The organism is Brucella rhizosphaerae (genome assembly GCF_002252475.1).
Lineage (GTDB): Bacteria > Pseudomonadota > Alphaproteobacteria > Rhizobiales > Rhizobiaceae > Brucella > Brucella rhizosphaerae.
The window spans coordinates 1-115343 of record NZ_NNRK01000034.1; the positions used below are offsets into that span (position 1 = coordinate 1).

A 115343-nucleotide genomic window follows, 5' to 3' on the forward strand; every position below is an offset into this window, starting at 1 on the left:
CCAACCAAAACTGTCAACGCCTAATCTGACTTTCTTGAACTTTTTTTGACAAGTTTCCACAGCCGGCACGTTTTCCACGGTTTGTCCTTATATATGCAGCGCTGTCTGCGCTCCTTACAGATAAAGAGGAGCCACAAACCGGCCTCATTAATACAATAGCGTCCGCGCAAATTGAAAATCAGCCGGCAAAGCGCTGTGAATAACGAAAGCCTGCCCGCTTATCGTTGACTTAACGCATTGTGGCAGGCAAAACTCAAAAGCCCGCTTGAGGGACTTCCATAATAAAGGAAGACACCACGTCGGACGGCAGTCATGCTGTTTTCTGAAAAATGATGTTCACGCACCTTTATGTGCGACCAGATTTGAAGAAGGGCCTACAAGAGCAGCATGAAAGAACTGGGGCCGAACAATCTCGATCCAGGTGACGAGCCCCCGCTCACAGTCGGTGGACGGCGGCGTCCGCCTGACAGACGTGAAGTTTCGGCACGCTGGCTCGCTGGGACATTCCTCACAGGCGTTACATCTTGCATGCTGATCGGCGTTGCATTGTTTGCGGCTCTTGATGGTCGTGAACAATTGGCGACCCCGCCCGAAATTCTCGCGCGCAATGATATGCCGGGTGTCGTCAATGACACCAATGTCACCAAAGGCGCGCGACTTGTAAGCACCATCTCCAAACAGAAGGCCAACGACCGGCGTCGCTTCGACCTGTCGACCATGCAAAAGGTCGGTGAGCGTGAAGTTATCCGCACGCGTCCTTTTGAACTGGTCAGCATGGCGCTGGCCGTGGACCATCCGTCCAGCCGAAAATATCCGGCATTCGATGCAATGGCTATTTTCTCGGAAGGGCCGGCCGCGCCGCAACCCGCTGATGCCAGCCAGATTTATGGTGCCAAGGTTGAAAGCGAAGTCAGCCTGAAAGTTGCCGATTTTCCACTTAACAGTGCGACATTCGATCCTTCGAATGATCTGACCGTCGATGAAGTGGAAAAGGTCGTTCGCGACACCGGTGTTTTGCTGACCGACGGTGACGTTCAGGTTGCCTCTCTGCATTATGTCGATCCGGCGCGTTTTGGCGGTACAGATTCTTCTTTCGCACTCAGTCCTGCCCTTGGTGTGAAAATCACGCAGGAAAATGTCACTGTTTCCCAGCGCGCCGACGATGAAGAGGCCACGGATGGCTTCTCGGAAGAATTGATTCCTTTCCGTCAGACGATGGAAATCGATCAGGCGCTGCAAAATGCGGGCTATACCGGTGATGATGCTGCCAATATGGCCGATGCGCTCACCAAATTATTGAATTCGCCGCGCCTTAAAGAAGGCAGCGTGCTGCGTATCGGCACAGAAACGCAGGATGGCGAGGACCGCATCGTCAGAGCGAGCATTTATCATCGGACAACGCATCTGGTGACCGTCTCCCTCAATGATCGCAAGCAATATGTACCATCCGATCAGCCGGAAGAAACGCCACTTCTCGCATCTGCCTTTGATGGCGATGCACCACCAACTGCGATTCGCGGCAATCTCCCAAGTGTCTATGATGGCATCAGCCGCGCAGCACTCGCTTATGGCATGACGGAAACAATGCGCGAGCAGCTCGTCAAAATGCTGGCGACTGATGTCGACCTTCAGGCGCGACTTTCGCAGAGTGACAATATCGATGCCTTTTTCTCGCTTCCCGATGATCCGGAAAAGAGCGAAGTCGATTCGCAGCTGCTTTTTGTTTCAGCCACCTTCGGCGGCACAACACGAAAATTCTATCGTTATCAGGCACCGGACGGGGCCGTCGATTATTTCAATGAAGACGGCAAAAGCGCGAAGCAATTCCTGTTACGCAATCCTGTTCCAAATGGTGTGTTCCGTTCTCCCTTCGGCATGCGCCGGCACCCAATCCTTGGCTATAGCCGAATGCATACGGGCGTTGACTGGGCCGCACCGCGTGGCACGCCGATCATCTCATCGGGTAATGGTGTGGTGGAAAAGGCGGGATGGACCAACGGTTACGGCAATCAGACTTTGATTCGTCACGCCAATGGCTATGTCAGCAGCTACAGTCACCAGAATGCAATTGCGCGCGGCGTAACGGCTGGCTCGCGTGTACGTCAGGGCCAGGTGATTGGCTATGTCGGATCAACCGGACTGTCGACCGGTCCCCACCTTCACTACGAACTGATCGTCAACGGAACCAAAGTTGACCCGCTGCGTATCCGCCTGCCAGACAATAAAGCACTCAAAGGCAAAGAGCTGGAGGCTTTTAAACAGGAACGCGACCGAATCGATACGCTTCTGGATACAGAAGACACAGGAAATGGCACAAAGCTCGCGTCCAGCGGATCAGCAAAGAGCTAATAGTTTCTTCGCTCACAGCATTTGGTTGTCCAACTTAAGAACTCACCAAACACGAAAGCGCGGCGCATCTTTCAGAATGCGCCGCGCTTTGTTTGTATCAGGAGCTGTTGCCCCAGCTTAATCCGTGAATTCCACCGTCACGCCTGCTTTTACAAGCTTGGCCAGCTCTTCGGCATCCCAGTTTGTGAGACGCACGCAGCCATGACTGGATGTCTTGCCGATGCGTGAAGGTTCAGGCGTTCCGTGAATGCCATAAGTTGGTTTGGAGAGGGCGATCCAGACAGTGCCGACAGGGCCGTTTGGACCCGGGGGAATCGTCAGAACCTTGTCATTGCTGCCTTGTTTGAAGTTGATCTTCGGATTGTAGGTGTAGTTCGGATTGATGGCGATACGCTGTACCTGCACAATACCCGATGGTGATGGCGTATCCGACGAACCGATCGTCGAAGGATAGGCAACAACCAGCTTGCCGGTTTCATCATAGCCGCGCACCTGTTTGCGCCCTTTATCGGCGATGATTCGCGCAACTTTTGTGCGAACTGGCTTTCCCAGATTTGGGACTTTAATGATCGAGCCCGGCTGGTTGAAGTTGACGCCCGGATTGATCTCTTTGAGATAAGCCACGTCTATATGAAATTTCTCGCCGAGCATTTCCGTAACAGACGTATAGGCCATGGCCGGAAGCTGTGCTTTATGTGCGTAATCGTCCGGAATAGATGCAACATACTGGCGGCCGACATCTTCATTGGTGATCGCATATTCGGTGAAGGCTGCGCCGCCGGTCGCTTCCAGTTCGGCATTGATCGCAGCGTCATCCTTTGGATTGAGTATCTTGCCAGTCATCTCGCCAAAAGCTGCAGCAGCCTTATCCACATTGCTGCCCGAGCGACCATCGATGACGCCCGGCGATGCACCAGCCCGATCCATCAGAATCTGATAGGCGGCGATCTTTTCCTTGGCTCCCTGCCCTTTCGGCATTTCAATGGCTGGAGTCATATCATCAACGTTGGGTACAGCATGCGGTTGCATCGACGGCTGCTCATACCCCTGATCGCGATTGATGCTGGCAGTCGGAGATTCCGTGTCAGGATATTCAGTGCCAGAGGGTGGCAACTCGGACCGTTGAACCTGTCCATCACGATTATAATCGTAAGCAGGTGCGGAAGGTGCTTCCGGATAATAATTCGGATCTTCCGGCACATTGCCAAAGCCGTCATATGGCGCACCGCCACCAACCGGGCCATCGGACCAATTTCCACCTTGCTGACCACCACGCGCATAACGGTCGGATTCGCGCGGATCTTCAATGCTGATGACACGTCCGCGACGATCTAACGTGACCTGACGGCCATACTCATCTGTGTAGACCCGCACGCCCCGATCTCCGGCCCGATCTCCGGTTTGATCACGACTACGATCTCGACCCCAGTCGAAAAGCTGAGCCATCTGTACGGGCTGCGAAACATTGCTCGACGCATCGCGCTCCGCCGCATGGGCCACCGCCCCCGCTGCAAGAATGATTGCAGAACCGAACAATCCGAAGCGAAGCATGCGTAAGAGATGCGACATGTAGGAAACCCTGAATGATCTTAGGCCGTATGGATGCAGTTATATGGTTAACAATTGTTTATTCAATAACAGCAAATGCCAGATGAACTGGACATGAAGATGGCCATAAATGCCGTTCATCCTTACAGAAAAAAGAAAAAGCGCCACAATCGGATGACTGCGGCGCTTTTCAAAATTACGCGTCAGACTTTACGCGTCTGCGTTTTCCTTCTCGGGCTCACCTTCAACTGCCACGCGAATCGCGCGGAAGTTGAGACGATCTGAGCCGGGCAATATCTTGACGATGGAACCATCAAGAATATCGCCAAGCAGAATACGCTCGGCCAGCGGGTCCTGAACTTCCTTCTGGATAACGCGCTTCAAAGGACGCGCACCATAAGCCGGATCATAGCCCTTGTTGGCCAGCCATTCGCGGGCATCGTCTTCAAGCTCCAATGTGATCTTGCGATCATGAAGCAAAGCCTGCAAACGCTTCATCTGGATGTCGACAATCGAGCCCATATCGTCGCGACGCAACCTGTGGAACAGGATGATTTCGTCGACACGGTTCAGGAATTCCGGACGGAACGCAGCCCGAACGACACCCATCACCTCATCACGAACGATTTCGACGTCGTCCTTCTCACCAAGATTGACGAGATATTCGGCGCCAAGGTTCGAAGTCATGATGATGACCGTGTTGCGGAAATCGACCGTACGGCCCTGACCATCAGTAAGACGTCCGTCATCAAGTACCTGAAGCAGCACGTTGAACACATCCGGATGTGCCTTTTCGATCTCGTCGAACAGGATCACCTGATATGGCCTGCGGCGCACAGCTTCTGTCAGAACACCGCCTTCTTCATAGCCAACATAGCCAGGAGGTGCACCGATCAGGCGGCTCACGGAATGCTTTTCCATGAATTCCGACATATCGATACGCACCATTGCCGTGTCGTCCTGGAAAAGGAACGACGCCAGTGCTTTGGTCAGCTCGGTCTTGCCCACGCCGGTTGGTCCGAGGAAAATGAACGAGCCGATTGGCCGGTTTGGATCCTGAAGACCTGCACGCGCCCGACGCACGGCTCGCGAAACTGCCTGAACAGCTTCACCCTGGCCGATAACCCGCTTGCCGATCTCGTCTTCCATGCGCAAAAGCTTCTCGCGCTCGCCTTCCAGCATGCGTTCAACCGGAATGCCGGTCCAGCGGGCAACAATCTGCCCGACATGTTCAGGCGTTACAGTTTCCTCAAGCAAAGAGCCTTTGTTCTCGCTGCTTTCGGCGTCCAAAAGCTGCTTTTCAAGCTGCGGGATCGTGCCATAAGCAAGCTCACCCGCCTTCTGAAACTCGCCGCTGCGCTGCGCGATAGCCAAAGCATTGCGCGCTTCTTCAAGCTTACCCTTCAAATCTGCCGCAAGTCCAAGCTTCTGCTTTTCAGCCTGCCATTTCGCTGTCAGTTCAGCCGATTCCTCTTCGAGATCAGACAGCTCTTTTTCAAGGCGCTGCAAACGATCTATTGAGGCCGCATCGGTTTCAACCTTCAGCGCTTCGCGTTCGATTTTAAGCTGCATCGCGCGGCGGTCGATCTCGTCGAGTTCTTCCGGCTTGGAATCCACCTGCATACGCAAACGCGACGCGGCTTCATCGACAAGGTCGATGGCCTTATCGGGCAAGAACCGATCTGTAATGTAGCGGTTTGAAAGCGTTGCCGCAGCCACAAGTGCCGAGTCGGAGACGCGAACCTTATGGTGCTGCTCGTACTTTTCCTTCAAGCCACGCAGGATCGAGATGGTATCTTCAACCGTAGGCTCATCGACAAATACCGGCTGAAAGCGACGCGCAAGAGCTGCGTCCTTCTCAACATACTTGCGATATTCCTCAAGCGTTGTCGCACCAACACAGTGCAATTCGCCACGAGCAAGCGCTGGCTTAAGCAGGTTCGATGCATCCATCGCACCATCAGATTTGCCAGCACCAACGAGCGTATGCATTTCGTCGATGAACAAAATGATCTGTCCGGCAGCCGTCTGAACTTCCGAAAGCACTGCTTTCAGACGCTCTTCAAACTCACCACGATATTTCGCACCGGCGATCAGCGACCCCATGTCGAGCGCCATCAACTGCTTGTCTTTGAGTGATTCCGGCACGTCGCCATTGACAATACGAAGCGCCAGACCTTCCGCGATTGCAGTCTTACCGACGCCTGGTTCACCAATCAGAACCGGATTGTTCTTGGTACGGCGCGACAGAACCTGAATCGTGCGACGAATTTCTTCATCACGACCGATAACCGGATCGAGCTTACCCGCACGCGCATCTTCCGTCAGATCGCGCGCATATTTTTTAAGCGCATCATAGTTGCTTTCAGCTGAAGCCGAATCGGCCGTACGCCCCTTACGCATATCGTTGATGACCTTGTTGAGCGCTGTTGGTGTTACACCTGCAGCGGCCAGAATTTCGGATGTTTTAGCGGATTTCTCAATCGCAAGTGCAGTGAGAAGTCGTTCGACCGTGACAAAGCTGTCGCTCGCCTTGCTGGCAAGCTCTTCGGCCAGGGTAAAAACCTTTGCCAATGGCTGCGAAAGATAAAGCTGGTCATTGCCGCCACTTACTTTCGGCAACTTCTCAAGCGCATTCTGCAATCCGAGCCGCACATCAGCGATACGACCTCCAGCACGCTCGATCAGAGATGCTGCCAAGCCTTCTTCGTCATCGACGAGGACTTTCAGAAGATGCTCAGGTGTAAACTGCTGATTGCCCGATGAAAGAGCAAATGTCTGGGCTGACTGGATAAAACCACGAACCCGTTCAGTGTATTTTTCAATATTCATGATGTCTCCTTTTCCTTCCGACCCGTTCTGGCATCGAAAGATATTTGGTGACGGAGCCCCCGAATTCGGCAGACTCCCCAGAGCGCATCCCGAAAAAAGTGTGAAACGGTTTTCGGAAAAGATGCGCGTTAAAATGGTCCGGGCACCGATCTGACAAAATCAGATCGAAGCGCGCTCCATCCGTCAAATCATATGGGAAGATAGAGCGTTTTCGGCAAGACCGGAAACACTACAAACGCGCAAATAAAAAATGGCGCGGAGAACCGCGCCATCTTTGATAATCAATCATTTGCAGTTTTCAGATCAAGCGTCGGAATCCACAGTTTCGGCAACCGGTGTATCGCCAGCGCCTTCATCCTTGGCAACACGACGTGGACGACCTGGACGACGCGTGGTGCGGCGGACAGGTGCTTCTTCCTCAGTAGAAGAAGCTTCAACCGGTGCTTCAGCCACTGGAGCAGACTTCTCCACGACAGGAGCCGTTTCTTCCGCAACCTTGGCAGGCTTTTCCGCACGTGCCGGCTTTTCAACAACCGGTGCCGGAGCTGCTACTGCTACTGGAGCTGGCTGTTCGTCAGCTGCAGCAACCGGTGCGTCTACAGAAGGCTGTTCCGAAGCATCGTCCGCATTAAAACGTTCGCGCTGTGGGCGGCGACCGCGGCCAAGACGACGCTGATCGCGCCCATCACGTGGCTGCGAGCGGTTTTCCGAACGGTTCTCACTGCCTTGTTCGCCATAGACGACTTCAGCAGGCGTACCTTCGATAACAGGCTGCGGGCCCGAACCGTTTACTGGCTGAGGTGCGGAAGCGACTTGAACAAAGCCGTTTTCATTTTCATTTTCATCTTCATCACCACCGTCATTGTCGAAGTTTTCTTCGCGCTGATACGGAATGTTCTGCTGCGCCATAGCAGCCATGATGATGCGATTGTAATGTTCTGCGTGCTGAAGATAATTTTCAGCGATGACACGATCGCCGGACGCCTGTGCGTCGCGAGCCAATGTCGTATATTTTTCTGCAATATGTTGAGCATTGCCGCGGATTTTTACGTCCGGACCATTGCTTTCATAATTACGCGACAGAGGATTGGGGCCCTTGCGGTTATTGTTGTTATTATTATTATTGTTATTCCCCCGTCCGCGCATGCGCCTGTTCTGCTGTGCTGGCCTCATAGTCATCTCTTTTCAGATTAAAGGGCGTAAAATTCCCGTAGCGTAAAGCCACCGGCTTCGCATTATCGAGCCATGGAGGAAGCACACCCTAAAACTTCCCACACATCGAATGGTTCTGAGTTCCGCGCTGTCCATTAAAGACAACACGAACCTTTCGGGTTGGCATTTTGCAAGACCCGATCCGAAAAGACGAACTTCTCGGAACTATTTTTGAAAGTCGTGCACTTCCGTACTAACCATCCCATGAGAAAAACTCTCACGGGAGCATGACCCAAAGTCGTCATGGAGCATTTCCGCCACCGCCCTCAAGCGGGCAAAACCATTCTGGCTGTATACGGTGGCTGGAAACTAAACGGCTTCGCCGTAAATTCCAAGCGCTTTTTTAGTATCATCGAGCGTTTTTTACAGCGCATCCCGAAAAGTGTGAAACGGTTTTCGAACAAGATGCGTGTTGCGATAAACTGTTGGAACGTCAATCTGATTCAAACAGATCAAACGTCACTCCGACACTCGTTCGATTAAAAGCCCGTTGCGTCTTTGTGCGTGAAAACCATGGCCCTTCTGTGGCCACCGAAATCACTCGCACTATTGGTCAGATGAAAATCGGCGCTTTCAAAAAGCGCCCTAACATCGTCAAACTGGCCTGCACCAATCTCGACGGCAACTATTCCATCTTTATATAAGTACTCGGCAGCGTGCTTTGCAAGAGCACGATAGAAATCAAGTCCATCCGCTCCCCCATCCAGAGCTGCCACAGGATCATGTTCGCGCACTTCTCGCGAAAGATCTGCGATGTCATCATGTGGAATATAAGGGGGATTTGAAACAATAAGATGAAACCGACCATTCACATTGGAAAACCAGTCGCTTTTCAGCGCTGCAAATCGGTTGGTTACACCATTCAGGGCCGCATTGATCCGCGCGATGGTAAGCGCTCCATCCGAAACATCCAGTCCGATGCCGTGGAGTTTTTCAAACTGGTGCAACAGTGAAATCACAATGGCGCCGGTGCCTGTCCCCATATCGAGCATCATTGCCCGGCCATGTTGGGCGATCAGCTTTTCAAGATAGGGCGAAACCAGCTCAACCAGTGCTTCGGTATCCGGGCGAGGCTCAAGCGTTTCAGGGGAAAGCCGGAAGGGCAAACCGTAAAATTCGCGCATACCGATAATGCGGTGCACAGGTTCGCCTGCTAACCGGCGCTCCAGTGCGTCATTCAATTGTGCAACCTGCACGTCCTCAATGAGCTTTTCGGGTGAGGAAATCAGATCAAGCTGGGTTGCGCCAGTGATCCATTCGACAAGAAGCCGAGCGTCGAGATCCGGCGTGTCGAACGGATCGCCGGCGCAACGCAGCCGTTTGCGGCTTGATGCCATAAGATTATCAAGGCGTTCGCCGCTCACGCGTTTTCGCCCAGTTCCATCAGGAGTGCGGTCTGGTGATCGGAGATCAACGCATCAACCAGTTCGTCAAGCTCACCCATCATGACACGGTCAAGCTTGTAGAGTGTCAAATTGATACGGTGATCGGTAACGCGCCCTTGCGGAAAATTATAAGTGCGGATGCGCTCCGAACGATCGCCTGATCCCACCTGACTGCGGCGCGATTCCGAACGTTCGCTATCGGCCTTCTGCCGTTCCATATCGTAAAGACGCGCACGCAATATCTGCATGGCGCGCGCGCGGTTCTGGTGCTGCGATTTTTCCGCCTGCACCACCATGATGCCCGTTGGAATGTGGGTGATACGCACAGCCGAGTCAGTCGTATTGACGTGCTGGCCACCGGCACCAGAAGCGCGCATCGTATCGATACGGATATCCTCATTGCGGATTTCAATGTCGATATCTTCAGCTTCCGGCAGAACAGCAACGGTCGCAGCGGATGTATGAATGCGTCCACCTGCTTCGGTTTCCGGCACGCGCTGCACGCGGTGCACACCTGATTCGAATTTGAGCTTGGAGAAGACCCCTTTGCCCGAAACCGTAGCGATGATTTCCTTGTAACCGCCTGCGTCACCCTCGCTGGACGATACCAGCTCAACGCGCCAGCCTTTTTCAGCGGCGAAACGCTCATACATGCGGAAGAGATCACCTGCGAAAAGCGCTGCTTCCAGTCCGCCTGTACCGGCGCGGATTTCGAGGATGGCGTTCTTCTCGTCGGCCGCGTCTTTCGGCAGAAGAAGAACCTGCACTTCCTGCTCCAGATTTTCAATCCGCTCAAGAACGCCCGGCAATTCTTCTGTCGCAAGCGCCCGCATTTCGGCATCGGTCGATGCGTCATCGCGCATTGTCGTCAAATCACGCGCTTCATTCCGCGCATCGGTCAGTTCACGGATTTTGCCTACAACTTCCTGAAGCTCCGAATATTCCGACGCAAGCTTCACATAGGTTTCCGAATCCGGATTGTTCGCCATCTGGCTTTCAATCATCGAGAACCGCTTCAGAAGCTGGTCCATCCGGTCCTGTGGCAAGGCGATCATTGTTATGTCCTAATCAAAGCATTCCCAGCAAAAGTGCGAAGCGGTTTTGCGTCAGGATAATGCATAAATACAAAGAGCAAGCAGCGCGTGAATAAGCGGTATTGGGTGCCGCACACAATGCGCGGCACCCAAATAATCCATGCAATTTTCTACGCTATAGCGGAATATCGTTGTCTTCGGCAAACTGAAGCAGCAATTCGCGCATCGAATGTGCGCCATTGGGCTTGTCCAGCTTCTCGTTCAGCAATGCATTGAGCTTGCTCACATCAAGTGCACCAAGCATCGCCTTCACTGGACCGATATTGGCCGCCGACATGGAAATCGAACGGAAGCCAAGGCCCAGAAGCGCCATCGCCGTCAACGGACGCCCAGCCATTTCACCGCATAATGTAACCGGCTTTCCATGGCGATTGCCAGCAACGACAATATGACGAAGTGTGCGCAGGAAGGCTGGAGAAAGCTGATCGAAGCGACCGGAAATCAGTGAATTTCCGCGATCGACTGCCATCAAAAACTGGAACAGATCGTTGGAACCGACCGAGACGAAGTCTACAATCGCCATCAACTCATCAAGTTGCCACAGAAGTGCTGGCACTTCGACCATAGCACCGAGCTTGAGATTAAGCGGCAGCGTATGCGCAAAGCGGGAAAGATGACGAACTTCGCGATCAATGATCTCGCGTGCAGCCTTCACTTCGCTGACCTCTGTTACCATCGGCAGCATGATTTTAAGTTCACGTCCGCCAGCAGCCTTCAGCAGTGCGCGCAACTGCGTGCGCAGCAATCCCGGGCGATCCAGCGTCAGGCGTATTGCACGCCAGCCGAGCGCCGGGTTTTCTTCCTGTGCCGTGGCACGGAAATATGGAAGCACCTTGTCGCCACCAATATCCAGCGTTCGGAAGGTCACAGGCTTGTTGCCTGATGCTTCGATAACCGAACGATAAAGCCGTTCCTGCTGTTCTGCACGCGGGAAAGTCGATGCCACCATGAACTGAAGTTCAGTACGGAACAGACCAATACCGGCGGCACCCGATGCCGCAAGCTGCGGCAGATCCACCAGCAGACCGGCATTCATCAGCAATGAAATATCAACGCCGTCTTTCGTCAGAGCAGGTTTGTCACGCGATTCGCGATACAGCGCCTGACGACGGGCACGGAAGCGAACCTTTTCCGCATAGGCAGTTTCAACATCGGCCTGCGGACGCAGATGCACAATGCCTTCATCGCCATCGACAATGGCCGCATCATTGTTTTCAGCCATGGAAACAGCGCCCTTGGCCTGCCCCACAACCGGAATACCCATAGCGCGTGCGACGATAACCACATGGCTCGTCGCAGCGCCATCTTCCAGTACCACGCCGCGCAAGCGCTCACGCGGATAATCAAGGAGTTCGGCAGCACCCATCGAACGCGCAACAATAATCGCGTCCTTGGCGAGCGATTCGGCCATGGTCTTTACATCGCGTCCCATCAGCTGACGCAGCAAACGATTGGCCAAATCATCGAAGTCTGACAGGCGCTCACGCATGTAAGGATCGGTCAGATGCACCATGCGGGCACGTGTGTCGCTCTGAACCTTTTCAACAGCCGCTTCAGCAGTCAAACCGTTGTGAACCGCTTCTTCCAGACGCCGCACCCAACCGCGATCATGGGCAAACATGCGATAGGCTTCCAGCACTTCACGATGCTCGCCTTCGACAGCTACATCGCGGCGCGAAAGCATGTCATCAATGGAGATGCGCAAAGAACCGAGCGCGTCTTCCAGCCGGATCAGCTCAGCCTGACTGTCTTCATTGAAGAGGTTCGTTACAACGATACGCGGTTCATGCAGCACGACATGACCGAGGCCGATGCCATCATTGAGCGCATTGCCAGTCACACTCATCGGACGACCAAGATCCAGTTCAATGCCTGGACGCGCGAAACGCAGACCGTCTCCCGTCGCAATGATTTCGGCCAGAACCATGGCTGTCGTTTCAAGTGCTTCTACCTCGTCCTCACGATACGCGCGCTTGGTCTGATTCTGGACAACAAGAACGCCTAAAGTGCGGCCAGCGCGAAGCACAGGAACACCGAGGAATGAATTATAAGCTTCTTCGCCCGTTTCCGGCAGGTAGGCAAAAGCCGGGTGGCTCTGCGCATCCGTCAGGTTCAAAGGACGCGCGCTGGCAGCAATAGTGCCGACAAGGCCCTGCCCCAGACGCAATTGCGCCAGGTGGACGGATTGTGGATTAAGACCTTCGGTGGCGTAGAGCTCAAGCACGCCATCCGCGCGAAGAATGTAAAAGGAACAGACTTCCGCGACCATGTTTTGCGCGATTTCACGGACAATCCGGTCAAGACGCTCCTGCGGCTCCAGCGGCTCCGCCATCAATTCGCGCAGCCGCTTCAACAGCACGCGGGGACCGGTTGTCAGATCACGCATGATCGTCGGAGGCTCCTCATTCTGGTACAGGCTTAGCTTGTCGCAAAGCCAGTTCCCATTACCCGCCTGCGAAGCGTTACGCCAAATCCTTTGTGAGCATTTTTGACACGCGCGTCTAGTCTCTTCGTCAGAAAATCTGACAACTTGTATAATAAGACAATGCCGCTCCCAAAAGAGGTGAGCGGCATTGTTTCAAAACGGGTCTTTATCCTGCAGCCTTGCAGCCGGCTAACAATCCGTCGAAGGACAGATTATTTATCAAGGCCATAAACGCCATGCAGTGTGCGCACAGCGAGTTCAGCGTAAGGCCCGTCAATCAGGATCGAAATCTTGATTTCCGACGTGGTGATGGCACGAATATTGATGCCTTTTTCAGCAAGCGCCTTAAAGGCTGTTGCCGCAACACCTGCGTGGCTGCGCATGCCAATGCCGATGACCGAAATCTTTGCAAGACCCGTTTCCGACTGGATATGATCGGAGCCGATTTCAGCCTTCACTTTATCGAGAACGCGCAGTGCCTTATCGATATCGCCGGTTGGAATCGTGAAGGTCATATCGGTTTTCGAGCCGTCTTCCGACACATTCTGCACGATCATATCGACATTGATGTGCTCTTCGGCCAGAGGTCCGAAAATCGCGGCCGAGATGCCTGGCCGGTCGGCCACGCGTCTGAGCGAAATCTGAGCCTCATCCTTCGCATAAGCGATACCAGTGACGACCTGCTGTTCCACGATTTCATCCTCGTCGCAAATGAGCGTTCCGGGTGGGTTGATTGGATCATCCATGCCCGGTGCATTGGGGTCCGTAAAACTTGAGCGCACGAACGTGCGAACTTTATGTACCATGGCAAGCTCAACCGAGCGCACCTGAAGCACCTTGGCACCAAGCGAAGCCATTTCCAGCATTTCTTCAAATGTAATGCGGGAAAGGCGCTTGGCCTTGGGTTCAATGCGTGGGTCGGTCGTATAGACGCCATCGACATCAGTATAGATGTCGCAACGATCCGCCTTCACACCGGCCGCAATCGCAACTGCAGAGGTATCCGAGCCACCGCGGCCCAGTGTTGCAATACGATTATCAGGGCCGATGCCCTGGAAACCTGCAACAACAGCTACCTGTCCCATTTCCATCCGACGGATGATTTCCGAACCGTCGATTTCCTGAATACGGGCAGCACCGTGAGCATTATCGGTCTTGATTGGAATCTGCCAACCCTGCCACGAACGTGCATCAATACCGATGGCCTGAAGCGCGATGGCCAGAAGGCCGCTCGTCACCTGCTCGCCGGACGCAACAATCGCATCATACTCGCGTGCATCATAAAAAGGAGAGGTGCCGCCGGCGACCCTGGGCATGCTCTGCACCCAATTGACCAGCTCGTTTGTCTTGCCCGACATGGCCGAGACAACAACGGCAACCTGATTGCCGGCATCGACTTCACGTTTGACGTGGCGCGCCACATTAGAGATGCGTTCCAGATCGGCCACAGAAGTGCCGCCGAATTTCATCACGATGCGCGCCATTTAAGGATACGTCCCGTCTTTTGAAAAATTACACTAATGCCTGCCGAAACCTTATTTTCTTGCGACAGACAAACCCGGGGTCACATAGCTAATATGTCGCGCTTCCGCAAGGGTGTGATTCCCGTGAAACAATAATCAGCGCTCAGGATCGGGAATTTGATTTGATCCTTGACTTTAACACGCTACCTTGAGAGCAGGACTGATAAGCCGCATCCGCTGGAGAATGACATGACAGAGACTGCCCGCACCACGATCGATGCTTCCGAAATCGAGCATTTTTCGCGCATTGCTGCGCAATGGTGGGACCCGCAGGGCAAGTTCCGTCCGCTGCACAAGTTCAATCCGACACGGCTTACCTATATCAAGGAAAAGGTCTGCGAAAAGTTCAATCGCGATCCAAACAGCCCACGTCCGTTTGAAGGTCTGCGGTTTCTCGATATTGGCTGCGGCGGCGGTCTTCTGTGCGAACCAATGTCACGTCTTGGTGCGACGGTGATTGGTGCCGATGCATCCGAAACCAACATCGAAGTTGCAAAAATTCACGCCGCCCAAAGCGGCGTTGAGGTCGATTATCGCGCGACTACAGCCGAAGCTCTGGCTGAGGCTGGCGAGAAATTCGATGTCGTGCTCAACATGGAAGTCGTCGAACATGTCTCTGACGTCGATCTGTTCATGTCTGCGACCAGCGAAATGGTGAAGCCGGGCGGACTTATGTTCGTGGCCACCATCAACCGTACGCTTAAAGCCTATGGCCTTGCTATCCTTGGTGCGGAATATGTGCTGCGCTGGCTGCCACGCGGCACGCATCAATATGAAAAGCTGGTACGTCCGGAAGAGTTGGAAGCGGCATTTTCCAAGGCTGGACTCACCCTCATCGACAAGCTTGGCGTCACGTATAATCCGCTTGCTGACAGCTGGAGCCGCTCGCGTGATACCGATGTGAACTACATGGTTCTCGCTGAACGCCCTGAATAGTTAGTTGTAATCAGCGCTTCTGTGCTTTCGTCGTCAGCGCCACACCAAAGGCGATGACGACCGCACCGATCCATGTGAGCGGCGGATAGTTTTCGCCCAAAAACAACGTGCCGGAAATCAGACCGAGAGCTGCTGCAACATAACCGATCTGGCTGAGATAAACCGGCCCGCCGACAGCCTGTAAGCGGAAGAACAGAGCGAACATGCTCGCCGATGCGATCGCCTGCGCGACAGCTGTCACTGGTGCAAGTGCCAATGTTTCTATCGGGAAATTGCCGTTAAACAGGAAAATGCCCACAAAGAGCATCACGGCCGCGGCCAGATGACTTCCGGCAGCAAGCTCGGTCGGGTCTGCATGTTTGGGCCAGTCAAGCGTACGATAGACGTTCCCCATCGCCAGAAAGACTGGAATCAGCAGGGCGAGCCCAATCCACAAAGGATCAGCAGGCTTGCCCACTTCTCCGCGTGTCATTGCCACCATAATCGCGCCGATGAAACCGGCGACGATACCTGCAATGCCAAGCCCGTTAGGGCGACGCAGACCAAATCCCATTGAGATCACCAGCGTCATGACTGGCGAAAGCGTGTACATGATTCCCGTGAAACCAGCTCCAAGACGCGGGATGGCGGACAAGATCAGGAGATTGGGGAGTGCGTAAGAAATCGCAGCCGTGCAGATATAGTAACGCAGCTTGCCGCCTGAAAATCCAACCCGCTTTTTACTCAAAAGCATAACCAGCAGCAGAATGATCCCAGCACTTGCCGAAAACAGGAATGTCCACATTGCGGGCGGTACACCGGCTTCCGCAGCAATTTTCCCCAAAGGCAGAATGAGGCCCAGCAAAGTGCCTGTGGCAAGCAACAGGAAAGGCGCAGAATCCATAAGTTTCATGCGCCAATCCCTTCACGCAATTCGGTCAGAGCGGTTCCAGTCGATATCGAAATGTCGGAACCGCGCTATCTATCTGTTCTGGGTATAAACCTCGGGGCAAAAAACGCCCTGCGCTTTTGCCAGAAATGCCCATTTTTAAAGGCCAGCCCCAGATAGCATCGCGTTTAATTTTTGTCTTCGGGAAAAACCGGGAGCGGCATCACATCTACGCCGTCATCTATCAGTGAGTGCACATCTTCACGCGTTGCTTCGCCATAAATCCCACGTGCTTCGGTCTCACCGAAGTGGATTTTCCGTGCTTCTTCGGCAAACTGGTCGCCAACATAATCGGCATTGTCGCGCACCTTGCGGCTTAGCTCGCGCATTTCATCCAACACCTGCTTTTGCGCCTCACCAAGCGCCCCCACACGAGCCATGGCCATGGCGTCCTTGGCGCGCCCCGTCGAGACGGCGGGCGCCATAAGCGACTTCTGCACTTGCAGCGATCCACAGGACGGACAGGATACAAGTTTGCGCTCCGCCTGCCGATCGAAATCGGCATTATCGCGGAACCAGCCTTCAAACTCATGGCCGTGATCGCAATGAAGCGAAAAGCGGATCATGGATTATGCGTCCTCTTTCTCTTTTGCAGAAACTACCTTTACCGAAAACTCACGCGCATTTCTGAGGTTGGGCACTTTGGCGCGTGCGCTCGCACTTTCGGCAATATCGATATCTGCAACAATGACCGCAGGTTCATCATGAGCCGCTTCCGCCAGAACCTTGCCCCATGGAGAGACGATCAGCGAATGGCCATAAGTTTCACGGCCATCCTCATGCAGACCACCCTGCGCAGCTGAAATCAGGAATGCACCATTTTCAATAGCGCGCGCACGCTGCAAAACATGCCAGTGAGCTTCACCCGTCTGCCTGGTAAACGCGGCCGGGGCTGTGATGACATTGGCACCAGCCAGCGCCTGTGCACGGAAAAGCTGCGGGAAACGAATATCATAGCAGACAGCCATGCCGACATTGGCAAAGGGCAGTTCAGCAATAACGGTTTCCTTGCCCGGCTCATAGGTTGCCGATTCGCGCCAGCTTTCGCCATTGTCGAGATCGACATCGAACATATGCACCTTGTCATAGGTCGTAATCTTTTCGCCGGAAGGCGCGAAGATACAGCCACGATTGGCGATCTTGCCATCGCCTACATCAATGGCCGTCGAGCCTATATGCAGAAAAATGCCGTGCTTTTTTGCAAGTGCAGAGGCTGCCTTGAACACGAGATCATTGCTTTCATCGCGCAAGCTGGCGAAAAACGCGGTCCGGTCACGCATCAGCGCACCAGTCATCTCGGGGGTCTGCACATAATGAGCACCCTGGGCCACAGCATCAGAAACCAGTTTGTCCAAAGCCTCGACATTGCGAACAATATCTGTACCCGAACGCATCTGGACAGCGGCGGCGCGAAAAGTGCTCATTGGTATCTCCCCCATTCAAGAGCGCATCCCGAAAAGTGTGAGGCGGTTTTCGGAAAAGATGCACGTAAAAACAAATGATTAGCGCGCCGATCTTTTACAATCAGATCGAAACGCGCTCTGACTTAGTTCAATTCGCCGCTTGCAAGCAGGCCATCCAGTTTGCCCTGATTATCAAGCGCGAAAAGATCATCGCAGCCGCCGACGTGAACAGAACCAACAAAGATCTGCGGGAAGGTATTGCGGCCCGAACGCTCTTGCATTTCTGCACGCAGTTCAGGTGTAGCGCCTGCGTTGATTTCGTTGAACTTAACGCCCTTGTCATTGAGAAGCCCCACCGCACGTGTGCAATAAGGGCAGCCCGGGCGGGTATAGATGGTAACATCAACCATAAAAAACTCCATTCGTTGCCCACTATATAAGTTGCAACGTCCCGATCTGGAAGCCCCTCATATCCTCACAAAATCGTATTTATGAATCTGGCAACACGCGACTGAAGGTCAGTACGTCGACACTCTTCGCCCCGCCACGAAGCAAGGCGCGCGTTACAGCCTTTACGGTCGATCCGGTGGTATAGACGTCATCGATCAAAAGGACCCGCCGCCCTCGCACGTGAATATTGTGTTCTTTCGGGACACGAAACGCGCCATCGACATTACGTTTTCGTTCTTTCAAACCAAGACCGATCTGTTGATCAGTGCGGCGAATACGCGTGACCGCCTGCGGCGCAAAAGGCTTGACGCTCAGCTCTGACAAGGTTCGTGCCAGTTCTGCCGATTGATTGAAGCGGCGCGACCAGAAGCGCCACCTGTGCAAGGGCACTGGCAAAATGACATCGCAGTCATCCAGCAATTCTCGCCCTGCCCGCTGCATCCAGCGCGCCATCCACGGCGCAAGATCAGTACGGTCATGAAACTTGAGCGCCACTGCCATACGCTGTGCCGCTCCCCGATGCAGCACGGCCGATCGCAAACGGCGAAATGGCGGAGGATCAGCAATAGCCTCCGCGCTCATGAAATTCTCGCCAAAATCATGATTGAACGGAATACCCAGCACCGGACAATAAGGTTTTTCGATAAAGCGTAATTGCGACCAGCATTGCGGACATAGTGTTCCAGGTTCGGAAACCTGTGTGCGACAGCCGATACAATTTGCTGGAAACAAAATGTCAGAAGAATAGCGCAGCCCGCCACGAACAACGCTGAGTGTGTTCGATTTAATCCTGTACAACAAGCTTTGATGCGATCCGTCGTCATCTGCCATTGCATTCGCCCCCGTTCGAATGCATCTAACCACTTGCTCTCATGCATTCTCCTACGCAAAATCGCTTCGCACTTTTGCTGGAAATGTTTCTATTCTACCTACGCGTACTCGAAAGAGAAGACGGAATCGCAATGGCCGCTCCCTCATCTGCCCCCACACACGAAAGCGCGATATTTGATCGCGATCTTTTGCTGGCCTTTCGTCGGCGCGCATTCAGACGTGCTGAACCGGGCGCAGATTTTCTCTTGCGACGCGCTGCCGAAGATCTTGAAGACCGGCTGGATGCTGTCGAGCGCCGGTTTCCAGTTGCTGTCGACCTTGCAGGGCATAATGGATCTGCCGCAGCGGCCATTGCCCGATCGGGAAAAGCCGATCTGATCCTGCGGGTCGAACGGGATGAGGCTTTCCTGAAAGGACCTTTTGCTGCAATTGTTGCGGATGAAGAAATTCTGCCGCTTAAACCCGGCAGCGTCGATCTCATCGTTTCGCTCATGTCTTTACATGCGACCAATGACACGCCGGGCACCATGGTACAGATTGCGCGCGCGTTAAAACCCGACGGTCTTTTCCTCGCGGCACTGAGCGGTAACGGCACACTGGGCGAATTGCGCGAAAGTCTTTTGCAGGCAGAGATTGAACTGACTGGTGGCGCTTCTCCACGTGTCTTTCCATTTGCCGATGTGCGTGATGTAGGTGGTCTTTTACAACGCGCAGGCTTTGCACTTCCGGTGACGGACGTTGAAAACGTCACCGTACGCTATGATTCAATTTTCAATCTGATGACCGACCTGCGTGCTATGGGTATGCAGAATGTATTGCGCGACCGCTCGCGCAAGCCGGTATCGCGTCGACTTTTCCTGCGTGCTGCCGAAATTTATGCGGAACGCTTCAGTGATCCCGACGGACGCATCCGCGCCTCTTTCTCGACAATCTGGCTGTCCGGTTGGGCACCGCATGAATCACAGCAGAAGCCACTCAAGCCCGGCTCCGCCAAGGCATCACTGGCTGATGCGCTCAAAAATGTGGAATAGGGTATTTTCAGCAAATGTGTGAAGCGGGTTTGCGACCGGAGATATGCAAATCCGCTAGCTGATCAGCAATCGCCTGTATGGCTGCCGTCTGGATCAATGACACAGATGGGGCGCACAGGTGCTTTGCGGGAAACAACAGGATCACGCTTGATTGACCCGGTCATGGTACGATCAATGCCATCCGGCAGCACAGATTGTGCGGCAACCTTATTGGCCTGATCGTTTAAAACCGGCACGATGATCAGCGCGAGGGCCACTGCGGCAGACCCAAAAAGAAGAACAACGCGCAAAATGCCGCGACCAGCTTTCGAGAGTGGCCCCGGCGTATATTCATTATGATCTGCACTGAAATAATTATTATCGAAACTCATGGGACAAACTCCGGGGACTTATCCCAGAGAATGCCGCAGCGGAGTGAATCATCAATTAACGCAGGCTATAAATCGTAAGGAATTGTCAGCTATTTTCAGACTTTCCACAGCTCATAAAAGATCGATCAAAAACGGGATCAGCGGCTCATCGGCAGGCGGCATCGGATAGTCGCGCATGTCCTTTGGCCGAACCCATTTCAACGCCTGCCCTTCAAGCCCTTGTGCATCGCCCTCAAATCGACGGCAGACATAGAGCGGCATCAGCAAATGAAAGTCGTCATAGGTGTGGCTGGCAAAGGTGAGCGGCGCAAGACAGGCCACCTTTGTCGTAATACCAACCTCTTCCTGCAACTCACGGATCAGCGTTTCTTCGGGCGTTTCACCCTGTTCAACCTTGCCCCCGGGGAACTCCCAGAGACCGGCCAGCGATTTTCCTTCCGGCCGCTGTGCCAGCAGCACACGTCCATCAGCATCCACAAGCGCACAGGCCGCAACCAGCACGATACGGCGGGCTTTCGTCTCAGTCATTTTTCATTGCTCTCCCGGTAAGCGTAACGATAGGCTTCCTGAAAGCCGAAGCGCTGATAAAGCGCAAGTCCCGCAACATTGTCCGCCTCGATTTGTAGCCATGCCTTTTTGGCACCGAGGCTCGCAGCCCATTTCAGCGTTGAACCAATGATGGCTCGTCCATAGCCATTGCGACGTGCATCAGGCAATGTTCCCACATCGAAAAGTCCGGCCATCACGCCATCCTGCACGCACAGCACATTGGAAACAGCGCGTCCGCCCTCTTCCAGAACAAACATGCCCTTGTTCGGGCGAATGCCGTCGAGCAGTTCCGAGAATCCCGGACGAAGTTCTTTGGGGCGTCCGTGAATGGTTACGGATGCTTCGACAAAGCGGCCGATATCTTTGAGCGGTATCTGATCACGAGCGTCCGACAGATCAAGTTCTTCCAGATTGGAGGTCATGACGATGGTTTCGTCCTGACGCTTCCATCCCAAGCCTTCCAGATAATCTTCAAGTTCGACCGGAGCGAGCGGCGAGAGCCGGAAACAAGGCACACGTCCGTAAGCGCGAAAGCGCTGCGAAGCCAGTTCGATACGCGCCGGAATATCCCGCGTATCACCCGGATCGAGCGGATTGACCGAGTTGAGGCGCTTAGATGGGTGCGCTGCCGTCATGCGTATCGCCCATGTCCCGTCATAATGAACGGACGTGGCAGGCCATGCACGAAAGCCCACGGCCTCAAGCTGGCGGACGATAGCAAGACTTGGCATTTTCAAACTTTCTCTCCAAAGTCAGCGGAACGTGAAATTCGGTATCTCACTGTGCCGCATATCGTGATTAACTGCGATAATCACCGTTGATCGCAACATATTCCTTGGTCAGATCGCACGTCCAGACTGTTGCCTTGCCGTTGCCGATCCCCAGATCAACACGGATGAGGATATCTTCGCCTTGCATATAGGCGGAGGTTGCATCTTCGGAATAGGCCGGGTCACGTTCGCCCTGATGCGCAACACGAATATCGCCAAACCAGATGGCCAGCAGATCGCGATCAGCCGGTTCCCCGGCTTTGCCGACAGCCATCACAACTCGACCCCAATTGGCGTCTTCGCCGGCAACAGCTGTCTTGACCAGCGGTGAATTGGCAATGGAAAGCGCGATTTTCTTGGCGGATGCTGCGGACTTCGCGCCAGTCACCTCAACTTCGACCATCTTGCGTGCGCCTTCGCCGTCACGCACAACCTGAAGCGCCAGCGATTTCAGGACACGTGCAAGTGCCTTTTTGAAGTCACCAAGGCGTTTGTCAGCAGCATCTGTAATTTCCGGTGCGCCGCGTTCGGCAGCAGAACCCGTTGCAAACAGCATCAGCGTATCAGAGGTGGAGGTGTCGCTGTCGACTGTGACAGCGTTGAAGGTCGGGCCAACACCTTTGGACAACAGGATTTGCAATACATCGGACTTGATCGGTGCATCTGTAACGACGAAGGAAAGCATGGTCGCCATATCCGGCGCAATCATGCCCGCACCTTTAGAGATGCCGTTGATCGTTACCGGAACCTGACCGAGTAGCACCGTTTCAGTGGCCACTTTCGGATAGGTATCGGTGGTCATGATGGCTTTGGCGGCTTCCGTCCAGAAATCATCGCTGGCCGAGTTTGCCATATCGCTCAAAAGGCCTGAGAATTTCGACGCATCAAGTGGCTCGCCGATAACACCAGTGGAGGCGAGAAACACATCGGTCGTATTGCAGCCAACAGCTTTCGCGGCGGCTTCCGCCGTTGCTTCCGTCGCTGCACGGCCCTTAAGACCGGTAAAAGCATTGGCATTGCCAGAGTTGACGACCACTGCACGCGCTTTGCCGTGCACAAGATTGCGACGACAGAAATCGACCGGAGCTGACGGGCAGAGCGAGCGGGTGAAAACACCTGCTACTTCTGCGGGTTTGTCGAACACCATGAGCATGACATCCGTGCGGCCCTTATACTTGATACCGGCAGCAGCAGTTGCAATGCGCACGCCGTGAATGACCGGCATGGACGGATAATGTTTGGGGGCGAGCGGTGATACGGACGCAGACATGAGTGCCTCTGAAGAGATGCTATTGATTCTGCCGCATTGGAAATGTTTGCAGCGTAAAATCAAGCGATAACTAAAGCGCGCCCCAAAAAACGTGAAGCGGTTTTCGGACAAGATGCGCGCTAAAACAAATACTTAGAGAATTTTCTCTGATTCAGCAAAAATTGGAAATTCTCTAAACCACAATGAAAAACGCCCCGGATTTCCGGGGCGTTTTGTTTCATTCAAAAATTACTGCTGTGGCTGGGCGGCGGCTGGGGCATCGCCCTCATCGCCTTGTTCCTGCGCCGCTGCGGCTTCCTTCATGGCTTTATCGACAGCCGGGTCTTTGTATTCGATCTTCATACCATCGCGCAGCTTCTTGACCATTTCGACATAACGCTCACGCATGATGATCGAACGGATCTGCTCGGAAACCTGATCAAATGCTGGCGGCTGCTTGGTCCGGCGATCTTCAAGCTGGATCACGTGAAAGCCGAACTGTGACTGCACAGGTTCCTTGGTATATTCACCCGGCTTCAATGCAAAAGCGGCCTTTTCGAATTCCGGAACCATCTGGCCTTCTGCGAAGTAACCAAGATCGCCACCATTGGCAGCGGTGCCATCGGTCGAGCTTTCCTTGGCGAGATCTTCAAATTTCGCGCCGCCTTCAAGCTTCTTGATGACTGCTTCAGCTTCTTCCTTGGTCTTCACAAGAATGTGACGTGCACGCACTTCGACCTGTGGTGGGATCGCTGCGATTTCCTTGTCGTAACGCGCACGAACATCGGCGTCAGAAATCTTGTCGACAACCGCATCCTTGAAATATTCGTTATGGAGTGCGCGTTCACGCAGGAATTCCATGCGGTTCTTGAATTCATCGCTCTGGTCGAGCTTTTCCTTGGCAGCTTCATCAGCCATCGCCTTGATGTCGATGAGGGCTGCGAGAGCGGCCAGGCGGCGCTGGTCAGCCGGAAGGCGTGCAAACTGCGGATCAAGGTCGCCAGCAGCCTGATCGACTTCACCTACGGTGATATCCTTACCGTTTACAGTCGCAAGAACCTTTGCAGGATCTTCTGAAGCAGCTGTAGACTGTGTAGCGTCAGATTGGGCGGCGTCAGACTGGGTAGCTTCGGCTGGCTTTGGTGCAGCATCCTGCGCAAAGACGACGGTGCCCGAAAAACCTGCCAGTGCAACAGATGTAGCAAGAATGGCAAGAGCCTTGCGGTACGGGGCTTTGAGAATGGCTTTCATATGGGATTCTCTCCTTCGAGACCGCCTACCGGCCCCATGAATGCGGCGGAATTTGGCCCGGAAGGACTGTCGGCCGCGATAAAACACAGGTTTTCCGGCCTGTCGAGCAACGTTGACATCGCTTGAAGCCCCTCTTATCTGTCCTTCGACTTGTCGTCCAGTAAGCGACAGGTGGAATTACGCTAAAAATGCGCCGTATCTGGCAGCTTTTGCAGCGCAGTTTTCTTGCATTTGTTTCAATACGCGTGAATAAAGCATTCGACATTGCCGGAAGCGCTTCCGGCTGAACGGACAGGAAAGGACCAGGAATGGTCAGCTTTGGCGGCCTCGCCCGCAAGATATTCGGTTCATCCAACGACCGCCAAGTGAAATCACTGCGGACTCGTGCGGAACAGATTACTGCGCTTGAGAAGAATTACGAAGGTATCACCGACGAACAGCTTCAGGCGAAGACTGCGGAATTCCGCGCAGCCCTTGCTGAAGGCAAGAAGCTCGACGAATTGTTGCCGGACGCTTTTGCGACGGCGCGTGAAGCCGCCAAGCGCGTGCTCGGCATGCGTCCTTTCGACGTACAGCTGATCGGCGGCATGGTTCTGCATGAACGCGGTATTGCTGAAATGCGCACAGGTGAAGGCAAGACGCTTATGGCGACGCTGCCTGTCTACCTCAACGCGCTTGAAGGCAAGGGCGTGCATGTGGTGACGGTCAATGATTACCTCGCCAGCCGCGACGCTGAAACCATGGGCAAGCTTTATAACTTCCTCGGTCTGACCGTGGGCGTCATCAAGCACGGTCTCGATGACAACGAGCGTCAGGCGGCTTACGGCTGCGATATTACTTACGGCACCAACAACGAGCTCGGCTTCGATTATCTGCGCGATAATATGAAGTATGAGCGCGGCCAGATGGTTCAACGCGGTCACAACTATGCCATCGTCGATGAAGTGGATTCGATCCTCATCGATGAAGCACGCACGCCGCTGATCATTTCCGGTCCGCTGGAAGACCGTTCCGAATTCTACAATCTCATCGACACTTTCATTCCAGCCCTTGAGCCGGAAGATTTTGAAATCGATGAGAAACAGAAGACAGCGATCTTCACCGAAGTTGGCACCGAAAAGGTTGAACAGCTTCTTGATGCTGCCGGACACCTCAAGGGCGAGAGCCTTTACGACATCGAAAATGTCGCGATCGTCCATCACCTGAACAATGCCCTCCGGGCGCATAAACTGTTCCAGCGTGACAAGGACTACATCGTCCGCAACGACGAAATCGTCATCATCGACGAATTCACCGGCCGCATGATGCCAGGTCGCCGTTACTCGGAAGGCTTGCATCAGGCACTTGAAGCCAAGGAAAAGGTTACGATCCAGCCTGAAAACCAGACGCTGGCTTCGATCACTTTCCAGAACTATTTCCGCATGTACACCAAGCTTTCCGGCATGACCGGTACGGCTGCGACGGAAGCGGAAGAATTTGGCAATATTTACGGCCTCGAAGTTCTGGAAATTCCGACCAATCTTCCCGTCAAGCGTATTGACGAAGATGATGAAGTCTATCGTACGGTCGAAGAAAAATACAAAGCCATCGTCAGGGATATTCACGCATCGCACGCAAAGGGACAGCCGGTTCTCGTCGGCACGACCTCTATCGAAAAGTCGGAACTTCTGGCTGAGCGTCTGCGCAAAGAAGGTGTGAAGGACTTCCAGGTCCTCAATGCCCGTTACCACGAGCAGGAAGCCTTCATCATCGCACAGGCCGGTGTGCCCGGTACTGTGACCATCGCGACCAACATGGCTGGTCGTGGTACGGATATTCAGCTCGGCGGCAACCTTGAAATGCGCGTACGCGAAGAGCTTGCGGACGTGCCTGAAGGCCCGGAACGCGATACCAAAATCGCTGAGATCAAGGCTGATATCGCACGGCTGAAAGAAAAGGCACTGGCTGCCGGTGGCCTTTACGTTCTTGCCACCGAGCGCCACGAAAGCCGCCGTATCGACAACCAGTTGCGCGGTCGTTCCGGCCGTCAGGGCGATCCCGGCCGGTCGAAATTCTTCCTGTCGCTTCAGGATGATCTGATGCGCATCTTCGGCTCCGACCGTATGGACGGCATGCTGCAGAAGCTCGGCCTCAAGGAAGATGAAGCCATCGTCCACCCATGGATCAACAAGGCGCTTGAAAAGGCGCAGACCAAGGTTGAGGCACGCAACTTCGAAATCCGTAAAAACCTGCTCAAATACGACGACGTCATGAACGATCAGCGCAAGGTGATCTTCGAGCAGCGCCTTGAAATGATGGACGAAGAAGACCTGACCGACACGGTTGCTGAAATGCGCCATGAAGTCATCGAAGACATGGTCACTTTGCGTATCCCCAAAGACGCTTACGTTGAAAAGTGGGATGTTGCAGGCCTCAAGGACGACGTTCTTACCAAGCTTAACCTCGTTCTCCCGATTGAAGATTGGGCCAAGGAAGAAGGTATCGCTGAAGAAGAGTTCGAAGCCCGCATCAAGGACGCAGCCGACAAGGCTGCTGCTGAGAAGGCAGAACGCTTCGGCCCGCAGATCATGACTTACATCGAAAAGTCGGTGATCATGCAGTCGCTCGACAATCTGTGGCGCGAACATCTGGTCAATCTCGACCATCTGCGCTCGGTCGTCGGCTTCCGTGGCTATGCTCAGCGCGATCCCCTCAACGAGTACAAGACGGAAGGCTTTGAGCTGTTCCAGTCCATGCTCGCGAACTTGCGTGAAGTGGTCATTACCCAGCTGATGCGCGTCGAAATCGTCCGTGAAGCGCCGCCAGAGCCGGAACTTCCGCCAATGACCGGTCGCCATATCGACGGCACCACCGGCGAGAATGACTTTGACGAAAATGCATGGGCAGAGCATCAGCAGGATGAACGCGTCATCCCGGCTGCTGAACGTGACCCTGCCGATCCGGCAACCTGGGGCAAGGTTAGCCGCAATGAAGCCTGCCCTTGCGGCTCAGGCAAGAAGTACAAGCACTGCCACGGAGCGTTTGATTAAGCGCATCCCCACAGCTGCCATCTGAAACAAAACCCCGGCGTGATATCGCCGGGGTTTTTCTTTGTTCTCACCTTGCCGTAAACTCGATCATCTTGAAGAGTGCAATGAAACATCAAGGGCGACTGAAGAAGACAACTGGCCGCAGCACAATGCAATTTCAGTAATTGCTTAAAAACTAATATGTTCAGAAAGTAATTACCATCTCTTTCAATTTGGCTTCGCTTTGCCAGCAAAGGCTTTTTCTTTTTACCTTTTTAAAGAAGTGCCATCTAATGATCAGCCATCACAAAACCGGTACAGTGCCGGATGCGTATAAAAGATGGTCCGTAAGAAGATCAGCAGAACCAGCGGAACCTTGAACAAAGGGCCGTGATAAGCAGGGTTGGCAACAAGTGGGTTTTTCGGCAGCAAAAGCAGCGAGCCAGTTTCTGCCTGGCAGCATCGCAGCGAGGCTTCGTCCAGTGACGGAGCGGCTGGATGCTGTCCTGATGGGATCAGGGCCACAGGCAAGTGCCCAGCGTTCGTCGCTGCTGGCATTTTCTGTGCGCGCAGCGAGTGCTGCCATCGCTCTTCTTTCGCAGGTCATTCTTGCGCGCTGGATGGGTGAATTCCAGTACGGAATTTTCGTGCTGGTCTGGCTCACCATGCTCATCATTGGCGATCTCGCCTGTTTCGGGTTGCACACCACCATCATCCGCTATGTGCCGGAATATATTCAGCGCAACCTGTTTAATCCATTGCGCGGCATCCTTTATACAGGCCGGCTTTTTGCCCTCGGATCAGCCACAGCAATTGCTCTGATGGGATCCTTGCTGCTGGTGCTCCTGAAAGATCGTATCGAGAGCTATTATCTTATCCCGTTTATTCTAGGCTTCGTTTGCCTGCCAATGATTGCACTTGGCAATATGCTTGACGGTATTGCACGCTCGCGCACATGGATCATGATGGCGCTGACGCCAAGTTACATCATCCGTCCGCTGCTTATGCTGATTTTCATGGTGGCAGCTCACATCACAGGATTGCCTTCTACCGCTACGACAGCACTTGCTGCTTCCATTGCGGCCACCTGGGTAACGACAGTCGGACAATTGCTGACCCTTGATCGGTCGCTTGCAAAGGATATTCCTTCCGGACCCAAGGAAATTCATCTCGCCACATGGATGAAAGTGGCTCTGCCGATTTTCTTTGTCGAAGGCTTTTTCTTCCTTCTGATCAATGTCGATGTACTGATGGTTGGTCACATCATGGACCCGCAGCATGTGGCAATCTATTTTGCGACAACCAAGATCATGGCGCTGGCCCACTTTGTCTATTTCGCTGTCAAGGCAAGCGTAGCACAACGCTATTCCGATCTGTTGCACAGCGGAGATCGCGCCGAATTTGCGAGCTTCGCAGAAGCATCGACCCGCTGGACCTTCTGGCCGACACTGTTCTTAGGCCTTGTCATTCTTGCCATGGGCTATCCGCTGTTGATGCTCTTCGGCAGCACCTTCACGGAAGGCTATCCGCTCCTGTTCATTCTGATTATCGGCGTGATCGCGCGCGCAAGCGTGGGACCCGCCGAAAGCCTGCTGAACATGTCCGGCAAGCAGAATATCTGCGCTCTGCTTTATGCAGTCACGCTTTCGGTCAACGTCGCACTCAATCTCATTCTCATTCCGCGCTTTGGTTTGATGGGAGCCGCCGTGTCGACAGCTGTTTCCATGCTGCTTGAGGCTGTTCTGCTTTCAATTGCCGTACACCGCACTATGCAGATCACGATGTTTATTCTTATCCCGCAAAAGCGCGCTCGAGACGCCCGCAGCAATAGCTCTGAGGAGACCTTGTAATGGCCGCGAAACCTTTGCTTGAAGAATCCGCGGGCGGACACACAGCCCGCATTATTTCGCAACTATCCGAAAGCCTGCCAGCAATGGATGCGACAAAGCGGCTTGAGGAAAGCCTGCATAGCCGCGACATTCCACGCAAACTTGCTATCTACGGCGCATCAGCTGGTTTTGAACTGCGTGACGAACTCGACCACCTGAGCAGCCGCACGATTGAGCCGAACATCTTTTTCAACGCTCGTTTTCTCGCACCTGCCATGCCGCGTCTGGAGGACCGTGAAGTGCGTTTCATGGTCATGCGTGATGAAAACGAAGTCCGTAGCCGGCTGCGTTTCGTCATGCCCTATACGATCGAGCGTCCCGGGCTACCGCTTTCCGCCCCCGTTATCCGCGCCTGGGCAACACCTTTCGGCCCGCAGGGCACGCCGCTTATCGACCATGACGACCCCATCGGTGTTCTGGAAGACCTGTTCGATATTCTGGCCCGCGATCACATCAAAATGCCGGAAGTCCTCGTGCTGCCTGAAATGCGCGCCAATGGCGCGGTTGCGAAACTGATCCGATCAGTGGCGGTCGGTCGGCAATTACCAATCGTTTCTATCGAGCAAAAAGAACGCCCGTTCCTTGAGAGCAATCTGGACGGCGAAGCCTACGTCAAGCAAGCAATCGGTGCGCATCATCGGCGCGAATATAGTCGCCTGTGGCGCCGCCTCGCCGAAAAAGGTGAACTCGCCCATCAAATTGCAAGAACACCGGATGAAGTCCGCCATGCGTTCGAGCATTTCCTGTCATTGGAAGCCAGCGGCTGGAAAGGCCGACGCGGAACAGCCATGGCGGTAGACCGCTTTCGGGCAGCTTTTGCTCGTGAAGCCGTCAACAATCTCGCGGAACGCGACTGCGTTCGCATCCACACACTGGAACTCGCTGGCCGCGTCATTGCAATCCTGATTGTGTTCACAGTCTCAGGCGAAGCATGGACGTGGAAGACCGCCTATGACGAAACGCTTCAGGCCTATTCGCCCGGCATGTTGCTCATGATCGAGGTGGTTAAAAATCATCTTGAGGATACCAACATAACACGCACAGATTCTTGCGCGGTGCCCGATCATCCCGTCATGTCCCGTCTGTTCAAAGAACACGAAACGATGGAAACTCTGGTGGTTGGCCTGCATCCGGGTGCTGATAGAAATGTCCGTCAGGCGGCATCACAAATCCACCTTTATCAACGGACGCGCAATTTGACCCGCATTCTCCGAAATCGTATCCGCAACTTTACCGTGAGGAAATAAGAGGCCCTCAACACAAAATAAGAAACACACGATTACTTGAGAAAATTTTATGCTGTGCTATCATTGCTTCTGGGAGAGCGCCTGAAATTAAAAATGGAAGGCGAAAATGAGGGTCTGATTTGGTTAGCATTGAGTTGTTACTCAATTGCGATCAAGTAAACCAATGGACACGACCTTCTTTCGCAGCTCACAAACACCAAAGCGCCTCCCTTGGGAAGGAGATGCGCTATGTTTGAATATCTCACTTATCTGAAAACCCTCGACCTGATTGTGCTTGGATTTATTGCATTTCTGGTCTGCTGGAACATCGTCGAGTACAATCTGCGCCGCTGAGATTAGAGCATTCGGATTTGAGTGATCGCGATCGGTGCTCCGATATGTGGTTTAGTGCGCATTCTGTGTGAACTCAGATTCACGTCTTCAGGGATGCGTACTCAAGTCTCATATTGGAATCATAATCTTACCGATCCCGGTTTTCTCGACCCGGAGTATGCTCTGGACGGACTGGAATACATGTTTTGAACAGGCGATCTGAACGCTTTGTTTCAGCCTTATCGCCTGTCTTGCTGGCTTCGCGGCTTAACCTGAAAGTATAATCAGTCAAGCCGCTTGAGGACGATTGACCTTGTTTCGTTTAGCCGGTATATCCCTCCCCGCTGTCCATTTTTGGACCATATCAAACTGCTTTGGCAGTTATGTGCGGGTGTGGTGGAACTGGTAGACGCGCCGGACTCAAAATCCGGTTCCGAAAGGAGTGTCGGTTCGATTCCGACCACCCGCACCATCTATCCCACCACCCATTACTCACGCTGCTTCCAGCGCCTGTGCGAGATCGGCAATCAGGTCATCCGGATGTTCAATTCCTATCGACAGGCGAATAGTCGATTCGAGAACCCCAATCCGCTCGCGCACTTCAACCGGAACGCCTGAATGCGTCATCGCAGCCGGATGGCTTGCCAATGATTCTGTTCCGCCAAGGCTGACAGCCAGCTTTAATATCTGAAGCGCATTGAGAAAGCGGAATGCCGCCGCTTGCCCGCCTTTGATATCGAATGAGAAGGTCGAACCCGCCCCTGTGCATTGGCGTTTGAACAGTTGGCCAACAGCTGAAGCACTGTCCGCAAACGGCAGATAATGCAACTTGTCGACCTTGGGATGCTCGCGGAGGAACTCAGAAATCGCAAGAGCATTCTTGTCGGCACGATCCATACGAATGCCGAGCGTTTCAAGCGAGCGCCCCAGCATCCAGCAGGAATGCGGATCGAGCTGCGTTCCAATCGCGCCACGCAGCGCCTTCACCTGCTTTACCACAGCCTTTGCACCAAGAACGGCACCGGCAATCAGATCGGAATGACCGCCGACATATTTGGTCAGCGAATAGAGTGAGATATCCGCACCGTGATCAAGTGGCTTCTGGAAAACAGGGCCAAGCAAGGTGTTGTCGCAAACGATAATCGGGCGACGTCCTTCCTGCTTTGCTGCAATCTTCTCGGCAACGCGCCTGATGGCCGCAATATCGACCAAACTATTGGTCGGATTGGCGGGCGTTTCAATCAGAATGACCGAGACATGCCCCTTACTCGTGGCCTCGTCGGCAGCCTTTTCAATTGAGGCCTCATGCACCCCATCGGCAAAAGCCACCGCCTCGACATTGAAATTATGAAAAGTCTTCGCAAGCAGTGTTTCAGTGCCGCCATATAGCGGCTGTGAATGGAGGATCACATCGCCGGGCCGCACAAAAGCAAACAAAGTCGTGGCAATTGCCGACATGCCAGACGAAAACAGCGCACAACTCTCTGTCCCTTCATAAACGGCAAGACGATCTTCCACGATCTCACTGTTGGGATGATTGAAGCGCGAATAGACAAGACCCGCACCAACACCTGCTGGCGGCTCTTTACGCCCGGAAACAAAATCGAAAAAATCTCGACCGTCTTCAGCAGTCTTGAAAACGAAGGTCGAAGTCAGAAACACTGGCGGCTTGACCGCGCCCTCGGACAGCTCAGGGTCGTAACCGTAATTGAGCATCAGGGTTTCTGGATGAAGTACATGATTACCGATGCTGGTCTTGCTTGGACGTGGCGCGGTCATGTTTGTCTCCTGTAAAAGATCCTCCCGCTCAACGAAGTGAGCGGGAACAGCTTATCAGAGACGTTCGGGAATCTTCTTGCGTTGTTGACCGCTCAAGCGAGCGGCAACGAACAATATTCTGTGTGCACGGTCGCGCAGATTGCGTGGCTTACTTGACCACCAGAACCGGCACGGTGCTCAGCGACAGCACTTCCGCAGCCTGACTGCCCAGAAGCAGCTTGTTGACGCCGCGACGACCATGCGATGCAATCACGATCAGATCACAATGCTTGTGATTGGCAGCCTCAATAATGCCTTGTGCTGGTGACTGGTTCTCAATGTGAACAACTTCGGCAGAAACACCCACATTCTCGGCTTTGGCCTTCGCCTTCGCGAGAAGCTCAGCGGCCGCTTTGGTGATAGCCTCGCGATATTCCTGAAAAGCAGCCGGGCTCGACGCCCATTCCGCAGCAACGACAATACCGTAGGATGGCAGAAGCTCTGTCACCGAAACAAACAGCACCTTTGACCCAAGTTGCTTTGCAAGTGCCAACCCCTGATCCACGCCCTTATCGGCGAGTTCAGATCCATCTGTTGCGATCAAAATAGACTTATACACGGTTCATGCCTCCAGCTTGTGATCATCTTCCGATCTTGCCTGTCCTGACGGAAAGAGCATTGATGCGGATCAATGATGCATTTCCAGCAAAAGCTTATAGACATGAGAAGCTTATCGATAGATCACGCAGCAGTTTTCAGTGCGACGAATGACCTGTTTTCGCACAATTGATTGTGCACTCTGCCTCCACCCAATTAGTTGGAATTATCTTCTAATAGTCACACCTTTAAAGAATATAATTCCAATTTTATGTGATCCGACGCATGGTCCCAGCTATGCTTTTGCGCCTTTTCCTCATAAACTTCGCTTCAAACAGAAGGAGATTATTCCATGAGCAAGTCCCTTGGCGCAAAAGACGGCGAAACTCCGGGTCGCGGTCGCATCTATGATTCCATTCTCGATACAATCGGCAACACACCTCTGGTCCGCATCGACAAATTTGCCAGGGAAAACGGCGTTGAAGCCAACTTGCTGGTAAAGCTGGAATTCTTCAATCCACTGGCAAGCGTCAAGGATCGTATCGGCGTCGCACTGATTGAAGCGCTTGAAGCGCAGGGCAAAGCGGTTCCTGGCAAGACAGTGTTTGTGGAGCCAACCTCCGGCAATACCGGCATTGCGCTGGCATTTGCTGCCGCTGCCAAGGGCTACCGCCTTGTGCTGACCATGCCTGAAACCATGTCAGTTGAGCGCCGCAAGCTGCTTAAGCTGCTCGGCGCCGAACTTGTGCTGACCGAAGGCCCGAAAGGTATGAAGGGCGCAATCACCAAGGCTGAGGAAATCGCAGAAGGCAATCCGAATGCGATCATTCCGCAGCAGTTTGAAAACCCGGCCAATCCTGAAATTCATCGCCGCACAACAGCCGAAGAAATCTGGAACGATACCAAAGGCGAAGCCGACATTCTGATTTCCGGCATCGGCACCGGTGGGACCATTACTGGCGTCGGTCAGGTCATCAAGGCCCGCAAGCCATCGTTTAAAGTGATCGCCGTCGAGCCTAAAGATTCCCCAGTTCTTTCGGGTGGCACTCCCGGCCCACACAAAATCCAGGGCATCGGTGCAGGCTTTGCACCAAAGACGCTCGACACGGAAATTTACGATGAAGTGGTGACTGTCTCCAACGAAGATTCCTTTGCCAACGCGCGTCTGATTGCGCGTCTTGAAGGCATTCCTGTTGGCATTTCGTCGGGCGCGGCCCTCACTGCCGCCATCGAAGTTGGCAAGCGCCCCGAGAACAAGGGCAAGAATATCGTCATCATTATTCCGTCTTTTGCCGAGCGCTATCTTTCAACCGCGCTGTTTGAAGGTCTGGAATAAGATCGAAATCCAAACTCAATAGATAAAGCCAGAGCGGTCACCCGCTCTGGCTTTTTTGTTGCCTGCGCTCAGATCATCTCCAACAAAGCCTCACAGGCTTTGCGTCGGTAAATGAGCGCTGAAGCTCTGTTATCAGTTTGCCGTGCGTGCCGCGCAAGCCGGACCCGGGCCGCGCATATAATGGCGCTCGGGCCTGTAGCTCGGTGCGACGAACTCACGGATGACATTAACGCTGTCACGTAGCTGAACGATAATGTTCATCGCCTTCACCTCATCAAGAATTTGCTGCTCGAAAGTGATGTCCGTCAAGCAACCTCGAGGGTCGAGTTGAATGCTTTTAAGCTTCCGAACATCTTAATGAAAACTTTAACGATTAAAGATGAATAACTCCTGAATCCGCAGAGTTAACGGTAAGTTAATAGTAACGATATTCAGGTTTTCCACAGATGTGCGAAATTAGCTACAATAAAAAAGCCGGCGTAAACACACCGGCTTTTACAAGAACAACAGGTCGGATTAGCGGGTCGGAACCGGATGCTCGCCACGGTAATCGTAGAAACCGCGACCTGTTTTGCGACCAAGCCAGCCTGCCTCGACATATTTGACCAGAAGCGGGCATGGGCGATATTTGGAATCAGCCAGTCCGTCATGCAGCACCTGCATGATCGAAAGGCATGTATCGAGACCGATAAAATCAGCCAGCTGCAACGGCCCCATAGGATGGTTAGCGCCAAGCTTCATGGCCGTATCAATGGCTTCCACGCTGCCCACACCTTCGTAAAGCGTGTAGATCGCTTCATTGATCATTGGCAACAGAATACGGTTGACGATGAAGGCTGGGAAATCTTCGGCAACCGTCACGGTCTTACCGAGCGCCGTTACAAAATCTTTCGATTTGCGGAACGTGTCTTCTTCAGTCGCGATACCGCGCACCAGCTCGACCAGCTTCATGAGCGGCACCGGATTCATGAAGTGAATGCCGATGAAACGCTCCGGGCGATCTGTGGTCGATGCAAGACGCGTAATGGAAATCGACGACGTGTTGGTCGCAACAATCGCTTCAGGATTAAGGATCGGACAAAGCTGCGCGAAAATCTTGCGCTTGACGGTCTCGTCTTCGGTGGCCGCCTCGATAGCGATATCGACGCCCGCCAGATCTTCCATGGAGTTCGCAGCACGGATCAGCTTCATGGCATCGGCGCGCTCTTTCTCCTCCAGCTTACCGGATGACACCTGTCGCGCCATGTTGCCATTGACTGTAGCAATGCCTTTTTCCAGCCGGTCCGCAGCCGCATCATGCAAAAGCACGTCGTATCCTGCCAACGCGCACACATGGGCAATTCCGCTTCCCATTTGTCCTGCGCCAACAATGCCTACCGTCTTGATCGCCACAGTCTCAACTCCTTCATGCTCCCGCCCAATAGCGGAGATCTGCTTGAGTATATCCATTCTTCAGATACAGAGTAGCTGTATCTGGCCTCGTAATCGGCCCCGTAACGGGCTTGTATCTGAGATTGCTTGAAAGCCTGGTTAACAAGACAGCTTGCCTGTTAAAATGCAATCCTAAACTTCAAGCCGATTATTCAACACTGCTTATAAAGAACCCGCCCGAGCGTCGGCAAACAGTCGGCGCAAAGGACGGGCAGAAAATGAACAAAGGCGGCAGATTTTCCTGCCGCCTTTGTTATGATCAGAGCGCTTTTTCGAGCTCCGGCAACACGGTAAAGAGATCCCCGACGAGGCCGTAATCGGCGACCTGGAAGATCGGGGCTTCCTCGTCCTTGTTGATCGCAACAATCACGCGGCTGTCTTTCATGCCCGCAAGATGCTGGATCGCGCCGGAAATACCAACCGCGATGTAAAGATCAGGTGCAACCACCTTGCCGGTCTGGCCAACCTGCCAGTCATTGGGCGCATAGCCCGCATCAACCGCAGCACGGCTTGCACCGACTGCTGCGCCAAGCTTGTCAGCAACAGGCAGGATCACTTCCTGGAACTTCTCCGATGAACCAAGCGCACGACCGCCCGAGATGATGATCCTGGCAGAAGTCAGTTCCGGACGATCACCACCCGAAAGCGCGTTCTCGACAAATGTCGACAATGCCGGATCAGTAGCTGCATTGACGCTTTCAACTGCAGCCGAACCACCTTCGCCAGTAGCCTGGAACGAAGCCGTACGAACAGTGATGACCTTTTTGGCATCGGTTGATTGCACGGTCTGGATCGCATTGCCTGCATAGATCGGACGCTTGAACGTGTCTGCGGACACCACTTCCATGATTTCAGACAGCTGCATCACATCAAGAAGAGCTGCCACACGTGGAAGCACATTCTTGGCCGATGTCGTTGCAGGTGCAATGATCGTGTCGTATTGGCCTGCAAGCTCCACAATGAGCGCTGCCACTGGTTCAGCCAGACGGTTTTCCAGTGCATCGCTTTCAGCAAGCAGAACCTTGCGCACGCCAGAAAGCTTTGCAGCAGCATCAGCCGCAGCCTTTGCACCCTTGCCTGCAACCAGCACATCGACATCGCCACCGATCTTAGCTGCTGCCGTCAGTGCCTTTGCAGTCTGATCGGAAAGGGTTGCATTGTCATGTTCGGCAATAAGAAGAATAGCCATGTGTTTGTCCCTTAAATCTCTGGGTTGATGAAACCAGTCAGGCCCATTGATGTATCATTGGCGAAAATGGTGGGGTGCGAGAACCGGAAGCGCAGCGCCGCGCCATTTGCAGACGGGCCTCACGGGTTTCCCTTACAGAACGCCGTCAGCTTTAAGCTTCTCGACCAGTTCGGAGACCGAACCAACCTTCACCCCAGCCTTGCGGCCACCCGGTTCTTCGGTCTTCAGGACCTTGAGACGCGGTGCAATATCAGCGCCAAAATCAGCAGGCGACTTCTCATCAAGCGGCTTCTTCTTGGCCTTCATGATGTTTGGCAGCGAAGCATAACGCGGCTGGTTCAGACGAAGATCAACCGTGACAATGGCTGGAAGCTTCACTGCAATGGTCTGAAGACCACCATCGACTTCACGCGTCACCCTGGCAGAACCATCACCCAGTTCAACCTTGGATGCGAATGTCGCCTGGCTCCAGTTGAGCAATGCCGAAAGCATCTGGCCGGTCTGGTTGGCATCGTCGTCGATCGCCTGCTTGCCGAGGAATACGAGGTCTGGCTGTTCAGCCTCGACCACACCCTTAAGCACCTTGGCAACGCCAAGCGGCTCAACAGTTTCATCAACCTTGACCAGAATAGCGCGATCAGCACCCATGGCGAGAGCAGTACGCAGCGTTTCCTGCGCCTGAGCCGGACCAACCGAAACCACGATGATTTCCGTGACCTTGCCAGCTTCCTTCAGACGGATCGCTTCTTCAACCGCAATCTCGTCAAAAGGGTTCATCGACATCTTGACGTTCGATAGCTCAACGCCTGAACCATCACCCTTAACACGGATCTTTACGTTGTAATCTACAACCCGCTTTACTGCGACAAGGACTTTCATCCGCGATTACCTCTTCAATGACTTTTGCGGCACGACTATGCCGCCGTGAATCTTTGCCCGCATGTCAGAATCCGACATGACAACGCTGCTGACAGAAACGCCGTGAAACCGGCACTTCCCCGCAACATCAGGGACCGGCACGAAACCTAAAGACGGTTGACGTGCACGTCAATCAGGGATGATCCGCAATATCGATTTAAATGAATTTATTCTGACAGATAGTCATTCCCATTTTTCAGAATGTCATAATGCGCCTCGCCCGTCTGGGGCGCAAGAAGGTCGCTCTAACGATTAGGACCTCCCTGTTTCATGGCGTTTACAAGTTTGCTCTCATGCGTTAGGACGACGCCGTAAACATCCGGTCGCAGCCTACCCGGTCAAAACAAGGACTCAAACTATGAAGACGCTTGTCATCTGCTCCGGCGGATTGGACTCTGTTTCGCTCGCGCACAAAATCGCGGCGGAACATCAGCTCATTGGCCTTATCTCTTTCGATTATGGTCAGCGGCATAAGAAAGAACTGAGTTTCGCAGACGCTTGCGCAAAGCGCCTCAGTGTACCTCATCACATCATCGATATTCGCCCGATCGGCGCCAGCCTTACCGGCTCTGCCCTGACAGATGCTATTGACGTTCCCGATGGCCATTATGCCGAAGAAACGATGAAGATCACCGTCGTTCCAAACCGTAATGCCATCATGCTGGCCATAGCCTTTGGCGTGGCAGCAGCCCAAAAAGCCGAAGCTGTCGCACTTGCCGTTCATGGTGGCGATCACTTCATCTATCCCGACTGCCGCCCCGGCTTTATCGACGCTTTCCAGACCATGCAAAACCATGCGCTGGAAGGATATGCCGATATTCGTGTGGTCGCCCCTTATGTGCACAAGTCAAAAAGCGACATCGTTCTGGACGGTGCAAAATACAAGACTCCGTTTGAAGCGACCTGGTCCTGTTACAAGGGCGGCGAACATCATTGCGGACGTTGCGGCACCTGTGTGGAACGTCGCGAAGCCTTTCATCTGGCGGGTATCAGCGATCCGACACGCTATGAGGATACAGCCTTCTGGCGTGCCGCAATCGAGAAGAGGAGCGTCTGATGTTTCGCATCACCAAGGAGTTCCATTTCTCCGCTTCACATCAATTGACCGAACTTCCCGCCGATCATCAATGCGCGCGGCTGCATGGGCACAACTACATCGTTGAAGTCGAGCTTTCCGCCTCTGCTCTCGATGAGCATGGCTTTGTGCGCGATTATCACGAGCTGGCCCCACTCAAGCGCTATATCGACGATGAACTCGATCACCGCCATCTCAATGATGTGCTCGGTCATAATCACGTGACGGCGGAATGTCTCGCCAGGCATCTTTATGACTGGTGTCAAAGGCGGTGGCAGGAAGTGTCGGCGGTGCGGGTCAGCGAAACACCCAAAACATGGGCCGAGTACAGACCCGGGAATCGACCATGAAAGAGGCTTCCGAAATCCGCATCAGCGAGATTTTCGGTCCAACCATTCAGGGTGAAGGCGTGCTTAGCGGCGAACCGACTGTCTTCGTGCGCACGGGCGGCTGCGACTACCGCTGCGTATGGTGTGATAGTCTGCACGCCGTTGAGAGCCGCTTTCGCCAAGAATGGAAACCGATGGACGTTGAAGCCATATGGCATGAAGTGACGGCACTTTCTGGTAAAAGGCCCATTACGGTGTCACTTTCTGGCGGCAATCCGGCGATTCAACCGCTGGGCCCTCTGATCGATCATGGCCAGAGCGAGGGCTATCGCTTCGCGCTCGAAACCCAGGGCTCGGTAACGAAAGACTGGTTTGCAAAGCTCGATACGCTCGTGCTGAGCCCGAAACCGCCGTCGAGCGGCATGGAGACGGATTGGGGTGCACTTGCGGCATCAATTCAGGCGGCGGGATCAAAGCCAAAAACCGTGCTGAAATTCGTGGTCTTTGATGACGCGGACTATGCTTTTGCGAAAGACGTATCGGCGCGTCATCCGCATTTGGCCATCTATCTTCAGCCCGGCAATCACACGCCGCCACCGCCCGAAGACGATGATGCCCGCATCGACATGGACGGCATCATGCGCCGCATGGAATGGCTGATCGACAAGGTGATGCAGGATCGCTGGTTCGAGGCGCACGTCCTGCCCCAGCTACATGTATTGATCTGGGGCAACAAGCGCGGCGTTTAAAAATCAGCGGTTAGCGCCGGGCACCCACAACACATCGCTTGCGCCGTTATCATTAACGGCGCGGGCAGCCACAAACAGAAAGTCGGAAAGTCGGTTGATATACTGCAACGCTTCCTTCGAGACGACTTCGCCCTCAGTCTTTGCAAGCAGAACCATTAAACGCTCGGCACGACGCGAAACGGTGCGTGCCAGATGCAAGGCCGCAGAAGCAGCCGAACCACCCGGCAGAATGAACGAACGCAGCGGAGGAATATCCGCATTCAAATAATCAATGTCAGATTCAAGCCGCGTAACCTGTGAGGCCACGATACGCAGCGGCTCATAAGCGAGTGGCTGGCCATCATCAGGCGTTGAAAGATCGGCACCAAGATCGAACAGGTCATTCTGGATGCGCATAAGCATCACATCAATATGCCCATGATCGGCACCGGCCGTATGAAGCCGAACCAGACCGATGCAGGCATTGGTTTCATCCACCGTGCCGTAAGATTCAACGCGCAGATCTGATTTCAGCCTGCGCGGACCCGAGGTCAGACCAGTCGTGCCATCATCGCCGGTCCGGGTATAAATCTTGTTGAGCTTAACCATGTTTAAAGCCCGCCCTTACTGGCCGCTCGTCTGGCGCGCGAAGTATACGGCTGCGACGATCAGTACGATTGCGACAAACTGCAAAAAGACCCGCAGCTGCATCATCTTGTTGGAGAAATTACCATCACCGCCGCGCATCATGTTGCGCAGGCCGATAATCAGCACAATTGCCACGGCGAACATGGCCACCATGGCCGCAGCCTTGAACAGAAAGTCCATTTATTTCTCTCCCATAATCCGCCATCTCTGTTTTCAAGACCAGGCTTGTTTGTTTCAAGAATGGGCTTGTTTGTTTCAAGACTGGTCGGACAGCATTCGATAGAGCCAGCGCGACGGCAGCAGGCGTCGTGCCAGAATACCCAGTTTCGCCGGTCGCGTAACCGTGTAATGCGGACGCGGCTTAGGCGCTTCCAATGCATGCACAAGCACCGCGTAAACAGCTTCCGGCCCAAGCTTGCTTTTAGACTTCGTACCACCATCGTCGAGTTTTGCCATCTGACGCTGATAAAGCTCGCGATGCACGGAATGTTCAAGATCAATATTGGCGCGTGCGTGCATGGCCGCACTATAAGTGAAGCGTGAGGCTATCGGCCCCGGCTCAATCATCGAGACTTCAATGCCGGAACCTTCCAGTTCCATGCGTTGCGCCAGCATCAGCCCTTCGAGGGCAAATTTTGACGCCACATAAGCACCGCGCCATTTCATCGGTACGAGACCAAGAATGGAAGAACAATGCACAATGCGGCCATGGCCCTGTGCCCGCATCACCGGAATGATACGGCGTGTGAGATCATGCCAGCCAAAGAAATTAGCTTCGAATTGCGCCCGTAAGGCTTCAACCGGCAGGTCTTCAATCGCACCGGGTTGCGCATAGGCACCATTGTTGAAAAGCGCATCCAGTTTGCCGTCACTGGCGCGCAAAACCTCATCGACCAGCGCTTCAATAGACTGTGGTTCAGTATAATCGAGGTAGAAAGCCTCAAGCCCTTTGGCTTTGAGTGCCGCAATATCCTCGTCCTTGCGCGCGGTCGCAAACACGCGCCATCCGGCCTTATGCAAAGCCTCGGCACAATAAGCACCGATACCGGAAGAGCAGCCCGTGATGATAATGCTGCGCTTTTCGCCTTCTGGAGCCATTCACCTGTTCCTTGCGGTCGCGTTTTCGCAACAGTGCTTGATTCGTGCCCGGTTTAAAACGGCTACAGCATCAGCCCAAAAATCGGTATCGATTTTTGGACAGCACGGTGCGCAGATTCAATAGCATAAGGCGGCCTTTGTGCATCCAAGAGGGCGCACGGCGCTCTATGCCCTTGCAATGTTGAATCTAATACTAGATTTAAGGGCGCTTGGGTCGTTTGTCGGTTTACCAAAGGGAAAAATCTGCGGATGCGAAAAATCAGACGTTTTATCCGTCAGATCACTTTCGATGTTTATGGGCATTTCAGCACCGACGATGGCTGGGCTTTCGCATCGCATATTGCCCTGTCAGGCCTTATGGCTTTGTTCCCATTTCTGATCTTCGCAACATCACTCGCCAGCTTTCTCGGCACCAAGGAATTCGCCAATACGGCGGTGCACGTCGTTTTCGACATGTGGCCATCCAACATTGCGGGTCCAATCGCCAATGAAGTATCGAACGTACTGACGGTGCAGCGCGGTGGCTTGTTGACGGTCAGTGTGATCGCGGCCGCCTATTTTGCCTCCAATGGTGTGGAAGCGTTGCGCATGTCGCTCAATCGCGCTTATCGCGTGACCGACCAACGCTCAATCATTTTCTGCCGCCTGCAAAGCCTGGGCTTTGTGCTGCTTGGCACAATCAGTCTCATGGCAATCAGCTTTCTGCTGGTTCTCGCACCTCTTGCTGTCCGCCTTGCAGAGCAATGGTTCCCCGATATTGCGCCCTTTACCGGCACGATTGCCATCTGGCGCTATACGATTGCGGTGATCGTTCTGGTGCTTGCGCTCTTTATCGTACACATCTGGTTGCCTGCCGGTCGTCGCCGTCTGAGCGATATTCTGCCGGGTATTGGCATCACGCTCGTTGCCTGGCTTGCAGCCGCAACCGCCTTCGCAAAATATCTCGAGACGTTTGCAAGCTATGTCACCACCTATGCGGGCCTTGCCTCGATCATGGTGGCAATCGTCTTTCTCTACATGCTCTCGGCAATCTTTATCATCGGTGCGGAAATCAATGCAGCGATCATGAATTTCCGCAAGCGCGAGCAGCAGCCAGATCTTATCGACGCAAAGTAGTCAAAGCCACACCGAGCGTCGTCACCACCATGCCTGCAATCTGGATGGGTCCAAGCGTTTCGCCGAAAATCAGATAGGCCATGATCGCAGCCGTGCCCGGCACCAGATAAAACAGCGATGCCACCTTCGACATGGCACCTTCACGGATCATGACCAGAAGCGCCAGAATGGCTCCGATGGAAATGGCAAGCGTCAGCCAGACCAGCGCAAAGATAAGTTCCGGCGACCAGATCATCACCCGCGTTTCAAAGGCGAAGGCCCCAATCGCAGTCAATGACGCGGCTGCGATATATTGCACGGCGGTTCCCGCCTTGAGGTCACCCGCCGTTCCAAAGCGCTTTTGCCAGACTGTACCGGTGCTGATGGCGAGAACCGCCACGAAAGCAGCGCACAGGCTTTGCGGATCAACGCCATTGCCCGCGGAGAACTTCGGCCAGACCACCATGGTCACACCCAGAAAGCCAACCAAAAGACCCAGCCATTGGCGTCCACTGGCGCGTTCGCTCAACAGGAGTGCTGCAATCAGTGTGGTCAGCATAGGCTGAAGACCGGCGACAAGCCCGGACATGCCAGCTGGCAATCCGTGATGCACAGCCCAGAAAAGTGCTGAAAGATAGACACCGTGAATGAGGCAGCCGGTAATGGCTGCATGCATCAGAACCTTGCCTCTTGGCCAGACGCTGCGGCTTACCAATGCCCAGAGGATCATAATGGCCGCAGCGATGGAAAACCGCACCGCCATAAAACTGAACGGCTCCGCATAGGGCATGGAAAGCCCGGCACCAATAAAACCGGTGGCCCAGAGCAGAACAAACATGATCGGAAAAAAGCGGGTGGCCATAAGAAAGACTTTCTGTTTGTGGCCTGCTCTAATCCGGTTCTGGCAATTGCGCTATCGCATAAATCTGATTGCTGCGATCAATTTGCCAAATGCGTCTCATCCACCTATGAAACGGCATGGACGCTCAAAACGACACAATCCGCATTCTTGTTGATGCCGACGCCTGCCCGGTGAAGGCTGAAATCTATCGCGTTGCCGAACGTCATGGCTTACCCGTGGTTCTCGTCGCTAACAGCTATATTGCCATCCCGCGCGATGCAGAACGGGTCGAGCGTATTGTCGTTTCCGACAAGCTTGATGCGGCAGATGACTGGATTGCGGAAAATTCCCGGCCGGGCACAGTCGTCATCACTGCGGACATCCCGCTTGCGAGCCGATCAATTGAAGTGGGCGCGTCGGTCATTGCACCCAATGGAAAAGTGCATACTGCAAGCACCATCGGCAACACGCTCGCCACACGCAATCTGATGGATTCCTTACGTTCTGCGGGCGAAGTAACGCGCGGACCGGCACCATTCTCGCCAAAAGACCGCTCGGCATTCCTGTCAGCGCTTGAATTGGCCATCGTCCAGCTCAAGCGTTCGGGGTTCAAATCAGCTTGATCGTATTGAAGCTGTCGCAATGCCGGCACCGACGAGCATCGTTCCGCCAGTACGGTTGAAGATGCGCAAGGCACGCTCATTTGCAAAGAAGCGCCGCGCACGCGTGGCGACCAGCGCATAAGCGAAGGCATTGAGAAAGGCGAGCACGAGGAACGTGCTTTCAAAGACCAGCATCTGCGTCAGGAAATCGGCATGCGGGCTGAGGAATTGCGGCAGGAAAGCCACAAAAAACGTTATGCTTTTCGGATTGAGTGCTGTCACCAGCCACGCATGGAGCAACATTCTGACCGGCTTCACCTGATCCTGTCGGGCATGGGCATTCATCGTGCCTCCGGCTCGAAACAGCTTGATACCAAGCCAGATGAGATAAGCGGCACCGATCCATTTGACGGCGGTAAAAATTGAGGCCGATGCTGCAAGCAAGGCGCCCACTCCCAACATGGAAAGCGTCATTGCTGTGAAATCGCCAAGCGCTACACCAATGGCCATTGGAAGAGCGGCTTTCCAGCCTTGTCCAAGAGCATAGGAAACCACCAGCAGTACCGTCGGCCCCGGAATGATCAGCATAATGATAGACGCGGCAGAAAATGCCAGCCAGACTTCGACACTCATGAGCAGCTTCCTCTCCAAACACGAGGAAGCCACTGATTGAACTTCGTGTCTATCTAAAGTTTTTGCGCAGCCTCGATCAGTTTAATCGCGTCGGGGCTGTCCCATGGCGCAGGCCCGTTCATGGAGGCAATCTGGCAACCTTCCTTATCGACCAGCAAAGTCACTGGAAGACCAAAAGCGAGATTTTTACGCTTCAATTCATTGAAACTCGACATGGTAGCATCACGGTTGAGGCTCAGGCTCTTGATGCCGATCTCTTCGAGAAACTTTTTCGGCTTCTCGTCCGATCCCGTATCGATATTGATGGCAACAACCTCAAAATCACTGCCGCCCTTTGCAGCCTGAAGATTGTCGAGCTCAGGCATTTCCTCACGGCATGGTGCGCACCACGTCGCCCAGAGGTTCACGAGAAGCGTCTTGCCTTTGTAATCACCAAGCGTAGTCTGCTTGCCGTCAGGACCGGTGAAGGCGATATGAGCGACTGAAATCGGCTTTTCCGCCGCGCGCATGGCCGCAACACTACCAGTTGCCGCAGCATCAAGGCTCTTCAGGGAATCTGCCTTCAATGCACATTGTGCGGAAGCTTCATCACTTTGAACAGAAACGGTGCTCGCCATTGAAACATTGCTGCCAGATGCATTGCCAGAAGGCTGTTCCATCACGTATACCGCCCCGATACCGGCAATGACACCGGCAAGAGCTGCAAGAAGGACAATCTTCCGATTTCCTGACTTTGCCTTATCGTTGTCTTCTGCCATCTCGCGTCACTTTTTTCCTTAGCATTGCATCCGAGGCATACGAGCATGAGCGAACAAAAATCAAGCAATCAGATGTGGGGCGGCCGTTTTGCCTCAGGGCCCGATGCGATCATGGAAGAGATCAATGCATCGATTGGCTTTGACCGCAAGCTCTATGCGCAGGATATTCAGGGCTCACTCGCCCATGCTGCCATGCTTGCAAAGACTGGCATCATTGCGGCAGAAGACCATAAAAAGATTGAAGAAGGACTGAAAACCATCCTCAAGGAAATTGAGGACGGCAAATTCACCTTCTCGCGCAAGCTCGAAGACATTCATATGAATATCGAAGCGCGCCTTGCCGACCTTATTGGCGCATCCGCCGGACGCCTGCATACGGCCCGCTCGCGCAACGATCAGGTTGCTGTCGATTTCCGCCTCTGGGTCAAGCGGGAGATGCAGAAGACTGCAGTAGCACTCAAAGGCCTGATTGAAGCCTTCCTTGAGCGCGCTGAAGAACATGCTGCCACCGTCATGCCGGGCTTCACGCATCTTCAGACCGCGCAGCCCGTGACTTTCGGCCATCATTGCATGGCTTATGTCGAAATGTTTGGCCGCGACCTTTCCCGCGTTCGTGACGCTATCGAACGCATGGACGAATCACCATTGGGTGCAGCAGCACTCGCGGGCACCGGCTTCCCGATCGACCGTCACATGACTGCCGAAGCTCTTGGTTTCCGTGAACCAACCCGCAATTCACTCGACAGCGTTTCGGATCGCGACTATGCGCTCGAATTCCTATCGCTTGCCGCAATTTGCGCCGGTCATCTTTCGCGTTTGGCTGAAGAAATCGTCATCTGGTCGACACCGCAGTTCAATTTCGTGCGCCTGTCCGATGCCTTTTCGACCGGCTCGTCGATCATGCCGCAGAAGAAAAACCCGGATGCAGCAGAACTGGTACGCGCCAAGACAGGCCGTATCAACGGTTCGCTCGTTGCTCTTCTCACCATCATGAAGGGGCTGCCGCTCGCTTATTCCAAGGATATGCAGGAAGACAAGGAACAGGTTTTCGACACTGCCGAAAATCTGGAACTTGCAATCGCTGCAATGAGCGGCATGGTACGCGACCTGACGATCAATGTTGCTTCGATGAAGAAAGCCGCCGGTTCCGGTTACTCAACCGCAACCGATCTTGCTGACTGGCTGGTGCGTGAACTCGGTCTTCCTTTCCGCGATGCCCACCATGTCACTGGCCGCGCCGTGGCTCTGGCTGAAAGCAAAAAGGTCGATCTCTCGAAGCTTTCGCTCGAAGAGCTGCAATCGATCAATCCGGGCATTACCGATGCGATCTTCGGTTATCTGACAGTTGAGAAGTCGGTCAAGAGCCGCCAGTCCTTCGGCGGAACCGCACCACAGGAAGTACGCCGCCAGATCCGTTACTGGAAAAAGCGCATCACCAAGGCATAAGCATTTCCAGCAAAAGTGCGAAGCGGTGCTGCGTTTGATAATGCGTAAAGACAAACAGACAAAGCGGTTCCAGCGACTCCATCTTAACTGGAATCGCTCTCAGCCATGCGATCTTAGTGAGATCACTCGTGAAGGAGTGATTTCACTTTTAGATATTTTGGGTTAGACCTGACCCATAGGACAAATTCCGGGAAACAAAGCTGATGACAGGCCGCTCCGCCACTTCTTCCGTGCTTCTTATCGTAGCCCTTGCAGCCACCCTTGCTGCTTGCGGACGAAAAGGCCCACTTGAGCCACCGCCTGCCCAGATGATCACCAATGATCAGGGCCGCACGGTCGAGAAACCGAAGGAAGACAAGCCCTTCATACTCGACAAGATACTTTAAAGCGCGTTTCGATCTGATTTCACCAGATCGCCGCTCTAAAGTCTTTTACTTGAGCATAATCTTATCGATCCTCGTTTCACTCCGGTCAGATTGTGCTCTAATCTCTGATCAAGCAGGGACTGTTTCCCGTGAATCATTTTGAATATCGCAACGGCGTTCTCCACGCTGAAAATGTGAGCTTGCCTGAAATCGCTAAAGAGGTCGGCACGCCTTTCTACGTCTACTCCCGCGCCACCATCGAGCGCCATTTCCGCGTCTTCAGCGAAGCTTTTGCGGATATGGAAACGCTGGTGACCTATGCGCTGAAAGCCAATTCCAATCTGGCAGTTCTTAAAATCCTCGCCAAGCTTGGCGCCGGTGCTGACACGGTTTCGGAAGGCGAAATTCGCCGTGCGCTGGCCGCAGGTATTCCGGCAAACAAGATCGTGTTTTCCGGTGTCGGCAAAACTCCGCATGAAATGGATTTTGCACTGGAAGCAGGCATCTATTGCTTCAATGTCGAATCCGAACCCGAGCTGGAAATCCTGTCCTCCCGCGCGGTCAAGGCTGGCAAGGTTGCCTCTGTGTCCTTGCGCATCAATCCCGATGTCGATGCAAAGACACACGCCAAAATCTCAACTGGCAAATCCGAAAACAAGTTCGGCATTCCACGCGTAAAAGCCCGTCAGGCCTATGCACGAGCTGCCAGCCTGCCCGGAATTGACGTCGTCGGTATCGATATGCATATCGGCAGCCAGATCATCGATTTAGAGCCTTTCGACAACGCTTTTGCGCTGATGGCACAGATCGTGAAGGAATTGCAGGCCGACGGTCACAATATCCGCCATGTCGATGTCGGTGGCGGCTTGGGCATTCCTTATCGCACCGATAACAACCCGCCGCCGTTGCCTGTAGCCTATGCGGAAATCGTCGCTAAACACATCAAACCGCTTGGCCTGAAAACCGTATTCGAGCCGGGCCGACTGATTGTCGGCAATGCTGGTTTGCTCGTCACGGAAGTGATTTTTGTGAAGGAAGGCGACGCCAAGAACTTTGTCATCGTCGATGCGGCGATGAACGATCTCATTCGCCCCACGCTTTATGAAGCTTTCCACGACATCAAACCGGTTAAGGAAACGCAGGATAACAGCCCGCGCATTCGCGCCGATTTTGTCGGCCCTGTCTGCGAAACCGGCGATTATCTCGGCCTGGACCGGGAAGTGGCAAAGCCCGCTCCGGGCGATCTGATTGCAGTCTGCACGACAGGCGCTTATGGCGCCGTGCTATCGAGCACCTACAATAGCCGCCTTCTGATCCCGGAAGTGTTGGTGGATGGTGATCGTTATCACGTCATCCGTCCGCGCCGGACCTATGAAGAGCTGCTTGCCCTCGATTCCGTGCCCGACTGGCTCTAGTCTCATTTGAAGCATAGTCTGATCGATCCTTGTTCCACTTTGATCGGATTATGCTTTAAAAATCCGGTCAAAGCCTCGTCTTTGCCATGATGCGTGTTATCCTAAGCGTTACTCGTAACTGGAACACGCATCAGAAAGTCCAGATGATACAGCAGAGAAAAGACAGCAAAGACTTGCCAATCCGCAAGCGCGATGCGTTTTTCCGCCTGTTTTCCGGCGAAGGTGCCGCTTTGCGCCGCCTTCACCTGCAAAGCTTTCTGACCATCAGCTTTGAGAGGCTCTGGCCTCTTGTGCTTCCACTGATTCTGCTGATTGCCCTTTTTGCAAGCCTGAGCTGGCTTGGGCTTTTTACGCTTATGCCACGCTGGTTGCATCTTGGTGTGCTTGGGCTCTTTGCCCTTGCCGGCCTTGTTGCCCTTTATCTGCCATTCCGTTTCCGCCTTCCCAATGAAGACGACATCACGGCTCGTATTGAGGACGTGAACGGTCTGATCCACGAGCCACTGGCAGTCCAAACCGGGAAAATGGCGACTGGCAGCAACGATCCTTTCGCAGTCGCTCTCTGGCAAGAACACAAGCGCCGTATGGCCGAGCGCCTGAAAAACCTGCAATCGGGCTTGCCACGTCCGCATATTCCGGAACGTGATCCGTTTGCTTTACGTGCAATTGTTGCTCTGCTTTTTGTCACTGCATTCGCCTATAGCCTTAGTCCCAATAGTGGGCGTATTGCCGATGCCTTTCACCTGCGTGCAGGCAAGGCAACGGCTGTCACCCGCATCGATGCATGGGTAACCCCACCGCGCTATACCGGACGGGCGCCCGTGTTTCTAAGCACAACGATTGATGAAGCAAATGTCGGAAAGCCGATTACGGTTCCGCAAGGCAGTATTGTCAATATCCGGGTTATTGGCGGCAGTTCAGAACGACTGACGACAACAGATCCGACCGGTCATCGCAGCGAGATACAGCCTGTCGCTCCGCAGAGTACACCAAAAGATGGTGAAGAAACAGCGGCAGAGCAGCAGCCTGAGCAACAGGCTATCGTCGATGGCAGCCGTAACTTCCGTTATGATCTGCAGCAGGATCAGACAGTGACCCTGTCCGGCACCGATGCACGCTGGACCTTTGCCGTTACGCCGGATAATGCGCCGACCATTCGTTTCACCAAAGAACCAGGCCATGCGCTGAATGGCACTTTGCAGCTTGCCTATGAAATCACCGACGATTATGGACCGGCCAAAGCCTATGGCGAAATCGTTCCGCTCGATATGGACCACGAGGATGAGGAAGTCGCTCCGCTTTACGATGCGCCGGACCTGCCACTAGCGTTGCCGCGTCGGGGAACAAAAGAGGCGACCACAGCCAAAGACCTGACAGAACATCCATGGGCTGGTCAGGAAGTAGCGCTTACGCTCGTCGTGACCGATGCAAATGGCAAAACCGGACGCAGCGAAACCAAGGTCATGAAGCTGCCGGAACGGCCTTTCTCCAATCCGCTTGCAAAAGCGGTTGTGGAGCAACGCCGGATCCTCGCTTTCGACGGCACGCAGCGTGACCATGTCCGTGACATGCTTTCAGCGCTCATGCTGCGCCCGGAAGAAACGATCAAGAACAACGCTCATTTTCTCGGCCTTGTGACAATCCGCACGCGGCTTCGTCTGGCAACCGGTGATGATGCATTGCGCGATACGGCTGATTATATGTGGCAGGTCGCACTAGGCATTGAAGACGGCAATTTGTCGGCAGCCGAGAAGCGTCTGCGTCAGGCACAGGAAGCCCTGCGCAACGCTTTGCAGAATGGCGCTTCGCAGGAAGAAATTGCGAAACTTTCCGCAGAGCTGCGCAAGGCAATGCAGGATTTCCTGCGTGAATTTGCCCAGCGTCAGCAGCAAAATCCCAATGCGCGTAATACACCCGTCGATCCAAATGCACGTGTGCTGACCGAAAAGGACTTGCAGCGTATGATGGACCAGATCGAAAATCTGGCACGTCAGGGATCACGTGATCAAGCGGAACAGCTTCTTTCGCAATTGCAGGATATGATGAACAATCTGCAGATGGGCCAGCAGGCGCAACCGGGCCAGCAAGGCCAGGGTCAGGGCCAGGGTCAGGCCAATCAGATGCAGCAGCAGATGAACAAGCTTGGCGATCTGATGCGTCGTCAGCAGCAGATGATGAATGAGACCTTCAATCTCGATCAGAAGATGCAGCAGCAATATAATAACAGCGAAGGCGAGTTTGGCGAAGAAGACCAGATGCCCGGCGATGATGGCTCTATGGGTCCAGGTGAATCGCAGCAGGGCCAATCGCAGCAAAATGGCCAGCAGAATGGCACGCCGTCTGAAATGGCGGAGGCCATGCGCAAGCTTCAACAGCAGCAACAACAGCTCCAGCAGGAATTGCAGAAGTTTAATGAAGACCTCAAGGGCATGGGCATAGACCCCAATCAGGATTTCTCCGACGCAGGAAAATCAATGGGCAATGCCGCCGATGCGCTTGGCCGCAGCGAGGGTTCGGAAGCAAGTGACCAGCAGGGCAGCGCACTTGATGCGCTTCGCCGTGGTGGCCGCGATATGATGAAGCAAATGCAGCAGGCTATGGGAGAGCAAGGTCAGGGACAAAGCGGACAGAATGGCCAGACCGGACGTGACCCGCTTGGACGCCAGCAAGGCAGCAACGGCATGTCAAATGGCGATGACGTCAAAATTCCGGGCGAAATCGATATTCAGCGCGCCCGCGAAATTCTCGATGAAATCCGCCGCAAGCTTGGCAATGCATTGACGCCACAGATGGAAAAAGAATATCTCCAGCGCCTGTTGCAGTTCGACTAGTGGATTAAATTTGACGTTTGAATCCCGGCCGACACAAAGGCTGTTTCAAACGTCAAATTCGAAAATCCACCAGATTCATAAACGTGCCAGTGGTCCCTTTGATTCCGACATATGCTGATAGCCGCGGGAAATTTTGGTTAGAACGCGCCGAAAATGGTGATTTGCGAGAGCCTAAGCGCAGTGTACTTTTGGGTACATGAGCAACGCAAGCGCAGCAAAGCTGCCATTTGCACGCCGTCAGAAGCTCAATATCGCGGTTAGTCCTTCACATGGCCCACATAGGGCAACTGGCGGAACGAATGCGCTACGTCCATGCCGTAGCCGACGACAAAATAGTCAGGGCATTCAAAGGCAACGAAATCTGCATTAAGATCAACCTTGCGACGCACGCTCTTGTCGAGCAATACGGCAATGCTGACACTACGCGCACCGCGTTCGATCATCAGTTCGCGCACGAATTTGAGCGTCTTGCCCGATTCGAGAATATCGTCGATCAGAAGCACATCACGATCACGAACATCGCTGTCGATATCGCGCAACAAACGCACTTCTGTACTGGTCGTGCCTTTGCCATAGCTCGAAACGGTGATGAATTCGACATCGGGTTCAACACCGGCATCATGCATTGCACGAATGAGATCGGCTGCGAAAATGAACGAACCTTTGAGGATCGAAATTGTCAGCAGATTATGAAACTTGTGTCCGGCGATGTCTTTCGCAAGCTCCAGATTGCGCGCGGCAATTTCTTCCGAGCTGAACAGCACATCGATTGTTTTGCCGCCGACTTCAGGCATCTGCCGCTTCTCCTGCTAAATAAGCCTCACATGGCTTTGAAAGGCACGCTCTATATCATGCTTTCTCAGAATTGCACCATTTTGGATTGCCCTCTTCCAGAACAATCAAAGGCAGCATAATCATTTGCCATTACATTGATTTGTTATAGCGTGGCCATCATGCATCCAGATATTATCGAACTGCGCTCCTTTTACGACACAACACTTGGTCACCTGACCGAGCGCTCCATCCGTATGGCACTCGCTGCACTATGGGGACGTGTGCCGGGCGAGCGACTTGTCGGTCTTGGCTATAGCCTGCCCTATCTGGATCGTTTCAGTGCAGATACCGAACGCAGCTTTGCTTTCATGCCTGCCGGACAAGGTGCGATTGCATGGCCCTCGCCGGACAAATCGGCGACGGCTTTGGTTTTCGATGAAGAATTGCCTTTGCCTGATTCCTCCATCGACCGCATTCTGATGGTCCACGCTCTCGAATATGCGGAAAATGCTGCTGAAACGCTGAAAGAGATGTGGCGGGTGCTTGCGCCTAATGGCAGGCTGGTGATCGTCGTGCCAAACCGGCGTGGCGTCTGGGCACGTCTCGACCGGACACCGTTTGGAAGCGGTCGCCCCTATAGCCGTACACAGCTCACGGCTTTGCTGCGCGAAGCCAACTTCACCGTGAATATCGTCAGCAATGCGCTGCATTTCCCACCTGTGAAACGTCGCTGGATGATGCGGCCCTGCATGGCGGTTGAGGGCGTGGGGCGTAAGCTCTGGCCGCTTTTTTCAGGCGTATTGGTGGTCGAAGCGCAGAAGCGGCTCTATCAGGGGCTGCCTGTCGCCCAGCGCTCCTCGCGACGTGTATTTGTGCCTGTGCTTGCACCCCATGGTTCGCCGCTGAGCGGCTTGAGAAAAACCGCGTCAAAAGAACCCAAAAAATAATGCTGCAGCCCTTCACAGTAAGGTTTCTCTCGACTTGAACGCGACAGCGGTTTATGCCCGCTGCGTAACCCTAAACTCAGTCCTTTTGGCGGAGCCAAAATCATGACCAATATGCAGACACCCTCCCGTCCCCAGCCCAAGACAGGCCTGCTCGATATCGCAGCCTATGTGCCCGGCAAGGAACATGTTGAAGGCGTCGCTAAGGTCTATAAGCTCTCCTCAAACGAGACTCCGGTCGGTCCCAGCCCACATGCGGTCGAGGCCTATCGACACTGGGCCGATCAGCTCGCGACATATCCCGACGGTCAGGCCATAGCGCTGCGCGAAGCAATCGCTGAATCTCAGGGCCTCAACATCGGCAACATTCTCTGCGGCAATGGCTCTGACGAATTGCTCGGCCTTATCTGCCAGACCTATCTGGCACCGGGCGATGAAGCGATCATCACCGAGCATGGTTTTGCGGTTTACAAGATTCAAACACTGGGTGCAGGCGCAACACCAGTGACCGTCAAGGAAAAGGACGAACGCATCGATGTCGATGCTATCCTTGCTGGAATTACACCACGCACCAGGATTGTTTTCATCGCCAATCCTGCCAACCCGACCGGCACCTATCTGCCATTTGAGGAAGTGCGGCGCCTCCATGCCGGTCTGCCCAGGCATGTCCTGCTGGTGCTTGATGCAGCCTATGCCGAATATGTGCGACGCAATGATTACGAAGCCGGCCTTGAGCTGGTATCGTCAAACGAAAATGTCGTCATGACCCGCACCTTCTCGAAGATACACGGCTTGCCGGGTCTGCGTATCGGCTGGATGTATGCACCACTGCACGTCATCGACGCAGTCAATCGCATCCGAGGTCCTTTCAACATGAACTCAGCGGCAATTGCTGCGGGTGCTGCCGCAATTCGCGACCGCGCCCATGTCGTAAAATCAGTTGAGTATAACGAAAAGTGGCTGTCGTGGCTGACCGATGAATTCACCAGGCTTGGGCTTCGTGTGACGCCATCGGTGACAAACTTTTTGCTGATGCACTTCCCCGACAATGCCGCACATTCGGCAGACAAGGCGGATGAGTGGCTTTCACAGCGTGGCTATATTCTGCGTCGTGTTGGTGGCTACGGCTTCCCCAATGCGCTGCGCATGACAGTAGGCACAGAAGAAGCCAATCATGGGGTTGTGGCCGCTCTTACCGAGTTTTTGAAGTAAGACGATGTCCACGATCCACTTTGAAAAAGTTGCGCTCATCGGTATCGGCCTTATTGGCTCATCGCTGGCGCGTGTCATCCGCCGCGAAGGCCTGGCCGATCATATCGCCATCGCCACACGCAGTGCCGAAACGCTTAAGCGCGCCGAGGAATTAAACCTCGGCGACAGCTATTCGACCGATAGTGCCGAAGCAGTCAAAGACGCTGATCTTGTCATCGTGTCGGTGCCGGTCGGCTCGTCGGGCACCGTTGCAAAGCAGATCGCAGGCAGTCTGAAGCCCGGCGCTATCGTCACAGATGTAGGCTCCACAAAGGCGTCGGTCATTGCCCAGATGCAGCCGGAGCTGCCGGATAATGTACATTTCATTCCGGGGCATCCACTGGCAGGGACCGAATATTCCGGCCCTGATGCAGGTTTTGCCGAGCTCTTCACCAATCGCTGGTGCATTCTCACGCCCCTGCCCGACACCGATCAGGCGGCAATCGACAAGCTTTCTGCCTTCTGGACGGCTTGCGGTTCGCGTCTTGATCAGATGGACCCACAGCATCACGATCTGGTGCTGGCCATCGTCTCGCATCTGCCGCATATCATCGCCTATAATATCGTTGGCACAGCCAGTGATCTGGAACAGGTGACGAAATCAGAAGTCATCAAATATTCTGCTTCGGGTTTCCGCGATTTCACGCGCCTGGCTGCTTCCGATCCAACCATGTGGCGTGACGTCTGCCTGCATAACAAGGACGCCATCCTTGAGATGCTCGCACGGTTCTCGGAAGATCTGGCATCCTTGCAGCGCTCAATCCGCTGGGGTGACGGTGAGGCTCTGTTTGACCTCTTCACCCGTACACGCGCCGTTCGTCGAGGCATCATCGATGCGGGTCAGGAAGTTGATGCGCCAGACTTTGGGCGTCAGGCAGCCGCCCATCCGGGCGAACAGAAATAAAGCATCTGAACTTATAAGCTCGGCACTCGACCGAGCGGAATAAATCCAGCGCTGGCTCTACCCTTGCGAACGGTAATTTCGATAACGGGATTGCCGTTTTCGTCTTTCGGCATAGCGGAAAGAGCGAAAAGAACGGTGGCTATATTGCCTCCCTGTTCAGGGAAAACTGTCTGTCCGGCCTGCGCAAAGGATTGTGGATTAACCATCGTGACCTTGAGGTCCGCATCAACCTCGCCTTCCAGATCGACTGCAAACGGACCGGCAATCGAAAGAACCGCCCCATTTGGCATGGACAGAAATGCCTGATTGATAACACCACTATGACCGCGCATCCGTTCATTGAACGGGGACGGGCTTGGCGCAAGGAAGGTGGCAGCGTCGGCAATCGCTATATCGACCAACCCGTCAATTTCCGGGCTTTTAGCATGGCCAATCACATAGGGCTCGAGCCTGAGCGCCACGAAACGCCCATTGATCTTGAGCTGATCGTCTTCGCTGCTCATGCGAAAATTCATCTGCTCAAGCTTGCTGACCAGTTCTGTGGTCGTGGTTTCCGTACGTACACCGACGCTCAGATCCCGTGCATTCAACTCGATCTCAGTCGGAAATGGACGGGCAAGACGCGTATTGGAGGTAAACTTGCTCCAATTGATTTCAAGTGGCTGGATACCGGGAAACTCGACAAAGGCCGGACCGGATATTTCGTTGCTCAGCGAACGGGGTGCATAGACCGGAGAACCGGACGTAAAGCGACCGGCACGCAATGACATGCCTTCAGAAGGCTTGCGCCATGAAATACTGGCACAAATCACATTCACACGCAGTGGGTAGCCGCCGGTATGCAGGTTTTCGCATTGAACACCGACGCCCTGCGATGCAAGCTTGGCCATATCGGCCTTTGCGCGCGTTTCGATCTTATCTGCAACATAGAACCAGCCAGCCGTGTAGGCTGCAATAAGCACGAGAGCGATAACGGCGATCGTGATTGGGCGCTTTCTGGATTTCTTGGATTCAATTCCAGCATGCGCCATTGAAAAAGCCTCTTTCAATCAGATACTTGGTTGCGGTGATAAAGCGCAGGGCATCTCAGAGCCCAAACCATCATTGTCTGTTCTGCTCTCCCCAACAGGTGGCTATATTATGGCAAGATTGCGTCTTGTGAAGTTTCACCGATTAAAAAATACGGGATATCCTGAGATTACCAATAAAAACTCGCCATAATTGAACTTATATTGATTCCTATCATGACACGGCGCACTGACGATCAGCGAATGAACGACTTCTGGGTATTTGGTTACGGCTCACTAATGTGGCGGCCCGGCTTTGCCCATGTCGAAACCATGCGCGCACGCCTGCATGGATATCGTCGCAGTCTGTGCATCTATTCCCATGTCCACCGCGGAACGCCTGACCATCCCGGCCTTGTACTTGGTCTCGATACTGGCGGCTCCTGCCTCGGCATCGCTTTCCGTGTCCCGGGCGACATGACCGATGAGGTCATGGTCTATTTGCGCGAGCGCGAAATGTCCAACCGCGTCTATCACGAAAAATGGTTGCGACTGCGCCTCGCCGATGGCCGTGATGTGCAAGCCGTCACCTATGTTGCCGACCGGCGTCACACGCAATATGCGGGGTCGCTCAAAGCCGAGGATGCTGCTGTAATCGTCGCGTCTGCGCAGGGCGATTCCGGTGCCAATGTCGATTATGTCTCCAACACGCTTGAGCATCTGCGCAATATGCGTGTGCGTGATCACGCATTGGAACATGTCAATGATCTGATCAGCAACAAAGTGAGCCAGCAGAAACCCGACGCAGCCTGATCAACTCTGCCTGTATCGACGAAAGTGACCGACCAGCGCCTCTTTGCCATTCACGATCATAATGCCCGCTATGACAAATACCGTGCCCACAACGAAACTGGTTTCGATAGGCTCGCCCAGAATAACCGCACCTAAAATCACCCCGAAAATCGGTGTCATGAAAGAGAGCGACCCCAATTGGGACGCGCGATATATCCGCAGAAGCTGAAACCAGACCAGAAACACCGCGAAAGACACGATCACAGCCTGAAAGGCAAAGCTTCCCACCACCATACCGTTCCAGTTGATCTGTGCCTGGCCCATCAGGAATGCGGCAACAGACAAGGTCACAAAGGCTGTCAGAAGCTGATAGAGCAAGGTCTGTTTCGCTGGCAGCGCCGCAAGACGCGATCCTCGAACCACAACTGTCGTTGCTCCCCACGCAGCTCCCGCAAGCAAACAGAGGACATCGCCAACTAGCATAGTGTGGAGATCACCATGCATCGCCTCACCCCGAACGAGGAAGGCAATGGCGATTCCGGCAAAGGCAACACCGATACCGCCCCATTGGATCGTCGTCAGACGCTCTGATGGAACCAGAACATGCAAGCCGAGTGCTGCAAACAGCGGTGCCGTATAGAGCAAAACCACAGCATGGGCAGCAGAGGTTAATCGCAACCCCTCACCCAGAAACAGGTATTCAAGCGCAAACAACAAGCCGACCAGCAAGCCCGGTTTCCAGATTCCGTTGGCAATTGTCAGTGTTTCACGCCGGACGATCATGACGGCGGCGATCAATGCAGCCCCTACGCCCGAACGCAGCGCGATCTGGAACAATGGTGAAATATCCGCAGCCGTCATTTTCAGCAGCACTTGCTGCAAGCCGAGGCTGATGCAGACTAAGAGCATCAGTCCAAACGCCTGCGTGTCGACGGGCTTTCGCTCCATTGTCCGAATCCTCGTGATTAATCCGAACAACTGATGTACGCTTGTCGGGTATAGAGCATATAGCTCGAAACTGCCAAACCTTAGCGCTAGATTGCCATAATGGCTGTAATCACCCTCGAAGCCACGCATCAACCACCGTTTACCGAAGCATTGCCAGAGCCGCTGTTCTTCCGAACGGCCTGTATGCCACCGGCTGCACGCTATCCTATGCATAGCCATCATTGGGGTGAGTTCGTCTATTCTTTCACCGGCGTGATGGAAGTGCGCATTGGCGAAAGTCATCTGCTGGCCCCGCCGCAATATGGAATATGGTTGCCTCCGCATATCGAGCATCAGGGCCTCAATCGTCAGGAAGTTTGTTACTGCTCGCTGTATGTGAGCGAAGAGCTTTGCGCCGATCTTCCAGCCAAGGCCTGTGCGCTCAGCCTTGATCCACTGATCCGCACCATGCTCGAACATCTGCGGATGAAGAAGCCATCGCAACCACAGCGCCCTCAGGAAACACGGCTGCTGCATACATTGCTCGACCAGCTGGCGATTGCCCCATGTGCAGGGTCTTACCTCCCCTCCAGCAATGATCCTGCGCTTCAAAAAATCCTGTCGATCCTGGAAACCGATCCAGGCGATAATCGCACCCTTCACGATCTTGCAAAGATCGCCAATACATCCGAACGCACGCTTATGCGGCGCTGCAAGCAGGAACTCGGTATGAGCTTTCCAGAATGGAAACAGCGTCTCAGAACGCTTAAAGCGATGCCGCTGCTTGAAAGTGGAGCGAAGGTTGAACATGTGGCGCTTGACCTTGGCTATGCAAGCGCATCGGCGTTCATCGCTATGTTCCGCAAACTGATGGGTGTCACGCCCGACGAATATCGCCGACAAATTGGTGCCTGAGCAAATTTCAAAAAGAGTGAAACGGTTTCGGGACCAGCATGCGTTTTAAACGCAGCAGAATCTGACTGTTTTCTCGTGCAGGGATGCGGGAGATATTAAAGTTGCATTGCTTGCGTGGCTTGCCCTTGTTCTTGCCCAAAGCAACCGCTACATCTCGCCTAAAGCATCGCTCCGGAGCCTGACTGGATTTTGGACAATACGATGCAGAGATTCAAAGGGTTGGAGCGGTCTTTCCAGGTCATTTTTTGATCTGCGCCACTCCGATTGCCAAGGAGACCTTTATGATCGCATTGTTCCGCACCATTGATCTGGCGCTCGATATCTATACTTGGATCATTATCGCTAGTGCCGTTTTCTCATGGCTCTATGCGTTCAACGTGATCAATTCTTCCAATCGCTTTGTCGCTGCCATCGGCGAGTTTCTTTACAAAGTAACTGAACCGGTTCTGCGCCCGCTCCGCAATATCCTGCCCAATCTCGGTGGCATTGATATTTCGCCGATCGTCGTGCTGCTGATTATCTTCTTCATCCGCCAGTTTATGTGGACGACACTGCTTCCCGCACTGGTGTAAAACACACAGCGATTAGCAATTAAACAAAAACGCCCGGATTTTAATCCGGGCGTTTTTGTCAGAGCATAATCCCACCGTAGTGAAACGAGGAACGATAAGATCAGCTATAAATAAAAGGTTCAGAACACCAATCTGATCGGCGCTCTGAACCATCAAAGGCTGATTACTTGCCCTTGGCGCGTTCGATCGCTTCAACGATGAACTTGCGCGCGTAATCTTCATCACCCCAGTCACCGATCTTAACCCACTTGCCAGGTTCCAGATCCTTGTAGTGCTCAAAGAAGTGCGCAATCTGCTTGAGCGTGATTTCCGGCAGATCGGAATAATCATGCACCTTTTCATAGCGCTGCGTCAGTTTTGGCGAAGGAACTGCGATGATCTTCTCATCCTTGCCTGAATTGTCTTCCATGACCAGAACACCGATTGGACGGCAATTGATCACGCAGCCTGGGATCAGTGGACGAGTGTTGCAGACCAAAACATCGATCGGATCGCCATCTTCTGACAGCGTATGCGGAACGAAGCCATAATTGCCCGGATAGGTCATCGGCGTATAAAGAAAGCGGTCCACAATCAGGGCGCCAGCTTCTTTGTCCATCTCGTACTTGATCGGCTGTCCGCCAACTGGCACTTCGATGATTACGTTGATGTCTTCTGGCGGATTTTTACCAATCGAGATAGCATCAATATTCATGATGGGTCCTTTCGTGTCGCGCTCTGATAACGGGTTTCATGTTTCCGTGCAAGAAAAACGAAAGTTCAATAAAACGCGACGAATTGTCGTTCTCTTGAATGGAATAGAGCGCGATCAGGTTATATGTTCGTTTTAGTGATTATTCACCCAGTTCTTTCAGCCGTTGAACAGCTGTTGGTGGCATGGGTGGTGCGTTGGTGTCACGACTTGCTGCGACCAGAAGTTCATCACAGGCCGTTTCAGTTGTATCGATCAGTCGACGCAGGAATTCTTCCTTTTCGAGTCCCGCCGGAATAAGCGGCAGCACACGGCAACGGATGGTCCCCGGGAAACGCAGGATTTTACGACGTGGCCAGTAAAGCCCGGCATTGTGCGCGATCGGAAGAACCGGAAGATCCAGCGCTTCATAGAGATGCACGATGCCGTATTTATACTGTGGCGGCGCGCCGGGTGAACGGCGCGTTCCCTCAGGATAGATCAGTATCTGCCGACCTTCGGAAATGGCTTTTTCGGCACCCCTGGTGATGGAATGCAGCGCCTTGACGCGCGATCCACGATCAACCGGGATCATTTCCATCTTCGCGACATACCAGCCAAAGAGCGGTATCCGCATCAGCTCGCGTTTCAGGATCAAAACCGGATCGTCAAGCTGCGGCAGGAATGCATAGGTGTCCCACGCGGACTGATGCTTAGGTGCTACGATATAAGCGCCCTCAGGAATATTCTCGAGGCCTTCGATCACATAATCGGTGCCAGCTATATATTTTTGAAGCCACAGATTAACCCGGGCCCAGGTTTTGGGAACAATCCAGGCCTTCTTGCGGGGAAGCAGAAAATAGAACGGCGTATAGAGGATCATCTGCACAAGAGTGCCGACATAGAAGGCGATATTGAACAGGATAGAGCGCAGATAGAGAAGCATCGTATCGGCGAGAACCTTGGTTATGCCTGTTCAACGCATCAGTTTGACGCGAATAGATCAGGTAAAAGAAACTGGGAGCTTTTCCAAGAAAGCAGCGGCACCGATATATCAGGAAGTTGAGCATTTTCCATAAGGAAATCTCAGCGACCGATGATCAATTCAGCGTCACTTACTACGGTTCAAGTTAAGACTGAATCGTTGGAACCGCTCTGGTGGTCTGATTCCGACATTTGCATCTCTCAATGACAAGCGTTGAGCAAATACCGGAAACTGAATGACCACTCGCTATTTGTTCTTACGCATTGTCCTACGCAAAACCGCTTCGCACCTTTGGCTCAAATGCTTGAATTATGAGGGTTCGAATGCGCTTCCGAAAATTTTCGCTCCACCAACGCGAAGGGCAGCTCCCAGATATTTGACATATTCAATGAACAGAACTCTGAGTGTGTCGCCTTCAGCTACCCAGCTGTGCGCGCGCTTTTCGCCATTCACCACTGGATAAGGCACAAATTCCACATCCTGCATCCGGTAGGACATCTCAAGAATGCTGCGTGGGATATGGTAATTATTGGTGACGACGATCACACGATGATAGTTGTTGGCGCGGATCCAGCGTTCGCTTTCGGTCGCGTTTCCAACGGTATTGAGCGCGGAACGGTCAAGATCGACGCAACAATCGAACAGGCTTTGTTCGGTATGTGTGGCACGCTGCAGCGATTTTTCCGTGGTGGACGGATGAACGCCGCTGATCAACAAGCGCTTGCCCTGCTTGTCTTTTAGAAGATCAAGTGCTGCCTGTATGCGCGACTGCCCGCCCGTCAGCACGACAATAGCGTCAGCTGGCTCGTCAAGCACCGGCGATTGCATGCTGGTGACCTTCTCGCTGAAGGCAACAAAGCCGATCAGAAAGGCGACAAGGGCCAGAAACAGCACAATGGAAATAGGCTGAAGTCGTCGAAATACACGCATTAGGACAGACCATATGAATTTACCGACAGCTGACGCAAGCATTGATGGCGTATGCGCAGAAGAGGGCGCATCCGTTTCGCGGCTGCGGCGCCAAACCACAGCGCCCATATGCGCTTCCGTCTTTGCCTCTCTGCCTGCCACTGCATCAACGCTTTCCGAACGCCCCGCCAATACCGTTTGCTGAACCTTGTGTTCACTCACCTTGCCATCATAGCCATCATTGCGGCGATAACCCGGAAAGTTGCCGGAAATTCGTGACTTCCGATCGGTGTTGGCAAAAAAGACGGTCATTCGGCCCGTACTCCCGGACCATCCATAGTTGAGAGCTGGCGAACAACTGTCAGACGACTTGTCAGCATCGTCAGCACACTCACCAGAATGATGATTACAGCCGCGCCAATATAGCCATCGCGACCAATGGCAAAATTGCCAAACATTGCAGCAGCCTGATCGGCAGCCGGTGTCCCCATATGTCGCGACGCCCACCATGAGAAGACGAAAAACACAAACATGGCAGCCATACCGCCAAACAGCGCGCCTTTAAGTGCTGTACGGAAGAAATGCCATTCGAATTCGCGCGCGACGAATTTCGATTCCGCCCCGATGAAATGCAGGACTTCGATGATATGGCCATTGCCAGACATGGCGCCACGGGTAGCAAAGATAACCGTCAGAACGGTTGCTGCCACCACAAGCGACAAGACGCCTGTGCCAATCAGCACTGTCGTATTGGCCATCGAAACAAGTCTGTCGACCCATGTGCGATGGTCGTCAAAACTTGCGCTCGGAATTGCGCGGGTGATTTCAGCGCGCATGGTTTCAAAATCTGGCGGCGTATTCTCGTCAATGGTGACAACAACCAGACGAGGAACCGGCAATTCATCGATGTTAAGGCCGCTGCCAAGCCATGGTTCAAGCAAGCGAGCGGTCGCATCCTTGTCAATGATGCTGGTATCTTTCACGCCAGCAAAGCCGCGCGCAATGCCGCTTGCATCCTGAAGCGCCTTGTCCATATCAAGCCCATCAACCGGACGGATCTGAATGGTTGCCTCGCGCGCAATCTGGCTTTGCCACTGGGCTGCCGAAGCCCGCACCAGCGTCACACCACCAAGGGTGAGGCAGGCAAGAAATGTCATGATCGCAATCACGATCACCAGCGCCGTACCCGTCACACTTCCATCAGGCACGATGGGGCTTGGCCCTTGCCGCTTTCTGCGCTTACCAATGCGGACCATAAGCATATCCTTGAGGTCTTCAAAGCGTATGCGCAGGTCGTCCATGACCTTTCGTAAAACTTTCTGCCAGTCCCTGTCAGCATCAATCATAGATATCGAGCCGCCCATGTTCGAGGATCATGCGCCGCGCATTGACCTGTTCCATCAGGGACAGATCGTGCGTTGCAATGATGACAGCAGTGCCTGAGCGGTTAAGCTCTGTGAAAAGCCGCAGCAAGCGCTTGGCGAGTGGCGGATCGACATTGCCCGTCGGTTCATCCGCCAGCAGCAGCTCCGGTTGGTCGATCAATGCACGCGCAATCGCTGCACGCTGCTTTTCACCGCCAGAAAGCACCGGAGGCAACACATTCATACGGTCACCGAGCCCGACCCAGTGCAACAGCTCTTCGACCTCATGACGATAGGTGGCCTCTTCCTTGCCGCGCACCCGCAGCGGAAGCGCCACATTTTCATAGGTCGTCATATGATCGAGCAGTCGAAAATCCTGGAAAACAATCCCGATGCGCCGACGTAAAAGCGGCACTTCCTTGTGGTCGAGCCGCGCGACATCCTTGCCGAAAATGTTGATCAGCCCGCGCGTCGGCTTCAGCGCCATGAACAACAGGCGCAGCAACGACGTCTTACCGGCGCCCGAGGGGCCGGTCAGAAACTGGAATGAGCGCGGCGGAATATGAAAGCTGACATCCTTGAGGATCTCTGGCCCCATTCCATATCTCAGGCCGACATTCTCGAAACGTATCACCGGTGTGCTTCTCTAAATTGTCCGTATTCCGATTGGGTAACGGATGAAATCGATATCAGGACGACCTTTAACCTCCATGGTTAATGTGAGGTTAATGCGAAGTTAATTCGGGCAAAATCATCTATAAAAATTGCGCGAGCATTGTGTTTTTATAACGCAGAACATTCAGGCAATTATTGGAACGAACACAACAAAGCCTGCAACCATCTGACAAACGCCAGATCGGTCCCATCCCTTGAGCATTTCCAGCAAAAGGGGAAACTGGTTTTGTGTAGAGTAATGCTTAAAAATCAAGAGTTGGAATGATTCAAACTTAAATATCAAACTGAAAAAACTTAATCTGAAACAAGACTATTCCCAGCAACCGAGATTGCGGCCTTTGAGATTATGGGAATCGATATCAGTGACGAGACGCGCATCTTCACGCAGCAGAACCATCGTCGTGCGTTGCTTGAGGTCAATCCGCTGCCAGCCGGCACATTCCTTCGGCATAGACGGAGCACTGTCGATCCTGACCGTTTCAGACCATGCTGTGGCCGCGCAACCAGACAGAACTGCACCAACGGCTACGATCATCACGGATTGCAGTATCGATCTGCATGTTCGTGCCTCAAGTTGAATATTCAAGGCTGGCAACTCCCTATAATGCCCCACGAAACACCCGCTTTGCCGATATCGTTTTCATCGCAATTATTTGCATGAACAAGCTTCTTATAACGCGCGTGCCCCTGCGACCGCAATATACAAGACAAAACCAAGCATGATTTAAATTAAGGCCAAAAAACGGCCTATTTATGGGTTTTTGGGGCTGTTCTGAAAGTTTGGAACTATTTAAAAGAACACTCTAATACAAATTAAATTCAACACGAAATTTACTGTGATAACTGTAATATCTGACAAATATCACAAACTTATCGCCCAATTAAGCACGATTGATGTAAGAAAAAGCCGACTGTATATTTAGTCATCTGATTCGCATTGGCATTTATCACTACACCAACACTGGGGACTTCCATGTTGAACAAACTGTCTGCGGAATTTTTCGGAACATTCTGGCTCGTCTTCGGTGGTTGCGGCAGCGCAATCTTCGCAGCAGCCTATCCCGAATTGGGCATTGGCTTTGCTGGCGTTGCTCTCGCCTTCGGTCTGACCGTTCTCACGATGGCTTATGCTGTCGGCGGCATTTCGGGTGGCCACTTCAATCCCGCCGTATCGCTCGGTCTTCTCGTTGCCGGCCGTTTCCCGGCCAAAGACCTTATCCCTTACTGGATTGCACAGGTTCTGGGCGGTGTTGCTGCGGCAGCCGTTCTCTATCTGGTTGCAACTGGCAAAAGTGGCTTCACAGCGGGCGGCTTTGCATCCAACGGTTATGGCGAGCTATCACCTGGCGGCTATAGCCTCACATCGGCACTACTCATTGAAATCGTACTGACGGCGTTCTTCCTGATCGTCATTCTCGGTTCGACCTCGTCAGCCGTGCCATCGGGCTTCGCACCGATTGCCATCGGTCTTGCTCTTACACTGATCCACCTGATCGCGATCCCTGTAACCAACACATCGGTTAACCCAGCCCGTTCAGCGGCTGCAGCCCTGTTTGCGGAAACCGGCGCTTTGGGCCAGCTCTGGCTGTTCTGGGTGGCACCGCTTGTTGGTGCCGCGATTGGCGCCATCATCTGGAAAGGCCTGCTCGGCAAGGACTGAGCAGCAACAAGGATACAAAAGCATCGAAAAGGCCGGTTTATACCGGCCTTTTTGCTTTTCTCAGTCAGCAACCGATAGAAAAGCGCGTGGCATTTGTTGCATCAGCTGCGTTTTCTCCAAGAAAAAGTGATCGTTGCCCGCAAAAAATTGCTGTAAGAAGAAATTCCCTTTTACAGATGTCCTGAGCAATGTCCCCCAGCACCGATGCTTCCCATGCGGATCGTTACGCCGCTTTCCGCCATACATCATTCAAAAAATATTGGGCCGCACGCTTTCTGAGCGCCTTCGCCGTCCAGATCGTCAGTGTTTCTGTCGGCTGGCAGATTTATGACCAGACCCGCGATGCATTCAATCTTGGCATGGTCGGACTGGTACAGTTTCTGCCCGCATTATTGCTTGTCTTGTTCACTGGCGCGGCAGCTGATCGCTTCGGCCGACGTCTCGTCATGGGGCTTTCGCTCATTCTCGAAAGTGTCGTCACCGCGATACTACTGGTTCTGACGCTGGCCGGTCTGTTTGAGCCACTAACGGTCTTTGCTGCCCTGCTGCTCTTTGGCGTTGCCCGCGCATTTCTCGGGCCATCTTCCGCGTCTCTCGTGGTCAATCTGGTTCCAACCGAGGATTTCGCCAATGCCGTTTCGTGGAATGCGTCGGCGTGGCAAGTGGCAACCATTGTAGGTCCGGTCGCAGGTGGTCTGCTCTATGGCGTCTCGCATGTCGCGGCCTATAGCGTGGCCACCGTATTCCTGATCGCCGGTTCTATCCTGATCTTCTCCATTCCAAAGCCCAGGCAACATACGACAACAGAAGAGCGCTCGCTCTCCACCATGCTCGCAGGCTTCCGCTACATCTGGAAGGAAAAGATCGTTCTCGGTGCTATCTCGCTCGATCTCTTTGCGGTTCTGCTTGGTGGAACCGTTGCGCTTCTGCCGATTTATGCCCGCGATATTCTGGACCTTGGCCCGTGGGGTCTCGGGCTCTTACGCTCAGCTCCCGGTATTGGTGCAGTTCTGACGGCGATCTGGCTCGCAGGCCACCCCATCCGCGATCATGCCGGACGCGTTATGTTCGTCTTTGTTGCCCTGTTCGGCCTGTTCAACATCATCTTTGGCGTTTCGACACTGACATGGCTTTCGATCATAGCTCTCGCCTTGGCGGGTGCTGCTGATATGATCAGCGTCTATATCCGTGAAACCCTGATGCAGCTGTGGACACCAGATCATGTTCGCGGTCGCGTCAATGCAGTCAACATGGTGTTTGTGGGCGCTTCAAACGAGTTGGGTGAATTCCGTGCCGGGCTGATGGCTGCCGCTATTGGCGCGGTCCCGGCGGTGGTCATTGGTGGTATTGGGTCTGTTGCTGTTGCAGTCGCGTGGGCCGCCATGTTCCCGCAATTACGCAAAGCACGCAATTTGCAGGGCAGAACTTAACCCTGAGTGCGTGTCAGACCTCTGACACGCCACTATTGGCTGCGTGGACACGTGCCTCAATCATATTGCGATCTTGTTCCTTGATGCCAATGAGATGAGCAACGCGCCACATCACATCTGCTTCCACTTCACTGACAACCCCATCTGCGTAGACGAGTTCCCACATCAAGGTCACGAAATCAACGCAGGCCTGATAGTCGAGATGACGCTTCAGAACAGAAGTGAAATCAGAGAGGCTTATCGATTCCTGATCAGCTTCTTCTGCGGCCTTGATCAGCTTTTTAAGCGCATCACCTTTGAGGCCATATTTCTGCGAAAGCATTGCTGAGAGTTTTGCCCGCTCGCTTTCGCGCGTCTCGCCATCAGCATCCATGATATGAAACAGAAGGGCTGCGGCTGCAAGCCGTGGGTCGGCATCGGAAAATTTCTCGCCGCGCTCACGAAAACCGTTGCCCGGCAATTCTTTAAGAAACTCCAGCAGACGATCGAACATTCACCCTCACCACGTCTTAACACCACACAAAGGACAGCAAGGCGCTATCCTTTTTTGGAAGTGTTCAAAGTAGCGGGATGGGATCGCGTCGCACAAGGCGGCAAACTGCCTTGACGCGATTCCAACAGCTCAAGACCGTGCCGCCGTGGTCTTTAGGCAACATTTAGCCCCCTGAAAGGGTCGTAAAGCGCGGCGCGTCTTATCATCCTCACACGAAACGCTCTAATTCTCTGGTTATACGCATGTCACCATCTCATCGAAGCAAGGCCAGAAATCAGTCCTGTGAGCTGATAGGCCCCGCTTTTGAAAGACATGCTTTAGAACAACCGCAGACCGTTCTGAGCTTTCTGGGATGACTTGCTTTCATCCACACCAGGATCATCGACAATGATATGTGCTGTGCGGGTCTTTCCATTGTCGGCGTCGTCTTCAGCGTCTCCTGATGAAACGGCGTCGATTACCGCTGGCTTGTCGACTTCGGCTATTTTGTGCGGCGGTGGAGCAGTCTTCACCTTCACAGGCTCGGCTTCAGGCAAAACCACTTCGGCCTCGACCACGTCTTCAAATTTCGGGTTGGGTGTCGTCCTTTCGACCGGAACTATTGCCCTGCTTTCCGTAATGTGTTCCGGAACGGCTTCCGCGATTTCCGGCTTTTCCACTTCGATTACCGGTGAAAGCTGTTCAACGGGCACTTTCCATTCAAAACTGTTCAAGCGTCCGGTAACAGGCGACACGGGCGACCATTGTTCGGAAACATAACCGTCCGCCGTCCATGCAGGATCGCGCGGTGCCTTAACGGCCTGTGCAAGCCACTGCCGCACCTTGCCCTGATCGCCGGTTTCGGCTTCTTCAATATCCGCCAGCAGCAGATAAGCGCTTTCACGCGGCGAACCACGCAGCACCTGTTGGGCATTGTCGCGCGCTAAGCGATACTCGCCTGCCTCATAGGCTGCACGTGCGAGGGCGAGACTGCCCTCCGCATTGTTAGAGCGTAATGTCACCAGATGCCGGGCTCGTTTCAGGCGGTCCTGCACGGTATCGCCAGCCCGGCCATAAACATAGGTCGAAGCAATATCGGGATGCGGCGAACGCTTCCACGCAGCTTCAAGAATTTTCGAGCCCTTGCGCACTTCGCCATCAGCAAACAGTGCACGTGCTGCAACAACAGCCGCAGGTACAAGGTCAGGCGCAAGCTTATTGGCTTCAAGTGCTATGGCTTTGGCATGTGCATGATCCACATCAACCGTTGCCATAGCCTTGGCTGTGAGAAGAGCTGCACGCTCCTTCTTCACCACGTCCTTGTTGTGCGCGAGTGCCTGTTTGCGTGCATCCACCAACTTCAATGCACCATCCCAATCACCCTCAGAGCAAAGCTGGCCCATTACGGCGGATGATGCCCATTCAAGCTGCGGTGCTTCTTTTGCAGCTTCCGCAGCATAATGGCGAGCGGCCTCACGTGCACCGACGCGCTGTGCTTCGATATAAAGGCCGCGCAGACCAAGCAGCTTGGTTTCCGGGTCTTCGACCATGGCTTCAAAGCCCTTGCGGGCATCGGCGGTGCGGCCTTCCAGCATGGCAGTCTGGGCTTCAAGAAGCTTGATCAACGGCTCCTGATCAGAGTTCAAAAGCTTGGCTGCTTGCTTGTTCATGCGGCGCGCGGCTTCCGCGTCACCTGCACCAGCCGCAATCAATCCGGTCGACAGGGACTGATAGCCCCGGTCGCGTTTACGGGCGCGGAAATGACGGCGCAGTGTGTAAGGCGACTGGATTATGCTCTTGATAAGCCACCAAAGGATCAGAATCGCAGCAACAATCGCCACCACGCCAGCAGCCGCCGTAATCAGTGGAACATTATAATGATTGCCGGCAAAGGTGACATCAAGCTCACCCGGACGATCTGCAAGCCAGGAAAATCCAAATCCCAGCAAGACGACGATAGCGAAGTAAAATATCACACGCAGCATGGGCGACGCCTCCTTAGTTTGGCGCCGTGGCGTCTGTTGCGGTTTTAGGCTTCAGGCTGTCAGCAACAAGACGCTGGATCAATGCATCTGCATTGTGCCGCGCTTTCATCTGGCCTGCGAACTCTTCTGATGCAGCCTTTGCATCGGGGGCAAGCTGCTCCCATTCGGAGATTGCGCGTTCGAGATCACCGGCGTGAAGGGCTGCCTCCATACGCGCAGTGGCCGGACCGGCGCCTGTCCCGCTCACATTGCCCGCAACGGGGCGAACGCTGACAAGACCCTTGGCACTGGCGACAAGCTGGTCCCATACGCCCGCATCAGCGGGTAGCTTGTTTTCTGTGGCGATGATCCTGTTTGCAACAGGGCCGAACCATGCATTTAGATCGGCAATGGTCGGCACACCTTTGTCGGCAAAAGCACTCAGCCCTTCAACAGACTTATCCTGTGGTGCCACCGAAGCATAAGTATCGAGCTCGGCCTTGAATGAGCCGCCACGATCAATCGCTGTCTTCAATGCATTAGCGGCAATCAGCGCCGATGCATCGGGCTGACGGGCGCTCTCACTGACCTTATCCTGAAGCGAAACCAACTTCTGCTCCAGATCAGAAATCGTGCCGCTATTGCCCGAAACACCGGCCGCGGCCTGATCAGCCTGGTTCTTTGCATCGCCCAGTTGCGATTCAAGCGCTGTGAGACGTTCGGTCAGCGCTGAAACCTCAGCCGGAGTGGAGCCGCCCTCGCCTGCCTTGGGCAGTGCTGCAAACTGCTGCTGAATTTCGGTGAGGCTCCCGGCAACGGCTTCTGCCTTTATTTCAGCCGCCTCAACATTTTTTTGCAAATCGGCAAGTTGCGTCTTGCTGGCATCATCAAGAGGTGCAGGCGATGGATTGCTGCGCAGATCAGCAATCTGTTGTTCCATACGCGCCAATTGCTCGGCAGTTACGCGAGATCCGGGCGAAGGCACGACATTGCCCCATTGCAGTGCAAGCATACCGCCAAGTGCAATCACGCCACCTGCAACGCCAGCCAGAAGATAAGCACCGCCTGATCCGGATTTCTTTTCTGATACCGGCGGCTGCACCGATGCAGTAGCGCGCGGAGCTTCCCCTGAGGTTTCTGGCTTAACGCCGGCCGTAAAGGGTGGCTTTTCCGTTTTGGGTTCAAATTTTGGAGCACTTGCAGTTGCAGGTTTTGGATCGTTCATCTTCGAGAAATCTCCCACCGGCTCGGCTGCGGGCATCGCCTCTGGCGCTGCGGTTTCGTCAACGCGTTTAACATCCGACGGATCGAGATTGATCGTCACGGGCTTGCGGGCCGGTTTGGAATGTCGCGGAGTTCCGGATTTCGCCATGGGTCCTCTCGTAGTGCTAAGAATGTTTCTAAAGCTTATCAGATAAAATCACGAGATGAAGGAAGGTTGCGCGCAAAAGAGTCAAAGTTTGGAAAACAAACGAAAAATACCCTTCTCATCCGGATGATCCGCTATCAATGCGCGTGCGCGCCAATCATCTGGCAAACAGCCAGCAACCCGCTCTGAAATGCACAGAAACGGCGCTTTAGTGTCGAACTTTATATCGATTCTCTGCGTCATTTCGACAAACAGCTTCGCCGCGACAGCAGAATAAAGCAGCACCGCGACAAATGGACCTTTGTCGAGCGTGGCTTTGATTTCATTGGCTGAATAGTCGATTGCCTCGACATCATAAACATCACACACCGCCATGTTGAGGCCTGCCTCTAATACACGGTGCTCGAATATTGGCTGGCGAACGCGTCCCGCAAGATAAAGAACCTCTGCGCCTTTCGACAGATGCTCCGCCATCTTGGCAGCAAGACGCACAGCGTCACCGCCGCCTTCAATCACTGTGTGGAAGCCTGCTTCCTGTGCGGCGCGTGCTGTGCCTTCGCCAACAGCAAACAGTGGCAAGGTTTTCAACGGTTCAAGTTGTGCATCTGACACATGACGAAAAGTATTGGAGCTTGTCACTGCAAGCGCGTCGAACGACTGATTCTTGATTGAGAATTCGAGCGCGACCGTACGGCTGACCGGCAGAGAAACAGGCGAGAACCCAAGATTGGCAAGCTTTTCCGCCGTCAACGAGGCCGACGGTTCTGGTCGTGTGATCAGAACACGACAGCCGATCACTGTCTTCCGCTGTTCCGCCAATGTTACTCCCAGCCCTCAAAGAACTTTGCACCGGCCTGTGCCCGCACGCGCTTGGCCGCATCCGATCCAAGTTCAGCAGCGTCAGAAGCAGAACCTTCTGCCGTCACTTCATGTGCCTCACGACCATCCGGCGTCAGGATCATGCCACGGAATGAGACTTTGTCACCGTCAACAATCGCAAGGCCTGCAATCGGCGTGCGGCAGGAGCCATCAAGGGTAGCGAGGAATGCGCGTTCGCAGGCCAGCGCCACATGCGTATCGCGATGGGCCAGCGGCTTCAGCAACGCATCGATCTTTTCGTCGCCAATTCGGCTTTCAATGCCAATAGCGCCCTGCCCCGGTGCAGGCAGGAACGTTTCAGGGTCCAGAATATCGGTAATCACATCGGCAAGGTCCAGACGCTTCAATCCCGCACAGGCGAGGAATGTGCCATCCACTTCGCCCTCTTCCAGCTTGCGAAGACGTGTCTGGACATTACCACGGAACATCACCACTTGAATGTCGGGACGCAGACGCTTGATCATGGCCTGCCGCCGCAGCGACGACGAGCCAACCACTGCGCCCTGCGCCAGATCAAGGAAGCGTTTTGATGTACGGCCAACGAAAGCATCGCGCGGATCTTCGCGTTCAAGAAAAGCAGAAAGATGAAGGCCCTCCGGCAGAACAGTCGGCATATCCTTGGTCGAATGCACTGCAATATCGATGCGGCCATCTTTCAGCGCCGCTTCGATCTCTTCGGTAAACAACCCCTTGCCGCCGATCTGCGACAAGGAACGGTCCTGAATGCGATCGCCAGCGGTGGACATCGGTACAATTTCGATAGCGTCTTCACTGAAACCATGCGCTTCAATCAGACGGGAGCGTGTTTCATAGACCTGAGCGAGAGCAAGCTTGCTGCCCCGAGTGCCGATCTTCAAGCTGCCAATCTTCAAGGATGCTGTTTGCATATCGCGCCGTCCATGATACCGGGTTTCCGGAAAATACTATGTAAAGTTTTGAGCCAGGCAGGGTCTAACCGCAAATGCGCATTCTTGGAATAGAGACAAGTTGCGACGAAACAGCCGCCGCCGTCGTTGAACGCGACGATAACGGTAAAGGCCATATTTTGTCCAATGTGGTGCTCAGCCAGATCGCCGAACACGAACCCTATGGCGGCGTGGTGCCAGAGATTGCCGCTCGCGCCCATGTCGAAGCCCTCGACCACCTGGTGGAACGTGCGCTGAAAGACGCCAACCTGACCCTCGATGAAGTCGATGCGATTGCCGCAACAGCCGGTCCCGGTCTCATTGGCGGGCTGATTGTTGGCCTGATGACCGCCAAGGCAATGGCTATGGCTGCAAACAAGCCGTTTTATGCGGTCAATCATCTGGAAGGTCACGCGCTTACCGCACGACTGACCGACAATCTGGCATTTCCCTATCTGCTGCTGCTTGTTTCAGGCGGTCATACGCAGATGGTTCTCGTGCGTGGCCTTGGCGATTACGAGCGGCTCGGCACAACAATTGATGATGCTTTGGGTGAAGCTTTCGACAAAACGGCTAAGCTGCTCGGCCTGCCTTACCCCGGCGGTCCAGCCGTTGAGCGCATGGCATTGCAGGGCGACCCCAAGCGGTTCCCGCTGCCAAGACCACTCAAGGGCGAAGCGCGGCTCGATTTTTCCTTCTCTGGCCTTAAAACTGCTGTACGTCAGACCGCAACGGAGCTTGCTCCGCTTTCCGATCAGGACGTAGCCGATATCTGCGCATCGTTTCAGGATGCCGTTGCTGACACATTGTCGGATCGCGTCAAGCGCTCGCTCGAACGCTTCAGGCAAGAGTTTCCCGACTGCGTAACCCCTTCGCTGATCGTTGCAGGCGGCGTTGCAGCTAACAAGACGCTGCGCGCGTCTCTGGAAGCGCTTTGCGAAAAGCACGGTTTCAGCTTCATCGCGCCTCCGCTCAATCTTTGTACCGATAATGCGGCGATGATCGCATGGGCGGGAGCTGAACGTGCCGCAACCAAAGGCCCTGATTCGCTTAGTCTCGCGCCACGCTCGCGCTGGCCGCTTGATGAGAAATCCGCGCCCATGTTCGGTACCGGACGTCGTGGGGCAAAAGCATGAGTGAGCGGGCGAAAATCGCCGTCCTTGGCGGCGGTGCATGGGGTACGGCACTTGCAGCCATGGCAGCCATCAGCGGCCATGACACGTGGCTTTATGCCCGTGATGCCGAAACGGTTGAACATATAAACGCTGAGCGCCGCAATCCTGCCTATCTTGGTGAGATCGAATTGCCGGAAGGCATCCAAGCCAGCACCGATGCCCAGGCCGCTTTCCGAAATGCCGATATCGTTCTTGTCGTCGTTCCGGCACAGGTCATGCGCAAAGGACTTCTGGAATTAAGCGGCCTTATTCCGCAATCAGCACCCGTCATTTTGTGTGCCAAAGGCATTGAGCGCGAGACCGGGCGACTGATGTCGGAAGTGGTGGCGGAAGTTCTGCCCAATCACACAATCGGCGCGCTTTCCGGTCCGAGTTTCGCAACCGATGTGGCGCGCGGCCTGCCAACAGCCGTGACGATTGCTTGCGAAGATGCAGCGATAGCAGACCGACTTGCGGCAACGCTTTCAGGCCCTGCTTTTCGCTGTTATTCGACGACTGATCTTAAAGGCGTTGAAATTGGCGGCGCGCTTAAAAACGTTCTGGCTTTGGCCGCAGGTGCTGCCATCGGGCGCGGCTATGGTGCCAGCGCTCAGGCAGCACTCGTCACGCGTGGTTTTGCAGAATTGCGTCGTATCGGGCAGGCCATGGGTGCAAAACCTGAAACGATCATGGGGCTTTCAGGCCTCGGCGATCTGATGCTGACCTGTTCTTCATCGCAATCGCGCAATTATTCCTATGGGCTTGCGATCGGACGCGGTGAAGACCTTTCCAATCGACCATTGGCTGAAGGCGTGGCAACGGCCCCAATCGCTGCCGAACTTTGCGAGAAATACGCGATCCCTGCGCCAATTATTACGGCTGTTGCAGCGCTTCTTGCCGGAACAATCACGATTGATGAGGCCGTTACAGCCCTTCTCAACCGACCACTCAAAACCGAGGATTAAAGCATTTCCAACAAAAGTGCGAAGCGGTTTTGTGTAGGATAATGCTCAAACAAAAAGGTTAGCGAACAATGCTTTTTGCTCTTCTGTGCAACGACAAGCCCGACCATCTGCAGGTACGCCTTGATACGCGCCCGGCCCATCTCGACTATCTCAAGGGTCTTGGCGATGGATTGAAATTCGCGGGTCCCTTCCTTGGTGAAGATGGCAAGCCGAATGGCAGCCTCGTGGTTGTTGAAGCAGCCGACAAGGCAGAGGCCGAAAAGATCGCCGCCAATGATCCTTATGCACTGGCAGGTCTGTTTGCCGATGTGACCGTGCGCCCGTGGAACTGGGCCATCAACAATCCTGCGAACGCTTGAAGGTAGCATGATGGCTTACTGGCTGTTTAAGTCCGAACCATTCAAATGGTCATGGGAAATGCAGAAAGCCCGTGGCGAAAAAGGCGAACAGTGGGACGGCGTGCGCAACTATCTGGCACGCAACAACATGCGCGCCATGAAAATCGGCGACAAAGGCTTCTTCTACCATTCCAACGAAGGTCTGGAAGTGGTGGGCATTGTCGAGATCTGCGCCCTTTCGCATCCCGACAGCACCACCGATGATCCGCGCTGGGATTGTGTGGATATCAAGGCAGTGCGCGATGTGCCGAAGCCTGTCACGCTCAAGGATGTGAAAGCCAATCCAAAGCTCGAAAAGATGGCGCTCGTCACCTCTATGCGCCTTTCGGTACAACCAGTAACGGAAGATGAATGGATCGAAGTTTGCCGCATGGGCGGGTTGGACATTAAAGATATCTGATGCATGTCTTTATCCCAAAACCGGTTTCCTCTTTTGGGAGACATGCTTGATGCTCGATCCGGCACAGAAGAGCACGCGTGATTTCATATTGGCCAATACTGGCCTGCAAGCGCCGCCCCATGTGCCGGAAATCGAACTCCATCTGGCCGATGAAGCCCACGACCTCTGGCACAGAACTGAGGAGGAACTGGCAACCATCGGCCTGCCCCCGCCTTTCTGGGCTTTTGCCTGGGCGGGCGGACAGGGTGTTGCGCGCTATATTCTCGATCATCCAAATGCCGTTGCGGGCAGAACCGTGCTGGATTTCGCGTCGGGCTCAGGACTGGTTGCTATTGCATCGATGAAGGCAGGCGCTACAAGCGTTATCGCCTCAGATATAGATCCCTTCGCGCTTCCGGCGATTGCTATCAATGCAGCCGCAAACAGTGTTGCCATCACACCGACACTCACCGATCTGATCGATCAGGATCATGGCTGGGATGTGGTGCTTGCAGGTGATGTTTTTTATGAAAAGCCGCTCGCTGATCGCCTGATCCCATGGTTTTCAAAGCTCTCAGCGCGTGGTGCCCGCATCATTGTTGGTGATCCGGGCCGCGCCTATCTGCCGAAAGAGCGACTGGAACAACTCGCCGTCTATACAGTGCCTGTTACGCGTGCGCTTGAGGATGCTGAGGTCAAGCGCACAACGGTTTGGGCATTTATTTAATCAAGCAAATTTTTTCGCACCCGCTACACAAAGCACAACCACGCCAGCGGTCAGCACCATACCCATACTGACTGGTTCACCGGCAATGGATGCTGCCAGCATCAGGCCGAAGAACGGTTGCAGAAGCTGGAGCTGTCCAACGGTGGCTGCACCGCCCTGTGCAAGCCCGCGATACCAGAAAAAGAAGCCAATCAGCATTGAAAACAGCGTGACATAGGCAAGCCCGCCCCATGCCATCGCGCCAATGCCAGACCATACTGCAGGACGCGTCAGAATGCTGAATGGCAGCATCACCGGCAGCGAAAAGACCAGCGCCCAGCAGATCACCTGCCAGCCACCCAGCCTGCGCGAGAGGCTGGCACCTTCCGCATAGCCAAGTCCGCAGACAATGATTGCACCCAGCATCAACACATCGCCGAGCAGTGTGGACTGACTGCCCTGCCCATAAGCGTAGGATGCAACGATGAGACCGCCTGCGACCGAAAACAACCAGAACATCGGACGAGGATTTTCACCCCCGCGCAGCACGGCAAATAATGCCGTCGACAATGGCAGCAGGCCGATAAAGACGATCGCATGCGCTGAGGTCATATGTTGCAGCGCTATACCGGTCAGCAATGGAAAACCAACAACGACACCAAGTGCCACAATGATCAGCGAAAGAACGTCTTTGCGACGCGGAAAAGGTTCACGGAAAGCGAGCAGAAGTATCAAGCCCAGAAGCCCGGCAATCGTCGCTCGCGCCATGGTCAGAAAAGTCGGATCGATATCGATGACCGCCAGACGCGTTGCGGGCAAGGACCCGCTAAAAATCAGAACCCCCAGAAATCCATTAATCCAACCCGCGGTCTTGTTCATTCTGTCTTTTCGGCCTTCTAATAACTCATGCAAAGCATTCCCAGCGTAACGGCATGCGGTTTACGTTGGATAATGCGTGAAAACAAACAATTGAAGCAGTTCCTACAATTCCGTTTTGGTTGAAACCGCTCTAGATGATTCCGGTACAGTGCCGCGAATTCGGCTAAATAATCAGAGACAATTACCGGACAATTTTGGTAAACTGTACTGATACAAAGGATAGTACAGATGATTTCGACAGGCCTTTTACGCAGCCTTGAGGCTGTAGAGGCCGCCTATCTCGGCGGACAAAGCGAGCGCAGCGATGAAAAAGCCGCGCCCGAAAAAATGCCGCTCGTTGAAAAGGTCATGACCATCATTCGGGATCGTATAGCGGCGATGAGCCTTGCTCCGGGTGCGCGTCTGCCGTCGATACGCCGTTTGGCCGAAACCATGCATGTTTCGAAATCTACTGTCGTGGAAGCTTATGACCGTCTGGTCGCGGAAGGCATCATCCAGTCACGCCGTGGTGCCGGTTTCTATGTTTCCGATCGTGCGCGCCAGCCCTTTACGCTTGCGGATGTTGCTCCGCACAAGGACCGGCAGATCGATCCTTTCTGGGTCATGCGCCAATCGCTGGAAGCTGAAAGCAAGACCTATAAACCCGGTTGCGGTTGGTTGCCCGATGAATGGCTGCCATTGGAAGGCATTCGCCGTGCCATGCGCACCATCGCGCGCGATGAAGACAGCAATCTGGTTGCTTATGGCGAGCCTCTCGGCTTTCGCCCGCTGCGCAATCATCTGGCGCGCAGATTGTCTGAGCAGGGCATCGATATTTCCGGCGGCGACATATTGCTGACCGATTCCGGCACACATGCCATTGATCTCATCTGTCGCTTCCTGTTGCAGCCCGGCGATACCGTACTGGTGGACGATCCCTGCTATTTCAATTTTCAGGCGTCACTGCTTTCCCATCGCGTCAAGCTCATCGGCATCCCCTATACCCAAACTGGCCCCGATCTTGAAGCTTTCGCAAATGCAGCCGCTGAACACGCCCCCAAACTCTATATTTCCAATGCAGGTCTGCACAATCCGACAGGTGGAACCATGGCACCCGCCACGGCGCACCGTTTGCTGAAGCTCGCGGAACTGCATGATATCAAGCTGGTGGAAGACAATATCTTCGGCGATTTCCATCCTTCACCCACACCGCTTCTGGCTGAACTCGACGGCTTTGATCGCGTGCTGCATATCGGCAGTTTCTCCAAAACCCTCTCGGCTGCAGCACGTGTCGGCTACATTGCCGGCCGCCGTGACTGGATCGATGGCCTCACCGATCTGAAGCTCGCCACCTCTTTCAGCAGCAATGTTCTGTCGGCCCAGATCGTGCATGCGCTTCTGACCGACGGTACCTATCGCCGCCACATTGACAGTCTGCGTGCAAAGCTTGCCGATGCCATGACCATGACCGCAAAACGGCTCAGGGCAACCGGACTTGAACTCTGGACCGAGCCGCAAGGCGGTGTCTTTCTATGGGCAAGACTGCCCGAAGGCATGGATTCCGGTCAGATTGCCCGTTATGCGCTCGAAAAGGGTGTCGTTCTCGCACCCGGCGACGTCTTCAGCCCGTCCCGCAGTGCAACACGCTATCTGCGGTTCAATGTTGCGCAATCAACGGAACCCTATATCTTTGCCGTTCTGAGCGATGCGATGCGCGAAGCATCGACATGATTGCATTAACCCGTTCACGTCGAAAACAACTTCAACCAAAAACCATGCAGTCAGTCGCCCCCTGAGGGATATACTCGCCCCCTGTCTTTGAGGAGAGACATCGGGAGGGATCAACGTGAATACACACCCAACCGGGATGGTGGCCAGTCCACGTCCCGAAGATGAAAAACTATCTGTTGCGGCCAATCTCGCTTATGGCTTTCAGCATGTTCTGACCATGTATGGCGGTATTGTTGCGGTACCGCTCATCATCGGTCAGGCAGCAGGTCTGACGCCCAGCGAGATCGGCCTGCTGATTACTGCATCGCTTTTTGCGGGCGGCGTCGCAACCGTTCTGCAAACAATCGGCATTCCGTTCTTCGGTTGCCAGCTTCCACTGGTTCAGGGCGTATCGTTCGCAGGCGTTGCCACGATGGTCGCCATCGTCACGTCTGCTCAAACGGGCGAGGTCGGGATACAGCTCATACTCGGCGCGGTGATGGCCGCATCCCTGATCGGCTTTCTCATCACGCCGATATTTTCACGCGTCACGCGGTTCTTTCCACCACTTGTCACCGGTATTGTGATTACGACCATCGGCCTCACATTGATGCCGGTTGCCGCACGCTGGGCAATGGGCGGGAACAGCAAGGCGCCAGATTTCGGCAGTATGGGTAATATCGGCCTTGCCGGACTCACCCTTTTGATCGTGCTTTTGCTGAGCAAGGTCGGTAATGCCACGATTTCACGTCTTTCGATCCTGCTCGCCATGGTCATTGGTACAGGGATTGCATGGGCGATGGGTATGACCGACTTTTCCCGCGTATCTGAAGGGCCGGTGATGGCGTTGCCTGAAATCTTCCATTTCGGATGGCCGATTTTCAGCATTGCTGCCACACTGTCGATGTTCATCGTCATCATCGTAACGCTGGTGGAAACTTCTGCCGATATTCTGGCAGTTGGCGACATTCTGGAAACCAAGGTTGATTCCCGCCGCCTGGGCGACGGCCTGCGTGCCGATATGGCATCAAGCATTCTGGCACCCGTCGTTGGCTCTTTCACACAAAGCGCATTCGCACAGAATGTTGGCCTTGTGGCCGTAACCGGTGTGAAAAGCCGTTATGTGGTGGCAACAGGCGGTCTCATTCTGATCACGCTCGGTCTTCTGCCTGTGATGGGACGCGTGATTGCCTGTGTGCCGCCTGCGGTGCTGGGTGGTGCCGGTATCGTGCTGTTCGGTACGGTCGCCGCAAGCGGCATCCGTACGCTTTCAAAGGTCGATTATCAGAACAACATCAATCTGATCATTGTGGCGACTTCCATCGGCTTCGGCATGATCCCGATCGCAGCACCAGAATTCTACCATCAGTTCCCGGCCTGGTTTGAAACCATTTTCCATTCTGGCATCAGCTCTGCCGCTTTGATGGCAATCGCACTCAACCTGATGTTCAACGAATTCAAAGGTGGGAATTCAGACCAGATGTCAGTTTTTGCGGAAGGCACAGAGCGCATCATTCGTCACCATCAGATCGCAGAACTGCATGACGGCGACTATATCCAGAACGGTAAGCTCTACGATGCCGAGGGCAACGAGGTTAAAATCGTGCCAGCAGCTGCGGCAGCACACTAGAGCGCATCCCATAAAGTTTGAAACGGCTTTCGGACAAGATCCGCGTTGGCCCTGAACTCAATTACGATTTCAGGGCCGACGCACTAATCAACGCAGAACGCGAACCACCGTTCTATTGGTCAAATGCGGCAAGAGGCGCGCCATGTCGGCGCGCTTCAATGCTATACAGCCCTCGGTCGGGCTGAAACCGGAACGACTGAGATGAAAGAAGATCGCACTCCCGCAGCCACGTCTGCGTAGGCTGATGTTCCAGTCCATGACGATGCAGACATCGTAGACATCGTCATTGCGCCACATCTTCTCATGGCTGGCTTTGAAGGGCAGATTGACGGGACGGTTATAATTGGCGTCATTTGGCGCATCGCACCAGCCATCCAGTTTGCGCACGCGTCTCACCGGCAGGCGGGACAAAGGCAGGCTGCCGGCATCGCCGCGGCGATAGCCATAGAGCAATCGCATGGACGAAAGAGGCGTCGCGCCGTCGCCCTCGCGCTTGAAAGCACTGATTCCCCCCTTGCCAAGCGCGCATTCCAGCACCAAATTGCCAGCAGCAAGCAGGCCGCGCGTCTTATGGCCGGGCTTTGCCCGTACATCGATGATGCCAATTCCGCGGCTTTTTTGATTTCTGGTCAAGCCTGCCTCCTCAAATGCTGACTGCTTGAAAACTTTTGGTGGTATACCCGAAAAGCTCTCGCGTTTTTTCACGGCTTCAACTTATCGCCATTAAATGTCATAAAACACGAACAACTATTTGAATCAAAGAGTAACGAGGACAGGCATGACAGGTCGTACAATACTGATTGTGGACGATGACGAAGATCTCCGTTCCATCCTCGTCGAACAGCTGGAGCTGTGCGAAGAGTTCCAGATTCTCCAGGAAGACAATGCCACGAAAGGCATCCAGACCGCGCGCAACGGCGTCGTCGATTTGCTGATCATGGATGTCGGCCTGCCGGATATGGATGGTCGCGAGGCGGTAAAGCTTCTGCGCAAAGGCGGCTTCAAGGCCCCGATCATCATGCTGACGGGTCACGATACGGAATCAGACACAATCCTCGGTCTTGAATCGGGTGCGAATGATTATGTCACCAAGCCGTTCAAGTTTGCTGTTCTCCTTGCTCGTATCCGCGCGCAGCTGCGCCAGCATGAGCAGAGCGAAGACGCGACTTTCATCGTCGGACCTTACACATTCAAGCCCGGTCAGAAACTGCTTCTCGATGAAAAGGGCAGCAAGATTCGCCTGACTGAAAAGGAAGCAGCGATCATCAAGTATCTCTATCGTGCGGGTGACAAAGTCATTGGCCGCGACGTGCTGCTTGAGGAAGTCTGGGGCTACAATTCCGGTGTCACGACTCACACGCTGGAAACCCACGTCTACCGCCTGCGCCAGAAAATCGAGAAGGATCCGTCAAATGCGTCGCTTCTGGTTACAGAAAGCGGGGGATACAAACTTGTCCCATGATGGACAGCGCCTGATGCGGGTGTAATGACAAGCTATGGCGCTCGATGACGATATTCGCATTCTCGGCTCAGTAGGCCTGTTCGAGTCATTCACACCCGAACAGTTGCGTCTGCTCGCCTTTGGCGCAGAGCGACTGGTGCTGCGTGCCGGTCGTGAGCTTTTCCGCGAAGGCCAAAGTGCTGACTGCGGCTATATTGTCGTGTCCGGCAACATTACCCTGTTTCACGATGCAGACGAAGGGCGGGTCGCGATCCGCCCTGTCGGCCCCGGTGCGATGCTGGGTGAAATGGCGCTCATTGCGCAAACCACGCGCCTTACAGGGGCGATGGCTGAAGAGGAGACGGAAGTCATCCGCATCAGCCGCGCCATCTTCCGGCGTATTCTGGAAGAATATCCGGAAGCCGCCGCCTCGCTGCATTCCCACATCAGCCAAAACCTGCTGCAATTGATCAGAGACATTGAAAAAGTCGCCCCGCGCCTTGGCAGCGACGACTAATTATAATTGTAGCTGCCGTTCAATGCCGATTGCGTCGAGAAACGCCTGATCGTGGCTTACCAGCAATAACCCTCCCTCATATTCATTGAGTGCAGTTTCCAGCGCCTCAATGGAATCGAGATCAAGGTGATTGGTCGGCTCATCGAGAATCAGCAGTTCCGGCTTAAGCGTACCTCCCAGAACGCAGGCAAGAGCTGCACGTAACAACTCGCCACCACTTAAGCCTCCGGCAAGACGCGAGGCGCTCTCACCACGAAATGAAAAGCGTGCAAGTGCTGCATGTGCATCATTATTGCTTGCGCCCTTGTTCAGTCGACGGAAGTTCTCATAAAGCGTCGCGTCGCGATCAATCAGGCTCATCTGCTGGTCGAACATTGCAATTGGGACGAAGCGCCTGATTTCTCCCGCAATTGGTTGCAGATCACCGGTTATCAAGCGCAGAAGCGAGGTTTTACCCGAACCGTTCGCACCGCGAATGACGATGCGCTCGGGCCCGACAATCTTCAGCGAGAAATCACGAATGATCGGATGCTCAGACACCGGTCCGCCCGAAACATTCTGCATTTCCAGAACCACGCGTCCTGAAGGCGACAGCGATGCATCCACATTGAAACGCATGGGCTTCACGCGTTCGACCTTCGCTTCGGCTTCGCGCAACTGGCTTTGGGCACGATCTGCATTGCGTTCAGCAAGTGCATCACCGCGGCCACCGGTTTTCTGTGCCCTATCCTCTCGGGCATCGAGCATCAGCTTGCTCATGCCTGCATCAGCACGAGACTTGCGCCCTCGTGCATCGCTCTTTGCTTGCCGTTCTGCGGCTTCCTGCGCCTTCAGCCTGACCTGTTTCACATCACGTTGGGCAATCTCCAGATCGCGGATAGCCCCCTCCCGCTCCTGCTCCTTGCGCGCGTGGTAGAAATCCCAATTGCCGCCATAGAGCGTCAACGTGCCTTGTGAAAGCTCAGCGATCATATCCATGGTCCGCAACAATTCGCGATCATGGCTGACAACAACGGCAGCGCCCTGCCACTTCGCAAGCATGTCAGCGACAGTCTGACGACCATCGCGATCCAGATTATTGGTCGGTTCATCCAGCAAAATGAGATCAGGCTCTTGAAACAGAAGTGCCGCAAGCGCTGCTCGCGTCTGCTGCCCACCGCTTAATGCGGAAAGCAATGTTTGCGGCTCAAGCGCAAGCCCAAACATCTGCAAGGCTTCATCAAAGCGATGCTGCAAAAGCCAGTCTGCCTGCTCGAAATCGGTATCAGCACCCTGCCCCACTTCAATACGCGCAAGCATATCGAAAGCATCGCGCGCACCAAACAGACCGGCCAGTGTCTGCTGACTATCACTGCCGATATTTTGCTGAAGCACGCCAATCCGGCCACTGCGCGTGACTGTTCCGCTCAAAGGCAACAGATCACCGCTCATGATTTTCAGCAGCGTGGATTTGCCAATGCCATTGCGCCCGACAAGCCCGATACGGCCTTCGGTTACGCTGAAATTGATACCTGAAAAAAGACTACGTCCATCAGCTGTGACGCAGGAAACATCCTGAAGTGTAAGAAGAGAAGACATGAAGAGTCCTGGAAACGTTGAAAACACTGGTCATCTGAAACAGTGCTGTACGATCCATTGCTCATCTCTCCTCTTTCGAACTTGGTTCTATATATGCTGACGAAGCTGATTAATCCAGATCAAACGTCGCGATGACCGGCACATGGTCGGAGGGACGCTCCCAGCCGCGCGCATCACGCAGAATTTGCAGCTCCTTCATATGAGCTTCGAGATCAGCAGAGCCCCAGATGTGGTCAAGTCTGCGACCACGGTCAGCGGCGTCCCAATCCTTGGCGCGATAGCTCCACCACGTATAAATTTTCTGGTCAGCGGGAATGACCTGACGCATCAGATCGCTCCAGCCGCCTTTCACACGCAGGTCTTCCAAGGTTGTCGTCTCAATCGGCGTGTGGCTGACAATCTTGAGAAGCTGTTTATGCGACCAGACGTCGTTTTCGAGCGGTGCGATATTGAGATCGCCAACCAGAACCGACGAATGCCCATCCTGCCGATCGGCTACGATGGCCCGCATTTCCTCAAGAAAACCAAGCTTATGCGCAAATTTCGGGTTGATTGCCGGATCGGGTTCGTCACCACCGGCTGGCACATAGAAATTATGAATACGAAGCTTCTTGTTGCCGGCTTCCACAACGGCGCTGAGATGGCGACAATCGCCCATCTCGCAAAAGCCGATTTTCTCGACACCACTCAGCGGACGCCTGGAAATGGTTGCGACGCCGTGATAGCCCTTCTGACCACTGATCGCGATATGCTCATAGCCGAGCGCACGGAACCCCTTGGAGGGAAACTGATCGTCTGGGCATTTGGTTTCCTGCAGACACAGAACATCCGGCTGATAATCGCTCAGAAACTGCTCGACCAGCGGCATGCGCAGACGAACGGAATTGATGTTCCAGGTAGCAACAGAAAAGGTCATGGGAAAAGACTCGCGGACGCTCTAACTATTTGTTGTTACGCATTGTCCGGCGCAAAACCGCTTCGCACTTTTGCTGGAAATGCTTTGAGATGGCCGCGAACCTAACGATTTATCCGACAAATGCAAATATCCCGCCGCAATTAACCGGAGGATTACTGACCTTTTCGCTTCATCGCGATGCGCTGATAATCGATCTTGAACATATCATCGGTGAAGCGAACGCCGCTGCGCACATTAAACACCATGATTGTGGTGTCGAGGCCCTGTGCATCGGTGATGGTCCACTGCTTGAGATCCATGGTCTTCGGCTCAAACATCATGGTAATTCTGGAGCTTCCAAAGGCTGTCTTGTCGCCTACAACAAGCGTCGTCATGTCCGGGTCCTGCTTGACGCTCTGAAGACGACCGCCGCCAAGATCGATACGATCAGCAAGCAGCATTTTCAAAGGCGTGGTGCCCAGCGCATACATATCCCAGGTGTCGAGCTTGCGGTTGTTGATGACAACCTGATTGCCGTCTGAAATCACCCGTATCGGAGATTTATCATAGTTGAAGCGGATTTTGCCCGGTCGTTCCAGATAGAAAGTGCCACCAGTCTGCTCACCCTTGGGGCCGAACTGCACAAATTCACCGGTCAACGTACGCAAGGATGAAAAGTGATCGGCAATTTTTTGAGCCGCAGCGGCACTTCCCGCACCCTGCGCCTGAGCAATGGACGGTACAAATGCCGGAGCTGCCACGCCAAGAAACAATGCTCCCAATCCGAGTACGGCTGCAAAGCGGCTGGCTTTCGCAAATGCGGAAATACGGGAGAACATCATCGGCAAACTCTCTGTTTTCATCATCTTCTTAAAATAATCCGGCAGTTAGGCACCAGTGTGGCAACTGAAAACCGATGAGATTTGAATCCTAAAATTCGTCATCACCGGTTGGCACCAGTATTTCGCGCTTGCCCGCATGATTGGCGGGACCCACAATGCCTTCTTCTTCCATACGTTCGATAATTGAAGCGGCGCGATTATAACCAATGCCAAGACGGCGCTGGATGTAAGACGTGGAAGCTTTCTTATCGCGCAACACGACTGCAACCGCTTGATCGTAGGGATCGTCGGAATTTTCGAGGTTCGAGGTTCCGGCCGGACCACCGCCTTCATCCTCGTCATCATCTTCAGTGATGGCATCGAGATATTCCGGCACGCCCTGAAGTTTCAGATGCTGGACAACCCGTTCAACTTCGTCGTCTCCGACGAATGGACCATGCACACGCTGGATGCGTCCGCCGCCTGCCATGAACAACATGTCGCCCTGACCAAGCAACTGCTCGGCCCCCTGTTCGCCAAGAATGGTGCGGCTGTCGATCTTGGATGTGACCTGGAACGAGATACGGGTCGGGAAGTTGGCCTTGATCGTGCCGGTGATAACATCCACCGAAGGACGCTGCGTTGCCATTATGACGTGGATACCAGCCGCACGTGCCATCTGCGCAAGACGCTGTACCGTGCCTTCGATGTCCTTGCCTGCAACCATCATCAGATCGGCCATTTCGTCGATAATCACGACAATATATGGCATTGGCTCAAGATCGAGCTGTTCGGTTTCGTAGATCGCTTCGCCCGTGTTGCGGTCAAAGCCGGTCTGCACAGTGCGGGCGATCTGCTCACCCTTTTTCTGCGCCTGACCAACACGCTGGTTGAAGCCGTCAATATTGCGGACGCCCACTTTGGACATCTTGCGATAACGATCTTCCATTTCGCGCACAGTCCACTTGAGCGCAACAACGGCCTTCTTCGGATCGGTAACAACCGGTGTCAGGAGGTGCGGAATGCCATCATAGATGGAGAGTTCCAGCATCTTCGGATCAATCATGATCAGACGGCATTCCTGCGGCGTCATACGATAGAGCAGCGACAGGATCATCGTGTTGATGGCGACCGATTTACCCGAGCCGGTCGTACCAGCAACCAGCAAATGCGGCATCTTGGCAATATCGGCAATCACCGGTTCGCCATTGATGGTTTTGCCGAGTGCAAGTGCAAGCTTGGATTTCGACTGCTCGAAGTCACGACTTGCCAGTATTTCGCGCAGGTAAACCATCTCACGCTTCTGGTTCGGCAGCTCAATGCCGATGACATTACGGCCGGGAACAACGGCCACACGGGCAGCAATCGCGCTCATTGAGCGAGCGATATCATCCGCCAGGCCAATCACACGCGATGATTTGATGCCGGGTGCCGGTTCAAGTTCGTAGAGTGTTACTACCGGACCGGGCTTTACGTTGATGATCTCGCCGCGCACGCCAAAATCTTCCAGCACACCTTCAAGCAGACGCGCATTCTGCTCGAGCGCATCCTTGGAAAGCGATGAATCGCGCTGAACCAGCTTGGGTTCAGCCAGATAATGCAGAGACGGCATTTCAAACGCGCCGCCTTCTTTGAGGAAGGATGGCTGTGCTTCGCGCTGAATACGTGCACCGCTCTTTGGTGCGGGCGCACGTTCACCAACGCGTGCCTTAGCGCGTTGTGGTGGTGCATCATGCCATTCTTCGCCTGCAAGCGGTGCGGCTTCCATATCGCCGTCAAAATCCTGATCAGTATCGAATGGCGGTTCAGCAGACGATGCGCCATTAAAGCCCGGATCACGCCGCGCGCTGTTGCGGGTTTCAGCGCTGCGACGCACGCTGCGCATATCGCCATATTCGTCTTCGCGCGGTTTACGACGGTTGAGGCCTGTGAGCCGCTTGAAAGTCGCTGATGCGCTGAGCATCGTATGTGTCAGAGCGCCAACATACTGCGAAATACCACCCGATGAGCTGTCATCTTCTTCATCGTCACTATCCGCAAAATCATCTTCAGCCGTTGCACCGCGTGCAGCTGAGGCGTCGTCCAGCGCCGCACGGCGACCAACAATCCCGCTCGCAAACAGGCAAAGCCACAACGCAGGAAATGCAAGCACCAGTGCGATGCCAGATGCAATGGCACCTTGCGGAAATGCCCCCAGAAACAGCCCGGGAAAGCGCAGCATCATGTCGCCAAACACGCCACCAAGACCGATAGGCATTGGCCAGCTTTCCGGCACAGCAAAGCAGCTTGCAATGGCTGCAAACAGCAAAGCGGCCCCCATCCATGCAAAGCTGCGCTTCGCGATCCGGCTTATGCCGCCGCGTGTCATGAGCAGAAGTGACCAGATAACCAAAGGAAGCAGCACCGGAACACTCGCAAGGCCGAAGAACTGCATCGCGAGGTCGGAGAATACGGCACCGGGATAGCCGAGCGCATTGGTAACGGGATTATCCGTCGCGTGGCTCAGGCTTGGATCGGCAACATTCCACGTCGCAAGCGCACCCACAGCCGCAGCGGTCAGCGAAAGCAACCCCAGCCCAAAGAGGATATAAAACTGCCTGCGGAAGATATTGGCCAGTTTAAGCCTGTCTTCCGAAATCCGCTCGTCACGCAGCGGGTATGAGGGCGAATATCCTTGCCGCATAAAGCCTGTCCCGAACCATGTTTTGTTGCCGTCTGGCTGTTAAGCCGCGGGCGCAATGAATCGGGGTGATCCTAATGGTGCGATGGTTAATTCCCCATTAACCATGCATCCTCATACACAAAGAAATAACGAGGGAAATGCGGGCGAACAAAAATGGAAGTGAAAAAGGCGCGGTTTCCCGCGCCTTTTTCCTGTTGAGACAACTCTGTTCTACTGAACAGACTCGCCGTGCAAAGCGATATCGAGGCCTTCCATTTCGGCCTGCTTGCTTGGACGCAGCCCCATGACGGCCTTGACCACATAAAGGATGATTGCCGTTGCGACCGCCGTGTAGACAACAGTGATCGCAGCGCCGAAGAACTGCTTGCCAACGGTTGCGCCTTCGCCAGCCGCATTGATCGTAGCATCCGCAAAGACACCGGTCAGGATCGCACCGACAAAGCCGCCAACGCCATGGACGCCGAATGCATCGAGCGAGTCGTCATAGCCAAGCGCATGCTTGATCTTGACCGCTGCAACGTAACAGACAGCACCAGCGATAACACCCAGAATGAGAGCGCCCGTTGGATTGACGAAGCCAGCAGCAGGGGTAACCGCAACCAGGCCTGCAACAGCACCCGAAATGATGCCAAGAACACTTGGCTTACCGGCAATCGCCCATTCCGCAAACATCCAGGCGAGAGCCGCACCAGCGGTCGCAACCTGCGTGTTGAGCATGGCAACAGCTGCAAGGGAGTTTGCACCAGCAGCCGAGCCCGCGTTGAAGCCGAACCAACCTACCCACAGAAGAGCAGCGCCGATGACCGAGAGAACGAGGTTATGCGGCGCCATGTTGGTCTGGCCGTAACCGTCACGCTTGCCAATGATGAGCGCTGCAACGAGGCCTGCAACACCGGCGTTGATGTGAACAACTGTACCGCCGGCAAAGTCGAGAACACCATCAGAACCGAGGAAGCCGCCGCCCCATACCCAGTGAGCAACCGGAATATAGACGATAAACAGCCACAACGTCAGGAAGACGAGCATGGACGAAAACTTCATGCGCTCAGCAAACGAACCAGCAATAAGTGCCGGGGTGATGATCGCAAAAGTCATCTGGAAGACAATGAAGAGATATTCCGGAATGGTCCCCGTGAGCGAGTCCATCGTCACACCGGAGAAGAATGCCTTGGAGAGACCGCCAATATAAGCATTCATGGAGCCGCCATCTGTGAAGGCCAGCGAATAGCCCGCGACCATCCACAAAACCGACATGAGGCAAGTGACGGCAAAGCTCTGCATGACCGTCGAAAGTACGTTCTTCTTACGCACCATACCGCCATAGAACAGCGCCAGGCCCGGGATGGTCATCATCAACACGAGCGCGGTTGAAGTCAGCATCCAGGCCGTATCGCCGGTATCAAGGGTCGGTGTCGGGGTGGGCGCGGCTGCATCCTGTGCCAGTGCAGTGCCTGCAAGAACGAGCAGTGCTGGCAAGGTGGCCAAAGCCGTTTGCTTGAATCTTCCTGTTATGAGCATCGAGTATCTCCGTCGAATGGCGGCTTCAAACGCGTCTGCGCTGAAAAGACCGGTTCAGACTGAGAGAAACAAAAATCGTGCCAGTTGCGCCGACGGCTCCGCTAAAATGCAATTTTTCTGATATTCGATGCCCGGCATATGATAAAAATGCGGTATCAGTTGCCGCATTTTCGCCCAGAATGCGGGCTTTTCAATAAAAATTGGAGCCTCACTCGGTTCGTAAAAAAATCGACATAAAAAATTGAGCGGCTTTCTGATGACAGAAAAACAGCTCTAAGTGATTCATCGGATTCAGCTTTTGCCTTTCAGGTAAGGGCAGCCTGAACCGTAAATGCATAAAATTTAATCGCACCTTTTATCAATGATTAAAATATAGTCATTTATCTTTTTCATGTACACGAATAAGCCCCTCCTGCGCAACGGACGCGATCAAAAGGCCGTCACGCGTATAAAGCGCGCCGCGATTGAAGCCGCGTGCGCCGGAAGCACTTGGCGTGTCTTGCGTGTACAAAAGCCAGTCGTCGAGCCGACAAGGGCGATGAAACCACATAGCGTGATCAAGGCTCGCCACCTGCAAATCGCGATCGAAAATGGTGCGCCCATGCGGATGAAGTGATGTATCGAGCAGCGTCATATCAGACAGATAAGCGAGGATTGCCGCCTGCAACGCCCGATCGTCAGGCACGATGCCGCGCGCGCGCACCCAGACATGCTGGCTTGGTGGTAGTTTTTCGCGCGAAAAATAGTGCTTGAGCGAAACCGGCTTGATTTCAATAGGTCGTTCCTGTTCCCAGTATTTGCGCACACCAGCGGGAGCCAGATGGAGATATTCTTCTTTCAGATCGTGATCGCCCACCAGTTGCTCTGGCATCGGCAGATCTTTCGGCATGTCAATCTGATGATCCAGACCGCCCTCATCGAGCTGAAACGATGCCGAAAGCATGAATATGGCCTTGCCATGCTGCTTTGCCAGCACCCGGCGGGTATTGAAGCTTGAACCATCGCGAATACGATCGACCTCATAGATGATCGGGATTCCCGGATCGCCCGGACGCACAAAATAGGCGTGCAATGAATGCACCTGCCGATCCGGCTCAACCGTTCGCTGTGCAGCAATCAGCGCCTGACCGATCACCTGCCCGCCGAACACGCGCTGCCAGCCGACCTGCGGGCTGATACCGCGGAAAAGATCCATTTCAAGCGTTTCGAGATCAAGCGTGACCAGCAGCTGTTGCATGGCAGCGGTTTGTGCGCTTTTCAATACACCCGGTTTTTCATTATCGGACCCAGTCTTTTCGTTATCGGACCCAGTCTTTTTGTGATCTGACATGGACAGCCTGTCTCCTGAAATCCTATATAGGCAATATATTCTCGGTGAACTGTTTGTGCCTGCACAAGAGAAACTGTCAAGTCAAAGCCTTATATGCTTCACCGAAGGCTGATCAGAATATCCGAAAGGAAGAAGCGATGTCTGCCGGAGCCAAGCAAAAAACAACGGACAAGAACGATCTGGTTATAGCGGGTGGAGGCTATGTTGGCCTTGTGACTGCTGTTGCTGTGAAGTCTGCGGCGCCGCATCTTTCTGTGACGGTTATTGATGGCGCGCCAGCTGGCGCATGGAAAAAAGATCCGCGCGCATCATCCATTGCTGCCGCTGCGTCCCGGATGCTCGACAAGCTTGGCTGCTGGCAGGAAATCGTCACCGAAGCCCAGCCCATCACCGAAATGGTTGTCACTGATTCCCGTACGTCCGATCCCGTGCGCCCCGTGTTCCTCACCTTCTCAGGCGATGTGAACCCAGGCGAGCCTTTCGCACATATGGTTGAAAACCGTGTTCTCAACACAGCACTGCACAAACAGGCAGATAAGCTCGGCATCACCTTCATCGAAGGCATGAGTGTCGAGAATTTTGAAACCAACCCCGAATCCGTGACTGTTAAACTGGCAAATGGCGAGACGCTTACCACTCGCCTGCTGATTGCCGCCGATGGCGCAAAATCGCGCCTGCGAGACATTGCAGGCATCAAGACGGTCAACTGGGACTATGACCAGTCCGGCATCGTCTGCAACGTTGCTCATGAACGTCCGCACGGTGGTCGCGCCGATGAACATTTTCTGCCAGCCGGCCCCTTCGCGATTCTACCCCTCCCGGGCAATCGCAGCTCACTCGTCTGGACAGAGCGCAGAGCAGATGCAGAACGTCTGATCCGTGAAGATGATTTCATTTTCGAGGCAGAACTCGAACAGCGTTTCGGCCACCGCCTTGGCGCACTGACTGTCGAAGGACCGCGCCGCGCCTTTCCGCTTGGCCTGACGCTCGCCCGTGAATTCGTGAAGCCGCGCTTTGCGCTTGTGGGTGACGCTGCACACCGCATCCACCCAATTGCCGGTCAGGGCCTCAACCTTGGTTTCCGTGATGCGGCAGCCATTGCCGAAGTCATTGTTGAAACGGACCGCCTGGGTCTCGACATCGGTTCCTTTGCAGCCCTTGAACGCTATCAAGCATGGCGCCGCTTCGACACGGTGCAGATGGGCGTCACGACCGACGTGCTGACCAAGCTGTTCTCCAACGACAATCCCGCTATTCGTACGATCCGCGACATCGGCCTTGGCCTTGTCGATCGTGTACCAAGCCTCAAATCCTTCTTCATCAAGCAAGCAGCAGGACTTTCAGGCGATACACCGCGTCTTTTGCAGGGTGAGGCGATTTAGAGCATAATCCGACCGGAGTGAAACGAGGGTCGATCTGTTTCAATCAGGTCGGCGCTCTAAAGCTAAAACCTCACCAAAAGAGGTCCTCACTTTTCGGGAATAACTCCATTCTCCCCGATGGCAACCGCTTCAACGTCTGCTAGAAAAAAGCGGGTACTGGTGGTCTTTTTGAATCCGACATTTGTCTGGCATCTGTAACCGAGGGATACAAATGCCGAAATCAGGCCACTAGCTTAAGCGTCGGGGGACTCGCGAGCATATGCATACGGATGACAGATTGATCGACAAAGCCGTCCGCATGCAGAACGGCTTATTGTCGACGCAGCTCCTGCACAGATTATCCAAAGTTGCAGGCGCCTTGGTCGTTCTCGCCGCTATCGCTGTCACCGTGATCTATTCAATCACGAAACCCGACAACAACTGGGATATGATCCCCTATATCGCCACCGCAATCGAGAACCGATATCCTGATGCAGCGGCACTTCATAAAGAGACATGGCGACAGGTTGCGGCTGCGACCTCACAAAACGAGATCAACGCCCTGAAATACGGTGGCGATTACCGCCGCGCTCAATGGGAAAGCCCCGATAATTTCAAATCGCAGCTGATCATGTACAGGGTCAAGGTTGGCTATGTGCAATTGCTGCGTCTGATCGAACCCTATACGGGGCTTGTGGCGGGAGGACATGTCATCAGTCTCGCAGCGGCCACCGCTTCCGGACTGATTATCCTCGCGATCCTTGTCTATTATAACGCTCTTCAAGCAGGGCTGCTGGTTGGACCTGCCCTCCTGCTGGCGGGATTTGGGCCGATGACGTCGGCGGTCTTTCCAGACATCGTTCTCGCTGCATTTTCATTTGTCGCAATATTTGCGGTGATGAAAGAGCGTGACTGGCTCGCATCTGCCCTGCTTGTCCTGTCCTTCACGATCAGGCCAGATAATATAATTATGATTTTTGCCCTGCTGATTACTGCAGTGCTTTTTGGCTGGCGCAAGTTGCCTTTGCTCACAGCCTTCGCAGTATCCATCATCCTAGGGCTCATAATATCAAACCATACCGGACATACCGGCTGGTGGGCCCATCTCTATTTCACCTGCATCGAAATGCAGCATTCCATGAGCGGCTTCAAGCCGGACTTCTCGCTTCTGCTCCTCATCAAGGCCTATGTTCGCGGCGTCATGCTGGCGCTTTATCTCGAAAGCTGGCCTTCAATCCTTTTGATATCGCTGGCTGCTTGGGCCGCAATGGCAAAGGCCGGAATCAAAACGACAATTCCGCGGCTCAATGGCATTGTCTTCGCCATGTTCATCGGAATTCTGGGAAAGTTCGTTTATTTCCCGATGCCCTATGACCGCTTCTTCTTCAACATGATCATAATTATGGTGCTGATGCTTTCCCTTGCCTGGGCGACACACTCAAACAGGAAGGTAGCACTGGAAGCAATGGGAAGCCGCCCTATGTGAGGTGTTAACCCAAACAGAGGAGCTTCCCATGGACAGAAAAGCAACGGCAGTCTGGAAAGGTACACTCAAGGACGGCAAAGGCACGCTCAACACGCAAAGCGGCGCATTGAAAGACTTGCCTTACGATTTCAAAGCCCGCTTTGAAGACGAAAGCGGTCGCGCTGGCACCAATCCAGAAGAACTGCTTGGAGCGGCACATGCTGGCTGTTTCGCGATGCAGCTTTCCGCCCTTCTGACCGAACACGGTACGCCACCTGAGAAGCTGGATGCCACAGCTGCGGTAACGGTCGGCCCCGCATCAGGAGGCGGCTTTGCAATCTCCCGCAGCGCACTGACACTGAGCGCCACCATACCCGGCATTTCCGCAGAAGACTTTGCGAGCCTTGCCAGGAAAGCCAAAGAGTCCTGTCCTCTTTCCAAGGCACTTGGTGCCATTGAAGTAACGCTGGACGCAAAACTCGTTTGATTCTATAAATATGGAGGCCATAATGGCCTCCTTTTTTATTTGTCTTAATTATTTATTTCATTTCCGGGTATTTCAAATGCAAAATATATTATCAGCTTTTGCTGTATTTTCCGCTGTCTTATTGGGATCATCTTTATCTGTTGCTCAATCTAATTCTCCAGAGATTGTAGGACAGATATTGAAAACCGAACAGCAGGAAATTGGCTCCGAAGTCTTCACAGCACCCGGATACAAGCCTGGAACCGTTCAACATATCGTACTGTTCAAATACAGAAAGTCGGTTACGCCAGCCCAAATCGAGGAAGTAAGGAACCGCTTTCTGGCCTTGAAAACCGTAGCCAAAAGAAACGGAAAACCTTATATCCTGCGTCTCGAAGCGGGAGCACAGAACAGTGGTGAAGGGGCCGACCACGGCTTTCAGGAAGGCTTTGTTGTTACTTTCTGCTCGGAAGGTGATCGCAATTACTACGTCGGTACACCGATCGTGACCGACCCGAAGTTCTTCGATCCAGCCCATCAGAAATTCAAAGACTTTGTCGGCCCGCTACTGGCGGAGAAAAATGGCGCACTGGTTTTTGATTTCAAAGCCCAGACACAATAAGCCGCAAATATTTAAGCTGAAAAAGCGCAGCATCCACGCAAAGAAAATCAGTTCACCGGACTGTTTTTTGATCCTGCTGGGATGCTTGCATTTAGGAATTTCAAACCGTCACGGCTTCAAGTTCGAGCCAGGTTCAGCATCTGCTTCCTATGACTTTCATTCCGGCAAGTGGCACACAGCCTCGATATTGTGCCCGTTGGGATCAATCACAAAGGCTGCATAATAATCGGGATGATAATGCTCGCGCAGCCCGGGCTTACCGTTGTCACGTCCACCAGCAGCAAGTGCTGCCTCATAGAAACGGTTAACTTCTGATCGGGTGCCTGCCGAAAAGGCCACATGCAACACGCCTTCCAGCTTTGAGCCTTTTTGCTTGCCGATCCAGAATTCCGGCTTGCCGTTACGGCCATAACCGACCCAATCACCGAATTCCATCGCCCGCGTAATACCCAACGGCGCCAGGGCCGCATCGTAGAAGGCACGGGATTTAGGCATGCTGGAGATGTTGAAACCGATATGATCGAGCATGAAAGACCTTCAAAGCAGCGGTGAATTCCACTGATTAGATCAGATATCGGCAAAACAGCAAAGATCAAGTCCCTGCCAATGAATGAGACAAAAGAAAAGGGAGGCAGAGCCTCCCTTTAAGTTCTTTCGATGCAGCACGTTCTAAACGCGGCGCTCGACCATCATCTTCTTAATCTCGGCAATTGCCTTGGCAGGGTTGAGACCCTTCGGGCAAGTCTGCGCGCAGTTCATGATCGTGTGGCAGCGATAGAGACGGAACGGATCTTCGAGATTGTCGAGACGCTCGCCCTTGGCTTCATCACGGCTGTCGATCAGCCAGCGATAGGCCTGAAGCAGTACAGCTGGACCGAGATATCGGTCACCGTTCCACCAGTAGCTTGGGCACGAGGTCGAGCAGCAAGCACAGAGAATGCACTCGTAAAGACCATCAAGCTTCTGACGATCTTCGTGGCTCTGCAGCCATTCCTTCTGCGGCTCAGGCGAAACCGTCTTGAGCCAGGGCTCGATCGAACGGTGCTGGGCGTAGAAGTTGCTCAGATCCGGCACAAGGTCCTTCACCACAGGCATATGCGGCAGCGGATAAACCTTGATGGAACCCTTGATCTCATCCATGCCCTTGGTGCAGGCAAGGGTGTTTGCGCCATCGATATTCATCGCGCAGGAACCGCAAATGCCTTCACGGCATGAACGGCGCAGCGTCAGTGTCGGATCGATCTTGTTCTTGATGTAGAGAAGACCGTCGAGCACCATCGGGCCGCAATCGTCGCGGTCGATGTAATAGGTGTCGATGCTTGGATTCGCATCGTCATCCGGCGACCAGCGGTAAATGCGGAACTCCGTTACATTCTTGGCACCATCTGGACGCGGCCAGGTCTTGCCTTCCTGCATACGGGAGTTTTTGGGAAGTGCGAGTTCAACCATTGCTCATTCCCTCGATCAGTAAACGCGCTTCTTGGGCGCAATCTTGGCCAGGCTGATGCCGCCTTCGTCCTCGGTCGTCAACGGATCGAGATGAACAGGGCGGTAATCAAGCTTCACATCACCATTAGGCGACAGCCATGACAGGGTGTGTTTACGCCATTCAGCGTCATTACGGTCCGGGAAATCCTCGTGTGCATGCGCACCGCGGCTTTCCTGACGGGCTTCAGCCGAAACGACCGTCACCATCGCGTTTGCCATCAGGTTTTCCAGTTCCAGCGTCTCAACCAGATCGGAGTTCCAGATCATCGAACGATCGCTGACCTTGATGTCCGGCAGTTCTTTCCAGATCGCCGACATGCGCTGAACGCCCTGCTTGAGCGACTCATCCGTGCGGAACACGGCAGCATCTTCCTGCATGGTGCGCTGCATCTTCTCGCGCAGTTCTGCGGTCGGCATTGACCCATTGGCAAAACGAAGACGATGGAAACGTTCCATGATCGTTTCAACGGCAGCTTCATTGATGTCAGGGATCTTCGCTGCGCGATCGATAACCTCACCAGCGCGAATTGCAGCCGCACGGCCAAACACCACAAGATCGATCAGCGAGTTGGAGCCAAGACGGTTGGCACCATGCACCGATGCGCAGCCTGCTTCACCAACGGCCATCAGGCCCGGCTGTACGCGGTCTGGATCTTCTGAGGTCGGGTTGAGCACTTCGCCCCAGTAATTGGTTGGAATGCCGCCCATATTGTAGTGAACTGTCGGCAGAACCGGGATCGGTTCTTTGGTCACATCAACGCCTGCGAAAATCTTGGCCGACTCGGAAATACCCGGCAGACGCTCATGCAGAACAGCCGGATCGAGATGGTCGAGATGCAGATAGATGTGGTCTTTGTTCTTGCCAACGCCGCGACCAGCACGGATTTCCATGGTCATGCAGCGCGAGACAACGTCACGCGAAGCAAGGTCCTTGGCAGAAGGCGCATAACGCTCCATGAAGCGCTCACCTTCAGAATTGACGAGATAACCGCCTTCGCCGCGTGCGCCTTCTGTGATCAGGCAGCCCGCGCCGTAAATACCGGTTGGGTGGAACTGAACGAATTCCATGTCCTGAAGCGGAAGACCAGCACGTGCCGCCATGCCGCCACCGTCGCCGGTGCAGGTGTGCGCTGAGGTTGCCGAGAAATACGAACGACCATAACCACCCGTTGCCAGAACCACCATCTTGGCGGAGAAGCGATGGATCGTGCCGTCGTCGAGGTTCCAGGCAACAACGCCCGTGCAGACGCCGTCAGTCATGATCAGATCAAGTGCGAAATATTCGATGAAGAACTGCGCATTGTGCTTGAGCGACTGGCCGTAAAGCGTGTGCAGGATCGCGTGTCCGGTACGGTCAGCAGCAGCACAGGTTCGCTGAACCGGAGGACCATCACCGAAGTTCTGCATGTGACCGCCGAACGGGCGCTGATAGATCTTGCCCTCTTCGGTACGCGAGAACGGAACGCCATAATGTTCCAGCTCATAGACTGCAGCAGGTGCTTCACGCGCCAGATATTCCATGGCGTCGGTATCGCCCAGCCAGTCCGACCCCTTGACGGTGTCGTACATGTGCCACTGCCAGCTATCCGGGCCCATATTCTTGAGCGACGCTGCAATACCACCCTGTGCCGCAACCGTGTGGGAGCGCGTCGGGAAAACCTTGGTGATGCAAGCCGTCTTCAGTCCCTGTTCGGCCATACCGAGCGTTGCACGAAGTCCGGCGCCACCGGCGCCAACCACGACAACATCGAACTTATGATCGACGAACGTATAGGACTTTTCGCCTGCAGCATTGGCTGCATTGTTTTCTGCACTAGCCATCAGGCTCTCAACCTCCGAAGCTCAGCTTGAGGATCGCGTAAACGCAGGCAAAGCCAACAACAACCGTGAAGAAGGTGTTGAGCATAACCAGCAGGACCTTCAGGCCTTCGCCGTGAATGTAATCTTCAATAATGACCTGCATGCCAAGACGCATGTGGTAAACGCCGGTCAGCACGAACAACGCCATAACGAGCGCCGTGAAAGGATGCGCCAGAACGGCCTTCACTTCCGCATAGCTCGCGCCATTGAGCGAGATAATCAGACCAATGAAAAACAGAACCAGCGGAACGAGTGCAACAGCACTCATACGCTGAAACCAGAAATGGCCGGTGCCTTCCTTGGCTGACCCCAGACCGCGAACCTTGCCGAGAGGCGTACGCATATCGCTCATGTCAGAATTCCTTTCAGCGCACCGCGAAGGCAACAACCCAGACAAGGATCGTCGCAGGCAGCGAGAAGGCCAGCGTCAGCCATGCGATCCTGCTGGCCGTGTGCTTTTCAAGTCCGGCGCCCATGTCCCAGATGAAATGGCGTATGCCGCCAGCCAGATGGTGCAGCAGCGCCCACGTATAGCCAAACAGCACCAGATAGCCGATCCAGGAATTAAAAACCCAGCTCACCATGTTGAAGGCATCTTCACCGATTGCAGCAGCGATCAGCCATGCAGCGAGAAGAAGGGTTCCGAAATAAAGCGCGCCACCAGTGATACGATGGATGATGGACATCGTCATCGTGACTTTCGGTCGATAAATCGACAGATGTGGCGACAAAGGACGCTGACGCGTAACGGTCGGTTGTGTCATGGCTCTCGTGGGCTTCCCTGACGTTTCTACCCGCTTCATAGTGCCGGAGTTTTATCTGGCATAATGAAACGAATGGCCGGTTCTTCAAAACCGAGTTCGATGTCGCTCACAACGCAGGAAACAGAACTTATCGATCCTGCGCCGGCACGACCCAGAAAATGTGGCTGGATCGTGTCGCACGACCCTATGTGGCGCTTTCTACTGCGCTTTCACCATCACGTCAAAGAAGCTTTTTCACGAAAAGACTAACAATTGGTCGCACCCGGACGACACTTTCGCGTGATTTGGGAATTTAAACGATTGAAGTCCCGGATTCCCAAAAACATGTGTAATTTCATCAACTTTTGCGGATGAAGCCTAGTTGCCGAAGCGAATCACATAGCTCGACCAATCCGCAGCGGTTGCAATTTGCTCATAAAGCTTGCGACCGTCTTCCGGCACACGGGGCGCATTGAGCACCAGCTTCGACCAGCTACGTTCTTCAGCCTTGTCGGCCAGCAAATCGATGAGCGCCTTGGCGATGCCTTTGCCACGGTGATCGTGATGCACATAGATATGATCCACCTGCCCTGCACGAAGGCCAGATACCGGTTCCGGGAGATCATAGAAGATCACAAAGCCAACGAGATCGCCGTCAACGCGAGCACCCAGAATTTCAGTGGCGCGGTCCTGCAACAAATGCTCCGCATAAAATTCATCCGGACGACGCGGCGCACCACGCTTCAATGCCTGAGCGTAGCTTGCAAGCAGCGGCGCGAACTCATGGGCATCGCGCAGATGAAGGAGCGCAATATCGACGGCATGATCAATAGTCATGAGCAATCTTTCCCTCAAAATATATTTCCTGAAATCGGAAACACCTCAATTGTAGACAAGAGCCCGGCCAAAGGTAAAGCGCATTGCACGCAAAATCAGTTCAACCTGCGGCCATTATTCATGCCACGAAACTCGACCACATTGTCATCGAGCATCATCGGGAGCGCCGTGCGAACACAGTTGCGGCCATTCTTTTTGGCTTCATAAAGCGCACCATCCGCACGCTTGTAAACATCGGAGAAGAAGTCATCGAACTCCATTTCCGTGACACCAAAACTCACCGCAAAGGCTACATCGCCCGAAACACCGGGAAGCGTAATATCGGCGCAGGCCAGACGCACTCTTTCTGCAAACCGCCATGCCGACTGGATCGTATGACCGGGAAGCAGAACGGCAAACTCTTCGCCTCCCATACGCGCAGCAATCCCGCCCTTGGAGACTGCCGAGCGGCGCAATTCATCAGCAAACGCCGCAATCACCCGGTCGCCCAGGGCATGTCCATGGGTGTCGTTGATCGACTTGAAATAATCGATATCGCAGACAATCAGCGAGAGCGCCTGCCGCACGCGCTTTGATTTATCAATCGCAGCCTCTGCCCTGAACTCAAACCCGCGCCGGTTCAGAAGGCCTGAAAGCTGATCGGTTTCCGAGCGCAGCGTCACATCGGAAATCAATTCGCCCATAAGGCTCAGCAAAAGCAGCAAGCCCGCCGCAACCGAAAGCCCGGCACCGATGGATTGGACCAGCAACGCATAGTCGGTTCGGACATAATCAGTCGGATTAACGCCAACTCCTCCTACCAGCGAGGCAAGAACTGGCTTGATAAGGAAATGAATGGCGCCGATCGTGAACAGGCCCGCCATCAGACCATCAAGGGCTCCCCAGGAGCGTCCGAACGGACGACCCAACGCACGAATGTTTGAGCGTCCCCGCATGATGACCCAGACGGCCAGCATCAATGTCAGGAAATAAGGGGACTGGTACAGAATTTGGCCCAGCATATCGCTGCGGGCAATGTCGTAAATGGCATAGACCATCGACATTGATCCCACCAGAAGCAGCCCAAGCGGCCACCAGGGAACAGGCGACGCATACATGCGCGCAAGCCCAATCACCAGACAGGCCAGCGTCATGAAATAAGCGCCGAAGGCCAGCATATAACCAAGCTTCTGACTGGGGATTGAGGGGATCAGCAGCTCTGTGAGGAAGTAGAGCATCGCAAAAACGAAACCCATCGCAAAGACGGGCGCGGCAGCATTATCGCGTGCAAAGGCTGCGATACCAAGAAAAGTAAAAACAAACAGACCGGAAACGGTCATGTTGATCAGGAGTATGAACTCTGCTCCGTCCATCCGCGCTTTCCGGCATACGCCTACGGGCCATTCCGACAAGCCCGCATTCCCCGATCCGATAGTCCGGCAAGATCGCTTGTTTCAGCCAGACTGAAAAAGCATTTGCCACTCAAGGCCATTATACATTCAAAGCATAAGAATGCAGCTAAATTAGCGGACGTTTCTCTGATTTCAAACAACGCTTTAAGCACGAAAAAAGCCGCTGGATTATCCCAGCGGCTTTTCTCAAACTTGCTCAAACCTTCTGGAAAAAAGGTTAGTTCCAGTCGCGGATATCCACGAAATGACCTGCAATTGCAGCTGCCGCAGCCATTGCTGGCGATACCAGATGCGTGCGCCCCTTAAAGCCCTGACGTCCTTCAAAGTTGCGGTTCGAAGTGGATGCGCAACGTTCGCCCGGCTTAAGCCGATCGTCGTTCATGGCGAGGCACATCGAGCAGCCCGGTTCACGCCAGTCGAAGCCGGCTTCGATGAACACCTTGTCGAGGCCTTCGGCTTCTGCCTGTTCCTTCACAAGGCCCGAACCTGGCACGATCATTGCGCTTACGCCAGCGGCAACTTTCTTGCCCTTGGCCATACGTGCAGCGTCACGCAGATCTTCAATACGCCCATTGGTGCAAGAGCCGATAAAGACGCGGTCAATCGTGATGTCCGTCATCTTGGTACCTGGCTTCAGGCCCATATAGTCGAGCGCACGCCACTTCGATGCACGCTTGGTTTCGTCCTTGATTTCATCAGGGTTTGGCACGATGTCGGTAACGAACACCACGTCTTCCGGCGATGAGCCCCAGGAAACAACCGGCGAAATCTTTGCGGCATCCAGCTCGACGATCTTGTCGAAATGTGCGCCTTCCTCTGAATGCAGAGTCTTCCAGTAGCCAATTGCCTGTTCAAGGGTTTCACCCTTTGGAGCACGTGGCTTGCCGGTGATGTAAGCGAAAGTCGTCTCATCAGGTGCGATCAGACCAGCGCGGGCACCGCCTTCAATCGACATGTTGCAGACCGTCATACGGCCTTCCATCGACAGCGAGCGAATAGCGCTGCCGGCATATTCGATCACATAACCTGTGCCGCCAGCCGTGCCGATCTTGCCAATAATCGCGAGTGTGATGTCTTTTGCTGTTACACCGGGAGCCAGTTCGCCATCAACACGCACCAGCATGTTCTTGGCTTTCTTCTGGATCAGCGTCTGGGTGGCCAGAACATGTTCGACTTCCGATGTGCCGATACCATGTGCAAGCGAGCCGAAAGCACCGTGGGTCGAGGTGTGGCTGTCGCCACAGACAATCGTCATGCCCGGCAGCGTAAAGCCCTGCTCAGGTCCAACGATATGGACGACGCCCTGACGCTTGTCGCGCTCCGAATAATATTCAACGCCGAAATCAGCGGCATTCCGGGCCAGAGCCTCGACCTGAATGCGGCTTTCTTCGTTCTTGATACCATTGATACGGTCTGGTGAGGTCGGCACATTGTGATCGACAACAGCCAGCGTTCTCTCAGGATGGCGCACCTTGCGGCCTGTCAGGCGCAGACCTTCAAAAGCCTGCGGGCTCGTCACTTCGTGCACAAGATGACGATCAATATAAAGGAGGCAGGTACCGTCTTCCTGCTGATCCACTACATGGTCGTCCCAGATCTTGTCATAAAGTGTACGCGGCGCGCTCATTGCGAGAGTTCCTTTAATAGTTCCCGGAGCATTTCCGACAAAAGCGCAAAGCGCGTCTGCCTAAGGACAATGCGTTCAAAGTGTTAGAGCGGCTTCGACGATTCCACATAGACTAGAACCGCTCTAGTTTTGCTGTCATATGCACCCGCCACCGCATTTCGTCAAGAAAGCGAAACCGCAACAGGGTGTCGCAGTAATAATCTTGCGTGATTCAGGCAAAATTATGCGCGATATTATGCGGAGCATTTTAATTTTAGCAAATAAAAAAGGCGGCCCAAGGCCGCCTTTTTAAAGATCTCTGCGTAAATATTATTCAGCAGCGGTCTTGGCAGCCTGCACCTTGGCAGCTGCTGCTAGCTTGTCAGCTTCGCGCTCAGCCTTCGTGCGGTTGTCTTTCTTTTCAGCAATACGTGCAGCCTTACCGGTGAGGCCACGGAGGTAGTAAAGCTTCGCACGACGGACCTTACCGCGGCGAACCAGTTCAACGCCTTCTACGATCGGCGAGTAAACAGGGAATACGCGCTCTACGCCTTCACCGTAAGAAATCTTACGAACAGTGAAGTTTTCGTTGATGCCAGCGCCGGAACGGGCAATGCAGACGCCTTCATAGGCCTGCACGCGGGTACGCGTACCTTCGGTAACGCGAACCTGAACGCGAACGGTGTCGCCTGGCTGGAAATCTGGAAGTGTGCGCTTTTCAGCGATTTTTGCTGCCTGTTCGGCTTCAAGCTGACGAATGATGTCGGTCATCGTCTGACTCCTTCTGAATTCTTCTCAAACAGTCAGAGCGCTCTGCACTTGCCGCCAGGCAACCTTGGCCTTGCGGTTATGCCCGAAAAATCAGGCAGGAGCGGTACACCATTTATTGGTTTACGGACGTCTCGGGCTTTGCCCGAACCGGATATTACGATGTCGGGTTTTCCCGAACTGGCAGGCTCATACAGCATCGCTACCAACTTGTCACGCCCTGTCAGAAATTTTCGTAGCCAGCGGCTCAAGACTGTGCCACTCTGATTGTCAACAATAAGAGCTTAAGTTGCAAACAATCTTAATAAGCTAGTACTAAAATGGGGACAAAATGACAATAATCAATCCATCACCCTCATTGTATAATGAGGACTTAGCACCCGCTGAAGAACGAAAATGGGGCGCCTTCAGCATTTTCAACGTATGGACGTCGGACGTTCATAGCCTCTGGGGCTATTATCTTGCCGCGAGTCTTTTTCTTCTTTGCGGCAGTTTCCTGAATTTCGTGATCGCCATCGGCATCGGATCACTGGTGATCTTTGTCCTGATGAGCCTCGTCGGCAATGCCGGTGTGCGAACCGGCGTGCCATTTCCAGTATTGGCGCGCGCTTCATTCGGAACTTTCGGCGCAAACTTTCCGGCTCTCGTGCGCGGTATCGTCGCCTGTTTCTGGTATGGTGCACAGACCGCCGCCGCATCCGGCGCTATCGTCGCCCTGCTCGTTCGCAATGAAAGCATTCTCGCCTTCCATCAGAACAGCCACATGCTTGGCCATTCGACATTGGAAGTCATGTGTTATGTTCTGGTCTGGGCAGCACAGCTTCTCATTATCCAGCGCGGCATGGAAACGGTGCGCAAATTCCAGGATTGGGCTGGGCCTGCGGTATGGATCATGATGCTGATCCTCGCAATTTACCTTCTCATCAAATCAGGAACATTCTCTTTCGGCAGCGAAATCCCGCGCGATGTCCTTTTGGAAAAGACCAAGGATGCGGGCGTCACCGGCGAACCAGGCTCATTTGCGGCGCTTGCCGCCGTCTCGGCAACCTGGATTACCTATTTCGCAGCGCTTTATCTCAACTTCTGCGACTTCTCGCGTTATGCCAAGGACGAAGCTTCGCTGCGTCGCGGCAACCTGTGGGGTTTGCCGGTCAACCTTCTGGCCTTCTGTCTCGTTGCAGGCGTGACGACCACCGCCGCCTTCACGGTATATGGTGAAGTGCTTCTGCATCCCGACCAGATTTCCGCTAAATTTGACAGCTGGTTCCTCGCGCTTCTCGCCGCTCTGACCTTCACAGTGGCAACGCTGGGCATCAACGTGGTTGCAAACTTCGTGTCAGCCTCCTTCGATTTTTCCAACACCTTCCCGCAGAAAGTGTCGTTCAAGCGTGGTGGCGTGATTGCAGCTATGATCGCGCTTATTCTCTATCCATTCGCGCCATGGGAAACCGGTGCCGCGCATTTTGTGAACTTCCTCGGTTCAACCATGGGTCCGATCTTCGGCATCATGATGGTTGATTATTACCTTCTGCGCCGCGGCAAGATCAACGTTGCTGACCTTTATCAGGAAAACGGAGAGTTCCGGTTCCAGAATGGCTGGCACATCAAGGCATTTGTTGCCTTTGGCATTGGCGCCCTGTTTTCGTCGATCCTGCCGATGACAACCAATATCCTGCCTGCATGGTGGGCGACTTATGGCTGGTTCTTCGGTGTCGCAATTGGCGGTAGCGTCTATTACGTACTTCGCAGATCGACAATCCAACAAACGGTCACCAAGCCACACGCGGCTTGATCTGAAAACGAAAATGCCCGGTCATTACCGGGCATTTTCATTCAACGGCCAATACGCCCAAGATGGGTGTCATTAAAGCTGGTCCCGTATTTGAGACCAAATCCCAGCGCACGATCCACACCAATATGCACCGCCCAGATGAGCGCTATCGCAAAACAGAGTGGCCAGCTCATCACCCAGCCCAGCACAGAAAGCAGCACAACGCCAATCCAGCTATGCGCGATATTATACACGACCGCACCTGTGCGCGGCCCTTTCATATAGGCAAAGAAAGACAGATCCGGTGCAAGAATGAGAACCACGAAAAGCCACCAGCTTACCCCGCTTATCCAGTAAGCACCAAGCGCCAGCAGCGCGAGGGAAAGGCTTTCAAGCCGCTGGATCAGGTTCATTTGCGTTTGGCCTCCCGATAGGCTTCCCAAAGATCAGGACGCCGTTCTTTTGTGATACGCTCAGCCTCGGCATGCCGCCATTTATCAATCGCGCCATGATTGCCGGATGTAAGAATGTCAGGAATGGAACGTTCTTCCCAAACCTGCGGGCGCGTATAATGCGGATGTTCCAAAAGCCCGGTCTCGAAGCTTTCCGTTTCACCCGATTCCCGATTACCCATAACACCCGGAAGAAGTCGCACGATGGCATCAAGCAGCACGATGGCCGCTGTTTCGCCACCCGACAAAATATAATCGCCAATCGATATCTCTTCGAGCGCGCGCGCTTCGATCACCCGCTCGTCGACGCCCTCAAAGCGTCCGCATAGAATGACTGCACCAGGACCATCTGCCAGTTCGCGCACGCGTTTTTGAGTGAGTGGCGCGCCCCGCGGGCTCATCAGCAACACCGGACGATCATCCGCAACAGAATCGAGCGCACGTGCCACCACATCCGGCTTCATCACCATGCCCGCACCACCGCCCGAAGGCGTGTCGTCAACCATCCGGTGCTTGCCTTCAGCAAAGTCACGGATCTGCACGGTATCAAGCGACCATGTTCCTTCGGCGAGTGCCTTTCCAGCCAGCGAAACACCCAAAGGCCCGGGAAACATTTCGGGATAAAGGGTGAGCACGGACGCATGAAATGTGCGCTCGGCATTATCCGTATCCGGCAGATCAATCATGACTTCTTCGGCCGCTTCTTTTCGCTGTTCTTTTCGTTCTGGGGCTCGTTGTCCTCACGAAGCGGATTGTCATCTTCGTCGGCAATCAATCCCGCTGCATGCGGATCGACGCGGATGGTCTCTGCTTCGAAATCAATTTCCGGTACCGCTGCTTCCGTAAAAGGGATCAGCATAGGGCGCTTGCCTTTCAGGCTCAGCTCAATCAGATCACCACCGCCAAAATCAAAAACCGCACTGACAACGCCATACGACTTGCCGTCAGCGTCAAGCGCTTCAAGGCCAATCAGGTCGGTCTGAAAAAACTCGTCCTCGTCAAGATCATCATCCGACAATTGCGAGCGGTCGATATAGAGCTCGGTTCCGTTCAATGCTTCGGCTGCATTGCGATCATTGATGCCTTTAAAGCGCACGACAACCACGGTCTTCGCCGAGCGTGCCTCAAGCACCTCATAGGCCTTGCCCTGCGCATCATAAAGCTGCCCATAATCGGCAATGGCCAGAGGATCGTCGGTAAATGTCTTGACCCTGACTTCGCCGCGTATGCCATGGGCGGCTCCGATAACGGCAAGTTGTATTGGGTTCTCTGGGCGCGACATGAAAATTTCCATAATTTAAGGGCTGTTTTATATCGCTTACTCAATTTCCCGTAAAAACGCCAAGAAAAATACAAATTCGTATCTTTACGGCTCGGCAACCTATCACTGGCAGACTTGTTACAGGCAGGCCAGTGGTCTGATTCCGATATTTGCAACCCAACCAGCGAAACCCGGTCATGATGACACAGAGCGAAATCCTGATCCCTGCCCGTGCCGATCTCGCGGCCGCGCGCGAGGAATGGCTGAAAACGCTGAAAGATACGCGTCGGTTATCGGAAAATACGCTTGAGGCTTATGAACGCGATACGCGCCAGTTTCTGCATTTCCTCACGCATCATCTGGGCGAGCCGCCTTCGATCAAGGATGTCGGCAATCTTCGTGTGGCCGATCTGCGTTCATTCCTCGCCAATCGCCGCAATGACGGTGTCGGTGCCCGCACGCTTGGCCGTGGCCTTGCCGGTGTACGCTCTCTGCTACGGCATCTGGAAAAGCGTGGTCTGGTCAATGCAGCCGGTGCTGCTGCCATTCGTGCGCCGCGCCAGCCAAAATCACTCCCAAAGCCACTTACCGCAGAAGATGCGCGTCGCGTGGTTGCAGCCGACGGCCAGATGGCAGATGAGCCGTGGATAGCAGCGCGCAATGCAGCCGTCCTCACACTTCTTTATGGATGCGGTCTGCGTATTTCTGAAGCGCTCGGCCTTGCAGGTGATGCACTCAGCGATGCTTCTGCCCTCTCAATTTTGATTACTGGTAAAGGCGGCAAAGCACGTATGGTGCCGCTGCTTCCCGCAGTCCATCGCGCAGTTGCGCAATATCGCGCGCTTTGCCCGTTTGATCTTTCCGCAGACAAGCCACTGTTCCGCGGTGCCAGGGGCGGCATCCTTCATTCGGCAATCATCCAGCGTGAAATGCAGAAGCTTCGCGCAGGTCTTGGTTTGCCCGATACTGCGACCCCTCACGCGCTGCGCCATTCCTTTGCCACGCATCTCCTTGGTCGCGGCGGCGATTTGCGCACCATTCAGGAACTGCTCGGCCATGCGAGCCTGTCGACCACACAGGTCTATACCGGTGTCGATACCGCGCGACTTCTCGAAGTTTATGACAAGGCGCATCCGCGCGCTTAAAAATTGGCATTTCATATCGCGCCGGACTACCTATATTCTCAGCATGAAAAAGCTGTTCCTCCTGTTTGCCTGTGCGCTCTTCGCAAGTTCGATCCATGTTCGCGCGGAAGAAACCTCCACGGTCTGCACCACGCGTGGCGTCAATCTGCTTGATGGACTGGACAAGAAGGACCCAAAACTCTGGGATGAGTTGCGCGCAGAGACAGAGAGTATTCCCAACCATAAAGGCATTATCTGGAAAATCGAAAAGGATGGACTGGCACCCTCCTATCTCTTCGGCACCATTCATCTTGGCGATCCTCGTGTGATGAAGTTGCCCGATGCGGCTGCAAAAGCCTATGCATCGGCGGATACCATCGTGATTGAAGCCACCGATGTTCTCGATCAGAAAGCGCTTCTGCGGCTCAAGCTCGAGCAGCCAGAGCTGATGCTGTTTACCGATGGCTCTACATTGCAATCGCATATACCACCCGACCGCCTTGCCGAAGTCACAAGGAAGCTTGAGGAACGCGGCATCATTCTCGGTGCCGTCGCCAAATTGAAACCCTGGATCGTCAGCAGTCTGCTGGCTCTTCCCAAATGTGAGCGGGAACGAAAGTTGCGCGGCGAAGGTTTTCTCGACGGTCAACTGGCCATTGAAGCAGAGGAAGAAGGCCGCACCGTCGAGGGACTGGAGACAGCAGCCGAACAGCTTGAAGCTATGAACAGGCTTCCGCTTGATTTTCATATGCGCAATCTGATTGCGACGGCTGATTTTGGTGACGCAATCGAAGATACAATGGAAACAATGATCGCCCTTTATCTTCAGGGTGAAACGGGAATGATCATGCCTGCACTGCGCAAAATCGTGCCCGGTGATCTGACCGATGACGATTATGATCTTTTCCAGAAGGTCATGCTGACCGACCGCAATCACATCATGGCGGAACGCGCAGCTCCGCTTCTTGAAAAAGGCGGACTGTTCATTGCTGTTGGTGCACTGCATCTGCCTGGCAAAGAGGGACTTGTCGAATTGTTGCGCGACGAGGGCTATCGCGTCACCGCTATGTGAGGCGGAACAATTCGAGCCCGGCTGCGTTAAACCTTCCAATGGTTGCAACCAACAGGAGGAGAGCTAATGGTTGACCCACTCGATCCCCGTAACGACCCGTTGAACAATCCGCGTCGTGCCGATCCACTCGCAGACCCTTTGGCAGACCCCATGGCAGAGCCCATGAAGGATTCGGTTGGCAGGCCGCCGCAGCCCAGAGGCAGCAATGGTCTTATGCTGGCTGTCATTCTGATCGCCGCAATTTTGATACTTGGTTATTTCTTTTATCGCGGCGGCAGCAGCACGGACACGACAGCGCCTCCACCGCCTGCGGCACAGGGCGAGACAACAACGCCACCGGCACAAAACTAATCATATGAAAAAGGCCCGCTCGAGCGGGCCTTTCTGCTTGCTGGGTTTAACCGGCAATTACATATGAATTGGCTTGGCGAAGGTCGCCAGGGCAGATTCACGAACCGCTTCCGACATGGTTGGATGCGCATGACAGGTGCGTGCGAGATCTTCCGACGAGCCGCCGAACTCCATCAGAACGACCAGTTCATGGATCATTTCACCGGCATTGTAGCCGAGGATATGGGCACCCAAAACGCGATCTGTTGCCTTGTCGGCGAGAATTTTCACAAAGCCGTCCGTATGCAGCATGGCGCGTGCGCGGCCGTTTGCCGTGAACGGGAACTTGCCGATCTTATAGTCGATGCCAGCGGCTTTCAGCTCTTCTTCCGTCTTGCCAACCGACGCTACTTCCGGCTGCGTGTAGACAACGCTTGGAATGACGTCGAAGTTTACATGGCCAGCCTGACCGGCGATGATTTCGGCAACTGCAATGCCTTCATCTTCGGCCTTGTGTGCAAGCATCGGGCCCTGCACAACGTCGCCGATGGCATAGATGCCTTCGACGTTGGTGCGCCAGTGACCATCGATGGCAACGCGACCGCGATCATCTATATTAACGCCAACTTCCTGCAGACCAAGACCATCCGTGTAAGGACGGCGTCCTGTGGAAATCAGGACAGCATCAGCGTCAATCGTTTCAGCATCGCCACCCTTGACTGGTTCAAAAGTCACTTTCGCGCCTTTACCAGCCTTTTCGACGCCGGTTACCTTCGCACCAAGCTTGAAGGTAATGCCCTGCTTTTCGAGGAGGCGCTGGAACTGCTTGGACACTTCGCCGTCCATTGCGCCAAGCACCTTGTCGAGATATTCGACAACAGTGACTTTCGCGCCGAGACGCGCCCAGACGGAACCAAGTTCGAGACCGATAACGCCACCACCAACAACGACCAGATGCGCCGGAACCTTGTCGAAAGCGATTGCGCCAGTCGAAGACACGATGACCTTCTCATCAATGTCGACCTTGACGCCCGGAATGCCAGCAACATCCGAACCGGTTGCGATGATGATGTTCTTGCCTTCGATTTCCTGAACGGTGCCGTCTTCAGCAGTCACGGAAACCTTGCCCTTGGCAACGATCTTGCCGGTGCCGATGTAAGGCGTGATCTTGTTCTTCTTGAACAGGAATTCAACGCCAGTGACATTCGACTTCACCGTCGCGTCCTTGTGAGCCAGCATCTTTTCGAGGTTGAGCTTCGGCTTGCTGATTTCAACACCCAGCGTGTCAAAGGAATGACCGGCTTCAGCAAACACTTCAGACGCGTGCAGCAGGGCCTTTGAAGGAATGCAGCCGACATTGAGACAAGTGCCGCCAAAGGTCTTGCGCTTTTCCACCACGGCCACCGAAAGGCCGAGCTGTGCGGCCTTGATTGCGGCCACATAACCGCCAGGGCCGGTACCGATGACAACCACATCGTAAGACATTGAACTATCCTTTTTCAGTCTGATCTTGGATGGACCGTTGCACGGCCCTTAAACTTTCATACGACCGGGTAATCCGATCATTCTTCTTCAGGTGCGCATGACTTGAAACGGAATGTTTCAAATTGAAGCGGCTTTTCAGGTTTCGCAGCACCAAAGTCATATCCGTCCAGGGCCGTTGCCAGATCTGGAAACAGTACGGCCTGTGCCGCAGGCTCATCGGCCTTTGGCAGCACATCCGCCTCTGCGCCTTCCTTCAGTGCATAGACAACGCTCTGCCAGATGCTGCAATCATCAAGGTCTTCCGGATCGGTGCCACCATTCTTGCAGTTATAGGTAATGATCGCATAGGGGCGTGCAACCCCCTCTTCCGGCCAGATGACGAGGCCAGAAAGTTTGAACTCCGGCTTGTCATCGGCAGTGATTGTGAATTCGTTGGTCGGCGCCGGGCTCATCTTGAGCGCATTGGACTGAGCGGCATGGAAGGTCAGCGTGTAGGCATCACCCTGATCGCGATAGACAGAGCGGTTCTGTGTGCAGGCTGCCTGAACAGCGCTCGAGAAAACCGTCACGGCCAGCGCTGATGCAGCCATCACTTTGAAGAGCTTCTTCACGTCATGCATCTGTCGGTTCTCCTCGGTTATCCGGCAGCTTCCCAGCGGATTTTCCGCAAGTTTCAATGCGCCTTTTCAGCCGCAAGTTTCAGACCAAGAGCAATGAAAACCACGCCGCTTGTTCTGTCGATCCATTTTGAAGCACGCGAGAAAACTGCGCGCATCTTGGGCGTCGTCATGAAAAGGCTGACACCGATAAACCATGAAATCAAAGTCGTGGCCATAACCACACCGTAACCAAGCTTGACCTCAGTTGGCGTGTGAAGGCTGACGACGGTCGAGAAAATCGACAGGAAGAAGAATACAGCCTTTGGATTAAGCGCATTCGCGGCAAAGCCGAGGCTGAAAGCCTTGAGTGCACTCTGCTTACGGCGCGGCTCCTGCGCGGTCATATCGATATCGATCTTGGTGGTCCCGGCGCGCAACGCCTTGATACCGATATAGATGAGATAGGCTACGCCGCACCATTTGACGATATTGAAGAGATAGATCGACTGGGAAATGATTAATCCCAGACCGAGGACCGTATAGGTGACGTGCATCATGAATGCCGCACCAATGCCAAAGCTGGTGATAATCGCCTCTCGACGTCCCTGCATCAGCGATTGACGGATTACCATGGCGAGATCAGCGCCCGGCGAAATGATGGCAAAGACGAAAATCGCCATCAGAGATGCAAGTTCAAACAGATAGGGATGCATCACTTTTCCTTTGCCCCGCACTTGTCAGATGCGGACAACCGTCAAAAAACCAGATTGAAGAACATGAGCGCAAGTCCGGCCAGTGAACCGACCCAGACGAGCGAGCGGATATAGGGGATACCCGCGAGATAAAGCGGAATATAGACAATGCGACAAGCAAACCAGATCCACGCGCCGCAAAGCCCCCATCCCTGAGCATCACCCTTGAATACAAGTGCAAGGGCGAGCGCTATGAATGCGGGATAGGTTTCACGGAAATTGTTGGAAGCACGTTCCGCACGACCGGCAAGATGGCCAGTAGGTTTCAACCCGTTGTCGCGTGGACCCGCATTCCATTTGGAGCCGAGTTCCTTCGTCACTGTCCAGCCCTGCAGAAGGATATGAACCACCAACAGAACAACACTCCAGCCAATCAGCGGGAGAAAAGGCGACGCGGAAAACAAACCCGGCTCCATATTTTCGTTCCTTAGAGCATAATCCTGAAAAGTTATCGGACTTCTCGGACCAGATTATGCGTTGCTGTTAAAGATCGAGAACGAGACGTTCCGGGTCTTCCAGGCTTTCCTTGACGCGGACGAGGAAGGTTACAGCTTCCTTGCCGTCAACGATGCGATGATCGTAGCTCAGCGCAAGATACATCATCGGACGGATGACAATCTGACCGCCAACGACAACCGGACGATCCTGGATCTTATGCATGCCCAGAATGCCCGACTGCGGTGCATTGAGGATCGGCGAGGACATCAGTGAGCCGTAAACACCACCATTGGTGATGGTGAAGGTGCCGCCCTGCATATCGCCAACCGAAAGCGAACCATCGCGGGCCGACTTGGCAAGACGTCCCAGTTCCTTTTCAATACCAGCAATCGACAGCTCATCCGCATTGCGGATAACCGGAACAACAAGACCCTTGTCGGTGCCGACAGCCATGCCAACGTGAGCAAATTTCTTGTAGATGATGTCGGTGCCATCAATCTCGGCATTAACAGCCGGGATTTCTTTCAGCGCATGCGTCACTGCCTTCGTGAAGAAACCCATGAAGCCGAGCTTCACGCCGTGCTTCTTCTCGAAGATGTCCTTGTAACGGGCGCGAAGCTCCATCACAGCAGACATGTCGACTTCGTTGTAAGTCGTCAGCATTGCAGCGGTGTTCTGAGCGTCTTTCAGACGACGTGCAATGGTCTGACGCAAACGGGTCATCTTCACGCGTTCTTCGCCCGATGCATCAGCAGCCGACGAAGCCGGACGTGCTGCAGCAGGTGCTGCGGCAACAGCCGGAGCCGCAGAAACGCCCTTTGCGATTGCACCAAGAACATCGCCCTTGAGAACCTGACCGCGCTTGCCCGAACCTTCAACCTGATCAGCCGAAAGGCCATTTTCAGAAAGAATCTTGGAGGCAGCAGGTGCTGGCTGCATTGCCGGGCCGGATGACGCAGAAGCAACAGGTGCCGACGCTGCCGGAGCGGCAGCAGCTGCTGGCTTGGCCTCTTCCTTCTTAGGAGCAGGTGCTGCGGCTGCACCATCACTCGAAATCTGACCGAGCAGTGCATTCACTTCAACCGTGTCGCCTTCCTGCGCCACGATTTCAGCAAGCACGCCTGCGCTCGCAGCAGGAACTTCAATCGTCACCTTGTCGGTTTCCAGTTCCACCAGCGGTTCGTCGACAGCGATAGCGTCGCCGACCTTCTTGAACCACTTTCCGATGGTTGCCTCAGTAACGGACTCCCCAAGCGTGGGAACGCGAATTTCGGTGGCCATGGTTTCTTCTTCCGTGATCTTCGATCTTTAGATTTTACGTTCAATTCAAGCCGGAGCAGTTTTTTAAACCGCTCCGGGCCGAAAATTAAATTAATTACCGAGCGCATCCTCGAGGAAAGCCTCGAGCTGTGCAAGGTGCTTCGACATCAGGCCCGTTGCAGGCGAAGCTGCTGCCGGACGACCAGTGTAGCGAACGCGCTGATGCTTGGCGTCGATGTGCGCAAGAACCCATTCCAGATACGGATCGATGAACGACCACGCACCCATGTTCTTTGGTTCTTCCTGACACCAGACGATTTCCGCATGACGGAAGCGCGAGAGCTCATTGATGAGCGCCTTGGCCGGGAACGGATAAAGCTGTTCCACACGCAGCAGGTAGACATCATCAATCCCACGCTTTTCGCGCTCTTCGTAAAGATCGTAATAGACCTTGCCCGAGCACAGAACGACGCGACGGATCTTGGCATCTTTCTGAAGCTTGATGCCTTCGCCCTTGTTGTACTGTGCATCATCCCAAAGCAGACGGTGGAACGA

The 115343-nt window shown here is 54.1% G+C and carries 110 protein-coding genes and 1 tRNA gene (1 of these 111 running past the window's edge); 42 read left to right on the top strand and 69 right to left on the bottom strand.

Features of this window, described 5'->3' with window-relative positions:
• Positions 1-387: 387 nt before the first annotated feature.
• Positions 388-2349, top strand: coding sequence for a M23 family metallopeptidase (locus CEV32_RS17095; protein ID WP_094578333.1), 1962 nt, complete (start codon positions 388-390; stop codon positions 2347-2349).
• 117 nt (positions 2350-2466) lie between these two features.
• On the opposite strand, the gene CEV32_RS17100 is transcribed toward CEV32_RS17095, so the two are convergent.
• The 7 genes from CEV32_RS17100 to CEV32_RS17140 form a co-directional block, all read right to left on the bottom strand.
• Positions 2467-3918, bottom strand: a complete 1452-nt coding sequence (locus CEV32_RS17100; RefSeq protein WP_094578334.1) for a L,D-transpeptidase — start codon at positions 3916-3918, stop codon at positions 2467-2469.
• Positions 3919-4107: 189 nt separating this feature from the next.
• Positions 4108-6729: an ATP-dependent chaperone ClpB gene (clpB, locus tag CEV32_RS17105; protein ID WP_094578335.1), complete on the bottom strand. Its 2622-nt coding sequence runs from the start codon at positions 6727-6729 to the stop codon at positions 4108-4110.
• Positions 6730-7032: 303 nt separating this feature from the next.
• Positions 7033-7902 (bottom strand): DUF4167 domain-containing protein, encoded by an 870-nt coding sequence (locus tag CEV32_RS17110; protein ID WP_094578336.1) that lies wholly within the window; start codon positions 7900-7902, stop codon positions 7033-7035.
• Positions 7903-8420: 518 nt separating this feature from the next.
• Positions 8421-9278 (bottom strand): peptide chain release factor N(5)-glutamine methyltransferase, encoded by an 858-nt coding sequence (prmC, locus tag CEV32_RS17125; protein ID WP_094579142.1) that lies wholly within the window; start codon positions 9276-9278, stop codon positions 8421-8423.
• 23 nt (positions 9279-9301) lie between these two features.
• Positions 9302-10381 (bottom strand): peptide chain release factor 1, encoded by a 1080-nt coding sequence (gene prfA, locus CEV32_RS17130; RefSeq protein ID WP_094578338.1) that lies wholly within the window; start codon positions 10379-10381, stop codon positions 9302-9304.
• Between the two features lie 154 nt (positions 10382-10535).
• A complete protein-coding gene (gene ptsP, locus CEV32_RS17135; RefSeq protein ID WP_094578339.1) occupies positions 10536-12806 on the bottom strand; it encodes a phosphoenolpyruvate--protein phosphotransferase in 2271 nt (756 codons plus the stop codon).
• Between the two features lie 251 nt (positions 12807-13057).
• Positions 13058-14329 (bottom strand): aspartate kinase, encoded by a 1272-nt coding sequence (locus CEV32_RS17140; protein ID WP_094578340.1) that lies wholly within the window; start codon positions 14327-14329, stop codon positions 13058-13060.
• Between the two features lie 228 nt (positions 14330-14557).
• On the opposite strand from CEV32_RS17140, the gene ubiG reads away from it, so the two are divergent.
• The gene (ubiG, locus tag CEV32_RS17145) at positions 14558-15304 is read left to right on the top strand and encodes a bifunctional 2-polyprenyl-6-hydroxyphenol methylase/3-demethylubiquinol 3-O-methyltransferase UbiG (protein ID WP_094578341.1); all 747 of its coding nucleotides are present in this window, start codon (positions 14558-14560) and stop codon (positions 15302-15304) included.
• Positions 15305-15314: 10 nt separating this feature from the next.
• Here the strand turns inward: ubiG and CEV32_RS17150 are convergent, their stop codons facing one another.
• The 5 genes from CEV32_RS17150 to CEV32_RS17170 all read right to left on the bottom strand — a co-directional run bounded on the left by CEV32_RS17150 (position 15315) and on the right by CEV32_RS17170 (position 18916).
• On the bottom strand, positions 15315-16196 hold the full coding sequence (locus CEV32_RS17150; protein ID WP_094578342.1) for a DMT family transporter: 882 nt from the start codon (positions 16194-16196) through the stop codon (positions 15315-15317).
• A 164-nt stretch (positions 16197-16360) separates the two neighbouring features.
• Positions 16361-16798 (bottom strand): DUF1178 family protein, encoded by a 438-nt coding sequence (locus CEV32_RS17155; protein WP_094578343.1) that lies wholly within the window; start codon positions 16796-16798, stop codon positions 16361-16363.
• Positions 16799-16801: 3 nt separating this feature from the next.
• On the bottom strand, positions 16802-17656 hold the full coding sequence (locus CEV32_RS17160) for a carbon-nitrogen hydrolase family protein (protein ID WP_094578344.1): 855 nt from the start codon (positions 17654-17656) through the stop codon (positions 16802-16804).
• 122 nt (positions 17657-17778) lie between these two features.
• Positions 17779-18045, bottom strand: a complete 267-nt coding sequence (gene grxC / locus CEV32_RS17165) for a glutaredoxin 3 (protein ID WP_094578345.1) — start codon at positions 18043-18045, stop codon at positions 17779-17781.
• 79 nt (positions 18046-18124) lie between these two features.
• A complete protein-coding gene (locus CEV32_RS17170) occupies positions 18125-18916 on the bottom strand; it encodes a ComF family protein (protein ID WP_094578346.1) in 792 nt (263 codons plus the stop codon).
• A gap of 131 nt (positions 18917-19047) precedes the next feature.
• On the opposite strand from CEV32_RS17170, the gene CEV32_RS17175 reads away from it, so the two are divergent.
• A complete protein-coding gene (locus tag CEV32_RS17175) occupies positions 19048-19947 on the top strand; it encodes a methyltransferase domain-containing protein (RefSeq protein ID WP_094578347.1) in 900 nt (299 codons plus the stop codon).
• Positions 19948-20009: 62 nt separating this feature from the next.
• Here CEV32_RS17175 and CEV32_RS17180 read toward each other — a convergent pair whose 3' ends face one another.
• The 5 genes from CEV32_RS17180 to CEV32_RS17200 all read right to left on the bottom strand — a co-directional run bounded on the left by CEV32_RS17180 (position 20010) and on the right by CEV32_RS17200 (position 24137).
• Complete coding sequence (locus CEV32_RS17180) at positions 20010-20318, bottom strand: hypothetical protein (RefSeq protein ID WP_094578348.1); 309 nt, start codon at positions 20316-20318, stop codon at positions 20010-20012.
• 111 nt (positions 20319-20429) lie between these two features.
• Positions 20430-20846, bottom strand: a complete 417-nt coding sequence (gene mutT / locus CEV32_RS17185; RefSeq protein ID WP_094578349.1) for an 8-oxo-dGTP diphosphatase MutT — start codon at positions 20844-20846, stop codon at positions 20430-20432.
• Positions 20843-21598 (bottom strand): GNAT family N-acetyltransferase, encoded by a 756-nt coding sequence (locus CEV32_RS17190; RefSeq protein WP_094578350.1) that lies wholly within the window; start codon positions 21596-21598, stop codon positions 20843-20845. Before CEV32_RS17190 ends, mutT begins: the two co-directional genes overlap by 4 nt.
• 67 nt (positions 21599-21665) lie before the next feature.
• Positions 21666-22907 (bottom strand): bifunctional glutamate N-acetyltransferase/amino-acid acetyltransferase ArgJ, encoded by a 1242-nt coding sequence (gene argJ, locus CEV32_RS17195; protein ID WP_094578351.1) that lies wholly within the window; start codon positions 22905-22907, stop codon positions 21666-21668.
• Between the two features lie 228 nt (positions 22908-23135).
• The gene (locus CEV32_RS17200) at positions 23136-24137 is read right to left on the bottom strand and encodes a peptidylprolyl isomerase (RefSeq protein WP_094579143.1); all 1002 of its coding nucleotides are present in this window, start codon (positions 24135-24137) and stop codon (positions 23136-23138) included.
• A 308-nt stretch (positions 24138-24445) separates the two neighbouring features.
• On the opposite strand from CEV32_RS17200, the gene secA reads away from it, so the two are divergent.
• The 4 genes from secA to CEV32_RS17225 all read left to right on the top strand — a co-directional run bounded on the left by secA (position 24446) and on the right by CEV32_RS17225 (position 31065).
• Positions 24446-27166 (top strand): preprotein translocase subunit SecA, encoded by a 2721-nt coding sequence (secA, locus tag CEV32_RS17210; RefSeq protein ID WP_094578352.1) that lies wholly within the window; start codon positions 24446-24448, stop codon positions 27164-27166.
• Between the two features lie 392 nt (positions 27167-27558).
• Entirely contained in the window at positions 27559-28995 is a 1437-nt protein-coding gene (locus tag CEV32_RS17215; protein ID WP_094578353.1) for a lipopolysaccharide biosynthesis protein, read from the top strand.
• On the top strand, positions 28995-30281 hold the full coding sequence (gene bspF / locus CEV32_RS17220) for a type IV secretion system effector crotonyl transferase BspF (protein ID WP_094578354.1): 1287 nt from the start codon (positions 28995-28997) through the stop codon (positions 30279-30281). Before CEV32_RS17215 ends, bspF begins: the two co-directional genes overlap by 1 nt.
• Positions 30282-30980: 699 nt before the next feature.
• A tRNA-Leu gene (locus tag CEV32_RS17225) sits at positions 30981-31065 on the top strand.
• A 20-nt stretch (positions 31066-31085) separates the two neighbouring features.
• Here CEV32_RS17225 and CEV32_RS17230 read toward each other — a convergent pair.
• Positions 31086-32372 (bottom strand): cystathionine gamma-synthase family protein, encoded by a 1287-nt coding sequence (locus CEV32_RS17230; protein ID WP_094578355.1) that lies wholly within the window; start codon positions 32370-32372, stop codon positions 31086-31088.
• Positions 32373-32520: 148 nt separating this feature from the next.
• A complete protein-coding gene (locus tag CEV32_RS17235; protein WP_094578356.1) occupies positions 32521-32970 on the bottom strand; it encodes a universal stress protein in 450 nt (149 codons plus the stop codon).
• A gap of 330 nt (positions 32971-33300) precedes the next feature.
• Between CEV32_RS17235 and cysK the strand changes: the two genes are divergently transcribed.
• Entirely contained in the window at positions 33301-34284 is a 984-nt protein-coding gene (gene cysK, locus CEV32_RS17240; protein WP_094578357.1) for a cysteine synthase A, read from the top strand.
• A gap of 132 nt (positions 34285-34416) precedes the next feature.
• Here the strand turns inward: cysK and CEV32_RS23750 are convergent, their stop codons facing one another.
• From CEV32_RS23750 to CEV32_RS17255, 4 genes are all read right to left on the bottom strand, one after another.
• The gene (locus CEV32_RS23750; RefSeq protein ID WP_167382823.1) at positions 34417-34593 is read right to left on the bottom strand and encodes a hypothetical protein; all 177 of its coding nucleotides are present in this window, start codon (positions 34591-34593) and stop codon (positions 34417-34419) included.
• Positions 34594-34800: 207 nt separating this feature from the next.
• On the bottom strand, positions 34801-35676 hold the full coding sequence (locus CEV32_RS17245) for a 3-hydroxybutyryl-CoA dehydrogenase (protein ID WP_094579144.1): 876 nt from the start codon (positions 35674-35676) through the stop codon (positions 34801-34803).
• A gap of 298 nt (positions 35677-35974) precedes the next feature.
• Positions 35975-36904: an electron transfer flavoprotein subunit alpha/FixB family protein gene (locus CEV32_RS17250; protein WP_094578358.1), complete on the bottom strand. Its 930-nt coding sequence runs from the start codon at positions 36902-36904 to the stop codon at positions 35975-35977.
• 132 nt (positions 36905-37036) lie between these two features.
• Complete coding sequence (locus CEV32_RS17255) at positions 37037-37783, bottom strand: electron transfer flavoprotein subunit beta/FixA family protein (RefSeq protein ID WP_094578359.1); 747 nt, start codon at positions 37781-37783, stop codon at positions 37037-37039.
• A 397-nt stretch (positions 37784-38180) separates the two neighbouring features.
• Here CEV32_RS17255 and queC point away from each other — a divergent pair, with 397 nt between their 5' ends.
• From queC to queE, 3 genes are read left to right on the top strand one after another with little or no spacing between them, the layout of a single operon-like run.
• On the top strand, positions 38181-38879 hold the full coding sequence (queC, locus tag CEV32_RS17260; RefSeq protein ID WP_094578360.1) for a 7-cyano-7-deazaguanine synthase QueC: 699 nt from the start codon (positions 38181-38183) through the stop codon (positions 38877-38879).
• Positions 38879-39247, top strand: a complete 369-nt coding sequence (queD, locus tag CEV32_RS17265) for a 6-carboxytetrahydropterin synthase QueD (protein ID WP_094578361.1) — start codon at positions 38879-38881, stop codon at positions 39245-39247. Before queC ends, queD begins: the two co-directional genes overlap by 1 nt.
• Positions 39244-39975 carry a 7-carboxy-7-deazaguanine synthase QueE gene (gene queE / locus CEV32_RS17270; RefSeq protein ID WP_094578362.1) on the top strand — a complete coding sequence of 244 codons (732 nt, stop codon included), beginning with the start codon at positions 39244-39246 and terminating at the stop codon, positions 39973-39975. The genes queD and queE overlap by 4 nt, the downstream gene beginning before the upstream one ends.
• Before the next feature lie 3 nt (positions 39976-39978).
• Here the strand turns inward: queE and CEV32_RS17275 are convergent, their stop codons facing one another.
• The 3 genes from CEV32_RS17275 to CEV32_RS17285 all read right to left on the bottom strand — a co-directional run bounded on the left by CEV32_RS17275 (position 39979) and on the right by CEV32_RS17285 (position 41700).
• Positions 39979-40563 (bottom strand): cob(I)yrinic acid a,c-diamide adenosyltransferase, encoded by a 585-nt coding sequence (locus tag CEV32_RS17275; protein ID WP_094578363.1) that lies wholly within the window; start codon positions 40561-40563, stop codon positions 39979-39981.
• A 15-nt stretch (positions 40564-40578) separates the two neighbouring features.
• The gene (locus tag CEV32_RS17280; RefSeq protein ID WP_024898593.1) at positions 40579-40782 is read right to left on the bottom strand and encodes a twin transmembrane helix small protein; all 204 of its coding nucleotides are present in this window, start codon (positions 40780-40782) and stop codon (positions 40579-40581) included.
• Positions 40783-40857: 75 nt separating this feature from the next.
• Positions 40858-41700, bottom strand: coding sequence for an SDR family oxidoreductase (locus CEV32_RS17285; RefSeq protein WP_094578364.1), 843 nt, complete (start codon positions 41698-41700; stop codon positions 40858-40860).
• A 249-nt stretch (positions 41701-41949) separates the two neighbouring features.
• Between CEV32_RS17285 and CEV32_RS17290 the strand changes: the two genes are divergently transcribed.
• The gene (locus CEV32_RS17290; protein ID WP_094578365.1) at positions 41950-42816 is read left to right on the top strand and encodes a YihY/virulence factor BrkB family protein; all 867 of its coding nucleotides are present in this window, start codon (positions 41950-41952) and stop codon (positions 42814-42816) included.
• Here the strand turns inward: CEV32_RS17290 and CEV32_RS17295 are convergent.
• Positions 42800-43657, bottom strand: coding sequence for a DMT family transporter (locus CEV32_RS17295; RefSeq protein WP_094578366.1), 858 nt, complete (start codon positions 43655-43657; stop codon positions 42800-42802). The two genes, CEV32_RS17290 and CEV32_RS17295, sit on opposite strands and share 17 nt — an antisense overlap.
• Positions 43658-43773: 116 nt before the next feature.
• Between CEV32_RS17295 and CEV32_RS17300 the strand changes: the two genes are divergently transcribed.
• The gene (locus CEV32_RS17300; protein WP_094578367.1) at positions 43774-44259 is read left to right on the top strand and encodes a YaiI/YqxD family protein; all 486 of its coding nucleotides are present in this window, start codon (positions 43774-43776) and stop codon (positions 44257-44259) included.
• On the opposite strand, the gene CEV32_RS17305 is transcribed toward CEV32_RS17300, so the two are convergent.
• Both CEV32_RS17305 and tlpA read right to left on the bottom strand, forming a co-directional pair.
• Positions 44251-44871: a LysE family translocator gene (locus CEV32_RS17305; RefSeq protein WP_094578368.1), complete on the bottom strand. Its 621-nt coding sequence runs from the start codon at positions 44869-44871 to the stop codon at positions 44251-44253. The two genes, CEV32_RS17300 and CEV32_RS17305, sit on opposite strands and share 9 nt — an antisense overlap.
• Before the next feature lie 53 nt (positions 44872-44924).
• Positions 44925-45629 carry a thiol:disulfide interchange protein TlpA gene (gene tlpA, locus CEV32_RS17310; RefSeq protein ID WP_094578369.1) on the bottom strand — a complete coding sequence of 235 codons (705 nt, stop codon included), beginning with the start codon at positions 45627-45629 and terminating at the stop codon, positions 44925-44927.
• A gap of 45 nt (positions 45630-45674) precedes the next feature.
• Here tlpA and argH point away from each other — a divergent pair, with 45 nt between their 5' ends.
• The 4 genes from argH (at position 45675) to CEV32_RS17330 (ending at position 51686) form a co-directional block, all read left to right on the top strand.
• Positions 45675-47075 (top strand): argininosuccinate lyase, encoded by a 1401-nt coding sequence (gene argH / locus CEV32_RS17315; RefSeq protein ID WP_094578370.1) that lies wholly within the window; start codon positions 45675-45677, stop codon positions 47073-47075.
• A gap of 203 nt (positions 47076-47278) precedes the next feature.
• Positions 47279-47461, top strand: a complete 183-nt coding sequence (lptM, locus tag CEV32_RS17320) for an LPS translocon maturation chaperone LptM (protein WP_094578371.1) — start codon at positions 47279-47281, stop codon at positions 47459-47461.
• A gap of 128 nt (positions 47462-47589) precedes the next feature.
• On the top strand, positions 47590-48855 hold the full coding sequence (gene lysA, locus CEV32_RS17325) for a diaminopimelate decarboxylase (protein ID WP_094578372.1): 1266 nt from the start codon (positions 47590-47592) through the stop codon (positions 48853-48855).
• A 143-nt stretch (positions 48856-48998) separates the two neighbouring features.
• The gene (locus CEV32_RS17330; protein WP_094578373.1) at positions 48999-51686 is read left to right on the top strand and encodes a TIGR02302 family protein; all 2688 of its coding nucleotides are present in this window, start codon (positions 48999-49001) and stop codon (positions 51684-51686) included.
• A gap of 257 nt (positions 51687-51943) precedes the next feature.
• Here the strand turns inward: CEV32_RS17330 and hpt are convergent, their stop codons facing one another.
• Entirely contained in the window at positions 51944-52480 is a 537-nt protein-coding gene (hpt, locus tag CEV32_RS17335) for a hypoxanthine phosphoribosyltransferase (protein ID WP_094578374.1), read from the bottom strand.
• Positions 52481-52639: 159 nt separating this feature from the next.
• On the opposite strand from hpt, the gene CEV32_RS17340 reads away from it, so the two are divergent.
• The 3 genes from CEV32_RS17340 (at position 52640) to CEV32_RS17350 (ending at position 55559) form a co-directional block, all read left to right on the top strand.
• The gene (locus CEV32_RS17340; protein WP_094579145.1) at positions 52640-53407 is read left to right on the top strand and encodes a class I SAM-dependent methyltransferase; all 768 of its coding nucleotides are present in this window, start codon (positions 52640-52642) and stop codon (positions 53405-53407) included.
• Between the two features lie 102 nt (positions 53408-53509).
• Complete coding sequence (hisC, locus tag CEV32_RS17345; protein ID WP_094578375.1) at positions 53510-54616, top strand: histidinol-phosphate transaminase; 1107 nt, start codon at positions 53510-53512, stop codon at positions 54614-54616.
• A gap of 4 nt (positions 54617-54620) precedes the next feature.
• Positions 54621-55559, top strand: a complete 939-nt coding sequence (locus CEV32_RS17350) for a prephenate/arogenate dehydrogenase family protein (protein WP_094578376.1) — start codon at positions 54621-54623, stop codon at positions 55557-55559.
• Positions 55560-55570: 11 nt separating this feature from the next.
• Here the strand turns inward: CEV32_RS17350 and CEV32_RS17355 are convergent, their stop codons facing one another.
• A complete protein-coding gene (locus CEV32_RS17355; RefSeq protein WP_094578377.1) occupies positions 55571-56590 on the bottom strand; it encodes a DUF2125 domain-containing protein in 1020 nt (339 codons plus the stop codon).
• Positions 56591-56803: 213 nt separating this feature from the next.
• Between CEV32_RS17355 and CEV32_RS17360 the strand changes: the two genes are divergently transcribed.
• Entirely contained in the window at positions 56804-57379 is a 576-nt protein-coding gene (locus tag CEV32_RS17360; RefSeq protein WP_094578378.1) for a gamma-glutamylcyclotransferase, read from the top strand.
• Here the strand turns inward: CEV32_RS17360 and CEV32_RS17365 are convergent, their stop codons facing one another.
• Positions 57380-58306, bottom strand: a complete 927-nt coding sequence (locus tag CEV32_RS17365; protein ID WP_094578379.1) for a DMT family transporter — start codon at positions 58304-58306, stop codon at positions 57380-57382. It lies immediately after the preceding gene.
• Positions 58307-58405: 99 nt separating this feature from the next.
• Between CEV32_RS17365 and CEV32_RS17370 the strand changes: the two genes are divergently transcribed.
• Together CEV32_RS17370 and CEV32_RS17375 are read left to right on the top strand one after the other, a co-directional pair.
• Complete coding sequence (locus CEV32_RS17370) at positions 58406-59200, top strand: AraC family transcriptional regulator (protein WP_094578380.1); 795 nt, start codon at positions 58406-58408, stop codon at positions 59198-59200.
• A gap of 281 nt (positions 59201-59481) precedes the next feature.
• A complete protein-coding gene (locus CEV32_RS17375) occupies positions 59482-59772 on the top strand; it encodes a YggT family protein (RefSeq protein ID WP_094578381.1) in 291 nt (96 codons plus the stop codon).
• A gap of 163 nt (positions 59773-59935) precedes the next feature.
• Here the strand turns inward: CEV32_RS17375 and ppa are convergent, their stop codons facing one another.
• The 6 genes from ppa to CEV32_RS17405 all read right to left on the bottom strand — a co-directional run bounded on the left by ppa (position 59936) and on the right by CEV32_RS17405 (position 64961).
• Entirely contained in the window at positions 59936-60466 is a 531-nt protein-coding gene (gene ppa / locus CEV32_RS17380; RefSeq protein WP_094578382.1) for an inorganic diphosphatase, read from the bottom strand.
• A 139-nt stretch (positions 60467-60605) separates the two neighbouring features.
• Entirely contained in the window at positions 60606-61388 is a 783-nt protein-coding gene (locus tag CEV32_RS17385) for a lysophospholipid acyltransferase family protein (protein ID WP_094578383.1), read from the bottom strand.
• 348 nt (positions 61389-61736) lie between these two features.
• Entirely contained in the window at positions 61737-62648 is a 912-nt protein-coding gene (locus CEV32_RS17390; protein WP_094578384.1) for a YdcF family protein, read from the bottom strand.
• Complete coding sequence (locus CEV32_RS17395; protein ID WP_374882864.1) at positions 62645-63637, bottom strand: cell division protein FtsX; 993 nt, start codon at positions 63635-63637, stop codon at positions 62645-62647. Before CEV32_RS17395 ends, CEV32_RS17390 begins: the two co-directional genes overlap by 4 nt.
• 37 nt (positions 63638-63674) lie before the next feature.
• Positions 63675-64298, bottom strand: a complete 624-nt coding sequence (gene ftsE, locus CEV32_RS17400) for a cell division ATP-binding protein FtsE (protein WP_235818845.1) — start codon at positions 64296-64298, stop codon at positions 63675-63677.
• Between the two features lie 387 nt (positions 64299-64685).
• Positions 64686-64961, bottom strand: a complete 276-nt coding sequence (locus tag CEV32_RS17405) for a hypothetical protein (RefSeq protein WP_094578387.1) — start codon at positions 64959-64961, stop codon at positions 64686-64688.
• A gap of 387 nt (positions 64962-65348) precedes the next feature.
• Here CEV32_RS17405 and aqpZ point away from each other — a divergent pair, with 387 nt between their 5' ends.
• Together aqpZ and CEV32_RS17415 are read left to right on the top strand one after the other, a co-directional pair.
• Positions 65349-66035 (top strand): aquaporin Z, encoded by a 687-nt coding sequence (gene aqpZ, locus CEV32_RS17410; RefSeq protein ID WP_094578388.1) that lies wholly within the window; start codon positions 65349-65351, stop codon positions 66033-66035.
• 188 nt (positions 66036-66223) lie between these two features.
• Positions 66224-67465, top strand: a complete 1242-nt coding sequence (locus CEV32_RS17415; protein ID WP_094578389.1) for an MFS transporter — start codon at positions 66224-66226, stop codon at positions 67463-67465.
• A gap of 13 nt (positions 67466-67478) precedes the next feature.
• On the opposite strand, the gene CEV32_RS17420 is transcribed toward CEV32_RS17415, so the two are convergent.
• The 5 genes from CEV32_RS17420 to hemC all read right to left on the bottom strand — a co-directional run bounded on the left by CEV32_RS17420 (position 67479) and on the right by hemC (position 73036).
• The gene (locus CEV32_RS17420; RefSeq protein WP_094578390.1) at positions 67479-67958 is read right to left on the bottom strand and encodes a tellurite resistance TerB family protein; all 480 of its coding nucleotides are present in this window, start codon (positions 67956-67958) and stop codon (positions 67479-67481) included.
• A 317-nt stretch (positions 67959-68275) separates the two neighbouring features.
• Positions 68276-69922 carry a heme biosynthesis protein HemY gene (locus tag CEV32_RS17425; RefSeq protein WP_094578391.1) on the bottom strand — a complete coding sequence of 549 codons (1647 nt, stop codon included), beginning with the start codon at positions 69920-69922 and terminating at the stop codon, positions 68276-68278.
• 13 nt (positions 69923-69935) lie between these two features.
• Positions 69936-71273, bottom strand: coding sequence for a COG4223 family protein (locus tag CEV32_RS17430; RefSeq protein ID WP_094578392.1), 1338 nt, complete (start codon positions 71271-71273; stop codon positions 69936-69938).
• Between the two features lie 81 nt (positions 71274-71354).
• Positions 71355-72089 (bottom strand): uroporphyrinogen-III synthase, encoded by a 735-nt coding sequence (locus tag CEV32_RS17435; protein WP_094578393.1) that lies wholly within the window; start codon positions 72087-72089, stop codon positions 71355-71357.
• Positions 72090-72091: 2 nt separating this feature from the next.
• Positions 72092-73036, bottom strand: coding sequence for a hydroxymethylbilane synthase (gene hemC / locus CEV32_RS17440; protein WP_094578394.1), 945 nt, complete (start codon positions 73034-73036; stop codon positions 72092-72094).
• A gap of 74 nt (positions 73037-73110) precedes the next feature.
• On the opposite strand from hemC, the gene tsaD reads away from it, so the two are divergent.
• From tsaD to CEV32_RS17465, 5 genes are all read left to right on the top strand, one after another.
• On the top strand, positions 73111-74190 hold the full coding sequence (gene tsaD, locus CEV32_RS17445; protein ID WP_094578395.1) for a tRNA (adenosine(37)-N6)-threonylcarbamoyltransferase complex transferase subunit TsaD: 1080 nt from the start codon (positions 73111-73113) through the stop codon (positions 74188-74190).
• Positions 74187-75173 (top strand): NAD(P)H-dependent glycerol-3-phosphate dehydrogenase, encoded by a 987-nt coding sequence (locus CEV32_RS17450; RefSeq protein WP_094578396.1) that lies wholly within the window; start codon positions 74187-74189, stop codon positions 75171-75173. Before tsaD ends, CEV32_RS17450 begins: the two co-directional genes overlap by 4 nt.
• Before the next feature lie 68 nt (positions 75174-75241).
• The gene (locus CEV32_RS17455; RefSeq protein ID WP_094578397.1) at positions 75242-75532 is read left to right on the top strand and encodes a YciI-like protein; all 291 of its coding nucleotides are present in this window, start codon (positions 75242-75244) and stop codon (positions 75530-75532) included.
• A gap of 10 nt (positions 75533-75542) precedes the next feature.
• Positions 75543-75971, top strand: coding sequence for an EVE domain-containing protein (locus CEV32_RS17460; protein ID WP_094579146.1), 429 nt, complete (start codon positions 75543-75545; stop codon positions 75969-75971).
• 49 nt (positions 75972-76020) lie between these two features.
• Positions 76021-76677: a class I SAM-dependent methyltransferase gene (locus tag CEV32_RS17465; RefSeq protein ID WP_094578398.1), complete on the top strand. Its 657-nt coding sequence runs from the start codon at positions 76021-76023 to the stop codon at positions 76675-76677.
• Here CEV32_RS17465 and CEV32_RS17470 read toward each other — a convergent pair whose 3' ends face one another.
• Positions 76678-77535 carry a DMT family transporter gene (locus tag CEV32_RS17470; protein WP_094578399.1) on the bottom strand — a complete coding sequence of 286 codons (858 nt, stop codon included), beginning with the start codon at positions 77533-77535 and terminating at the stop codon, positions 76678-76680.
• Between the two features lie 228 nt (positions 77536-77763).
• Between CEV32_RS17470 and CEV32_RS17475 the strand changes: the two genes are divergently transcribed.
• The gene (locus CEV32_RS17475; RefSeq protein WP_094578400.1) at positions 77764-79245 is read left to right on the top strand and encodes an aminotransferase-like domain-containing protein; all 1482 of its coding nucleotides are present in this window, start codon (positions 77764-77766) and stop codon (positions 79243-79245) included.
• Between the two features lie 136 nt (positions 79246-79381).
• A complete protein-coding gene (locus tag CEV32_RS17480; RefSeq protein WP_208620879.1) occupies positions 79382-80854 on the top strand; it encodes a nucleobase:cation symporter-2 family protein in 1473 nt (490 codons plus the stop codon).
• Between the two features lie 87 nt (positions 80855-80941).
• Here CEV32_RS17480 and CEV32_RS17485 read toward each other — a convergent pair whose 3' ends face one another.
• Entirely contained in the window at positions 80942-81487 is a 546-nt protein-coding gene (locus CEV32_RS17485; RefSeq protein WP_094579147.1) for a L,D-transpeptidase family protein, read from the bottom strand.
• 145 nt (positions 81488-81632) lie between these two features.
• On the opposite strand from CEV32_RS17485, the gene CEV32_RS17490 reads away from it, so the two are divergent.
• Positions 81633-82316: a response regulator transcription factor gene (locus CEV32_RS17490; protein ID WP_094578402.1), complete on the top strand. Its 684-nt coding sequence runs from the start codon at positions 81633-81635 to the stop codon at positions 82314-82316.
• Between the two features lie 34 nt (positions 82317-82350).
• Complete coding sequence (locus CEV32_RS17495) at positions 82351-82812, top strand: cyclic nucleotide-binding domain-containing protein (protein ID WP_094578403.1); 462 nt, start codon at positions 82351-82353, stop codon at positions 82810-82812.
• On the opposite strand, the gene CEV32_RS17500 is transcribed toward CEV32_RS17495, so the two are convergent.
• The 6 genes from CEV32_RS17500 to tesB form a co-directional block, all read right to left on the bottom strand.
• The gene (locus CEV32_RS17500; RefSeq protein WP_094578404.1) at positions 82813-84390 is read right to left on the bottom strand and encodes an ABC-F family ATP-binding cassette domain-containing protein; all 1578 of its coding nucleotides are present in this window, start codon (positions 84388-84390) and stop codon (positions 82813-82815) included.
• A gap of 109 nt (positions 84391-84499) precedes the next feature.
• A complete protein-coding gene (xth, locus tag CEV32_RS17505; protein ID WP_094578405.1) occupies positions 84500-85306 on the bottom strand; it encodes an exodeoxyribonuclease III in 807 nt (268 codons plus the stop codon).
• Positions 85307-85458: 152 nt separating this feature from the next.
• Positions 85459-86127, bottom strand: a complete 669-nt coding sequence (locus tag CEV32_RS17510; protein ID WP_208620880.1) for an outer membrane lipoprotein carrier protein LolA — start codon at positions 86125-86127, stop codon at positions 85459-85461.
• An 88-nt stretch (positions 86128-86215) separates the two neighbouring features.
• Positions 86216-88789, bottom strand: coding sequence for a DNA translocase FtsK (locus tag CEV32_RS17515; protein ID WP_094578407.1), 2574 nt, complete (start codon positions 88787-88789; stop codon positions 86216-86218).
• Between the two features lie 210 nt (positions 88790-88999).
• On the bottom strand, positions 89000-90307 hold the full coding sequence (locus CEV32_RS17520; protein WP_094578408.1) for an ammonium transporter: 1308 nt from the start codon (positions 90305-90307) through the stop codon (positions 89000-89002).
• Between the two features lie 376 nt (positions 90308-90683).
• Complete coding sequence (gene tesB, locus CEV32_RS17525; protein WP_094578409.1) at positions 90684-91637, bottom strand: acyl-CoA thioesterase II; 954 nt, start codon at positions 91635-91637, stop codon at positions 90684-90686.
• A gap of 137 nt (positions 91638-91774) precedes the next feature.
• Here tesB and CEV32_RS17530 point away from each other — a divergent pair, with 137 nt between their 5' ends.
• The 4 genes from CEV32_RS17530 to CEV32_RS17545 all read left to right on the top strand — a co-directional run bounded on the left by CEV32_RS17530 (position 91775) and on the right by CEV32_RS17545 (position 95551).
• Positions 91775-93019 (top strand): ubiquinone biosynthesis hydroxylase, encoded by a 1245-nt coding sequence (locus CEV32_RS17530; RefSeq protein ID WP_094578410.1) that lies wholly within the window; start codon positions 91775-91777, stop codon positions 93017-93019.
• 277 nt (positions 93020-93296) lie between these two features.
• Positions 93297-94484, top strand: a complete 1188-nt coding sequence (locus CEV32_RS17535) for a hypothetical protein (RefSeq protein ID WP_143128853.1) — start codon at positions 93297-93299, stop codon at positions 94482-94484.
• 28 nt (positions 94485-94512) lie between these two features.
• Positions 94513-94950 carry an OsmC family protein gene (locus CEV32_RS17540; protein WP_094578412.1) on the top strand — a complete coding sequence of 146 codons (438 nt, stop codon included), beginning with the start codon at positions 94513-94515 and terminating at the stop codon, positions 94948-94950.
• Positions 94951-94972: 22 nt separating this feature from the next.
• Positions 94973-95551 carry a Dabb family protein gene (locus CEV32_RS17545; RefSeq protein WP_235818846.1) on the top strand — a complete coding sequence of 193 codons (579 nt, stop codon included), beginning with the start codon at positions 94973-94975 and terminating at the stop codon, positions 95549-95551.
• Positions 95552-95707: 156 nt separating this feature from the next.
• On the opposite strand, the gene CEV32_RS17550 is transcribed toward CEV32_RS17545, so the two are convergent.
• From CEV32_RS17550 to rplS, 9 genes are all read right to left on the bottom strand, one after another.
• The gene (locus tag CEV32_RS17550) at positions 95708-96079 is read right to left on the bottom strand and encodes a VOC family protein (protein ID WP_094578413.1); all 372 of its coding nucleotides are present in this window, start codon (positions 96077-96079) and stop codon (positions 95708-95710) included.
• A gap of 141 nt (positions 96080-96220) precedes the next feature.
• The gene (locus tag CEV32_RS17555) at positions 96221-97000 is read right to left on the bottom strand and encodes a succinate dehydrogenase iron-sulfur subunit (RefSeq protein ID WP_007872174.1); all 780 of its coding nucleotides are present in this window, start codon (positions 96998-97000) and stop codon (positions 96221-96223) included.
• Positions 97001-97015: 15 nt separating this feature from the next.
• Positions 97016-98860 carry a succinate dehydrogenase flavoprotein subunit gene (gene sdhA, locus CEV32_RS17560; protein WP_094578414.1) on the bottom strand — a complete coding sequence of 615 codons (1845 nt, stop codon included), beginning with the start codon at positions 98858-98860 and terminating at the stop codon, positions 97016-97018.
• 7 nt (positions 98861-98867) lie between these two features.
• On the bottom strand, positions 98868-99251 hold the full coding sequence (gene sdhD / locus CEV32_RS17565; RefSeq protein WP_094578415.1) for a succinate dehydrogenase, hydrophobic membrane anchor protein: 384 nt from the start codon (positions 99249-99251) through the stop codon (positions 98868-98870).
• Between the two features lie 13 nt (positions 99252-99264).
• Positions 99265-99663: a succinate dehydrogenase, cytochrome b556 subunit gene (sdhC, locus tag CEV32_RS17570; protein WP_094578416.1), complete on the bottom strand. Its 399-nt coding sequence runs from the start codon at positions 99661-99663 to the stop codon at positions 99265-99267.
• A gap of 357 nt (positions 99664-100020) precedes the next feature.
• Positions 100021-100479 (bottom strand): GNAT family N-acetyltransferase, encoded by a 459-nt coding sequence (locus tag CEV32_RS17580; protein WP_094578417.1) that lies wholly within the window; start codon positions 100477-100479, stop codon positions 100021-100023.
• Positions 100480-100574: 95 nt separating this feature from the next.
• Positions 100575-101831, bottom strand: coding sequence for a GGDEF domain-containing protein (locus CEV32_RS17585; RefSeq protein WP_094578418.1), 1257 nt, complete (start codon positions 101829-101831; stop codon positions 100575-100577).
• Between the two features lie 256 nt (positions 101832-102087).
• A complete protein-coding gene (leuC, locus tag CEV32_RS17590; RefSeq protein ID WP_094578419.1) occupies positions 102088-103497 on the bottom strand; it encodes a 3-isopropylmalate dehydratase large subunit in 1410 nt (469 codons plus the stop codon).
• Between the two features lie 309 nt (positions 103498-103806).
• On the bottom strand, positions 103807-104247 hold the full coding sequence (rplS, locus tag CEV32_RS17595) for a 50S ribosomal protein L19 (RefSeq protein ID WP_094578420.1): 441 nt from the start codon (positions 104245-104247) through the stop codon (positions 103807-103809).
• Between the two features lie 328 nt (positions 104248-104575).
• Between rplS and CEV32_RS17600 the strand changes: the two genes are divergently transcribed.
• Entirely contained in the window at positions 104576-106036 is a 1461-nt protein-coding gene (locus CEV32_RS17600; protein WP_094578421.1) for an NCS1 family nucleobase:cation symporter-1, read from the top strand.
• Positions 106037-106077: 41 nt separating this feature from the next.
• Here the strand turns inward: CEV32_RS17600 and CEV32_RS17605 are convergent, their stop codons facing one another.
• From CEV32_RS17605 to rimM, 3 genes are read right to left on the bottom strand one after another with little or no spacing between them, the layout of a single operon-like run.
• Positions 106078-106428, bottom strand: coding sequence for a DUF4260 domain-containing protein (locus tag CEV32_RS17605; protein ID WP_094578422.1), 351 nt, complete (start codon positions 106426-106428; stop codon positions 106078-106080).
• Complete coding sequence (gene trmD / locus CEV32_RS17610; RefSeq protein WP_094578423.1) at positions 106425-107153, bottom strand: tRNA (guanosine(37)-N1)-methyltransferase TrmD; 729 nt, start codon at positions 107151-107153, stop codon at positions 106425-106427. The genes CEV32_RS17605 and trmD overlap by 4 nt, the downstream gene beginning before the upstream one ends.
• Positions 107150-107749, bottom strand: coding sequence for a ribosome maturation factor RimM (gene rimM, locus CEV32_RS17615; protein ID WP_094579149.1), 600 nt, complete (start codon positions 107747-107749; stop codon positions 107150-107152). Before rimM ends, trmD begins: the two co-directional genes overlap by 4 nt.
• Positions 107750-107925: 176 nt before the next feature.
• Here rimM and CEV32_RS17620 point away from each other — a divergent pair, with 176 nt between their 5' ends.
• The 3 genes from CEV32_RS17620 to CEV32_RS17630 all read left to right on the top strand — a co-directional run bounded on the left by CEV32_RS17620 (position 107926) and on the right by CEV32_RS17630 (position 110275).
• Entirely contained in the window at positions 107926-108873 is a 948-nt protein-coding gene (locus CEV32_RS17620; protein WP_094578424.1) for a tyrosine recombinase XerC, read from the top strand.
• Between the two features lie 43 nt (positions 108874-108916).
• Entirely contained in the window at positions 108917-109924 is a 1008-nt protein-coding gene (locus CEV32_RS17625; RefSeq protein WP_094579150.1) for a TraB/GumN family protein, read from the top strand.
• Positions 109925-109990: 66 nt separating this feature from the next.
• Positions 109991-110275 (top strand): hypothetical protein, encoded by a 285-nt coding sequence (locus tag CEV32_RS17630; protein ID WP_094578425.1) that lies wholly within the window; start codon positions 109991-109993, stop codon positions 110273-110275.
• Between the two features lie 57 nt (positions 110276-110332).
• On the opposite strand, the gene lpdA is transcribed toward CEV32_RS17630, so the two are convergent.
• From lpdA to CEV32_RS17660, 6 genes are all read right to left on the bottom strand, one after another.
• Positions 110333-111739, bottom strand: coding sequence for a dihydrolipoyl dehydrogenase (gene lpdA / locus CEV32_RS17635; protein WP_094578426.1), 1407 nt, complete (start codon positions 111737-111739; stop codon positions 110333-110335).
• A 77-nt stretch (positions 111740-111816) separates the two neighbouring features.
• The gene (locus CEV32_RS17640) at positions 111817-112359 is read right to left on the bottom strand and encodes a hypothetical protein (protein ID WP_094578427.1); all 543 of its coding nucleotides are present in this window, start codon (positions 112357-112359) and stop codon (positions 111817-111819) included.
• A gap of 53 nt (positions 112360-112412) precedes the next feature.
• Positions 112413-113051 carry a LysE family translocator gene (locus CEV32_RS17645; RefSeq protein ID WP_094578428.1) on the bottom strand — a complete coding sequence of 213 codons (639 nt, stop codon included), beginning with the start codon at positions 113049-113051 and terminating at the stop codon, positions 112413-112415.
• A gap of 41 nt (positions 113052-113092) precedes the next feature.
• A complete protein-coding gene (locus CEV32_RS17650) occupies positions 113093-113506 on the bottom strand; it encodes an MAPEG family protein (protein ID WP_094578429.1) in 414 nt (137 codons plus the stop codon).
• Positions 113507-113573: 67 nt separating this feature from the next.
• A complete protein-coding gene (gene odhB / locus CEV32_RS17655) occupies positions 113574-114809 on the bottom strand; it encodes a 2-oxoglutarate dehydrogenase complex dihydrolipoyllysine-residue succinyltransferase (RefSeq protein ID WP_094578430.1) in 1236 nt (411 codons plus the stop codon).
• Between the two features lie 90 nt (positions 114810-114899).
• Positions 114900-115343, bottom strand: partial view of a 2-oxoglutarate dehydrogenase E1 component gene (locus CEV32_RS17660; protein ID WP_094578431.1) — the 3' end only. Its footprint extends 2574 nt past the window's final position; 444 of the gene's 3018 nt are visible here — the last part of the coding sequence; its start codon lies beyond the right edge, outside the window; the stop codon is at positions 114900-114902.

Coding starts and splice junctions, on each gene's coding strand:
- CEV32_RS17095 (WP_094578333.1), top strand. CDS start 388: ATGAAAGAACTGGGGCCGAACAATCTCGATCCAGGTGACGAGCCCCCG.
- CEV32_RS17100 (WP_094578334.1), bottom strand. CDS start 3,918: ATGTCGCATCTCTTACGCATGCTTCGCTTCGGATTGTTCGGTTCTGCA.
- clpB (WP_094578335.1), bottom strand. CDS start 6,729: ATGAATATTGAAAAATACACTGAACGGGTTCGTGGTTTTATCCAGTCA.
- CEV32_RS17110 (WP_094578336.1), bottom strand. CDS start 7,902: ATGAGGCCAGCACAGCAGAACAGGCGCATGCGCGGACGGGGGAATAAC.
- prmC (WP_094579142.1), bottom strand. CDS start 9,278: ATGGCATCAAGCCGCAAACGGCTGCGTTGCGCCGGCGATCCGTTCGAC.
- prfA (WP_094578338.1), bottom strand. CDS start 10,381: ATGATCGCCTTGCCACAGGACCGGATGGACCAGCTTCTGAAGCGGTTC.
- ptsP (WP_094578339.1), bottom strand. CDS start 12,806: ATGCGTGATCTGACAACCGGTCCCCGCGTGCTGTTGAAGCGGCTGCGC.
- CEV32_RS17140 (WP_094578340.1), bottom strand. CDS start 14,329: ATGGCGCGCATCGTGATGAAATTCGGCGGCACTTCTGTGGCCGATCTG.
- ubiG (WP_094578341.1), top strand. CDS start 14,558: ATGACAGAGACTGCCCGCACCACGATCGATGCTTCCGAAATCGAGCAT.
- CEV32_RS17150 (WP_094578342.1), bottom strand. CDS start 16,196: ATGAAACTTATGGATTCTGCGCCTTTCCTGTTGCTTGCCACAGGCACT.
- CEV32_RS17155 (WP_094578343.1), bottom strand. CDS start 16,798: ATGATCCGCTTTTCGCTTCATTGCGATCACGGCCATGAGTTTGAAGGC.
- CEV32_RS17160 (WP_094578344.1), bottom strand. CDS start 17,656: ATGAGCACTTTTCGCGCCGCCGCTGTCCAGATGCGTTCGGGTACAGAT.
- grxC (WP_094578345.1), bottom strand. CDS start 18,045: ATGGTTGATGTTACCATCTATACCCGCCCGGGCTGCCCTTATTGCACA.
- CEV32_RS17170 (WP_094578346.1), bottom strand. CDS start 18,916: ATGGCAGATGACGACGGATCGCATCAAAGCTTGTTGTACAGGATTAAA.
- CEV32_RS17175 (WP_094578347.1), top strand. CDS start 19,048: ATGGCCGCTCCCTCATCTGCCCCCACACACGAAAGCGCGATATTTGAT.
- CEV32_RS17180 (WP_094578348.1), bottom strand. CDS start 20,318: ATGAGTTTCGATAATAATTATTTCAGTGCAGATCATAATGAATATACG.
- mutT (WP_094578349.1), bottom strand. CDS start 20,846: ATGACTGAGACGAAAGCCCGCCGTATCGTGCTGGTTGCGGCCTGTGCG.
- CEV32_RS17190 (WP_094578350.1), bottom strand. CDS start 21,598: ATGCCAAGTCTTGCTATCGTCCGCCAGCTTGAGGCCGTGGGCTTTCGT.
- argJ (WP_094578351.1), bottom strand. CDS start 22,907: ATGTCTGCGTCCGTATCACCGCTCGCCCCCAAACATTATCCGTCCATG.
- CEV32_RS17200 (WP_094579143.1), bottom strand. CDS start 24,137: ATGAAAGCCATTCTCAAAGCCCCGTACCGCAAGGCTCTTGCCATTCTT.
- secA (WP_094578352.1), top strand. CDS start 24,446: ATGGTCAGCTTTGGCGGCCTCGCCCGCAAGATATTCGGTTCATCCAAC.
- bspF (WP_094578354.1), top strand. CDS start 28,995: ATGGCCGCGAAACCTTTGCTTGAAGAATCCGCGGGCGGACACACAGCC.
- CEV32_RS17230 (WP_094578355.1), bottom strand. CDS start 32,372: ATGACCGCGCCACGTCCAAGCAAGACCAGCATCGGTAATCATGTACTT.
- cysK (WP_094578357.1), top strand. CDS start 33,301: ATGAGCAAGTCCCTTGGCGCAAAAGACGGCGAAACTCCGGGTCGCGGT.
- CEV32_RS17250 (WP_094578358.1), bottom strand. CDS start 36,904: ATGGCTATTCTTCTTATTGCCGAACATGACAATGCAACCCTTTCCGAT.
- CEV32_RS17255 (WP_094578359.1), bottom strand. CDS start 37,783: ATGAAAGTCCTTGTCGCAGTAAAGCGGGTTGTAGATTACAACGTAAAG.
- queC (WP_094578360.1), top strand. CDS start 38,181: ATGAAGACGCTTGTCATCTGCTCCGGCGGATTGGACTCTGTTTCGCTC.
- queD (WP_094578361.1), top strand. CDS start 38,879: ATGTTTCGCATCACCAAGGAGTTCCATTTCTCCGCTTCACATCAATTG.
- queE (WP_094578362.1), top strand. CDS start 39,244: ATGAAAGAGGCTTCCGAAATCCGCATCAGCGAGATTTTCGGTCCAACC.
- CEV32_RS17275 (WP_094578363.1), bottom strand. CDS start 40,563: ATGGTTAAGCTCAACAAGATTTATACCCGGACCGGCGATGATGGCACG.
- CEV32_RS17280 (WP_024898593.1), bottom strand. CDS start 40,782: ATGGACTTTCTGTTCAAGGCTGCGGCCATGGTGGCCATGTTCGCCGTG.
- CEV32_RS17285 (WP_094578364.1), bottom strand. CDS start 41,700: ATGGCTCCAGAAGGCGAAAAGCGCAGCATTATCATCACGGGCTGCTCT.
- CEV32_RS17290 (WP_094578365.1), top strand. CDS start 41,950: ATGCGAAAAATCAGACGTTTTATCCGTCAGATCACTTTCGATGTTTAT.
- CEV32_RS17295 (WP_094578366.1), bottom strand. CDS start 43,657: ATGGCCACCCGCTTTTTTCCGATCATGTTTGTTCTGCTCTGGGCCACC.
- CEV32_RS17300 (WP_094578367.1), top strand. CDS start 43,774: ATGGACGCTCAAAACGACACAATCCGCATTCTTGTTGATGCCGACGCC.
- CEV32_RS17305 (WP_094578368.1), bottom strand. CDS start 44,871: ATGAGTGTCGAAGTCTGGCTGGCATTTTCTGCCGCGTCTATCATTATG.
- tlpA (WP_094578369.1), bottom strand. CDS start 45,629: ATGGCAGAAGACAACGATAAGGCAAAGTCAGGAAATCGGAAGATTGTC.
- argH (WP_094578370.1), top strand. CDS start 45,675: ATGAGCGAACAAAAATCAAGCAATCAGATGTGGGGCGGCCGTTTTGCC.
- lptM (WP_094578371.1), top strand. CDS start 47,279: ATGACAGGCCGCTCCGCCACTTCTTCCGTGCTTCTTATCGTAGCCCTT.
- CEV32_RS17330 (WP_094578373.1), top strand. CDS start 48,999: ATGATACAGCAGAGAAAAGACAGCAAAGACTTGCCAATCCGCAAGCGC.
- hpt (WP_094578374.1), bottom strand. CDS start 52,480: ATGCCTGAAGTCGGCGGCAAAACAATCGATGTGCTGTTCAGCTCGGAA.
- CEV32_RS17340 (WP_094579145.1), top strand. CDS start 52,640: ATGCATCCAGATATTATCGAACTGCGCTCCTTTTACGACACAACACTT.
- hisC (WP_094578375.1), top strand. CDS start 53,510: ATGACCAATATGCAGACACCCTCCCGTCCCCAGCCCAAGACAGGCCTG.
- CEV32_RS17350 (WP_094578376.1), top strand. CDS start 54,621: ATGTCCACGATCCACTTTGAAAAAGTTGCGCTCATCGGTATCGGCCTT.
- CEV32_RS17355 (WP_094578377.1), bottom strand. CDS start 56,590: ATGGCGCATGCTGGAATTGAATCCAAGAAATCCAGAAAGCGCCCAATC.
- CEV32_RS17360 (WP_094578378.1), top strand. CDS start 56,804: ATGACACGGCGCACTGACGATCAGCGAATGAACGACTTCTGGGTATTT.
- CEV32_RS17365 (WP_094578379.1), bottom strand. CDS start 58,306: ATGGAGCGAAAGCCCGTCGACACGCAGGCGTTTGGACTGATGCTCTTA.
- CEV32_RS17370 (WP_094578380.1), top strand. CDS start 58,406: ATGGCTGTAATCACCCTCGAAGCCACGCATCAACCACCGTTTACCGAA.
- CEV32_RS17375 (WP_094578381.1), top strand. CDS start 59,482: ATGATCGCATTGTTCCGCACCATTGATCTGGCGCTCGATATCTATACT.
- ppa (WP_094578382.1), bottom strand. CDS start 60,466: ATGAATATTGATGCTATCTCGATTGGTAAAAATCCGCCAGAAGACATC.
- CEV32_RS17385 (WP_094578383.1), bottom strand. CDS start 61,388: ATGCTTCTCTATCTGCGCTCTATCCTGTTCAATATCGCCTTCTATGTC.
- CEV32_RS17390 (WP_094578384.1), bottom strand. CDS start 62,648: ATGACCGTCTTTTTTGCCAACACCGATCGGAAGTCACGAATTTCCGGC.
- CEV32_RS17395 (WP_374882864.1), bottom strand. CDS start 63,637: ATGGACGACCTGCGCATACGCTTTGAAGACCTCAAGGATATGCTTATG.
- ftsE (WP_235818845.1), bottom strand. CDS start 64,298: ATGGGGCCAGAGATCCTCAAGGATGTCAGCTTTCATATTCCGCCGCGC.
- aqpZ (WP_094578388.1), top strand. CDS start 65,349: ATGTTGAACAAACTGTCTGCGGAATTTTTCGGAACATTCTGGCTCGTC.
- CEV32_RS17415 (WP_094578389.1), top strand. CDS start 66,224: ATGTCCCCCAGCACCGATGCTTCCCATGCGGATCGTTACGCCGCTTTC.
- CEV32_RS17420 (WP_094578390.1), bottom strand. CDS start 67,958: ATGTTCGATCGTCTGCTGGAGTTTCTTAAAGAATTGCCGGGCAACGGT.
- CEV32_RS17425 (WP_094578391.1), bottom strand. CDS start 69,922: ATGCTGCGTGTGATATTTTACTTCGCTATCGTCGTCTTGCTGGGATTT.
- CEV32_RS17430 (WP_094578392.1), bottom strand. CDS start 71,273: ATGGCGAAATCCGGAACTCCGCGACATTCCAAACCGGCCCGCAAGCCC.
- hemC (WP_094578394.1), bottom strand. CDS start 73,036: ATGCAAACAGCATCCTTGAAGATTGGCAGCTTGAAGATCGGCACTCGG.
- tsaD (WP_094578395.1), top strand. CDS start 73,111: ATGCGCATTCTTGGAATAGAGACAAGTTGCGACGAAACAGCCGCCGCC.
- CEV32_RS17450 (WP_094578396.1), top strand. CDS start 74,187: ATGAGTGAGCGGGCGAAAATCGCCGTCCTTGGCGGCGGTGCATGGGGT.
- CEV32_RS17455 (WP_094578397.1), top strand. CDS start 75,242: ATGCTTTTTGCTCTTCTGTGCAACGACAAGCCCGACCATCTGCAGGTA.
- CEV32_RS17460 (WP_094579146.1), top strand. CDS start 75,543: ATGGCTTACTGGCTGTTTAAGTCCGAACCATTCAAATGGTCATGGGAA.
- CEV32_RS17465 (WP_094578398.1), top strand. CDS start 76,021: ATGCTCGATCCGGCACAGAAGAGCACGCGTGATTTCATATTGGCCAAT.
- CEV32_RS17470 (WP_094578399.1), bottom strand. CDS start 77,535: ATGAACAAGACCGCGGGTTGGATTAATGGATTTCTGGGGGTTCTGATT.
- CEV32_RS17475 (WP_094578400.1), top strand. CDS start 77,764: ATGATTTCGACAGGCCTTTTACGCAGCCTTGAGGCTGTAGAGGCCGCC.
- CEV32_RS17480 (WP_208620879.1), top strand. CDS start 79,382: ATGGTGGCCAGTCCACGTCCCGAAGATGAAAAACTATCTGTTGCGGCC.
- CEV32_RS17490 (WP_094578402.1), top strand. CDS start 81,633: ATGACAGGTCGTACAATACTGATTGTGGACGATGACGAAGATCTCCGT.
- CEV32_RS17495 (WP_094578403.1), top strand. CDS start 82,351: ATGGCGCTCGATGACGATATTCGCATTCTCGGCTCAGTAGGCCTGTTC.
- CEV32_RS17500 (WP_094578404.1), bottom strand. CDS start 84,390: ATGTCTTCTCTTCTTACACTTCAGGATGTTTCCTGCGTCACAGCTGAT.
- xth (WP_094578405.1), bottom strand. CDS start 85,306: ATGACCTTTTCTGTTGCTACCTGGAACATCAATTCCGTTCGTCTGCGC.
- CEV32_RS17510 (WP_208620880.1), bottom strand. CDS start 86,127: ATGATGTTCTCCCGTATTTCCGCATTTGCGAAAGCCAGCCGCTTTGCA.
- CEV32_RS17515 (WP_094578407.1), bottom strand. CDS start 88,789: ATGCGGCAAGGATATTCGCCCTCATACCCGCTGCGTGACGAGCGGATT.
- CEV32_RS17520 (WP_094578408.1), bottom strand. CDS start 90,307: ATGCTCATAACAGGAAGATTCAAGCAAACGGCTTTGGCCACCTTGCCA.
- tesB (WP_094578409.1), bottom strand. CDS start 91,637: ATGTCAGATCACAAAAAGACTGGGTCCGATAACGAAAAGACTGGGTCC.
- CEV32_RS17530 (WP_094578410.1), top strand. CDS start 91,775: ATGTCTGCCGGAGCCAAGCAAAAAACAACGGACAAGAACGATCTGGTT.
- CEV32_RS17540 (WP_094578412.1), top strand. CDS start 94,513: ATGGACAGAAAAGCAACGGCAGTCTGGAAAGGTACACTCAAGGACGGC.
- CEV32_RS17545 (WP_235818846.1), top strand. CDS start 94,973: ATGGCCTCCTTTTTTATTTGTCTTAATTATTTATTTCATTTCCGGGTA.
- CEV32_RS17550 (WP_094578413.1), bottom strand. CDS start 96,079: ATGCTCGATCATATCGGTTTCAACATCTCCAGCATGCCTAAATCCCGT.
- CEV32_RS17555 (WP_007872174.1), bottom strand. CDS start 97,000: ATGGTTGAACTCGCACTTCCCAAAAACTCCCGTATGCAGGAAGGCAAG.
- sdhA (WP_094578414.1), bottom strand. CDS start 98,860: ATGGCTAGTGCAGAAAACAATGCAGCCAATGCTGCAGGCGAAAAGTCC.
- sdhD (WP_094578415.1), bottom strand. CDS start 99,251: ATGAGCGATATGCGTACGCCTCTCGGCAAGGTTCGCGGTCTGGGGTCA.
- sdhC (WP_094578416.1), bottom strand. CDS start 99,663: ATGACACAACCGACCGTTACGCGTCAGCGTCCTTTGTCGCCACATCTG.
- CEV32_RS17580 (WP_094578417.1), bottom strand. CDS start 100,479: ATGACTATTGATCATGCCGTCGATATTGCGCTCCTTCATCTGCGCGAT.
- CEV32_RS17585 (WP_094578418.1), bottom strand. CDS start 101,831: ATGGACGGAGCAGAGTTCATACTCCTGATCAACATGACCGTTTCCGGT.
- leuC (WP_094578419.1), bottom strand. CDS start 103,497: ATGAGCGCGCCGCGTACACTTTATGACAAGATCTGGGACGACCATGTA.
- rplS (WP_094578420.1), bottom strand. CDS start 104,247: ATGACCGACATCATTCGTCAGCTTGAAGCCGAACAGGCAGCAAAAATC.
- CEV32_RS17600 (WP_094578421.1), top strand. CDS start 104,576: ATGACAATAATCAATCCATCACCCTCATTGTATAATGAGGACTTAGCA.
- CEV32_RS17605 (WP_094578422.1), bottom strand. CDS start 106,428: ATGAACCTGATCCAGCGGCTTGAAAGCCTTTCCCTCGCGCTGCTGGCG.
- trmD (WP_094578423.1), bottom strand. CDS start 107,153: ATGATTGATCTGCCGGATACGGATAATGCCGAGCGCACATTTCATGCG.
- rimM (WP_094579149.1), bottom strand. CDS start 107,749: ATGTCGCGCCCAGAGAACCCAATACAACTTGCCGTTATCGGAGCCGCC.
- CEV32_RS17620 (WP_094578424.1), top strand. CDS start 107,926: ATGATGACACAGAGCGAAATCCTGATCCCTGCCCGTGCCGATCTCGCG.
- CEV32_RS17625 (WP_094579150.1), top strand. CDS start 108,917: ATGAAAAAGCTGTTCCTCCTGTTTGCCTGTGCGCTCTTCGCAAGTTCG.
- CEV32_RS17630 (WP_094578425.1), top strand. CDS start 109,991: ATGGTTGACCCACTCGATCCCCGTAACGACCCGTTGAACAATCCGCGT.
- lpdA (WP_094578426.1), bottom strand. CDS start 111,739: ATGTCTTACGATGTGGTTGTCATCGGTACCGGCCCTGGCGGTTATGTG.
- CEV32_RS17640 (WP_094578427.1), bottom strand. CDS start 112,359: ATGCATGACGTGAAGAAGCTCTTCAAAGTGATGGCTGCATCAGCGCTG.
- CEV32_RS17645 (WP_094578428.1), bottom strand. CDS start 113,051: ATGCATCCCTATCTGTTTGAACTTGCATCTCTGATGGCGATTTTCGTC.
- CEV32_RS17650 (WP_094578429.1), bottom strand. CDS start 113,506: ATGGAGCCGGGTTTGTTTTCCGCGTCGCCTTTTCTCCCGCTGATTGGC.
- odhB (WP_094578430.1), bottom strand. CDS start 114,809: ATGGCCACCGAAATTCGCGTTCCCACGCTTGGGGAGTCCGTTACTGAG.